The following is a 115,343-nucleotide window of genomic DNA, read 5'->3' on the forward strand; positions in this document are numbered from 1 at the left end:
CCCGTTCTCACGCGCCGCTGGGCGGTGGTGGGTGGAGCCGGGGCCGCGCTTTGGCCCCGCACCCCGTTCGGGGCCCAGGTTGGGCCGGGGGGGGGGGGGGGGGGGCGCCCCCCCGCCCCCCCCCCCCCACTCTGCTTTTGACCCCTCGACGCGACGGGTAAGGTTAGGTTAGCCTCACCGATGTATGGGGAAGGCGCGACCCACGATCTCGTCGGGAGGTGAACCGCGTGTACGTCTGTTCGTGCTTCGGCATCACGGAGAAGCAGGTCAAGGAGCATGCGGCCGCCGGTGCCTGTACGCCCCGGCAGATCGCCTCCGCCAGCAAGGCGGGCACGGACTGCGGATCCTGTGTGCGCAGGATCCAGTCCATCCTGGGCCGGGGCGCCTGCCCCCGCCGTGAGCTGCTCGACCGGGGTGGTTCCCCGCTGGCGGCCGTCACGGACACCGCCCTCGACGAAGCCGCCTGATCCCGCCCGTTCCCGCCGCCCGGTCGATCGATCGCCGGGAGGGCGAGCACGGCCGTACGGGACGGGGTGTGCGGGCTCACGGCGTACGTCCTCGGGGTCATGGGTCCCGGAGCGTCCGGTTCGGGGCCGGGCGAGGAGCTGTGCTCAGGAATCGGGCCTGGGGGCCGGGCTGATGCTCAGGCTCAGCAGGAGCGTTTCCCCTGCGTTCTCCGCGTGTGCGACGGGGCTGATCAGCTCTCCGGCTGCTCGATCAGCTGTGCGATGTAGAGCGGCTCGCCGAGCTTCTCGATCAGCTCCAGCTGGGTGTCGAGGTAGTCGATGTGGTGCTCCTCGTCCGCCAGGATCGACTCGAAGATGTTCGCCGAGGTCACATCGCCCTTGGCGCGCATGACCTCGATCCCGCGCCGGAGCCGGTCGATCGCCTCCACCTCGACCTGGCGGTCCGCCTGGAACATCTCGGTGACGGTCTGCCCGATGCGTACATGGAACAGCCGCTGATAGTTCGGCAGGCCGTCGAGGAAGAGGATCCGGTCGGTCAGCACCTCCGCGTGCTTCATCTCGTCGAACGACTCGGACCGTGTGTACTTCGCGAGCTTCGTCCAGCCGAAGTTCTCCTGCATCTTCGCGTGCAGGAAGTACTGATTGATCGCCGTCAGCTCGGCGGTCAGCTGCTCGTTCAGAAACTCGATGACCTCGGGGTCGCCCTGCATCGCAGCGGCTCCTTCCACGGGTTTGACCTTGGGGGGCGGGTGCGCGCATCCTCGCACCGCAGCGGAGAGCCCGTCCAGTAAGTGCCTCCTTAGTAGGAGTTGCCCGAATCCGCCCAGACCTGGTCATGACCACCCCTCCCGGTCTGTCACCATGGAGGACATGGGTCAGCCGGAGAGCCGGGATTACCGCGCAGCAGAGGAGACCGAGCTTCCGCCGGGCCAGCGACTTCAGCGTGGCTGGCCGGTCACCCACTACGGGCCCGTACCCAAGTTCAAGCCGGACCGCTGGGAGTTCAGGGTCTTCGGCGCGACGGCCGACGGCGACAAGCGCTGCTGGAACCACGAGGAGTTCTCGGCGCTGCCCTTCTCCACGGTGGTCGCCGATCTGCACTGTGTGACGAAGTTCAGCATGCTGGGGGCCGAATGGGGTGGTGTGCCCGCCCGTACGATCGCGGAGCTCGCCCCGCCGGCCGCGGACGTCACCCATGTCATGGTGTGGGCCGAGTACGGTTTCAGCGCCAATATGCGGCTCGGCGACTTCACCGCCGAGCGCTCGATCTTCGCCACCCACAAGGACGGTGAACTGCTCACCGCCGAGCACGGCTTCCCGCTGCGTCTGGTGGTGCCGCATCTGTACGCCTGGAAGGGGCCCAAGTGGGTCCGGGGCGTCGAGTACATGACCGCCGATCGCCGCGGCTTCTGGGAGGAGCGCGGCTATCACAATCTCGGCGATCCCTGGCGGGAGCAGCGCTACTCGTACCAGGAGGAGCCGGGGGACGGTCCGGAGCTGTAGCGACCGCTTCCGGAACCGTCCACCCGGGTGCGCCGGTGGTGCCCGGGCCTGTTACGTCTGTCGGGGTGGTTGCCCCGGCGAGGGCGGGTGCCGGCGGTGGCGGCGGTGGCCGTCAGTGGAACTGGTGCATCACCGCGTGCCCCTTGCCCCGCCCGATCAGCCACTTGTTGACCGGTGTGGTGACCAGGAACGCGATCACGAAGGCGATGGCCAGCGCGTACCAGAACAGGCCGTCGGACAGTTCCGCGTGCATGGCCCCCGGCCAGAGCGCGAGAACGCTGTTGTCGGTGATCTCCATGACGGTGATGGAGAGGGTGTCCGCGGCGAGCGCGACCTTCACTGCGGCCTTGAAGCTCAGACCGGCCTTCAGGATCGTCGCCATCGTGAACGAGTAGCCGAAGATGAACGCCAGGAAGATCGCCAGGGCCATCGTCTGTGCGTTGCCCCAGCCCAGCGAGGTGCCGATGACCATGCCCAGGACCTCGCCGATGGCACACCCGATGAGGCAGTGGAGGGTGGCCTTGGCGGCCATGCCCCAGCTGACGGAGCCACCGGGGGCTCCATGCCCGGCGTGGGCGCCGTGTCCTTGGTGGCTGCTGTGGTCGGCGGGGGCGCTGAGGTGATCGGTGGGGGTGCCGAGGTCCGTTTGTCGCCCGCCGTGGCCGGTGTGTTCGCCGTGTTGACGGGCGGTGCCGTCCGCCTTCCGGCCCTGGGAGGAGTGGTGGGCGTGGGAGTCGTGCTGCATGAGTGTTCCCCAAACTCAGATCTGCGGTGGTGTCGACAGCACGTAACCCTATACCCCCCTGGGGTACTTTGAAACATATGTGGCTTCTGAGGCGGCCGCTACGCCCGGAACCCCTTCAGCCGGGCCACATCCGCCGTATGCCCTTCCCTGCCCCCGGGGGTCTCGATGATCAGCGGCACGCCCTCGGTGGCGGGATGGCGCATCAGCTCCCGGAACGCCTCCTCGCCGATACGGCCGGCCCCGATGTTCTCGTGGCGATCCTTGTGTGAGCCGACCATTTCCTTGGAATCATTGGCGTGGACGAGTCCGAGCCGCCCCTCGCCGACCGTCTTCACCAGAAGGTCGAGGGTCCGCTCCATCCCCCGCGGGGCCGCGAGATCGTGCCCGGCCGCGTGGACATGGCAGGTGTCCAGACAGATTCCCAGCCTGGGGTGGGCCTCCAGCGCCTCGACATACGGGCCGAAGTCCTCGATCCGGGAGCAGAGCGAAGAACCCTGGCCGGCCGTCCCCTCCAGCAGCAGCACCGGATCGTCGTCATGGGTCAGCTCGTCCAGCAGCGGCAGCACCAGCTCCCGTACCTGCGCGAGCGCCGTCTCACGCGAGCGGCCTCCGGTCGCCGAACCGGTGTGCACGACCACCCCCAGCGCGCCGATCGCCCGGCCCCGGCGCAGTGAGTGGCGCATCGACTCCACGGACCGCTGAGCCGTCGCCTCGGTGTGCGAGCCGAAGTTGATCAGATACGGGGCATGGACATAGGCGGACAGCCCGGCGTCGGCGCAGCCCGCTCGGAACGCCTCGTCCTGCGCCGGACTGCCCGCGGGGGTCGCCCAGCCCCGCGGATTGGCGACGAAGACCTGGACGGTCTCCGCCGCCAGCTCGCGCGCGTATCCGAGTCCGGTCGTGGCGAGACCGCCCGCAACGGGCACATGTCCGCCGACGGGGTTGCGCATGGGTGTGTCTACAGCCCCTTGATCGTGATCGTGACGGTGCCGCCCTCGGGGGCCCTGCCGTCCGCGGACGGGGACTGGCTCGCGACGGTGCTGCCGAGATACGGGAAGGTCTTCTCGACCTTGACCTCGAAGCCCGCCTCCTCCAGCGTCCGTTTGGCGTCGGCCTCGGAGTCGCCGGTGACATCCGGGACCGCGACCATGCGCGGGCCCTTGGAGACCGTCAGGGTGATCGTGTCCCCGGTGGCCAGCCGGGCGCCCTCCGGCGCGGACTGCCGCGCGACCGTGCCCGCCTCCTCGGGGGAGTTGACCTGCTCGGGAGCGATCTTGACTACGAAGCCCGCCCCCTCCAGCTCGGCGGTCGCCTCCTCCACCGCGTCGCCCCTGACGTCGGGGACCTCGACCGGCGCGCCCTTGCTGACGACGAGCGCGACCGCGGAGTCGGGGCTGCGCCCCGCCCCGGCCGCCGGGTCGGTGCCGATCACCAGGCCCTGGGGAACGTCCTCGCTGAACTCCCTGGTGACCACCCCCGGCGAGAGTCCCGCCTTGCGCAGCTTGTCCTCGGCCGTGGCGAGCGGATCGCCCTTCACCGCCGGTACCCGGACGATCTCCGGGCCGCGCGAGACGACGATCGTCACGGAGCCGTTGCCCCGGATGCGCTCATTGGTCGCCGGGTCGGTCCCGATGACCGTGCCGCGCTCGACCGTCTCACTGAACTCGCGCCGGACCTCCCTCACCTCCAGTCCCGCGCTCTCCAGCTGCCTGCGCGCGTCACCCTCGGACTTGCCGATGAGCGCTGGGACACGGGTGAACTGCCCGGAGTTGATGTACCAGACCCCGGCGCCGACACCGAACACCACGAGGACGGCCACCACGATCGCGACGATGCCACGGCGGGGCAGCCCCGGCCGTCCTCCGGGGCGCGGGGAGCCCGCCGGTGCGGCGGGCGGCATGGCCAGCCGCGCGGTGTGGCTGACACGCTGCTCCTCACGGGGAAGCACCCGGGGAATGACGTCCGTGCGCGCCTCGGCGTCCGCGGGACCCTCCGGCCCGCCGGACGCGCCGGTCACCGCCCGCGGAGGCACCAGATCCAGCTGGGCGTCCCCGAGGTCCGCGCGGGTCTCCCGGGTCTGCGCCAGCAGCGCCACGGCGTCGTGCGGACGGACGTCGGGATTGCGGGCGGTGGCGCTCGCGATCAGCTCGTCCAGCTCCACCGCGAGCCCCGGGACCAGCGCGGACGCCGCCGGAACCTCCTCGTTGAGATGCCGGTAGAGGACCTGGGCGGGGGTGTCGCCCGTATGCGGCTTGGTGCCCGTCAGCATCTCGTACAGAACCACTCCGCACGCGTACACATCGGCACGGGTGTCGGACGTGCCGGACTCGATCTGCTCGGGTGCCAGATACGAGACCGTGCCCAGCACGGTCCCCGTGGTGTTCGTGACCGAGCCGACCGAGCGCACCAGCCCGAAGTCGGCGACCTTGACCCGTCCGTCGTCCCCTATCAGGACATTCTCCGGCTTGACGTCCCGGTGGACGAACCCGGCCCGGTGCGCCGCCCCCAGCGCCGCCAGCACGGGCTCCAGGATGTCCAGCGCGGCCCTCGGCTGGAGCGCGCCACGCTCGCGCAGGACGTCCCGCAGGGTGCAGCCCGCCACATACTCCATCGCCAGATACACATACGCGCCCTCGGCGCCCTGGTCGAAGACGGCCACCACATTGGGGTGGGCCAGGCGCGCCACGGACTTGGCCTCGCGGATGAAGCGCTCGACGAACGAGACATCGGTGGCGAGCGCCGGATGCATCACCTTGAGCGCGAGCTCGCGGTCGAGCCGGGTGTCGACGGCCCGGTAGACCGTGGCCATCCCGCCGACGGCGATGCGCGCGTCGACGCGGTAGCGGCCGTCGAGCACCTGCCCGACAAGAGGGTCCTGGAGGGTCGTATCCACGAACTGATTCTACGAGTCACCACCGACACCCCCGCCGCGCCGGAGCGGGACCGGGGCAGTACTGAGTCCGACCTGTGACAGCCCGGCTTCCCTCCGTCCCGTACCCCCTGGCCTGCGAGCACGGGCCGGGCTGCCTTCTGCGGCGAACCGGTCCCCGCCGGTACGGCCGGACCGGCGGGGACGGTGTGCCCGGTGCCCCGGCGGTGGTCGGCTGTCGCGGGGTGGCCGTCCGGCCTCCGGGCCGTACGACGCCGGGTCGTCCCGGGCAGCTCGCACCGGCTGCCCGGGGCCGAGTCGTCCCGGCCTCTGGCATCCGGTTGCCGGGGGCTGTGCCGCCATGCCAGCCGTACCGTGCCGGGGCGGGGTCGTGGTTTCCGCGTCTCCGGCGTCCCTGTTGGCCGGGGGCGGGCTCTGTTCCGGTCGTACTGCGGTTTTTCAGCCTCTCCGGCGTTTGAGGAGCGGGGCCCGTGGCGGAGCCCCGGCAGGGGTCGCGCGGGGGTCCGGCCGGAGGAGGCGTAGGCCTGGGCAGCCCCGGCTCTTCGGCCCCCGGCCGACCCGGAGCCGGGTGCGTGTCGGCCTCAGCCCTGCTGCCGCAGGGGCGCCGCCGTGGACCGGGCCTTCCCGTGCGCCCGACACCCCGTCCCCCGGGGGGGCGGGCTGTTCCCGTCGTACCGTGGCGGGGCAGGGCCGTGATCTCAGCTTCTCCGGCGTTTGAGGAGCGGGGTTCCGGGGCGGAGCCCCGGCAAGGCCGCACGCGGCCCGGGCCCCGGAGCCGGAGGACCGAGGGGTACCGGGGAGCCCCGAGGGCACGGGGAGTCCCCGGACAGTGCGAGGGCGGGGCTCAGAACGCCGGGCGCTCCGGATCCAGCACCGCCAAGCCCGACGCAGGCGACGACGCCTCGGCGAAGTGCCGCCGCGGAATCCGCCCCGCCCGCCGCGCCAGCCGCCCCGCCTCCACCGCGTGCCGCATCGCCTCCGCCATCAGGACCGGCTCCTGGGCCCGTGTCACCGCGGAGGCCAGCATCACCGCCGCGCAGCCCAGCTCCATCGCCTGGGCCGCGTCGGACGCCGTGCCCGCGCCCGCGTCCAGGACGACCGGCACGCGCGCGTGCTCGACGATCAGCTGGAAGTTGTGCGGATTGCGGATACCGAGCCCCGAGCCGATCGGCGAACCCAGCGGCATGATCGCCGCACAGCCCACGTCCTCCAGCTTCCGCGCGAGCACCGGGTCGTCGTTGGTGTACGGCAGCACGGTGAAACCTTCGTCGACCAGGATCTCCGCCGCGTCCAGCAGCTCGACGGGATCGGGCAGCAGCGTCCGCTCGTCGGCCACGACCTCCAGCTTGATCCAGTCGGTGCCGAGGGCCTCACGGGCGAGCCGGGCCGTGAGGACGGCCTCCCCCGCCGTGAAACAGCCCGCGGTGTTGGGCAGGACGCGGATGCCGAGCTTCGTCAGTACGGAGAGCACGGAGCCCCGGACCGTCGGGTCGAGGCGGCGCATGGCGACCGTGGTGAGCTCGGTGCCGCTCGCGGCGAGCGCGCGCTCCAGGACATCGAGGCTGGGCGCGCCGCCCGTGCCCATGATCAGCCGGGAGGTGAAGGCGGTGTCGCCGATGGTGAGCCGGTCGTCTGCCATGGCGGTGCTCAGCCTCCCTGGACCGCGGTGAGGACTTCCACGCGGTCACCGTCGCCGAGCAGGGTGCCCGGCCACTGGCTGCGCGGTACGACGGCCTCGTTGACGGCGGCGGCGACACCGGACGGCGCGGTGGTGAGACCGGCGACGAGGGTGTCCAGCGTGGTTCCGGTGGCGAGTTCACGCCGCTCGCCGTTGACGGAGACAACCAGGGGAACGCTGTTCATACGGGCTGCTCCTGAGAGACGGGAGTGAAGCGATGGGGGGTGAAGGGATGGGCTTCCTCGGGGAGCGCGCCACAGGTGAGCGCCGTGGCCATCACATCGCCGGTCACGGGCGTGAGGAGTACGCCGTTGCGGTAGTGGCCGGTGGCCAGCAGCAGGCCGGGCAGAGAGGTCGGGCCGAGCAGGGGCGCGTTGTCCGGGGAGCCGGGACGCAGCCCCGCGCGGGTCTCGGTCAGCGGCAGTTCGGTGATGCCCGGCACCAGTTCATGGGCGTCGCGCAGCAGTTCATAGACCCCGCCGGCGGTGACGGTGGTGTCCCAGCCCAGTTCCTCGCTGGTGGCGCCGACGACGAGTTCGCCGTTCTCGCGCGGCACCAGATAGACGGCGCTGCCGCGCACCACGGCCCGTACGGTCCGGGAGAGGAAGGGGGCGTGCGCGGGGGGCACCGTGAGCCGCAGCACCTGCCCCTTCACGGGACGCACGGGCGGGAGGACGTCGTCCGGGACCCCGGCGAGCCGTCCGCTGAGGCTGCCGCCCGCGAGCACGACCTGGCCGGCGGACAGCTCCCGGCCGTCGGTGAGGGCGACTCCGGTGGCCCGGTCGCGTGCGACGAGGAGCCGGTCGGCCCAGCCCCGCCACAGTGTCACCCCGGCCCGCTCACAGGCCGTGACCAGTGCGGACGCGAGCCGCCGCGGGTCGACCTGATGGTCGCCGTCGACCCGCAGACCGCCGCGCACACCCGGTGCGAGCAGGGGTTCGAGCCGGCGGCACTCCCGGCCGGTCAGCCACTCCGACTCCAGGCCGGAGCGGCGCTGCAGCGCGTGGAGCTCGCGGAGGTGGGCCCGGTCGTCGGCGTCGAGCGCGACGGCCAGGGTGCCGCAGGCGCGATAGCCGATGTCCCGGCCGCTCTCCTCCTCAAGCTCTTCGGCGAAGGCGGGGTAGCGGCGCGCGGACTCCATATTGAGGGCCAGCAGCCTCTGCTCGCCGTAGTGGAGTTCGGTGACCGCCGCGAGCATCCCGGCGGCCACATGTGCGGCTCCGCCCCCGGGTTCGGGGTCGACGACGGTGACCTTCAGCCCGCGCTGCGCGGTCCGCCACGCGGTGGCCAGCCCGATGATTCCACCGCCGACGACCAGGACGTCCGGGACCCGGGACTCCCGGCCGGGTCCCGGCGAGGACCCGTGCGGGGCCGGTGCCGTGGGGGCGGTGCCCGAGGACCGTGCGGGGGGCGCGCCGCCCGGCGGTGGCGCCGGAGCGGGGACGCGCCGCCCCGCGGCGGCGGACGGCGACGTCCCGCGCGGCTCGTGCGGACCGAGGATGTGCGACATGGGCGGCGAGCCCCTCCCTTCGCCGGCATGACCCGGATCAGGTTCGTACGGTCGGAGGCCGTCCAGCCTCCCTCTCAGCCCGGTGCGTCCGGACTCCCGCGAGTGCTTTACGGTGGCCACCCTAACCCCAGCCCTCAACTCGCAGTAGACGTGGTGCCGGGCGGCCGGTCCTCGTCGCGCCGCCGCCCGGGAGGGCGCAACGCGAGGGAGCAGTCGCCATGGCAGGGTCGCTCGACGGACGTGTGCTCTTCCCGGTGGCGGATCAGGCGCCGGGCCAGGTGGGTACCCGCACCCGGTTCGCGTACCACGAGGAGGAGGGGCGGATCTGGGCCGAGTACGACGGCGGGGACGTGGTCCGGGGCCATCTGGTGGGCACCCGTGACGGCGACCGGCTCGATTTCCGCTATGTGCAGCTGAAGACGGACGGCACCACCTCGTCGGGGCACTGCGTCTCGACGGTCGTGGAACTGCCCGACGGGCGGGTGCGCCTTGAGGAGAGCTGGGAGTGGGAGTCACAGCCGGGGCGGGGGACGAGTGTCGTGGAGGAACGGCGGTAGCGCGGCCGGCTCGCCGGGGTGGCTCGTCCCGTGCGTCCCGGCCGTCACCGGGAGCGCCGGTGACCCTTGCGGTGGCTCCCCGCGGGGCTTCGCCGTGCCGTGGTGCGCGTCCGCGAGGCGCCCACCTTTTCTGACGGTCTGTCAGATGCGTAAGGTTGACGGGTGAGCGAGCAGCAGAAACAGCAGCAGACGCCCCGTGTGGTCGTCGTCGGAGCGGGCATGGCCGGTGTGCAGACCGCGGTCGCCCTGCGTGAACTCGGATTCACCGGCTCCGTCACCGTGATCGGCGCCGAACCCCATCAGCCGTACGACAGGCCCCCGCTCTCCAAGGCGATCCTCCTCGGCACGGCGGAGGGCTCGGCCTTCGAGGTCGACTTCGAGGAGCTGGCCATCGAGCTGCGCCTCGGCTGTGAGGTGACCGCGGTGCGCCCGGGCGCGTATGAGCTGGACACCGAGGCCGGGCCCGTCCCGTACGACGTCCTCGTCATCGCGTCCGGAGCGGAACCGATCAGTCTGCCCGGCACCGAGGCCGTTCCCGGAGTCCATCTGCTGCGCACCCTCGACGACGCCGAGCGGCTGCGGCCGCTCCTCGGCACACGGCACGACATCGTGGTGGTCGGCGCGGGCTGGATCGGGGCGGAGTTCGCGACGGCCGCCCGCGAGGCGGGGTGCTCGGTCACGGTCGTCGAGGCCGCGGACCGGCCGCTGGCGGGCGCCCTGCCCGCCGAGGTCACCGCCCCCATGGCCGGGTGGTACACGGAGTCCGGGACCGAACTGATCACCCACGCACGCGTGGCCGGTGTCGAGCCCGGGACGGTCGTTCTGGCGGACGGCAGACGGATCCCCGCGGGTGCCGTGGTCGTCGGCATCGGCGCCCGCCCCGCCACCGCCTGGCTCGCGGGCTCCGGGATCGAGACCGGCCCGGACGGCTCGATCACCGCGGACCGGTATCTGCGCACCTCGCGGCCCGATGTGTACGCCGTGGGGGACTGCGCCTCCTTCCCCTCAGCCCGCTACGGACGGCGGCTGCTCGTCCACCACTGGGACAACGCCCTCCAGGGGCCGCGCACCGTGGCCGCCAATGTCGTCGCCCGGGTCGCGGGCGAGGTCTCCGGGACGGGAAGCGGGACCGGAACCGGCGCCCGCCCGGCGGCCGGGACCTCCATCGGCGCACCGGGGGAGCCGCCGGCGGTCTACGACCCGGTGCCGTACTTCTGGTCGGAGCAGTTCGGACGGTTCGTGCAGTACGCGGGTGATCACACCGACGCCGATACGACCGTCTGGCGCGGCGATCCCGCCGACCCGGCGTGGACGGTGCTGTGGCTGCGCGAAGGGGCCCTGGTCGCGCTGCTCGCCGTCGGCCGGCCCAGGGATCTGGCCCAGGGCCGCAAGGTGATCCAGTCGGGCGGCCGGCTGGACCCACAGCGCGCCGCCGACCCCTCGGTCCCTCTGAAGGCCGCGTCCCTCTGAGCCGTCCGGGACCCGGGAAACCGGCTCTGACCAGCGTCGGTGCCCGGATCCCGGTCCGGTTGGCCGCAGCCGGCCGGGGGCTCCCGCTACCCACTGTCAGTCCCAGATGGCAGGCTTGTCCCGTGACCGAGATTGACGCAAAGATCGATGCTCTCGTCCCCGCATGGCTCACGCTGCCCGACATCGCCGAAAAGCTCGATGTCCAGGTGACGCGCGTCCGGCAGCTGGTCAAGGAGGGGCAGCTGATCGCGGTGCGCCGTGGTGAGAACCGCGTGCTCATGGTTCCCGCCGCCTTCATCGGCGGCGAGAAGGTCGTCAAGGGCCTCTCCGGCACCCTGACGCTCCTGAAGGACGACGGCTTCACCGACGCAGAGATGCTGGAGTGGCTGTTCACCCCGGACCCGACCCTGCCCGGCACCCCCGCACAGGCGCTCAGCGAGAATCGCGGCACGGAGGTGAAGCGCCGGGCCCAGGCGCTCGCCGTCTGACGCCGGGGCCGCGACCAACAGAAGACACACCAGCGGTGTGCGGGCGCGCCGCGCCCCCGCGGATCCGCCAGCACACCGCCGACCCACCGGGGGGAATCCGTCATGTCCACGGTTCGTGAGCAGCTGTCCGACGCCCGTCTCTACCTCTGCACCGACGCGCGCGGAGAGCGGGGCGATCTCGCGGAGTTCCTGGACGCGGTCCTCGGCTCCGGCGTCGACATCGTGCAACTGCGCGACAAGGGCATGGAGGCGGCCGAGGAGCTGGACCATCTGCGGATCGTCGCCGACGCCTGCCGTCGGCACGGCAAACTGCTCGCGGTGAACGACCGGGCGGACGTCGCCCACGCCATCGGTTCCGATGCGCTGCACCTGGGGCAGGGCGACCTTCCCGTGCCCGCCGCCCGGGCGATCCTCGGCGGCGGTGTCCTCATCGGCCGCTCCACCCACAGCGAGGCGGAGGCCGCGGCCGCGGCGGCCGAGCCCGGCGTCGACTACTTCTGCACCGGACCCTGCTGGCCCACCCCCACCAAGCCCGGACGGCACGCCCCCGGGCTGGAGCTCGTCCGTGCCACCGCCGCTCTCGGGACCGACCGCCCCTGGTTCGCCATCGGCGGGATCGACGCGGACAATCTCGACGAGGTCCTGGACGCGGGAGCCCGCCGGATCGTCGTCGTACGGGCCATCACGGAAGCCGCCGATCCCGCCGCCGCGGCGGCCCGTCTCAGCAAGCGGATCCGGGCCCGCTCCGACTGACGGGCCCCGCGTTGTCACACGGGCCCGCCCCGCCGTGCGGGCGCCCGCACGGGCCATGCGTACCGGGCCCGTACGCCCGGCACCTGAGGTGGTCCCACCCTGGCCCTCCGGCCGGGGGCGGGGCATGGCCGGCCTTCAGGTGGAGTACGCCGGTGGCGCCCGGGAGTGCCCCCGCGCGCCGGCTCCCGGCCCCGGGTGCGTGAAGAACACCCGTCCCCGGGGCCACTGGAGTCCCCCGCGCGCCGGCCCGCGTCCCGGGCCCGGCGGGGAGGCGACCGCACCCGGAAGCGCCCCGGGAGGCGCTCCCGCCCTCCGTCCGGCCGCCTGCCGGTACCCGGGCCTTCGGCGCGGAAACGGAGCGGCATCGGAGCGGAAGAGGGCTCCGCCCACCCCGCTCCCATCAGGTCGGACCCCCCAGCACGGACCCACTCGAACAGGTCACCACCGCTGTCCGATGGGTGGACTGCGGTTGGGAGACCCTTCGACCCTGGATAGCCTGCGACTATGGCCCTCGGAACACCTTCCATCCGGACGGATCGCGCACGGACGGTGCGCGAATTGCTCGCCACCGGCAAGACGTCCTACTCCTTCGAGTTCTGGGCGCCGAAGACGGAGAAGGGCGAGCGCAACCTCTGGAACGCGCTGCGCAGGATCGAGGCCGTGGCCCCGAGTTTCGTCTCCGTGACCTATGGCGCCGGCGGCTCCACCCGCGCCGGCACGGTCAAGGCCACCGAGAGGATCGCCGCCGACACCACCCTCACCCCCGTCGCCCACCTCACCGCCGTGAACCACTCCGTCGCCGAGCTGCGCAATATGATCGGCCAGTACGCGGACGCCGGGATCCGTAACATCCTCGCCGTCCGGGGCGACCCGCCCGGCGACCCCATGGCCGAGTGGGTCAAGCACCCCGAGGGCGTACGGTACGCGGCGGAGCTGGTCCGGCTGATCAAGGAATCCGGGGACTTCTGCGTCGGTGTCGCGGCCTTCCCCGCGATGCACCCCCGCTCCCAGGACTGGGACACCGACATCCGTCACTTTGTCGACAAGTGCCGGGCCGGAGCGGATTACGCGATCACCCAGATGTTCTTCAAGCCCGAGGACTATCTGCGGCTGCGGGACCGGGTGGCCGCAGCGGGCTGTGAAACCCCGATCATTCCCGAGGTCATGCCGATCACCAGCGTCCGCCAGCTCGAACGGCTCGCCCAGCTGAGCAACGCCGCTGTCCCGTCGCAGCTGAAAGACAGGATCCTCGCCGTCAAGGACGACGCGGCCGCTGTACGCTCCTTGGGTATCGAGTTCGCAACGGAGTTCTGCGCGGAGTTGCTATCGGAGGGTGTTCCGGGTCTCCACTTCATCACCCTCAACTCCACCGCGACGCTTGAGATCTACGAGAATCTCGGACTGCACAAACAGTCCTGATCGGCCGTATCCGACGGCGGCCGAGGGAGAGGGGCGGGCATGGGGCTTACGGTCCTCTATATCGCGTTCGGCATCGTCGCTCTGTGGCTGCTCGGTGAGGTGCTGCTTCAGTACAAGGCGCGGCTGCGCTGGCGCCTGCTCGCCTTCGGCGGCTTTCTCACCGTGGTCCTCGGGGTGCTGATGGCCTCCAGAGCGGTGATCGGGCTCGGAGTGCTGGTCTTCGCGGTCGGCCAGACCTATGTGACGCTCTCCTTCCGCAAGGGGTTCTCCACCGGCTGGGCGATCGGCGGCCGTCCTGGTGCCAGCCGGCGCCGCAGGGCGGGTTCCGCGAGGGAGTCGACCGTCGCCTCGCTGGAGGTCTCCGGCCTGGAGGAGAGCACTTCCGAGCAGGTCGCGGCCGATCTCTCCGGCACCCCGGCCGGACCGGAGACCGGCGAGCGGCCCGTGTACGAACCGGAGCCGATGCCGGACGACACCGGACAGTACGGCGTCTACAGCGATACGGGCTTCGCCACGGGGCAGCAGGGGCCGGGGCCCGAGCAGGAGCAGGGCGGTCCGGACTACGGCGCGTTCGATCCGTACTACGTCCCCCCGCCGGGCGCTGAGGACCCGGGTGAGCAGTACGACTACGGGCAGGGCCAGGGGCAGTACGCCGCGTACTCCGACCCCTATGTGGGCGGTCAGCAGTACAGCGCCTACGAGGGCTACGACAGCTTCGGCAACCCGCAGCAGTACGCCCAGGACCCGTACTACGGGCAGCAGCAGTACCCGGAGACACCCCCGGGCGGGGTGTGGGTGCCCCAGCAGCGCGATCCCGAGCCGGGCGCGCCGCAGGACCCTTCTCCGTACGACTATGAGCCGGGCCCCAACGAGCAGCAGGAATTCCGCTACTGACGGTTCCACCGGGCCCTTCAGCGGCCCCGCCCCGCCCGGTTCACACCGGGCAGCGAGTCTTCCTTCTTGTCCAGGGGGCCCGAGCCGGATGAACGCGGCCGGGTAGTGCGCCCGTCTCTCACTGCGAGCCGCGGAAGCCCGCTCCCTCCACGATCAGCCCGGCCACCAGCGCTCCGGACATCCCCGCGTGGGCCAGCCCTCCGCCCGGATGCGACCGGCCGCCCACGAGATACAGCCCCGGCAGGCGGGTGCTGTTCGACGGATGGAGCCAGCGGCCGTCCGGCCCGGCCAGAGCCGGTGCGGACAGGGACCCCGTCTCGGCCGGTGTCAGGGTCTCGTGCCACACCAGCCGGTCCCGTATCGTCTCGGTCGCCCCCAGGGCCCCGCCGGCCGTGTCGATCAGAAGTTCCGTGTACCGGCGGCGCAGGGCCTCATCGGTCCAGTCGACCCGGCCGCCGTGCCCGGCGACCGTCGCCGCCAGGGTGACGGCCTCGTGTCCACCGTCCGGCCGGGTGCGCGGATCACGGGGGCGCAGCACGGTGACCGTGGGCCGGTCGGCCACCGCGCCGCCGAAGACGGCCGCCGCCTCCGCCAGGGTGTCGGGGGAGTGCACCACGCTCCGGTGGGCGGTATCCGCCTCCCCGGTCCCGCGCAGTGCCAGCAGCACGGTGAACCTGCCCGGCAGCGGCTCACCGCCGGCCCCCGCGCGCGGTCGTACGTCTTCCTCCCGCCAGAGGTCCTGCCCGGTCAGCGGTGCCGCGTCCATGCCGGCCACCACATGGTCGGCCTCGACGACGGCGCCCCCCGACAGCTCGACTCCGGCGGCCCGGCCGTCCTTCTCGACGACCGCGGTCACCTCGCAGCCGAAGGCGAACACCACCCTGCGGGCCAGGCACCTCTCGTACACCGCCCGGGCGAGCTCCCGCAGCCCGCCCTCGACGTACCAGCTTCCGAAGGTCTGCTCCATGTACGGCAGCAGCGCGGCTCCGGCGGGGGAGTGCCGCGGGTCCAGCCCGTACCCCAGCACACAGATCTCGAAGAGCGCCGCGAGCCGGGTGTCGGACAGCTCCCAGGCGCCGACCTCGGCGACGGTGGACGCCGTCCTCGTACGGAGCAGCGCGCGCCGGCGGGGGGCGGGGTACGGGTCGCGCTCCAGCACCCGCCAGTCGGACCACAGGGGCTCCTCCAGCAGCGGCCGGCGGGACCGGTCCCAGGCGTCCCCGGCCCGGCCCAGGAACGCGCCCCACCGCTCGCCCGCCCCGGCGCCCAGCGCGGACTCCAGGGCGGAGACGATCCCCGCCCGCGACGCGTTCGGCAGGGTGACCTCGGTGCCGTCGGCGAAGACATGGCGGCTCGCCGGGTCGACCTGGACGAGGCCGACGCACTTCTCCAGCGGCTCCTTGCCGGTCTTCAGGAACAGATCGCGCCAGACTGCGGGCAGATGCAGCAGCGCGGGGCCCGTGTCGAAGGCGAAGCCGTCGCGCTCGAAGACGCCCACCGAGCCCCCGTAGGTCTCCGAGCGCTCGTACACCGTCACCCGGTGGCCCGCCACGGCCAGCCGGGCGGCAGCCGCCATGGCGCCCATCCCGGCGCCGATCACCGCAATCCTTGCCATGCCGGGGACTCTACCGACCACCACTGACAGTCCCGCCGGGCAGCCCACAGAGACACCCTGCCCGTGTGCGCCCGGACCGTAGGCCGACCCGGCCTACCGGCCGCGTGGACCCCAGCCGGTGCCGAGGTGCGCCAGGCGCTTCTCCTGGCGCCGTCTGGCCCTGCGCCGCCAGAATCTGCGGATCCGCGAGAGCAGGAAGAGCACGGTCACGATGCCGAGCAGCAGCAGTGTTCCGGCGATGACCGCCGCCGCCACGGGATTGAAGATCGCGAAGGTGACGATCCCGGCGACGCCCAAGTCCTCCGCGAGGCTCACGGCGATATTGCTGGCGGGCTCCGGAGAGGTGTTGACCGCCATCCGCGTCCCGGCTTTCACCAGATGACTCATCAGGGCGGTCGTACCGCCCACCGCACCGGCCGCGATCTCCGGCAGCGAGCCGCTCTGGCCCGCCAGGAGCGCGGCCACGACGGCACCCGTCAGCGGACGGATCACGGTGTGCGCCGAGTCCCACACCGAGTCGAAGTAGGGGATCTTGTCCGCCACCGCCTCGCACAGGAAGAGCACCGCGGCGGCGATCAGGACATCGGTGCGCTGAAGGGCCGGGGGCACCTCGTCGGTGAGACCGGTGGCCCCGAAGACACCCAACAGCAGGACCACCGCGTACGCGTTGATCCCGCTGGCCCAGCCGCTGGTGAAGACGAGAGGGAGTACAGACACGGACGTGATGGTAACGAGCCGCCGGGCCGGGCGGGATGGGGAACAGCGCGTTCCGTTGATGGGGACGGGCACGCACAACTGAGTACGCGTACCTAAGGAATGAGATGAGTAGCCGCGCGGATGGGCTCCCACCGGCGCGGACGGAAGAGTGGAGACCACGGAGGGGGACGCGGCGCCGGTACCGCCGGCACGGGGCGGCGGAACGGCGCGGTCCCCCGACGAACGGGGATGCAGGACGGGGGACCGCGCAAGAGGGTCCCCCGGACCACGGGGGAACACACGGGGGAGAACGGGGACACGGGGGACGCCGGTCCGGCGGGGCTCGGGACAACGAGCCCCGGCCGGGCCGGCTTCGTTCCGTCGTCCGGGCCCGCCTCGCCCGGCGCGCACCGGGAACGCCCGGCGGATCGGGTACGGTCCCGGCGGATCGGGTACGGTCGGGGCCGCGGACGCCACCCATGCCTTTCGGCTCTTTCGGCCGGTTGCTGCCGGGACGAGCAACCCGGGACCGCGGAGAACGCGGTGCCAGGCCGAGCGCCCGGTCACCGGAGACACCCCGGCCCGGCGGGGACAACCCCGGTCCGGCGCGCGGACATCCCGGTCCGGCGCGCGGACATCCCGGTCCGGCGCGCGGACATCCCGGTCCGGCGCGGCCCCTGCCCCGGCGACGACACCGTGACTCCGGCCGCGATACCCCGGTGATACCCGGGCCCGACGGGAAACCCAGCTCGGGCCGAGGACCCCTCAGCGTCCGCTCACCCGGCCGTGCAGCAGCCGTGAGAGCGCCGCGTGGACATCGTCCAGCGAGCGTTCCCGCTGGAACGACTGCCAGTCCAGCGCGGCCACCAGCACCATTCCGACCAGCGCCGCGGCGGTGAGCGGAATGTCGATCTCCGCACTCAGCTCATCACCCTCGACGGCGTCCCGCAGCACCGTCTCGACCACCGCCACCGCCTGCTGCCGTACCACCAGAAGGGTCGACTGCCAGGCCCGGTTGGTGCGCCACAGCTCGGCGACGTACAGCTGGGTGAAGGCCGGATAGCGGTCGATGAAGACCAGCCCGGCCCTGATCATCGCGTCCAGCGCCTCGACCTTGGTGCCGCCCCGCTCCGCCGTCTCGTCGGCGGCGGACTGGAGCGAGGTGGTCAGCAGGCCGACGCCGAACCGCAGAAGTTCCTCGAACAGCTCGGTCTTGCTCTTGAAGTTGTAGTAGACCGTGCCCTTGGCCACCCCGGCGCGCTCGGCGATCTCGTCCACGGTCGTGGCGGAGAAGCCCTGCTCGGCGATGAGCGTCACCGCCGCCTCGTAGAGCTTCGCCCGAGTCGCCCGGCGTCGGGTGCTGGTGCTGTCCATGGCATCCATGGAGTCGATTCTCACAGGTCCCGCGGGGTCCGCAGACCGGGTTCCCACCGGTCTCATCTGCCCCTTCGTCCACATCGGCGCGTATCCGAGGCTCGGCCCCGGGCGCCTACGGACTCAGCTCCGGGTGCAGCCGGTCCAGCGTCCACACCTGCTTGCGCCGCGCGGACAGGGCGGTGAGCGCGAGAGCGCCCGCGGTGAAGGCGAGCAGGACCGCGCTCGCCTGCCACACCGGGCCGAGCCCGCCTCCCGTGATGAGTCTCCGCAGCGCCTCGACGACGTAACTCATCGGGAGGAAGGGGTGGATCGCGTTGAAGAACCCGGGGCTGGTCTGTACGGGGTAGGTGCCGCCCGCGGAGGTCAGCTGGAGCATCAGCACGGCCAGGACCAGGATGCGTCCGGCCGCCCCGAATCGGGCGTTCAGCCACTGGATGATCGCGGCGAAGGCGCAGACGACGAGCGCGAGGAAGCCGAGTGCCGCCGCCGTGTGCGCCATCCTGAGCCCGAGTGACCAGTGGAGTACGGACATCAGCGCGGCCACCTGCGCCAGCCCGATCACGACCACCGGCAGCCAGCCCGCCAGCGCGATCCGCCAGGCGGAGCCGCCGGTGGCGAGCGCCCGCCTGTTGAGGGGCTGGATGATCATGTAGGCGACCATCGAGCCGACCCAGAGGGAGAGGGGGATGAAGTAGGGCGCGAAACCGGTGCCGTAGTTGGGCGCCCGGTGCAGGGACTGCCCGGCGAGCTTCACCGGATCGGCCATCACCTCCGTACGGCGGTCGCGTTCCGTATCGTCGTAGTCGGGGATCTCGGTGACGCCCTGGTGGAGTCCGCCCGCCAGCTCGGCCGAACCACCGGTGAGTTCGAACAGGCCGCCGTCGAGGTTCCCGGCGCCCTTCTTGAGCCTGCCGACCCCGCTGTCCAGTTCGCTGGAGCCGGAGGTGGCGCTGATCAGCCCGGTGTTCAGGGAGTCCGCTCCCTCGGCGACCTTCTGCGCGCCCGCGTTGAGTGCGTTGACCCTGGTGACGGCGGACTTCAGGTCCTCGTCCAGGCGCGGGGAGCGCTCGGCCAGGTCCAGCGCGTTCTTCCGGAGGTCGGCGAGCCGGCCGTCCAGCTTCTTCAGATCGCCGCTGTCGTCCTTGACCAGGGTGTCGACGTCATCGGCGATCCGGGCGACATCGGCCGCCGTGACCATGGCGCGCTTCAGGGCGGGGCAGACCTCGGGGTCGGCCGTCGCCGTGTCCGCGCAGCGCGTCTCGTGGACCGAGCGCAGTTCCTCCGCCGACGTACGGGCGAGCGCCGATGTGCCGGGGGCCGCCTTCACCAGGGCGTCCAGGTCGGTGCGTACGGCCTGGGCGGAATCGGCGACCAGCCGGGCGGTGTTGCCGATCGACGTGCCGTTGTCCCGGAGATACGGGCGGACGTCGTCGGCGATTCCGTTGACCTTGCCCGCGAGACTCCGGGTGCCGGCCGCGATCTGCCGGGAACCCGTTTCGAGATCGCTCGCGCCCTTCTTGAGCTTCGTCAGGCCGCCGGCCAGCCTGCCGCTGCTGTCCTTGGCGTTCGTGAGGCCGTCCGCGAGATCCCTGGAGCCCTTCTTCGCCTTCCCGATACCGCTCTTCAGCTCGTCGGCCCCCTTCGCGGCCTCGGCGGTCGCGTCATGGATATCCGAGAAGGAGAGGTAGATCCGGTCCAGGAAGGAGCGGGACGCCTTGGTCGACGCGGCGGTGCGGACCTCGGAGAACACGGTCGCCGAGATCTGTCCGACGATGTAGTTGTTGGCGTCGTTCGTACGCACCTGGAGCGCTCCGGTCTCGGGCGAGTCGCCCGCGCTCGACGCGATCCGCCTGCTGAAGTCCTCCGGCACGGTCAGCGACAGGTAGTACGTGCCGTCCTCGACGCCCCTGAGGGCCTCGGCCGCGCTCACCTCGTGCCAGGAGAACACCTCGCTCTCGCGCAGACCGCCGGCGATCTCGTCACCGGCCGTGAGCTTCTCGCCGTCGGCGGTGGCGCCCTCGTCCTCGTTGACGAGGGCGACGGGGACCCGGTCGAGCTGTCCCTGGGGATCCCAGAAGGACCACAGATACAGCGCGCCGTACAGCAGCGGCAGCAGGACGATCGCCACCAGCGCGGCGCGGGGGAGTCGCCCCCTGCCGAACCTCCTCAGCTCAAGCGCGGCCAGTCGCGGTGAACGCATCGGAGGCCCCCTTCCCGTCCGCGCCGTGCCGGGCCCCGGCGGCTCCGGGCGCGGCCGTGCTGTCTCCGTCCGCTGCGGGCGCGGTCGCTGTGTGCCCGGTCGCTTCGTTCCCCGTCGTGGTGCCGTGGGCCGTGGTGCCGCGGTTCGGCGCGCCGCCGGGCCGGGCGCCGCCGGCCGTGTCCTCAAGGTCCGGGTCCGGGTCGTCCGGGCCCGGGTCGTCCGGGTTCGCGCGGTCCGTGTCGGGTGAGCCCGTGGTTGTGTCGTGGTCGCGGTTCCCGGGGGCCGTGTCACCGCCGGTGCGCACCACGGCCGTGCCTTCCGGGGCCTGGCTGCATACCGCGAGCACCGTCGTACCGGATCCGGCGACGGTGCTCAGGAGCGCCCAGGCTTCGGCCCGTTCGGCGGCGGAGAGCTTCAGATCGGTGTCGTCGACGGCGAGCAGCCGGGGCCGGCCGACGAGCGCGAGGGCGACGGACAGCCGCAGTGCCTCCAGCCGCTCCAGGTCGCGTACGGGCGTACGCCCCTCCTTCACGAGCTCCGCGAGATCCAGTCCGGCCGTCTCCAGCGCCCCGTCGATCCGTCGACGTGCGTCGGCCGCCCGGTCGGCGCGCGGGCGCAGCAGGGCCCGCAGCGAGCCGTCGAAACGGCGCCGCAGCAGGGCGCGTTCCCGCAGATGCTCGGTCACGGTCAGCGCCGGGTCGAGCTCGTTCACTCCCGGTACGTGTCCCAGCGCGCTGATCCCGCGTACGGCGGCCATCCTGCGCGGTAGCGCCAGTCCGCCGACCTCGGCACGGCCCTCGGCGGGGCGCATTCTGCCGGTGAGCGCCAGCAGCAGACAGGTCCGTCCGGTGCCCGACGGGCCCTCGACGGCGATGAGCGAGCCCGGCCCGGCGTCGATGTCCACCGACCGGAAGGCCCAGCCGCGGGGCCCCCTGAGGCCGAAGCCCTCGGCGACAACGGCCGCCCCCTGTGGGCTGTCCACACACCCTCCCCTTTTGAACTGACCAGTCAGTGCAAAAACTAGTGTGAGCGGTACTCGATGGCAAAACAGCAGGTCAGAGCCGATTGTCAGTGGGGGCCCTCACGATGGACACATACGGCCACAGTGCCGTCACACGACGACAGGAGGTTCGTCATGGCCAGCTACCACGCGGCAGCCGCGCACCGGCGCCGTGCCACCGGCCCTGTCCCCTCACTGACCGGGCCGGCGAGCGATGTGCACCCCGTGCTGCGGCGTGCCTCGGCACCGCCCGCCGCCCTCGATCTGCTCGCCCAGGCCCGCTCGGGACTGGACGAGGCCGCGACGCTCGAAACGCCGAACGAGCGGTACGCCACAGCGCATCTGGCCGCCCTGCGCACGGCAGCCGCGGTGCTCGCCGCACGGGGCTATCCCGACAGCGCCCCGGCCCCCGCCGGCCGGGGCACCGCGCCCCGGCGCGGCCGGCGGGCGGGGATACGGAGCGCCTGGGAACTGCTGCCCGAGTCGGCGCCCGAACTGTCCGAGTGGAGCGCCCATTTCGCCGCGGGCGCCCGGCGCAGGGCCCGTGCGGAGGCGGGAATACAGGGTGCGGCCAGCAGCCGCGACGCCGAGGACCTGCTCCGGGACGCGGGGATGTTCCTGCGTCTGGTGGAGCGGATGCTGGTGCTTCAGCCGGTGCTGCCGCAGCCCAGGGCGGAGCAGCCGGAGCCGGGGGGTGCCGCCGGGTGACCCGCCGGTCCACGGCGGACGACGGCCCCGCTCGACGGGAGGAGACGGGGCGCCACCCGGGCGCGGGGGCCGGGGAGTTCGGGGCGCGGAGCCGTACGGGAAGCTCCCGCGTGCGCCGTCGGCACCCGCCGTGCTCCTCTGCGCGGCGGCTCCCGGGCGAGCTGCGGAGGCCCGGTCGGGGGCGGCCCCGGACCGTCTGCGCCGGGGCCCGCCGGGACGCGGGCGCACCGGAGGGAGGCAATAAGGTGGGAGTTGTTCTCAGCCCGACAAGAGTCCATCGACCCCGGCCGTCCGCGGCCGGCGGTCACCGCACATCACCCGTCCCGCCCGCGCCCGCGGCCGGAGGCGGCACTGTCCGAGGAGTCAACTGCCGTGCCGGACCCGTCCCCCCGTGGGGAGACCACACCGCGCCCGCCCCGCACCTCCCTCCGTACCTCCGTGGTCTGGGAGGTCCTCAAGGACGCCCTCGACCGCCGCGTCAAAGCCACCGGGGCGGAGACCCTGGACGTCCTCGACACGGGTGGCGGCAGCGGCTCCTTCGCGGTCCCCGTCGCCCAGCTGGGCCACCGCGTCACCGTGGTCGACCCCAGTCCGAACGCGCTCTTCGCGCTGGAGCGCCGGGCGGCCGAGGCATCGGTGGCCGACCGGGTGCGGGGCGTGCAGGGCGATGTCCACGGCCTCTTCGACGTCGTCGGGCGCGGCGGCCACGACGTGGTGCTCTGCCACGGTGTCCTCGAGTACGTGGACGACCCCGCCGAGGGTGTGCGCAACGCGGTGGCCGCGCTCCGGCCCGCCGGTGCCCTCAGCCTGCTGGCCGCCGGGCTCGGCGGTGCCGTGCTCGCCAGGGCGCTCGCGGGTCACTTCACCGAGGCCCGCCAGGCGTTGACCGACCCCGCGGGCCGCTGGGGCGAGGCCGACCCCGTGCCCCGGCGTTTCACCGCCGAGCAGCTCACCGAACTGGCCGGGGACGCCGGTGTCGACGTCGGCGCGGTGCACGGTGTACGGATCTTCGCGGACCTCGTTCCGGGCGCCCTCGTCGACACCGAGCCGGGCGCTCTGGAGGCCCTCCTCAAACTGGAGGCCGCCGCGGCGGAACTGCCCGCATTCCACTCCGTGGCCACGCAACTGCACGTACTGGGAGAGAAGCGCGCCTGATCAGCGGCGCAGCGGCAGATGGAGTACGCCACAGAACCCCCGATCGTGGCGGCCGCCCCGTATGATCGAGGGACATCATCCGGCATGACGGATCGGATGTTGGGGAATCTACGCCTCAGCAGCCAAGCCGCCGTGGCGGCCCAAACTGGCGATTTGACGTATTGGCGTAGAGGGCGGGTTTCACGGGGGCGATTCCCTGCCTATCCTGAAAGGGCCGCAAACGGTCGCCCCCGCGGCCGACGACTAGGAGGACTCCGTGCCGCTCTCGGAGCACGAGCAGCGAATGCTCGAGCAGATGGAGCGAGCGCTGTACGCCGAAGATCCCAAATTCGCGACAGCGCTTGAGGGAAGCGGGCTGCGTACGTACACCCGGCGACGGGTCTACCAAGCGGTTGCAGGCTTCCTGGTGGGTATCGCGCTCCTCATGGCCGGAATGGTCGCACAGCAGATCTGGATCAGTGTGGTGGGGTTCCTCGTCATGCTGGGCTGTGCGGTCCTGGCGGTCACCGGATGGCGCAAGGCGCCGAAGCCGGGCGAGCAGCAGACCCTGGGGGACGCGGCGGGAACCGCTCGCCGTCAGCCCCGTCAATCCCGTCAGCGCAAGTCGATGATGAACCGGATCGAGGAGCGGTGGCAGCGCCGCCGCGACGAGCAGGGCCACTGAAGCACCGCCGCCCCTGAGGGCCGTTCCGCCCTCAAGCACGCCCCGCGTGTGCGGCGTGTGCATGGCCCGAGGCCGGGTGTGCCCAGGCATCGGTCATGCTGCTGCTCCTGAAGCTTTTGGGTTGTCCTCAAGCGCCGGACAGGCTGAATCAGCCGGTCCGGCGCTTTGCCGTCGCCGGTCCGGTTTCCGGCCCTTGGCTCTGGACTGCCCCTGGCCGGTGCCGGGCTCCCTGGCTCCGGCGGGGCCGCCCGTGGAGGTCGGCGGCGCCCGTACGTACGGTTCGCTCGGCGGCCCGCCCCAGACCGTCCCCGGAGCAGGGATGCGGGATCCCTCCCCTCCTCCGGAAAGGCCGGGTGGGCCGGGGGCCGCCTGTGCCGGTCAGCGGCGCGCGTGCACGCACGACCGGCGGCCGACCTCGTAGCCGGAAGCGGGACCTCGCCCGGTGAGGCCGGGTGGGCCGGGGCCGCCCGGAGGCTGGGGCCCACCGGGTTCGACCCCGGGGGCGTCGGCCACCAGGTCGGCGCGGCGCCTGCACGGGCGCGGGCTGGTACACCCGTCTGTGCGGCGACTGCGCCAGCACAGGCGTCGGTAGCAGCGCGGGCGCCCTCACCGGTCCCCGTACCGCCCTTCCCCTGTGCGACGGCGGAGCCGGGCAGGCCGGCACGGCGGAGGGCCGGGACGGCGGCCGGGGCACGTCACGGGCCCGCACCGCCGAGGACCGGGAGACGTTCGGCGGGTGCCGTGGCCGGTGGACGAGGCCCTTCGGCCCGTCCACCGGCCACGGTGGGTCAGCCCCGCTGTTTCGACGGGGGCCGCAGCCGGGCCCAGCCGGGCCGGCGGGAGGGGCCCCAGGCCCGGAACCGGGCACTCCAGCGGTCCGTGAAGGCCGTCCAGCGGGCGGAGGCCGCCCAGATCACCCGTACGGCCGAACGCGGCAGCAGGTGTGCCCGCAGACGCGTCCAGCGGCTCACCCCCGCGCGCAGACCGGCCCTGATCCGCTCGGCGTCGTCCACCAGACCGGTCGCGGGTCGTGGCTCGGGCGCGTAAAGCACCTGCTCGACGGCGCTCGCGACCCGGTGCACCGAATCGGCGGCCTCGCCCTCCAGACGCCCCAGCCGGACGATCCGGGCCGCCGCCTTGCGAGCGGTCAGTGACTCGTCGGGCGGGATGCCGTGGTCCCAGGCCGTGTCGGAGACCTCCAGCCATGTGGCCAGGGTGCGGGCCGTGACCTCGGCGGGGCCGCGTCCCCCGGAACCCAGCCGCCGGGCCCGTACCCGTATCCGCCACAGCATCGGCAGCAGGGGCAGCGCCAGCGCCACGGGCACACCCAGTGCGATCAGCAGAATGTTCCCGCCGGACGCCCCCGAGTCGGTGGGCGTGTCCTCCTCCACCGGGGCCGCGTTCGAGCACTCACCGCGGCGCCTCAGGTCCGGCGGGCAGCTGTCCGAGGCCGAGGGGGTCGCGGACGGCTCGTCGGAGGCGGTCGCCTCCGGCACCTCCGGGTCGGACGGCGCGCCGGCGGGCGAGTCCTCGCGCGTGTACTCGGGTGTGCTTCCCCGGCTGGGCGTGGGCTCGAACCGGGTCCAGCCCACACCCTCGAAGTACAGCTCGGGCCAGGCGTGGGCGTCCCGGATGCCCACCGACATGATGCCGTTCGCCTGGGCGGTCCCCGGGGTGAAGCCCACGGCGACCCGCGCCGGGATCCCCAGCGTCCGGGCCATCGCGGCCATGGAGAAGGAGAAGTGGACGCAGAAGCCCTCCTTGCGCTGGAGGAAACGGGTGATCGCCGCGGCCCCCGTACCGGAGTCCACGTTGACGTCGTAGGCGAAGCCGCCGTCGGTCGTGAACCAGTCCTGGAGCCGCACCGCGGCCTCGTACTGGTTCTTCGTGCCCGCGGTCACCCTCCGCGCGGTCTCCTCCACCGTGTCGGGCAGCGAATCGGGCACCTCGGTGTACTCGCGCACGATGTCCGCGGGCGGGGCGGGGGCCCCGGCCAGCTGCTCCGCCGTCGGCTTCACCATCAGGCTGCTGACGGTGTACTCGGCCCCCCGGGTGGTCTGGCCCTGGTCCCCGACGAGGTTGCGGCCCTCCGGTTCGTAGCGCCACCGGCCGCCGATCCTCACCTCCGTCGCCGGATAGGGGAGGGGCAGCCAGTTCTGGCGGTAGGAGCCGGCGGCGGTGATGTTCGTCGTGATCTCGTCGGTGGCGACCGAAGGGCTCAGGCCCGCCGGCTGCGGCAGCCGGTCGGGAACATCCCTGACCTTGCGCTCCGAGGTCTTCCACGCCGTCCCGTCGAACTGGTCGAGCGACACGATCCGCAGATACAGGTCCTGGGTGTCCTGGGCGCCCGTGCGGTAGCGCAGGACCTCCCGGTCCTGCGGCTGCTTCAGGCTGTCCTGGAGGGAGACCAGCGGATTCACGGCGGAGATCGTGTCGCCGCCGCCCGAGCCGGAGCCCTTCCCGGCGGCCGTGCCGTCGAGCAGCCCGCCGTCCAGCGCGGGGAGCGCGGCGGGAACCGCGAGCGCCACCCCCAGCGCGAGCACGCCGATACGGCGGCCGCTGCGCACGGGGGCCCTCGGCATACGGCCCGACGGTTCGAAGGCCCGGGCGCCGCGCGCCGTGGCCCCGGGGCCGCCGCCGAACACCCGCCCCCACGCCGAGAGCCGGTCGCGGCCCTCCGCCAGCAGGAGCAGCAGATAGCCGGACGCCGCAAGCACGAACCACAGCGCACTCGCCGCACCGCCCGCGAGCCCGGCCGCCACCGAGTACAGCGCGAGCAGCGGAAGACCCGCCGGAGCGGCGCTGCGGAACGTCACCGCCAGGGTGTCAACCAGAAGGCCGATGGCCAGCACTCCGCCGATCACCATCAGCCGGATGCCGTCCGAGGCGGGCGCGGGTATCGCGTAACGCTCGATGTCCTGGCCGCCGGTCGCCAGCATCTCACCGAAGCGGGCCAGCGTCTGCGGCCCCGGCAGCACCCCGAGGATCGCGTGGTCCCGGGCGAAGGCCAGGGTCAGCAGCACCAGCCCGGTGAACGCCTGCACGGCCACCGTCAGCGGCCGGGGCAGCGGAACGCGCCGGGCGAGCGCGCCCGCACCGCACTGGGCCGCCAGCAGGACCGCCGCCTGGATCAGCCAGCCGGGCGAGTCGAGCAGGGGCAGCATCGCGCCCGCCGCCATCAGCGTGGCGGCGTACGCGCAGATCGTCAGCCGTGCGCGACCGCTCATGACCAACCCCCGGTGTCGCCGTTCAATCGGATTCCCGCGGAGTCACCGGGCTGTGCCCCCGCCTGCTCCCACAGCGCGCGCAGCGACGAACCCGGTGATACGGCGAGCGCGGTCCAGCCGGCCTCACGCAGCCGCACGAGCCGGTCCTCGACCTCACCGGCCACCGCCCCGCCCGTCACCCAGGTCTCGCTGTCCAGGACGAAGGCGACGGCCGCGCCGCCGCGCTGGCGCATACGCGCCACGAGGGTGGTCTGCTCATCGTCGAGATCCCCGAAGAAGGCGACCAGCAGTCCTTCGCCGCCGCCGCGCAGTACGTCGTAGGCCGAGGAGAGACCTTCACCGTCGGAGTGGTCGACGACCGCGAGGGTGTCCATCATCAGCCCCGCGGAGTCGGCCGACTCCTGGGCTCCACCGGTGAAGCCGTCGGCGCCCTCCCCGGGCAGCGAACTCCCGGTGTCCGTCAGCAGCCGCACCGAGTAGCCCCGCTCCAGCATGTGGACCAGGACGGACGCGGCGCCCGAGACGGCCCACTCGAAGGCCGCGTCGGGGCCCACGCCCTGATAGGCGATGCCCCTGGTGTCGAGCAGTACCGTGCATCTGGCCCGCTGCGGCTGCTCCTCGCGGCGCACCATCAGCTCGCCGTACCGCGCGGTGGAGCGCCAGTGCACCCGGCGCAGATCGTCGCCGTAGCGATAGCTCCGGGGGATGATGTCGTCGTCCCCGGCGAGCGCCAGGGAGCGCTGCTGCCCGTCCCCGTGCCCCTGGGCCTCGCCCACCAGCCGCACATACGGCAGCGACTCGGTGCGGGGGATGACCGTGAGGGTGTCGAACGCGCTGAAGGAGCGGGTCAGTTCACACATTCCGAACGGGTCGTTCAGCCGCAGCTGGAGCGGTCCGAGCGGATAGCGCCCGCGCAGGTCCGAGCGGACCCGGTAGGACACCTCGCGCCGGCCGCCCGCCTCCACCCGGTCCAGGACGAACCGGGGCCGGGGCCCCAGCACGTACGGGACGTGGTCCTGGAGCATCAGCAGTCCGGTGGGCAGTCGCGAGACATTGTCCATCCGCAGATGCACCCGGGCCTCGGATCCGACCGGTACCCGGGAGGGCGACAGCCGTCTGCTGCCCGCGACCCGGTAGCGGGTGCGGTACAGCACGGCCACGCAGATCAGCGGCAGCACGGCGAGCAGCAGCCCGACCCGCAGCAGATCGCTCTGCCCGAGGACATACGCGCACACCGCGGCCGCCACCCCGGCGGCGACGAACGACCGGCCGCGCGTGGTCAGCCCGCCGAGAGCGGCCCGCATGCCACCCCCCGGGTCCTTGCCCTCCGCGACGGCGGATCCCCCGGCCGGCATCACAGCCGCCGGGCGCCGGGCGAGGAGCCGTAGAGCGCCTGGGACGGGCGGCCCGTGACGAACGGGGTCTCCTTGCCCTCGGCGGTGGGGACCGGGGTGCGCTGAAGGATCTCCAGCACGACCTGCTCCGCGGTACGGCGGTTCAGCTGTGCCTGCGCGGTGGGCAGCAGCCGGTGCGCCAGTACCTGCACCACCAGGGACTGCACGTCGTCCGGCAGGGCGTAGTCCCGTCCGCTCAGCGCGGCGGCCGCCTTGGCGGCGCGCAGCAGATGCAGCGTCGCGCGCGGGGAGGCGCCGAGCCTCAGATCCGGGTGGCTGCGGGTCGCGGCCACCAGCTCGACCGCGTAACGCCGCACGGCCTCGGCGACATGGACACCGCGGACCGCGTCGATCAGCTTCACGATGTCGTGCGCGTGGGCCACCGGCTGGAGGTCGTCGAGCGGGGAGACACCGCCGTGCACATCGAGCATCTGAAGCTCGGCGTCCGCGCTGGGATAGCCGATGGACACTCGCGCCATGAAGCGGTCGCGCTGGGCCTCCGGCAGCGGATAGGTGCCCTCCATCTCCACCGGGTTCTGGGTGGCGACCACCATGAAGGGGCTCGGCAGCTCGTACGTACTGCCGTCGATGGTGACCTGGCGCTCCTCCATCGACTCCAGCAGCGCCGACTGGGTCTTGGGCGACGCGCGGTTGATCTCGTCGCCGATCACGATCTGCGCGAAGATCGCGCCCGGTTTGAACTCGAAGTCACGCTGCTGCTGGTCGTAGATCGACACACCGGTGATGTCGGACGGCAGCAGATCCGGTGTGAACTGGATGCGCCGCACCGAACAGTCGATGGATCGCGCCAGCGCCTTGGCCAGCATCGTCTTGCCCACGCCCGGCACATCCTCGATGAGGAGATGTCCCTCGGCGAGCAGCACGGTCAGCGAAAGCCGTACGACCTCAGGCTTGCCCTCGATCACATCCTCCACCGACCTGCGGACACGATCCACAGTGGCGGTCAGATCTGTGAGGCTTGCTCGATCGTCATAGGTCGTCACCCGGCCCTCCTCGGCCCCGTTCTACGAGCCGGGACGTCGAAACGGTCCCGGCCCACCCCGAAACACGGGCACCGATTCCCGGGGGTTCCGGATGGTGCCACCCCCGCATTCTTGTTGCCGTTACCGCGTTGTGTCACTTGCCTGTGGATAACCGCTTCGTCTTTCGGAGGTTTCAGCCCGATATCCCCAGGTGTTCCCCGCGTCACATACCGATCACTTGCCGATTACATGCCGACACATCGTGATGCCTCCGCACGGGAGGGGGCCGCCGGTCCGGCCTCCGGGAGAGGGCCGCCCGGCCCATCCCCGCAGGGCGGAGCGCGCCCTTCCGTCCGTTCGGGCCGGACGGACGGGTCTGAGGGCCGGTCGGATTCGGCTGGGGGCGCGCGGCCGATCGGGTCGCGCGGACGATCGGGGTCGGACGGCCGATTCGGGGTCGGACGGCCGATTCGGGGTCGGTCGGCTCAGATGGCCGATTCGGGTCGGTTCGGCTCAGACGGCCGGGTCGATCTCCCGCAGGAGCCCCTGCTTCACATCGAACACAAAGCCCCGCACATCGCCCTTGTGCAACAGGAACGGCGAGGTGCGCACCCGCTGCATCGACTGGCGCACATCCTGGTCGACATCGCGGAACGCCTCGACCGCCCACGGCGGACGCTGTCCGACCTCGTCCTCCAGCTCATGGCGGAAGTCCTCCGTCAGGGACTCCAGACCACAGCCCGTGTGGTGGATCAGGATGACGCTGCGGGTGCCCAGCGCCCGCTGGCTGATGGTCAGCGAACGGATCACGTCGTCGGTGACCACACCGCCCGCGTTGCGGATGGTGTGGCAGTCGCCCAGTTCCAGGCCGAGCGCGTCGTGCAGATCGAGCCGTGCGTCCATGCAGGCGACGACCGCCACCCGCAGAACCGGGCGCGCGTCCATTCCGGGGTCCTGGAAGCCGTGGGCATAGCGCCTGTTCGCTGCGACGAGACGATCGGTGACCGTACCGGCTGTGCGCGCAGCGTCGGCAGGGTGGTGCGCGGAAGTGGTCATACAGAAGACGTTAATGCGCATACCGCCCGAAGCTCGATGTGAGACGCGACAAACAACATCAACCACGCTTGTTGTGAGGTAACCCACAGGGGGGATGCATGGGGTCCCGTTCGGGTGAAGTGTCCGATTCCATGACCCGTACGCCACGCCGTCGACCGGTTGATTGACCGGGCAGAGCAGTGGACTAAAGTGGCGCGCAGTCCACCGAAACCTCCTGCACATTCCAAGATTTCTCCCCGCGTGTGCGGCATACGCACGACTCGGCCTTCCACCCTGCTCGCCGGTCGCTCCAGCCCCGCGCCGGACCTGAGAGGGCGCCTTGAGCCATACCCGACATGTCCCGGTGATGCTCCAGCGGTGCCTGGACCTGTTGGCCCCCGCCCTGGAACACCCCGGATCGGTGGTCGTCGACTGCACCCTCGGTCTCGGCGGGCACAGCGAGGCGCTGCTCACCCGGTTCCCCGACGCGCGCCTGATCGCGCTGGACCGGGACAAGGAGGCCCTGCGGCTCTCCGGTGAGCGGCTCGCGCCCTTCGGCGACCGGACGACACTCGTCCACGCCGTGTACGACGAGCTGCCGGCGGTCCTGGAACGGCTGGAGATCCCCCGGGTACAGGGCGTCCTGTTCGACCTCGGGGTCTCCTCGATGCAGCTCGACGAGGCCGGGCGCGGTTTCGCGTACGCCCAGGACGCACCGCTCGACATGCGGATGGACCAGTCGACCGGAATGCCGGCGGCCGAGGTCCTCAACACCTACCCGCCCGGTGAGCTGGTGCGGATCCTGCGGACGTACGGCGAGGAGAAGCAGGCCAAACGCATTGTCTCCGCGGTCGTACGGGAGCGGGAGAAGGAACCGTTCACCAATAGCGCCCGGCTCGTCGCGCTGATCCGCGACGCGCTGCCGCAGGCGGCCAAGCGCACCGGCGGCAACCCCGCCAAACGCACCTTCCAGGCCCTGCGCATCGAGGTGAACGGCGAGCTGAGCGTGCTGGAGCGGGCGATTCCGGGGGCCGTCGGAGCACTCGCCGTGGGCGGGCGCATCGCCGTGCTGTCCTACCACTCGCTGGAGGACCGGCTGGTCAAGCAGGTGTTCGCGGCGGGGGCCGCCAGTACCGCGCCCGCCGGGCTGCCCGTCGTACCGGAGGAGTACCAGCCCCGGCTGAAGCTGCTGACCCGGGGCGCGGAACTCCCGGCCGAGGAAGAGGTCGCGGAGAACCGGCGTGCGGCCCCCGCGCGTCTGAGAGGAGCACAGCGCATCCGTGAGGACGCGCGATGAGGCACGGGCACCGGCGTGAGACGGCTCCCGTGGCACCCGGGCCTACGGCGGCCGGGGCCGCGGCGGCGGGCGCGGCGGCCCGGGAAACGGCCGGAGCGAGGACCGGGAGGACGCGGTGAGCACAGCGGCCAAGCAGCTCCGGGGAAGGGCCGCGAGGCTCGCCCGGCTGATGCCCGCGGGCCCCAGCACCGCCGCCCGCACCCCCTTCGTCCTCCTGGTCGTGGCGCTCCTCGGCGGCGGACTGATCATGCTGCTGGTGCTGAACTCCGCGCTCAACGAGGGCTCCTTCGAACTGAGCAAGCTCAAACGCGAGACCACCGAGCTGACCGACGAGCAGCAGGCCCTCCAGCGGGACGTGGACGACCGGTCGGCGCCCGACGCCCTGGAGCGCCGGGCTCGCGAACTCGGCATGGTGCCCGGCGGCCCGCCCGCCTTCATCGACCCCGACGGCACGGTCAGCGGGGTCCCCGGCAAGGCGACCGCGCCACCCGCCCCGGAACCCAGTGCCTCCGGCACCGATGCCTCCGGTTCCCCGGCGCCGCCCGGCTCGTCGTCCTCTCCGGCCGCGCCCCCGGACTCTCCTGCCGCGCCCCAGGCCTCCCCGGCCGAATCCACCCCGCCCTCCGGAGCCTCCGCGGCCCCCGACCTCTCGGCGGCCGACCCGCCGGCCCCGCCCGCGAAGCCGACCTCGACGCCCTCCGGCAGGTGACGCAGTGCCCTCCCAGGAACCACCTCCGCGTCGCTCCTCCCAGGACCAGGCCCCGCGCCGCTCCTCGCGTGACGCGCCCGAGCGCCGCCGGGTCCCCGGGCCCGCCCGGCGGCCGCCCGGGCGTCCCGCACCCCGCGGCCCCCGCCCGGCACCGCGCACCCTCCGGCTCGGCAGCCCCCGCCCCCGGCTGCGCCTGGTCAGCCTCGCCCTGACCCTGGTGATGCTGGCCTTCGTCGTACGCCTGCTCCAGGTGCAGGCCGTGGACGCCGACGCCTACGCGGCCAAGGCCGAGAAGAGCCGCTACCTCAGCGTCAAGCTCGCCGCCGAACGCGGGGAGATCACCGACCGGACCGGGATCGCGCTGGCCACCAGCGTCGACGCGTACGACATCACGGCCGACCCGAAGCTGTTCACCCCGGAGGAGAGCAAGACCCCCGACGCCCCGGAACGGGCCGCCGGGCTGCTCGCCCCGATCCTCGGCACCGGCGCCGAGGAGATCGCGAAGAAGCTCAGGACCCCCAAGTCCCGCTACACGGTCCTCGCCCGCCGCCAGACCCCCCAGGTCTGGAACCAGATCAAGGACCTCAAGGGCGTCTTCGCCGAGAAGGCCGCGGCCGACAAGGCCAAGGGCGGCCCCGGAACCAATGTCCTCGCCGGTGTCTTCCAGGAGCCCAGCAGCAAGCGGGTGTACCCGAACGGCGAACTCGCCGCCGGGATACTGGGTTACGTCAACGCCGAGGGCCGCGGCGGCGGAGGCATCGAGTCCATGCTCGACAAGGAGCTGGCCGGCCAGGACGGCGAGGTCACCTACGCCCAGTCCGGCGGCCGGCGCGTCCCCACCGCGGACGGCACCCGTGAGACCCCCGCCGTCCCCGGCTCGGACATCGAGCTGACCATCGACCGGGACATCCAGTGGGCCGCCCAGCGGGCGATCAGCGAACAGGTGAAGAAGTCGAAGGCCGACCGCGGGTACGTCATCGTGCAGGACACCCGGACCGGCGAGATCCTCGCCATGGCCAACTCACCCGGCTTCGACCCCAACGACCCCGGCCGGGCCGACTCCGCCGCCATGGGCAACGCCGCGCTCCAGGACGCGTACGAGCCGGGCTCAACCGCCAAGGTGATGTCCATGGCCGCCGTACTGGAGGAGGGGGCCGCCACGCCCGGCACCCATGTTGTCGTCCCCAACCGGCTGCACCGGGGCGACCGGCTCTTCAAGGACGACGTCGACCACCCCACCTGGTACCTCACCCTCAACGGGGTGCTCGCCAAGTCCAGCAACATCGGCACCATCCTGGCGACCGGCCAGCTCGGCAAGACCCAGAAGCAGGCCAACGAGGTGCTGCACTCCTACCTGCGGAAGTTCGGCATGGGCAGCCCCAGCGGGCTCGGCTACCCCGGGGAGACCCCCGGCATCCTCGCGCCGCCGGGGAAATGGTCCACCTCCCAGCAGTACACGATCCCCTTCGGCCAGGGCCTGTCCCTGAACGCCATGCAGGCCGCGTCCGTCTACTCGACGATCGCCAACGGCGGAGTCCGGATCGAGCCCAGTCTCGTCCGCGGCACCAAGGGACCCGACGGGCGGTTCACCGCCGCGGCCGCGCCCGGCAAGACCCGGGTCGTCAGCGAGGACACCGCCCGGACGCTGGCCACGATGCTGGAGTCCGTCGTCGGCGACGAGGAGGGCACCGGCACCAAGGCCCGCATCCCCGGCTACCGGGTCGCGGGCAAGACCGGCACGGCCAACCGCGTCGACCCCGAACTGGGCCGCTACCGCGGCTACACCGCCTCCTTCGCCGGGTTCGCACCCGCCGACAAGCCCCGGGTCACCGTCTACTGCGCCATCCAGAATCCGACCAAGGGCAGCTACTTCGGCGGCCAGATCTGCGGACCGATCTACCAGGAGGTCATGGAGTTCGCGCTGAAGACCCTCAAGGTGCCGCCGACGGGCAAGGAGCCCGCCGGACTGCCCGTGACCTTCCGGCCGTCCGGGTGACCGGAGCGCCGGAAGGAAGGATGACCGGCCCCGAGAACCGGCCCGCCCGCGGGACCGGCAGACCCGGGGCACCGCCCGCCCCGCCGAATGATCCAAGGAACGACCAGTGACAACGATCACCCCAGATCCCGGGAACCACGGCCCGGCGCACGGCTCATTTGGCTCCCCGCACGCCGCGCCCGGTACGCTCACCGCCGTGCCACAGCCCGATCATCACCGAACCACCCCCGAGGACGCCCCGCCGAAGCAGCCGGGAGCGCCCCGTCCGGACCGGACCCACCCGACCACGCTCGGGGAGCTGGCGGAGCGGCTGGGGGTGAGGGAACCGGTCGCCGGGGGCACCCGGGTCACCGGGATCACCCACGACTCCCGCGCCGTACGCCCCGGAGATCTGTACGTGGCCCTCCCCGGCGCCCGGGTCCACGGCGCCGACTTCGTGGACCAGGCGGCGAACCTGGGCGCGGCGGCCGTCCTCACCGATCCGGCCGGCGCCGGGCGCGCCGGGGCCACCGGACTGCCGGTCCTGGTCACCGACGACCCCCGGGGCCGGATGGGAGCACTCGCCGCCGGGATCTACGGACACCCCGGCGAGGACCTCCTCCAGATCGGCATCACCGGCACCTCCGGGAAGACGACCTCCGCCTATCTCGTCGAGGGCGGGCTGCGGGCGGCGGGCCGCTCCACCGGCCTGATCGGTACGGTCGAGACACGCGTCGGCGACGAGCGCCTGAAGTCGGAACGTACGACTCCGGAGGCCACCGACCTCCAGGCCCTCTTCGCCGTGATGCGCGAGCGCGGTGTCGACGTGGTCGCCATGGAGGTCTCCAGCCACGCCCTGGTGCTCGGCCGGGTGGACGGCTGTGTCTTCGACGTCGCCGTCTTCAACAACCTCAGCCCCGAGCACATGGAGTTCCACTCCGGCATGGAGGACTACTTCCAGGCCAAGGCGCAGCTGTTCACCCCGGCCCGCAGCAGGCAGGGGGTGGTCAACTTCGACGACGAGTACGGACGCAGGCTGGCCAAGGAGGCGTCCGTACCGGTCACCACCTTCTCCACCGAGGGCAGCCCGGACGCCGACTGGCGGGCCGAGGACGTCGAACTGGGAGCGCTCGGGTCCGACTTCACGATCGTGGGACCCGGCGGGGAGCGCCTGCGGGCCCGGGCCCCGCTGCCCGGCGCCTTCAACGTCGCCAACACCCTCGCCGCGGTCGTCACCCTCGCCGTCGCCGGGATCGACCCGGAGACCGCGGCCGACGGTATCGCGGCCGTCCCCGGTGTCCCGGGCCGGCTGGAGCGGGTGGACGAGGGCCAGCCCTATCTCGCCGTCGTCGACTACGCCCACAAGACCGACGCCGTCGAATCGGTTCTGCGGTCCCTGCGGAAGGTCACCGAGGGCCGGATCCACATCGTGCTCGGCTGCGGAGGCGACCGCGACACCACCAAACGGGGCCCCATGGGCGCGGCGGCGGCCAGGCTCGCCGACACCGCTGTGCTGACGTCCGACAACCCCCGCTCGGAGGACCCGCTCGCGATCCTCGCCGCGATGCTCGCCGGAGCCGCCGAGGTCCCGGCGCACGAACGCGGCCATGTCCTCGTCGAGGCCGACCGGGCGGCCGCCGTCGCCGCGGCCGTCGCCCGCGCCGAGCCCGGTGACACCGTGCTGGTCGCGGGCAAGGGCCATGAACAGGGCCAGGACGTCGCCGGGGTCGTACGGCCCTTCGACGACCGCCTGGTACTCCGCGAAGCCATCAGCGCCTCCCTCCACCAGAAGACCCGGGGATGACCCAGTGATCACCCTCTCCCTCGCCGAGATCGCCCACATCGTCGGCGGGCAGCCGCACGACATACCGGATCCGGCCGTACGCGTCACCGGGCCGGTCGTCATGGACTCCCGCCAGGCCGTGCCCGGTGCCCTCTTCACCGCCTTCGACGGCGAACGCGTCGACGGCCACGACTACGCGAAGCGGGCCGTCGACTCCGGTGCGGCGGCCGTGCTGTGCACCCGGCCCGTCGGCGTGCCCGCGATCGTCGTGGACGATGTCACGGCGGCGCTGGGCGCCCTCGCCCGCCATGTCGTGGCCCGTCTGGGCACCACCGTCGTCGCGCTCACGGGATCGGCGGGCAAGACCAGCACCAAGGACCTGATCGCCCAGCTCCTGGCCCGCAAGGGCCCGACGGTCTACCCCGAGGGCAATCTCAACAACGAGATCGGCCTGCCGCTGACCGCGCTGCGCGCCGACGAGTCCACCGAGCACCTCGTCCTGGAGATGGGCGCCCGGTACATCGGCGACATCCGCTACCTCACCGGGCTCGTTCCGCCGAAGGTCGGGCTCGTCCTCAACGTCGGCACCGCGCACATCGGCGAGTTCGGCGGCCGTGAGGCGATCGCCGAGGCCAAGGGCGAGATCGTCGAGGCGCTGCCGCCGGCCGCGGAGGGCGGGACCGCCGTCCTCAACGCCGACGACCCCCTCGTCCACGCCATGGCGTCCCGCACCAGGGCGAGGGTCGTCACCTTCGGCGAGGCCGCGAGCGCCGGCGTACGTGCCGAGAATGTCCGGCTCACCCGGCAAGGCCAACCCTCCTTCACGCTTCACACCCCTACCGGGTGCGGTGATGTGACCATGCGGCTGTACGGTGAGCATCACGTGTCGAACGCGCTCGCCGCGGCCGCCGTCGCCCATGAGCTGGGGATGTCCGCCGACGAGATCGCCCTCGGGCTCTCGCAGGCCGGTACCCTCTCCCGCTGGCGCATGGAGGTCACCGAGCGTCCGGACGGCGTGACGATCGTCAACGACGCCTACAACGCGAACCCCGAGTCCATGAGGGCAGCGCTGCGCGCGCTGGCCGCGATGGGACAGGACGTACAGGCCCGGGGGGGACGGACATGGGCGGTGCTCGGCCTGATGGCGGAGCTGGGCGACGAGGCGTTCGCCGAGCACGACGCCGTCGGACGGCTCGCCGTCCGGCTCAATGTGAGCAAGCTGGTCGCGGTCGGGGGCAGGGAAGCGTCCTGGTTGCGACTGGGCGCATACAACGAGGGTTCGTGGGGTGAGGAGTCGGTGCACGTGTCCGACGCGCAGGCGGCGGTCGACCTGTTGCGCAGTGAGTTGCGCCCGGGAGACGCCGTGCTGGTGAAGGCTTCCAGATCGGTCGGTCTCGAGCGGGTCGCGCAGGCGCTGCTGGAGAACGCGGCGCCCACGGATGGGCAGGGTGCCGGTCGATGAGGCAGATCCTCTTCGCGGGGGCCATCGGGCTCTTTCTGACCCTGATCGGCACTCCGCTGCTGATCAAGCTCCTGGCCCGCAAGGGATACGGGCAGTTCATCCGGGACGACGGCCCGCGCAGCCACGGCAGCAAGAAGGGCACGCCCACCATGGGCGGCATCGCCTTCATCCTGGCCACGCTGATCGCGTACGCCTGTGCCAAGGTGATCACGGGTGAGTCGCCCACCTTCTCCGGCCTCCTGGTGCTCGGCCTGATGGCCGGAATGGGACTGGTCGGCTTCCTCGACGACTACATCAAGATCGTCAAGCAGCGGTCGCTCGGTCTGCGGGCCAAGGCGAAGATGGCGGGCCAGCTGATCGTCGGCATCACCTTCGCGGTGCTCTCGCTCCAGTTCGCCGACAGCCGCGGCAACACCCCCGCCTCCACCAAGCTGTCCTTCATCACGGACTTCGGCTGGGCGATCGGCCCGGTGCTGTTCGTGGTCTGGGCGCTGTTCATGATCCTCGCCATGTCGAACGGCGTGAACCTGACGGACGGTCTGGACGGTCTGGCCACCGGCGCGTCGGTGATGGTCTTCGGTGCGTACACCTTCATCGGGCTCTGGCAGTTCCAGGAGTCGTGCGCCAACGCGCTGTCGCTGACCAATCCGGCCGCCTGTTTCGAGGTACGAGATCCCCTCGACCTCGCGGTGGTCGCGTCGGCGCTCATGGGCTCCTGCTTCGGCTTCCTGTGGTGGAACACCTCACCCGCCAAGATCTTCATGGGGGACACCGGCTCCCTCGCCCTCGGCGGCGCGCTCGCCGGCCTCGCGATCTGCTCCCGCACGGAACTGCTGCTGGCCCTTCTCGGCGGACTGTTCGTCCTGATCACCATGTCCGTGGTCATCCAGGTCGGCTCCTTCAAGATGACGGGCAAGCGGGTCTTCCGCATGGCACCCCTCCAGCACCACTTCGAACTCAAGGGGTGGTCCGAAGTCCTTGTGGTGGTCCGGTTCTGGATCATCCAGGGCATGTGCGTGATCGTCGGTCTGGGTCTCTTCTACGCGGGGTGGGCGGCGGACAAGTGAGTACGGCTGAGGAGTTGTCGGGCAAGCGGGTCACCGTCGCCGGTCTCGGGGTCTCCGGGATCCCCGCGGCGAAGGTGCTGCACGGACTCGGCGCGATCGTGACCGTCGTCAACGACGGGGACGACGCGCGCGCCCGCGCCCAGGCGGCCGAGCTGGAGGCGCTGGGCATCACGGTGCGCCTCGGCGACGGCGCGACCCTGCCCGAGGGCACCGGACTCATCGTCACCGCGCCCGGCTGGCGGCCCGACAAGCCGCTGTTCCTGGCCGCCGCCGAGGCGGGCGTGGAGATCTGGGGAGACGTCGAACTCGCCTGGCGGCTGCGGGAACCCGGCGCCGCGCCCTGGCTCGCCGTCACCGGCACCAACGGCAAGACCACGACCGTACGGATGCTGGCCTCGATCCTGGAGGCGGCGGGGCTGCGTACGGCCGCCGTCGGCAATATCGGGGTGTCCCTCCTCGACGCGGTGACCGGCCCCGAGAAGTACGACGTCCTCGCCGTCGAACTCTCCAGCTACCAGCTGCACTGGGCGCCCTCGCTGCGCGCCCACTCGGCCGCGGTGCTCAATCTGGCGCCCGACCACATCGACTGGCACGGCTCCATGGAGGCGTACACGGCCGACAAGGGCCGGATCTACGAGGGCAACACCGTCGCCTGCGTCTACAACGCGGCCGACGGCGCGACCGAGGACCTGGTGCGCGCGGCGGACGTCGAGGAGGGCTGCCGGGCCATCGGCTTCACCCTCGGCGCGCCCGGCCCCTCCCAGCTCGGAGTAGTCGACGGCATCCTCGTCGACCGCGCCTTCGTCGAGAACCGGCACAAGCAGGCGCAGGAGCTGGCCGAGGCCGCCGACGTCGAGCCGCCCGCCCCGCACAACATCGCCAACGCCCTCGCGGCGGCGGCGCTGGCCCGTGCCTACGGGGTGCCCCCGGCCGCCGTACGCGACGGACTGCGGGCGTTCCGGCCCGACCCCCACCGCATCGAGAAGGTCGCCGAGGTGGCGGACGTCGGCTATGTCGACGACTCCAAGGCCACCAACACCCACGCGGCCGAGGCGTCCCTCGCCGCCTATGACCCGATCGTGTGGATCGCGGGCGGGCTGGCCAAGGGCGCGACCTTCGGCGAACTCGTCCGGAAGTCGGCGAAGCGCCTGCGCGGTGTCGTCCTCATCGGGGCGGACCGTGCGCTGATCGCCGAAGCCCTCGCGCGACACGCGCCCGAGGTCCCGGTCGTCGACCTCGACCGGACAGACACTGGGGCGATGTCGGCGGCCGTCCGGGAGGCGGCACAGCTCGCCCGGCCCGGGGACACGGTCCTGCTGGCCCCGGCCTGTGCCTCGATGGACATGTTCGCCAATTACAACAAGCGGGGCGAGGCCTTCGCGGACGCGGTCCGCACCCTCGCCGCCGAGCGCGCCTGACCGGCCCGACCTCCGCGCCGTGCCGTGCGCCCCGGGAACTGTTTTCCGGGGCGCTGGCGGCGCACCGGGCACGACTGGAGGGGACAGCGCCGATGCCGGCCGACCACACCACGGCTCCCGCGGACCGACCCCGCGGGTGGCTCGCCATGGGCTCCGCGACACCCTCGCCGCGGGGGAGGCAGCCGAGGCAGTCCGGGGGGCCGGTGCGCGCCTTCCGTGCCCAGCGGGCGTCCCGCCCCCCGTCCGCGACCCGTCCGCCCCGGGGGCGCGGGGCCCGCCGGCTCTACGAGCGCGCCCGCAACGCCTGGGACCGGCCCCTCACCGCGTACTACCTGATCCTCGGCAGCAGTCTGCTGATCACCGTGCTCGGGCTGGTCATGGTCTACTCCGCCTCGATGATCAAGGCGCTGGAGCTGTCGCTCCCGGGCTCGTACTTCTTCCGCAAGCAGTTCCTCGCCGCCGTCCTCGGCGCGGGCCTGCTCTTCCTCGCCTCCCGGATGCCGGTCAAACTGCACCGGGCGCTGGCCTACCCCCTCCTCGTGGGCACCGTCTTCCTGATGGTGCTGGTCCAGATCCCGGGGATAGGGCGTTCGGTCAACGGGAACCAGAACTGGCTCGCCATCGCCGGCCCGTTCCAGCTCCAGCCCAGTGAGTTCGGCAAGCTCGCCCTCATCCTCTGGGGCGCCGATCTGCTCGCCCGCAAACAGGACAAGCGGCTGCTGGCCCAGTGGAAGCACCTGCTCGTCCCCCTCGTCCCGATCACCTTTCTGCTCCTCGGGCTGATCATGCTCGGCGGTGACATGGGCACCGCGATCATCCTCGCCGCGATCCTCTTCGGACTGCTGTGGCTGGCCGGAGCGCCCACCCGGCTCTTCGCGGGCGTACTCGGCGTCGCCATCCTCGTCGGGTTCATGCTCATCAGGACGAACGACAACCGGATGTCGCGCCTCGAATGCATCGGCGCCATCGACCTCGGCCCCAAGGGCGAGTGCTGGCAGGCCGTGCACGGAATCTACGCGCTGGCCTCCGGCGGATGGTTCGGATCCGGCCTCGGCGCCAGTGTGGAGAAATGGGGCCAACTCCCCGAACCGCACACCGACTTCATCTTCGCCATCGCCGGTGAGGAACTGGGGCTGGCGGGGACGCTGTCGGTGCTCGCCCTGTTCGCGGCTCTAGGCTATGCGGGTATCCGCGTGGCCGGACGCACGGAGGACCCCTTCGTGAGGTACGCGGCGGGAGGTGTGACCACCTGGATCACGGTCCAGGCCGTGGTCAACATCGGTGCGGTGCTCGGTCTGCTGCCGATCGCCGGAGTCCCGCTCCCGCTGTTCTCCTACGGAGGGTCGGCCCTGCTGCCGTCCATGTTCGCGATCGGGCTGCTGATCGCCTTCGCGCGGGAGGATCCCGCCGCGAAGGCGGCCCTGGCCATGAGGTCGCCAGGGGTGAGATGGAAGTCGATGAGACGGCGCGTCAAGAAGCGTCCGTCCGGAGAGCGGTGAATTTCGGTGCATGTCGTACTCGCCGGTGGGGGGACCGCCGGCCACATCGAGCCCGCGCTCGCCCTCGCGGACGCCCTGCGCAGGCAGGACCCGACCGTGGGCATCACGGCCCTCGGGACGGAACGCGGCCTGGAGACCAGGCTCGTACCGGAGCGCGGCTACGAGCTGGCGCTCATCCCCGCCGTACCGCTGCCCCGCAAGCCCACCCCGGAGCTGATCACCGTCCCCGGGCGGCTGCGCGGCACCATCAAGGCCGCCGAGCAGGTCCTCGAGCGCACCAAGGCGGACTGCGTCGTCGGCTTCGGCGGCTATGTCGCCCTGCCCGGCTACCTCGCCGCCAAGCGGCGCGGGGTCCCGATCGTCGTCCACGAGGCCAACGCCCGCCCCGGGCTCGCCAACAAGATCGGCTCGCGGTACGCCGCCGGGGTGGCCGTCGCCACACCCGACAGCAAGCTCCGGGGCGCCCGCTACATCGGCATCCCGCTGCGTCACTCCATCGCCACGCTCGACCGCGCCCGGGTGCGCCCCGAGGCGCGCGCCGCCTTCGGACTCGACCCGGGGCTGCCCACGCTGCTGGTGTCCGGCGGCTCCCAGGGCGCCCGCCGGCTCAATGAGGTGGTCCAGCAGGCCGCCCCGGTGCTCCAGCGCTCCGGTATCCAGATCCTGCACGCGGTGGGTCCCAAGAATGAACTGCCGCGCGTGGACAACATGCCCGGAATGCCGCCGTACATCCCGGTACCGTACGTGGACCGGATGGACCTCGCGTACGCCGCCGCCGACATGATGCTCTGCCGCGCGGGCGCGATGACCGTCGCCGAACTCTCCGCCGTCGGGCTCCCCGCCGCCTATGTCCCGCTGCCGATCGGCAACGGCGAACAGCGGCTCAACGCCCAGCCGGTGGTGAAGGCCGGCGGAGGACTGCTCGTCGACGACGCCGAGCTGACCCCCCAGTGGGTCCAGGGCAATGTCCTTCCGGTGCTGGCCGATCCGCACCGGCTGTACGAGATGTCCCGTGCCGCCGCCGAGTTCGGCCGCAGGGACGCCGACGACCTGCTCGTCGGCATGGTGTACGAGGCGATCGCGGCCCGCCGGCAGGCGTGAGCCCCCGCCGGGCCCGGGGCCGACCCGGGCCCCAGCCGGAAGGAGACCGGGAGCGTGGCCGGACCGACCACCGCCGAACGCGGTGCGCGCAGACTCTCACGACGTGACCGGGGCACGTCCGGCCCGTCCCCGGAAGGCGCACCGCGCGGACGGCCGCGGCTGCCCCGGCCCCGCGTCCTGCTCCTCGCCCTCGCCGCCGCGCTGCTCGCCGGCGGTGTGATCTGGGCGCTGTACGGCTCCTCCTGGCTGCGCGTGGAGGAGGTGAGGGCCACCGGGACCGATGTGCTGACGCCCGAGCAGGTCCTTGAGACCGCGGGTGTTCCGATGGGATCGCCGCTCGTCTCGGTCGACACCGACGGTATCGAGGCGAGGCTGCGCAAGCGGCTGCCCCGTATCGATTCGGTCGACGTGTCCCGTTCCTGGCCCCGCGGAATCACGCTGGAAGTGGCCGAGAGACAACCTGTGCTTCTTCTCGAATCGGGCGCGAAGTTCGTCGAAGTGGACGCGGAAGGTGTCCGGTTCGCGACGGTCGACAAAGCCCCCAGGGGAGTTCCCCTGCTGAAGTTGAACACCGCCGGATCGGCGAGTATCGGCCGATTCGACGCCGGCCGGCTGATCACCGAAGCGGTACGGGTCAGGGGCGAACTCCCGGGTGGTGTGGCGGCCGACACCCGCACGATCGCGGTGCGTTCATACGACTACATCACCCTGGAACTGACCCGGGGCCGTACGGTGGTGTGGGGCAGTCCCGAAGGGGGCGAGGCGAAGGCGCGGGCGCTGACCGCCCTCATGAAAGCGGCGCCGAAGGCCGGGAACTTCGACGTCAGCGCGCCCACCGCGCCTTCGGTGTCCGGGAGTTGACGGACAAAGCCCCAGGCCCCGGGCCCTGGGTGGTCAGCGCAATGGCTGATCACATAGGGTGAAAAGAAAAACGGGAGGTTCGGCGTGTTCATTGAACGTGCGCCACTTGTCGACTTAGTGTCCTGTTCGGAAGAGTCCAGCGAACAGACACACTGGTAACCCTAAACTTCAACGTTAGGGTTTGGGTCGGCGTTTCGGACCGTCCCATCGGCATCCGTCGTCGCGGCGCGGCAACCGCGCAGCGGCGACACGTAACTCGAGGCGAGAGGCCTTCGACGTGGCAGCACCGCAGAACTACCTCGCAGTCATCAAGGTCATCGGTGTCGGCGGCGGTGGTGTCAATGCCATCAACCGAATGATCGAGGTCGGCCTCAAGGGCGTCGAGTTCATCGCGATCAACACCGACGCGCAGGCGCTGTTGATGAGCGACGCCGACGTCAAGCTCGACGTCGGCCGTGAACTGACCCGGGGCCTCGGCGCCGGTGCCAACCCGGCGGTCGGACGGAAGGCGGCGGAGGACCACCGCGAGGAGATCGAGGAGGTCCTCAAGGGGGCCGACATGGTCTTCGTCACCGCCGGTGAGGGCGGTGGCACCGGAACGGGCGGCGCGCCCGTCGTCGCCAACATCGCCCGCTCGCTCGGTGCTCTGACGATCGGTGTGGTCACCCGGCCCTTCACCTTCGAGGGCCGCCGCCGGGCCAACCAGGCGGAGGACGGCATCGCCGAACTCCGTGAAGAGGTCGACACCCTCATCGTCATTCCGAACGACCGGCTGCTGTCCATCTCGGACCGCCAGGTCAGTGTGCTGGACGCGTTCAAGTCCGCGGACCAGGTCCTGCTGTCGGGTGTCCAGGGCATCACCGACCTGATCACCACCCCCGGCCTCATCAACCTCGACTTCGCCGACGTCAAGTCCGTGATGTCCGAGGCGGGATCGGCCCTGATGGGCATCGGCTCGGCCCGCGGCGACGACCGCGCGGTGGCCGCCGCCGAGATGGCCATCTCCTCGCCGCTGCTGGAGGCGTCGATCGACGGCGCCCGCGGTGTGCTCCTGTCCATCTCCGGCGGCTCGGACCTGGGTCTCTTCGAGATCAACGAGGCCGCGCAGCTGGTGAGCGAGGCCGCCCACCCCGAGGCGAACATCATCTTCGGCGCGGTCATCGACGACGCCCTCGGTGACGAGGTCCGCGTCACGGTCATCGCGGCGGGATTCGACGGGGGCCAGCCGCCCGTCCGCCACGAGAAGGTCCTCGGCTCGGCCTCCGCCAAGCGTGAGGAGCCTTCGGCCCCGCCCGCCCGTCCCGCCGAGCCCTCCCGTTCCACCGGCGGCCTGGGCACTGTGCCCGTCCGCGACGAGGCCCCCGCCGAGCCGGTCCGGGCCGCCGCCGACGAGGTGCCCCCGGCCGTCAACCCGCACGTTCCGCCGAGCCGGGTGAACTGGGTGGACAGCCAGCCCGAAGAGCTGGATGTACCGGACTTCCTGAAGTAACCGTGCGGCACCACGCGATACACGACAGCGGCGCGCACTTCGCCTTCACCGACCGGTGGGGCGGGGTGAGCGCCGTTCCGTACGAGGAGCTGAATCTCGGCGGCGCGGTCGGCGACGACCCCGGGGCCGTACGGGCCAACCGGGCGGTCGCCGCCGGGAAGCTGGGGCTGGATCCGGCCGATGTCGTCTGGATGAACCAGGTCCACGGAAAAGATGTGGCCAAGGTGGACGGCCCCTGGGGCGATGGCCCGATTCCGTCGGTCGACGGTCTTGTCACCGCCACACCGCGACTCGCCCTCGCCGTACTGACGGCCGACTGCACTCCGGTACTGCTGGCCGATCCGGTCGCGGGGGTGATCGCCGCGGCCCACGCGGGCCGCCCCGGGCTTCTCGCCGGGATCGTGCCCGCGACGGTGGCCGCGATGACCTCCCTCGGTGCCGATCCCGGACGGATCGTCGCCAGGACCGGACCCGCGGTCTGCGGCCGCTGCTACGAAGTCCCGGAAGGGATGCGGGCGGAGGTGGCCGCCGCCGAGCCGGCCGCCTGGTCCGAGACGAGCTGGGGCACCCCGGCCGTCGACGTCACCGCGGGGGTCCACGCCCAGCTCGCCGCCGTCGGCGTCCGCGACCGGCGGCACTCCGGGATCTGCACCCTGGAGTCGCGGGACCACTACTCGTACCGCCGCGACCGCACCACCGGGCGGCTCGCCGGATATGTCTGGCTCGCACCGCCCGACGGGCCGGGGGCAGGAGAAGAATGACGGATCGCCGGACCGAACTCGCCTCGAATCTCGCATCGGTGGAGGAACGTATCGTCTCCGCCTGCGCGGCCGCGGGCCGCAAGCGCGAGGAGGTGACGCTCATCGTCGTCACCAAGACCTATCCGGCCAGTGATGTGCGGATCCTCCGTGAACTCGGCGTACGTCATATGGCGGAGAACCGTGATCAGGATGCCGCGCCCAAGGCCGCCGCCTGCGCGGACCTCGATCTCGTCTGGCACTTCGTCGGCCAGTTGCAGACCAATAAGGTGCGATCCGTAGCGAGTTATGCCGATATCGTACAGTCGATCGACCGGATCAAGCTGGTCACGGCGCTCTCCACGGCCGCGGTACGGGCCGGGCGTGAGGTCGGCTGTCTGATTCAGGTCGCCCTGGACGCCGAGGAGGGCGCGCGGGGTGACCGCGGCGGCGTTGCTCCGGACGGCATCGGTGAACTGGCCGCCGCCGTGGACGGCGCGCCCGGACTGCGGCTCGACGGACTGATGACCGTCGCGCCGCTCGCCGGACCGTTCGCGGGACGGCAACAGGCGGCGTTCGAGCGGCTGATGGAATTCTCATCAAGCCTGCGCGCGGCTCATCCGGCTGCGAACATGGTGTCTGCGGGGATGAGCGCGGACCTTGAAGAGGCCGTGGCGGCGGGAGCGACACATGTACGCGTCGGCACTGCGGTACTCGGAGTCCGTCCCCGGCTCGGGTAACGTCGCCAAGCAGGTCGGACCACAGCAGAAAATATGGTCATTCCCGTGAAAAAACGGGCAGACCGAGTGGATCGCGGGCACTTGGTGACGAGGCCGATCCACCACAGAGCGGAGGACTCAGAGCAATGGCCGGCGCGATGCGCAAGATGGCGGTCTACCTCGGCCTCGTGGAGGACGATGGGTACGACGGCAGGGGATTCGACCCCGACGACGACTTCGAACCCGAGCCGGAGCCCGAGCGGGAGCACCGCCGGCACCAGCCTTCGCATCAGGTCGAACGGGAGGAGCCCGTACGGGCGGTGCAGCCTCCGGCGCCCCGCGAACCGGTGTCTCATTCCGCTTCGGTCTCCGCGGAAAGCGGGCGCCCCGCCCGTATCGCCCCCGTGGCGTCCATCACACCTGAACGTCCGAGCCTGGAGAAGAACGCACCGGTGATCATGCCCAAGGTTGTGTCCGAGCGGGAGCCCTACCGCATCACCACTTTGCACCCCCGGACCTACAACGAAGCCCGTACCATCGGGGAACACTTCCGTGAGGGCACTCCGGTGATCATGAATTTGACCGAGATGGACGACACCGATGCAAAGCGACTTGTCGACTTTGCCGCGGGACTTGTCTTCGGTCTGCACGGAAGTATTGAGCGGGTGACCCAGAAGGTGTTCCTCTTGTCGCCTGCTAACGTCGATGTCACGGCGGAGGACAAGGCCCGTATCGCAGAGGGCGGATTCTTCAACCAGAGCTGAGAACACGACACCGGGACAACCCGGCCGTGAGGCCGGAACACGAGAGCACAGGGGAGAGGGAAGCGCGGGATGGGCGTCGCACTACAGGTGGTTTACATCGCGCTGGTGTGCTTCCTGGTCGTCCTGATCTTCCGGTTGGTCATGGACTACGTCTTCCAGTTCGCACGTTCATGGCAACCCGGCAAGGTGATGGTGGTGCTTCTGGAGGCCACCTACACTGTCACCGATCCACCGCTCAAGCTTCTTCGGCGGTTCATCCCGCCGTTGCGTCTCGGGGGCGTGGCACTCGACCTGTCCTTCTTCGTTCTGATGATCATCGTTTACGTCCTGATCTCCATCGTGGGCAACTTCGCGAGGTGACCGGATGACTGTGGACGATACGGTCTTGCCGACTGCCGACGACTACGTAGAGGTGAAGAAGAGATGCCGCTGACCCCCGAGGACGTGCGGAACAAGCAGTTCACGACCGTCCGCCTCCGAGAAGGCTATGACGAGGACGAGGTCGATGCCTTCCTTGACGAGGTCGAGGCCGAGCTGACCCGCCTGCTCCGCGAGAACGAGGACCTGCGTGCCAAGTTGGCCGCGGCGACCCGTGCGGCCGCGCAGAACCAACAGCAGGGCATGCGCAAACCCCCCGAGCCACAGGATGCTCGCGGTCCCGGCGCACCTGTGCCCGCCGCCATATCCGGACCCCCCGTCCAGCAGCAGCAGCCGCCGCAGATGGGCCCGCCCCAGCTGCCCGGTGGCGCGCCTCAGCTGCCGGCCGGTCCGAGCCACGGCGGCCCGATGGGCGGTCCCCCGATGCAGGGCGGCCCCATGGGCGGTCCCCCGATGCAGGGCGGTCCGATGGGTGGCCCCATGCAGGGCGGTCCCATGCAGGGCGGTCCCATGCAGGGACCCCCGATGCAGGGCGGCCCGATGCAGGGCGGCCCGATGGGCGGTCACCCGCAGCAGATGCCCGGTCAGGGCCCCGGCGGCGACAGCGCCGCACGGGTGCTGTCGCTGGCCCAGCAGACCGCGGACCAGGCGATCGCCGAGGCCCGTTCCGAGGCCAACAAGATCGTCGGCGAGGCCCGGTCCCGTGCCGAGGGCCTGGAGCGGGACGCCCGCGCCAAGGCGGACGCCCTTGAGCGGGACGCCCAGGAGAAGCACCGCGTCGCGATGGGCTCGCTGGAGTCGGCCCGTGCCACGCTGGAGCGCAAGGTCGAGGACCTGCGCGGCTTCGAGCGCGAGTACCGCACCCGTCTGAAGTCCTATCTGGAGAGCCAGCTGCGTCAGTTGGAGACCCAGGCCGACGACTCGCTCGCCCCGCCGCGCGCACCGGCGGCCGCGTCGCTGCCGCCGGCCCCGTCGATGGCCTCGGCCGGCGCGGGTGCGATGGGTCACAGCATGGGCGGCGCTCCCTCCATGGGGTCCTCCATGAACGGCGGCGGCCCCTCCATGGGCGGTGGTCCTTCGTACGGCGGTCAGCAGCAGATGTCGCCGGCGATGACCCAGCCGATGGCTCCGGTCCGTCCGCAGGCACCGCAGCCGATGCAGCAGGCGCCGTCTCCGATGCGCGGTTTTCTGATCGACGAGGACGACAACTGACGGCGGGCAGCGCGCCCAGCGCGTAGCCGTCGGCAGGCAGCCGTCAGGGCCGGTCCCGGAACGTACACCGTTCCGGGACCGGTCCTTTCGGCGTTGCCGCGAGTCGGTTGCCGGTGTGAGAGCGAGGACTGCGGGTGCGCCCGGGCGGACCGGTTCTTTCTGTCTTCTTGGGTTCGCCGGACCGGTCCGGCGAACCCAAGAAGACAGAAGGCCGGGCAAAAGGTCGGGGCGGGTGCGGCGGCCGTTGGACCGCGTGGGTCCGCTTGACCCCGTGTCCGTGCGGCAGCCGTATCCGCGGCTCCGGAGGTCCGGGTGCCGAGGCCGGTGTCACCGAGGGCCGGGCCCTCACCCGGACGCGTACCACCGGTCGGGGGCGGCGGTCCCCGGCGGGCCGTGCGTCCGCGCGGGCGGAGCCGCCGTGATGTCCGCAAGCCTCCGGGCCGGGGCTGCTTGCGCGGACCGCCGAGGTCCCTTGCCCCTCGCGCCTGAGCGAGGGCGTTCCTACGGGTCCGGCGGGGCCGGTGGCCCCGCCGGAGGTGGTGCGCCCGAGGGGTTACCGCTTGCGCAGATGGAACGTCAGCGCCAGCGGCTCGTCCGTGAACGCCGGGCCGAACGAGTCGTCCGGAGCCGACCGTGTGAACGAGGTCGCCAGGACCTCGTCGGCGATCAGCGGGGCGTGCTCGGTGAGGGCCTCGACCGTCGACGGGTCGGTCGACGACCAGGCGACCGCGATCCGGTCCGCGACGTCCAGGCCGCTGTTCTTGCGGGCCTCCTGGATCAGACGGATCGCGTCACGGGCGAGCCCCGCGAGCCGGAGTTCGGGGGTGATCTCCAGATCGAGGGCGACCGTCGCACCCGGGTCGGAGGCGACCGACCACCCCTCGCGCGGGGTCTCCGTGATGATCACCTCGTCCGGGGCGAGGGTGATCGTCTCGCCGCCGACGTCGAGGGTCGCCGTCCCCGAGCGGAGTGCGAGGGAGAGCGCGGCGGCGTCCGCCGCGGCGATGGCCCTGGCGACATCCTGGACACCCTTGCCGAAGCGCTTGCCCAGGGCGCGGAAGTTCGCCTTCGCGGTCGTGTCGACCAGCGAGCCGCCGACCTCCGACAGCGACGCCAGTGAGGAGACGTTCAGCTCCTCGGTGATCTGGGAGCGCAGCTCGGGCGGGAGCGCCTCGAAGCCCGTCGCCCCGACCAGGGCGCGCGACAGCGGCTGACGGGTCTTCACACCCGACTCCGCGCGGGTCGCCCGGCCCAGCTCGACCAGCCGGCGGACGAGTGCCATCTGCCGGGACAGCGCCGGGTCGATCGCGTCCGGGTCGGTCGCGGGCCACCGGGACAAGTGCACCGACTCGGGGGCCCCCGGGGTGACCGGGACCACCAGGTCCTGCCAGACCCGCTCCGTGATGAACGGGGTGAGCGGGGCCATCAGCCGGGTGACCGTCTCGATCACCTCGTGCAGGGTGCGCAGCGCCGAGGCGTCGCCCTGCCAGAAGCGGCGGCGGGACCGGCGTACGTACCAGTTCGACAGATCGTCGACGAACGCGGACAGCAGCTTTCCGGCGCGCTGGGTGTCATAGCTCTCCAGCGCCAGGGTCGTCTGGTCGACCAGCGCGTTCAGCTCGCTGAGCAGCCAGCGGTCGAGCACGGTGCGCTCACCAGGGGCCGGGTCGGCCGCGGAGGGCGCCCAGTTCGACGTACGCGCGTACAGGGCCTGGAAGGCGACCGTGTTCCAGTACGTCAGCAGGGTCTTGCGCACGACCTCCTGGATCGCCGAGTGGCCCACCCGCCGTGCCGACCACGGGGAGCCGCCGGCGGCCATGAACCAGCGGACCGCGTCCGCGCCGTGCTGGTCCATCAGCGGGATCGGCTGGAGGATATTGCCCAGGTGCTTGGACATCTTCCGGCCGTCTTCGGCGAGGATGTGGCCGAGACAGACCACGTTCTCGTACGACGATTTGTCGAAGACGAGCGTCCCGACCGCCATCAGCGTGTAGAACCACCCGCGCGTCTGATCGATCGCCTCCGAGATGAACTGCGCCGGATAGCGCTTCTCGAACAGTTCCTTGTTCCGGTACGGGTAGCCCCACTGCGCGAACGGCATCGAGCCCGCGTCGTACCAGGCGTCGATGACCTCGGGGACCCGCGTCGCGGTGCCGGAGCACTGCGGGCAGTCGAAGGTGACCTCGTCGATAAACGGCCGGTGCGGGTCCAGGGACGACTGGTCGCTGCCCGTCAGCTCCGACAGCTCGGCGCGCGAGCCGACACAGGTGAGGTGGTCCTCCTCGCAGCGCCAGATCGGCAGCGGGGTGCCCCAGTAGCGGTTGCGGGAGAGGGCCCAGTCGATGTTGTTGTTGAGCCAGTCGCCGTAGCGGCCGTGCTTGACCGAGTCGGGGAACCAGTTGGTGTTGTCGTTCTCCTCGATCAGCCGGTCCTTGACCGCGGTCGTCCGGATGTACCAGGACGGCTGCGCGTAGTAGAGCAGCGCGGTGTGGCAGCGCCAGCAGTGCGGATAGCTGTGCTCGTACGGGACGTGCCTGAAGAGGCGGCCGCGCTCCTTGAGGTCGGCGGTGAGCGTCTCGTCGGCCTTCTTGAAGAAGACCCCGCCGACCAGCGGGATGCCCTCCTCGAAGGTGCCGTCGGGGCGGATCGGGTTCACGACCGGCAGTCCGTACGCGCGGCAGACCTTCAGGTCGTCCTCACCGAAGGCGGGGGACTGGTGGACCAGACCCGTACCGTCCTCGGTGGTGACGTAGTCGGCGTTGACCACATAGTGCGCGGGGGCGGGGAACTCGACCAGCTCGAAGGGGCGCTCGTACGTCCAGCGCTCCATGTCCGCTCCGGTGAACGTCTCCCCGGTGCGCTCCCAGGCCGCCCCCGGTTCCCGCTGACCGGAGGTCGCCTCCGCGCCGAAGACCTTCTCCACCAGAGGCTCGGCGACGACGAGCTTCTCCTCGCCGTTGGTCACCACGGCGTAGGTGACCGAGGGGTGTGCGGCGACCGCGGTATTGGACACCAGCGTCCAGGGGGTCGTCGTCCACACCAGGAGCGACGCCTCGCCCGCGAGGGGGCCGGAGGTGAGCGGGAAGCGGACGAAGACCGAGGGGTCGACGACCGTCTCGTACCCCTGCGCCAGCTCGTGGTCCGACAGGCCGGTGCCGCAGCGCGGACACCAGGGGGCGACCCGGTGGTCCTGGACCAGCAGCCCCTTGCCGAAGATCTCCTTGAGCGACCACCAGACGGAGTCGATGTACTCCGGCTTCATGGTCCAGTACGCGTCGTCCAGGTCGACCCAGTAGCCCATACGGTCGGTGAGCTGCGCGAAGGCGTCCGTGTGCCGGGTGACCGACTCACGGCACCTGGCGTTGAACTCGGCGATGCCGTACGCCTCGATGTCCTGCTTGCCGGAGAAGCCCAGCTCCTTCTCGACGGCCAGCTCGACCGGCAGGCCGTGGCAGTCCCAGCCGGCCTTGCGGGCCACGTGGTAGCCGCGCATGGTCCGGAAGCGGGGGAAGACGTCCTTGAAGACACGGGCCTCGATGTGATGCGCGCCGGGCATGCCGTTGGCGGTCGGGGGGCCCTCGTAGAAGACCCACTCGGGGCGGCCCTCGGACTGGGCGAGGCTCTTGGCGAAGACCTTGTTCTCACGCCAGAAGTCGAGCACGGCGTGCTCCAGCGCGGGCAGGTCGACCTGGGCGGGCACCTGGCGGTACTGCGGGGGTGTCATCGACGAACTCCTCCGGCGGACAGATTCTCTTCCGTCGGAGGGACGAGAGCGCCTGGGCTCCCGCGGTACCACCCTCCTTGGCGGTACATGGACGCACCGCCCCCTCATTGGGGTCGCGACGCCGGATCTACTCACCTCGCGGCTGCTGACCCCGTGGTTTTCCGCCGGCGGCTCCGGGGTGATGCTTCACATCGCGCTCGCCCCCGGGCTCGCACCGTCCCCGGGTCGCTCATGGCTGCGTACGACGCTACTCGTCCCCATCCAAGCCTTTCGCTCCGCCCAGTGTAAGGGCCCCGGCGGGGGCCGGCCGACCGGTTTCCGCGAGTGCGGCGGATGGACGCGTACACGACCCGAACGGTCAGACCTCCGACCGGTGGATCCGGGTGCTGTCAAGGGGCGGATTACCCGGCGGGGAGCTGGGCACAACGGATGCAGGTCCATTTCCACGAGGCCAGGGCGGCCGAAGCGGCGGCGTGGCCCGTTTGCCGCGGGGCTGGTGTCGATTTATCGTCCCAGCACGATTCGCGAGCAAGATCACAATATGTGAAGGGGCCGCGGCCATGGTGGCGAAAAAGACTGCCGAGAGGAAACCGGCGTCCGCGACATCCACCGCCCCCGAGGCGGCGGCCGGAGGTACGCACGGGAAGAAGAGCACTGCCGCGAAGAGAACGGCAGCCGGGAAGAGCGCGGCGAAGAAGGCGCCGGTCAGGAAGGCCGCGGCGAGGAAGACCTCCGCCGGGGCTCCGGCCACGGCCGCGGCAGCGGGTGCACCCGTCGCGGAGAAGACGGCGGCCAAGCAGAGCGCGCCGAAGAAGAGCACGGCCAAGAAGAGCGCGGTGAAGAAGACGGCCGCCGGGACGGCGGCGGGCGGGGGCGGGAAGCCGGCGCCCGAGAAGGCGGCGGCGGGCAGGAGCGCGGTCGGGAAGACGGCGGTCAAGAGGACGGCGGCCGGGAAGAGCGCGGCGGCCGGGAAGAGCGCGGCGGCCGGGAAGAGCGCGGCGAAGAAGACAGCAGCGAAGCGGACAGCGGTCAAGCAGACAGGAGCCAGGACAGTGGGAGCGAAGAAGACCGTGGCTTTCGGTGAGAACCCGGCAGCGGTACCCACGGCCCGTGGGGCGGCATCCCCCGAGGAGCTGGCGGTACGGCCCGGCGAGGAGCCCTGGACCCCGGAAGAGGTCGCCGGGGCACGGGCCGGGCTGGCGGGCGACGTCGCCCGGCTGACCGCCGAGCTGACCGCCTCGGAGGCCGCCCTGACCGGGCTGATGCGCGACTCGGGCGACGGCGCGGGCGACGACGACGCCGACACCGGGACCAAGAACATCACGCGTGAGCACGAGCTGGCGCTCGCCGCGAACGCGCGCGAGATGCTGGAGCAGACCGAGCGCGCGCTGCTGCGCCTCGACGCCGGTACGTACGGTATCTGCGAGAACTGCGGCAAGCCCATCGGCAAGGCCAGGATGCAGGCGTTCCCGCGGGCCACACTGTGTGTGGAGTGCAAGCAGAAGCAGGAGCGGCGGGGCTGAATCCGTACGTGTGACGTACCCTCGTGCTCAGTCAGGCACCTAGGTTGAGGGACTCACGTGGCAGAGGCGGAGCGCATCATCGGTACGCCGGATTCCGAAGGGGCCGACGAGGCTGCGGCGCCGGCCGAGCAGCCCAAGGGCGGGCGCCGGATCGCCGTGCTCCTCGGCGTGGCGGTCGTGGCGTATCTGATCGACCTCGTCAGCAAGATGATCGTGGTGGCCAAGCTGGAGCACCACGCGCCCATCGAGGTCATCGGTGATCTGCTGAGGTTCGAGGCGGTACGGAACGCGGGCGCGGCCTTCGGGATCGGTGAGGCGTTCACCGTGATCTTCACCGCCATCGCCGCGACGGTGATCGTCGTGATCATCCGGCTCGCGCGCAAGCTCTACAGCCTTCCGTGGGCCATCGCGCTCGGGCTGCTGCTCGGCGGGGCGCTCGGCAATCTTACGGACCGGATCTTCCGCGCCCCCGGGGTCTTCGAGGGGGCGGTCGTCGACTTCATCGCGCCCAAGGGCTTCGCCGTCTTCAATCTCGCCGACTCCGCGATCGTCTGCGGCGGCTTCCTGATCGTGATCCTCTCCTTCCGCGGGCTCGACCCCGACGGAACGGTCCACAAGGACTGAGGGGCGCTCCTGGGCCAGGGCCGCTCCTGGACCGTCTCGACCGTCCGGACCGCCGTGTGTGCCGGGCAAGGCATACTCGACGGGTGAGTACGCTTCCCGAAATCCGCACCCTGCCCGTACCCGACGGCCTTGAGGGCGAGCGCGTCGACGCCGCCATCTCCCGGATGTTCGGGTTCTCCCGCACGAAGGCGGCCGAGCTGGCCGCGGCGGGGAAGGTGCAGGTCGACGGCTCCGTCGTCGGAAAGTCCGAGCGGGTGCGGGGCGGGGCCTGGCTGGAGGTCGAGATGCCGGGGGCTCCCGTACCGGTCCAGATCGTGGCGGAGCCCGTCGAGGGCATGGAGATCATCCACGACGACGACGACATCGTCGTGATCGTGAAGCCCGTGGGCGTGGCCGCGCACCCCAGCCCCGGGTGGACCGGGACCACCGTGATCGGCGGCCTCGCGGCGGCCGGGTACCGCATCTCGACCTCGGGCGCGGCGGAGCGCCAGGGCATTGTCCACCGGCTCGACGTCGGCACGTCCGGGCTGATGGTGGTGGCGAAGTCGGAGCGCGCGTACACCCTGCTGAAGCAGCAGTTCCGGGAGCGTACGGTCGACAAGCGCTACCACGCGCTGGTGCAGGGCCATCCCGACCCGATGAGCGGCACGATCGACGCCCCCATCGGACGGCATCCGAACCACGACTACAAGTGGGCGGTCACGGCGGACGGCAAGCCGTCGGTCACGCACTACGACCTGCTGGAGGCGTTCCGTGCCGCCTCCCTGCTTGACATCAAGCTGGAGACCGGCCGCACCCACCAGATCCGGGTCCATATGGCCGCCCACCGCCACCCCTGCGTCGGCGACCTCACCTATGGCGCGGACCCGACGATGGCCAAGCGCCTGGGCCTGACCCGGCAGTGGCTGCACGCGGTGCGCCTCGGCTTCGAGCACCCCGCGGACGGTCAGTGGGTGGAGTACGAGAGCGGCTATCCGGACGATCTGCGCCGGGCCCTGGACACGATCACGGCCGAGAGCGCGTAGGGCATCCTCGTACGAGCCCGGCGGGTGCCCGCCGGGCCGGGCCGCCCCTGGCGCGGCCAAGAGGTGCGCCACCAGCGGTGCAGCGGCTGAATCAGGGATTCCGCATGGCAGGCTGAGGGTCCGACCGAGGAGGTCGCGAACCCCGGAGGCCACACCGTGGACCAAATGGCCCTGCTGCTCGCGCTGTTGCTCGGGGCCGTGGTGACCGTGCCGCTGGGGCAGCGGCTCGATCTGCCCGCGCCGGTGCTGATGACGATCGCCGGGGCGGCGGTCGCGTTCCTGCCCTTCGTACCGACGGTGGACGTTCCGCCGGAGTTCATCCTTCCGCTGGTGCTGCCGCCCCTGCTGTACGCCTCCGTCCAGCGGACCTCCTGGCGGCAGTTCGCCGCCAACGTACGGCCGATCCTGCTGCTCGCCGTGGCCCTCGTGTTCGTGACCACCGCGGCGGTCGCGGTCGTCGCCCACTCGATCGTGCCCGGGCTTCCCCTCGCCGCCGCCGTCGCGCTCGGCGCGCTCGTCGCACCGCCCGACCCGGTCGCGGCGACCGCCGTCGCCGGACGGCTCGGGCTGCCCCGCAGGCTGGTGTCGATCCTGGAGGGCGAGGGCCTGTTCAACGACGTGACGGCGATCGTGCTCTACCACGTGGCGATCGCGGCCGCCGTCACCGGCACGTTCTCCCTGCCCGTCGCCGCCGGGCGGCTGGTGCTCTCCGCCGTGGTCGCCGTCGCCGTCGGGCTCGCGCTCGGGTGGCTGTCCAACCATCTGATGGGCCTTCTCGGCGATCCCACCCTCCAGGTCGGCCTCTCGCTGATGGTGCCGTTCGTCAGCTATGTCCTCGCGGAGGAGCTGTACGGCTCCGGTGTGCTCGCCGTCCTCACCACCGCCCTCTTCCTCGCCGAGCACTCCGCCGACGCGGACGATGTGATGGGACGGCTGGCCGGGAACACCTTCTGGGAGATCGTCAACACCCTGGTGACCGGTGTCGCCTTCGGTCTCATCGGGCTCGAACTGCGCAATGTCTTCGGCACGGCCGACGGGCGCTTCGGCACCATGCTGGCCTGGGGGGCGGCGATCACCGGGGTCGTCGTGGGCGTACGGCTGCTGTGGCTGCTGCCCGCGACCTGGCTGGCCAAGAGACTCCACACCCGGCGGAACTACGACGAGGACATCCCCGTCAGCTGGCGCGAGACCGTGGTGATGTGGTGGTCGGGGATGCGGGGCGTGGCCTCGGTGGCGCTCGCGCTCGCCATTCCCCTGAAGACGGACAGCGGAGCGGCGTTCCCCGCGCGGTCCGAGATCATTTTCATCGCCTTCGTGGTGATCCTCTCCACCCTGCTGGTCCAGGGGCTGACGCTGCCCTGGCTGGTGCGGCGGCTCGGGGTGCGCGCCGACACGGACGCCGAGCGCGAGCTGGAGCGGGAGCTGGCGGTACGGGCGGCCGGAGCGGCCCGGCACCGGCTGAGGGAGATCGAGGAGGTCGAGAACCTGCCCGAGGAGGTCAGCGAGCGGCTGCACCGGGGAGCGTACGAGGTCGGGGCGAGGATCAGCCCGGACATCGTGGACGAGGAGCGGCGCGACTGGTACTCCCGGCGGGCCCTGCGGCTGCGGACGGTGCAGCGGATCCAGCGGGAGATGCTGTCCGCGGCCCGTCACGAGGTACTCGCCGCACGCAGCGAACCGGGCGCGGATCCCGAGATCGTGGACCGGGTGCTGAGGCATCTGGACGTACGCAGTCTCCGCTGACCGCCCGTGTCCGGGGGCGCGGGACGGCCCGGGCGGCCGCAGGGCGCGGTCGCCGGACCGGTGGGCGTTCGTGCAGGTCCCGGGAGTGGGCGAGGCGCGACCGCCGGCCCGGGAACCCGTCGGCCCCGGCAGCCCGTCGGCTCGGGCAATCCGTCGGCGATCAGCCCGGCACGTCGTCGGTCGTCGGGGGCCGGTCGTCGGTCGCGTCAGTCCAGGGTCACGCGCAGACCCAGCAGCGTCGTCGGTCCCGTCCTTTCGGACACGACCTCCGTCTTCGCTCCGGGCCAGGTCAGCCGGGGGCGCAGAACGGCCTCCAGTTCGGCGGCCCTGGCGCGCCCCGGCGGTTCGTAGAACAGCAGGCACACGCCCCGGGGCGCCAGCAGGCTCCGTACGAGAGCCAGGTCCCGCCCGGCGGCGGCCGGTCCCTTCGTTCAGAAGTCGTTCACGTTCACCGCGAAGACCTTGTCGAAGGCGCCCCCGGTGGCCGGAGGGCCGGCGAGTTCACTCAGCGGGGTGTGCAGCAGTACGGCCCGGCCCGAGGCGAGATGCTCCGTGTTGCGCCGCCGGGCCGCCTCGACGGCGTGCGCCGAGCGGTCGATCGCGGTGATCCGGCCGGTGGTGAGCCGCCCGGCGACCAGGGAGACGGCGACACCGGTGCCGCAGCCGATCTCCAGGACCCGGTCCTCCGCCCGGAGCCCCAGCGCCTCCACCGCCCGTACCAGCCGCACCGGTTCCGCCATGGGGCGGATCCTACGGGTGATCGACCGAACAGGGGAGCGGGCGCCCCGCGCGTAATATCCGATAATGCCCGATTTGGATCATAAGATCCGGATATGGCGCGCACCGTGGTGATCAGTGGCGGAGGTACGGGCATCGGGCTGGCGACGGCGGAGATCTTCGCCGCCGACCGGGACCGGGTGGTGCTGCTCGGGCGGCGCGAGGAGGTGCTCGCGCGTGCGGCGGAGCGGATCCCCGGGGCCCGGCACTGCGCGGGAGACCTCAGTGACCCCGGTGATGTGCGCCGGGTCGCGGATTTCATCGAGCGGGAGTACGGCACCGTCGACGTCCTGGTGCACAGCGCGGGCGGCAACGGCCGGCTGGAGCCCCGCGCCGAGCACTCCGAACCGCTGGAAGCCGTCGCCCACGACTGGAACGTCAACTTCCGGCTCAACACGCTGACCGCGGCGCTGCTCACCGAGGCCCTGCGGGAGCGGCTGGCCACCCCCGGCGGACGGGTGCTGTTCCTGAGCTCGATCGCCGCGTACCGGGGCTCGGGCCTGCCGCCGTACGCCGCCTCCAAGGCCGCTCTCCACCCGTACGCCTTCCAGCTCGCCCGCGACCTCGGGGAGCGCGGGGTCACCGTGAACGTGGTGGCGCCCGGGCTGGTGGAGGAGACCGGGTTCTTCGGCGGCCCGTTCCCGGAGGACCGGCGGCGCGCCCTGATCGCCGAGACCGCGACCGGGCGGGCCGGCCACCCCGGCGATATCGCGGGGACCCTGCACTGGCTGGCGTCGTCCGCGGCCGGGCACATCACCGCCCAGGTGATCCAGGTCAACGGCGGCGCGGAACGCGGCCACTGAGGAGCCGGGGCCGCCCGGGGTTCCCCGCCGCCTCGGCGGGCCGGGGCCGGGACCGGAGGAGGCGTACCCCCATCAGCCCCGGCCCGTACGGGGACCGCCGTCCTCCGATGCCTCCGCCGGGAGCTCCGGCGCCCTCTCGTGCGCGCGTTGCGGAACGAGCTCCGGGGAGATCGCGCGGTGGCCGTCGCCGGGTTCCACCGCCCCCGCCGTGGTGATCCGCGGCAGCGCGTACGGGTGGTGCTCGCAGATCCAGGCGATCATCTGCTCACGGACCGCGCACCGTACGGTCCAGATGTCGTCCGCGTCCTTCGCGGTGACCACCGCCCGCACCTGGATCGTCGACGGCGTGGTGTCGGTGACGGCGAGCGACCAGTCGCGGCCGTCCCAGGCCGGGTGCTCCCGGACGATCTCATGGAGCTTCTCCCGCATCCGCGGTACCGGAGCCGAGTGGTCCAGATGGAAGAACACGGTCCCGGTCATCTGCACACCACCGCGGGACCAGTTCTCGAAGGGTTTGCCGGTGAAGTACGAGACCGGCATGGTGATCCGGCGCTCGTCCCAGGTCCGTACGGCGAGAAACGTGAGGGTGATCTCCTCGACCGTTCCCCACTCGCCGTCCACCACCACCGTGTCGCCTATCCGCACCATGTCGCCGAATGCGATCTGGAGCCCGGCGAACAGATTGCCCAGCGTGGACTGGGCGGCGACACCGGCGACGATCCCGAGCACCCCGGCCGACGCCAGCATCGAGGTGCCGACCGTCCGCATCGCGGGGAACGTCAGCAGCATCGCCGCCACCGCGACCACGCCCACCACGGCGATGACGACCCGCTGGATCAGGGTGACCTGGGTGCGCACCCGGCGTACCCGGGCCGGATCACGGGTCGCCGCGGCGTAGCGGCTGTACGTGGACTCGACGACGGCCGTGGCGATCCTGACGACGAGCCACGCGGAGGCCCCGATGAGCACCAGGGTCAGCACCTGTCCGATGCCGGTCTCGTAGTCCTGGACGATCCCGATCTGCGTCTGGCGGTACGCGCCTCTCAGCAGGGCGGTGCCCAGTACGAACTGGAGCGGCAGCCGACCACGGCGGAGCAGACCCCACAGAGGGGTCTCGGTGTGCCGTGAGTCGGCCCGTCGCAGCAGCAGATCGACCAGCCAGCCCACCACGAGGGTGAGCACGACCGAGCCACCGATCACGATCAACGGGCGCAGCGCGTTCTCCATGTCCTCGAACGTAACCTGACCCCATGAACATCATGCTTTTCCCTTCCGCCTACGGTCTGCGGCCTGCCGTCACCTCCGCGGCGGAGCTGCTCGAAGCAGCAGGTCACACCGTATGGACGCCCGATCTGTTCGAGGGCCGGACCTTTGAGACGGTCGAGGAGGGCATGGAGTTCAAGGACGCGATCGGACAGGACGAACTGCTCAAGCGGGCGGTCCTCGCCGCCGCGCCCCACTCGGAGCGCGGGCTGGTGTACGCGGGCTTCTCCATGGGCGCGGCCCTCGCGCAGAACCTGGCCCTCGGTGACGACAGGGCCCGTGGGTTGCTGCTGTTGCACGGCACCTCCGACATCGCCGAGAACGCCTCGGTGGACGCGTTGCCGGTACAGCTCCATGTCGCCGATCCCGACCCCTTCGAGCCGCACGACTGGCTGACCGCCTGGTATCTGGGGATGGGCAGGGCGGGAGCCGATGTCGAGGTCTACCGCTATCCGGGCGCCGGGCACCTGTACACCGACTCCGGGCTGCCGGACTACGACGAGGAGGCGGCCGGGGCGACCTGGCGGGTGGTCCTCGGTTTTCTGGAGTCGCTGGAGGGGTAGCCGTCGGGCCGGACGGCCGAACCTGCCGGTACGGCCCCGAACCGCCCGGATGGGCTGCCGGGCCGCGCCGGGACCGGACGGCGGGCGGGGCGGGGAGGCTGCGGGGGAGGCCCGCTGCGGGCCTCCCGACCTGGGCGGAAACCCGCTTACGGCCCGGAAGGACGCCTTCCGGGCCGTACGGGTTCTCACCGGGCTCTCCCGGGCGCCGGGGGCTCTGCACCGGCCCTTCCGCGTCCGCGGGCCCCTGTGCGCCGTACGGTCCCCCCGCCCCCGCGCCAGGCGCGTCAGCCCTTCAGCGCCTTGTCGATCGCGGTCCGGAACTCCGCCGCCGTCTCCGGCGCGTTGTCCGAGCCGTTCACCGTGATCTTCTTGCCGTCCATTTTCAGCGTCGGGGTGCCCTTCACATCGCTCTGGTCGAACTTCGCCGACATCTTCATCGCCCAGGCGTCGAAGGTCCCGTCCTCGACGTTCTTCTTGAACGCGGCGTTGTCCTTGAGCGCCGGGACGCTGTCGGCGACCTCCAGCAGATACGAGTCCTTGGCGAACTTGTCCTGGCTCTCCTCGGGGTGGAACTGCTTCGAGTACAGCGCGGCCTTGTAATCGGTGAACGCCTCGGGGCTCACATCGAGCGCGGCGCCCAGGGCGCTCAGCGCGTTCTTGGAGCCCTCGCCCTGGTCCATGTTGTCGATGAACGTGGCACCGATGTACTGCACCTTGTACTTGCCCTCGGCGACGTCCTTGTCCAGGGTCTCGCCCGCACCCTGCTCGAAGGCCGCACAGGCCGGGCAGCGGGAGTCCTCGTACAGCTCCAGCGTCTTCGTCGCCTCGGGCTTGCCGATGACGACGGTCGTGCCGTTCTCACCGCTCGTGTTCTTGGGCGCGGTGACGTTCTTCGCGTCCTTCGCGGACTCCCAGTGGCCGGGCTTGTTGGCCTGCATCACGCCGTAGCCGATGCCGCCCGCGAGGGCCAGGACCAGGACGGTCGAACCGGCGACGATCAGCTGCCGGCGGGTCCTGTCCTTCTTGGCCTGCCGCTCGCGCTCCTGGCGCAGCCGCTCGCGGGCGGCTGCCTTGCTGGCCTTGCTGTTGCGTGCGCTCATGCTGATTCACTCCGTGAGATGCCCGTATCGGGGAGATACGGAAAATGGGGGATAACTAGATGAAGAGGGCTGAAGAGGGCTGGGGAGGGTGGCGCGGACCGCCATGAGGTGCCGGATGGAGCCATGGGCGGCCCGATCCGGTCCGGTTCCGGTGCCTGCTTCCCGGCGCCCGAGGCCGCCGTCGGCCGCTCAGCGGCCGGTGCGGGCCGTACGGGGGCCGGTGCACCGCAGGGCTTCTCGGACCGGGCGGCTCCGGTATGCGGAGGACCGCGGCACCCGGACGGCTCGGGCCGCCCGGGAGGCTCAGAGGACCGGGGCCGACCCCGTGGTCAGCAGAGACGATCAGGGGGCCGGTGGCCGGAACCCCCGTGGCCGGGGACCGTACCGGACGCTCCCGCTCCGTCGCTCAGGACCAAGCAGGACTGATCAGAGCCGATCGGGACCGTTCGGGCACCGCTCGGCCGCATCGGCCGCTCAGGCGCACAGGGCGAAGTCCGCGCCGGAGCGCGGGGGACCCCGGCGGCCGAGGGCGTGGACCAGCAGGAGCGCCCGGGAGGCGGTGTGGCGCGGCGCGGAACGCACCACGCGCCGGACCGGCCGGTGCGCCACGACCGCGGCGACCGCCAGCAGCAGCGGCCGGAAGGCGAACGCGCCCACCGTCCGCACCAGACTCGCGAGCGCGGCCTCCCCGTGCCTCAGCCAGACCGCGGCGAGCAGCCCGACCGAGACATGAGCGGCCAGCAGCACCCACGGCGACGCGGGGTCGGCCGGGTGCAGCAGCGCCGCCGCGGCGTCCTCGGCACCCGCGACCCCCGGCAGGCCGCCGCCGACACTGCCGCCGCACAGCACATCGAGCCCGAGGGCTCGGAGTGAGCCGGTGACCGGGCCGCCGCCGGGGCCGTAGCAGACGTCCTGGCTCCCGTTGAAGACCGTGTCGGCGGCCAGCTCCAGCGGGACCAGCAGGCCCGCGATCCGCCAGTACCCGCGCTCACGGCCCGAGAGGGCGTATGCGAGAGCGAAGACGACGGCACAGAGCCCGGCCACCGTTACCCACGGCAGCGGGGCTCCGGAGAGCAGCACATGGGACGCGGCGGACAGCGTCACGACCAGTGCCGTGAAGACCGCCGCCCGCAGCGCCCTGAGCTGCATTCCCGAAACGTCCATTGTCTGCGAGTGTGCCATGGCTTCCTGAGAGGAGCCTGAGAGCGCTCCCGGCCGGCCGGGAAGCGGAGAAGGCTCTCGTCGGAGAAGCCGGAGATCAACTGGATAGACTTCTCGCGACCAGTCGGCCGGCAGGGAGCAGCCCGTGACCCAGCGGATCTATCGTGTGCGCGCCGACGAGGCACAGGTCGACGGTGCCGGAACGCCACCGCGGCCGGACAGCGCCCGGGCAGTGGGACGGGTGTTCTGGGATTTCCCGGAGGCGGAGCTGTCCGATCTCCCGGTCCTGCGGAGATGGCTCCGGGAGCACGGGGTCACCGACGTCTACGAATCCGGTCAGCCGGCACCGCTCGGGCCACTGCCCGGAGACCGGGAACCGTATCGAATCTGTTCGCGCGTCTGGACTCCGTGGAAGGGACCCGAGCTGACCCGATTGGATCCCTGCGGGGGGTGCGGATTGAACATCACAACCGTCGCAGCCCCCACAGAGATCACCGCCGACCAGATCGACAACGTCCTGGAGAAGCTCGCCGAGGCGCCCCTGTGCTTTCTGCCCGCTCCGTGTTGTCACGTCGCCCGCCCGGACTTCGTCGAGGCGGTGCGGTCGGCGGGCCTGCACCAGGGACTGGTGACCCGCTCTCTGGACGACCGCGGCCGCGCGCTGCTCATCTGGTCGGACGTTTCGATGGGCGGACCGCTGTACCCGTACGGACCGACTCCCTGTGCGGTGTGCGGCCGAGCGGCACGCGCCGCCGGAGACCGGCGGCAGTTCGCCTGGCCGGACTACGCGTGGCAACTCATCTTCGAGCCCCCGCCCGCTCACTGGTCCTGGAACACCGTCCACGGGCAGCAGGCACCGCTCGTCTCACAGGCGGTCGCTGATCTGCTCGAGGAGATCGATCCGGCGATCGCCTTCTTCCCACAGGGAACGCCGGACGTCCCGGGCGCCTTTCTGCCGGAGCAGTATCAGGGGACGTGATCACACGCCCGCCGCACGGTGTCCACGCCCCGGCAGAGCCCGATGCTCGGGCCCCCGGCCGCTACAGGCCCGGGATCCGGCCGTTGCGGAACAGGTCCACGAAGATCTGGTGGTCGATCCTCGCCCGGGTCCCGTAGCCGTGTGCGAAGTCCACCAGCAGATTCGCGAAGCCCTCACCGTCGTCGCCGTCCGCCGCGATCGCCGCGTCGATGGCGCGCTCCGTGGAGAACGGCACCAGTGAGTGGCCGCTCTCGTCGTCCGCGGCGCCGTGCATGGTGGCCGTCGCCCGGCCGAGATCCGCAACCACCGCCGCGATCTGGGCCGGGTCGTCGATGTCCGACCAGTCCAGGTCCACCGCGTACGGGGAGACCTCGGCCACCAGCTGACCGGCGCCGTCCAGCTCGGTCCAGCCCAGCCAGGGATCGGCGTGGTCCTGGAGGGCGCGCTGCGAGATCACCGTGCGGTGCCCCTCGTGGTGGAAGTAGCCCCGCACGGCCGGATCGTCGATATGGCGGGAGACCGCGGGGGTCTGCGCCTGCTTCATATAGATCACGACGTCGTTCTCCAGGGCGTCGCTGTTGCCCTCCAGCAGGATGTTGTACGAGGGCAGTCCCGCGGAGCCGATACCGATCCCGCGCCTGCCGACGACATCCTTCACCCGGTAGGAGTCAGGCCTGGTCAGGCTGGAATCGGGCAGCGTCTCCAGATAGCCGTCGAAGGCGGCCAGCACCTTGTACCGGGTCGCCGCGTCCAGTTCGAGGGAGCCGCCGCCCGGGGCGAAACGCCGCTCGAAGTCGCGGATCTCGGTCATCGAGTCCAGCAGCGAGAACCGGGTGAGCGAGCGCGCGTCGCGCAGGGCGTCCAGCAGGGGGCCCTCGGCGGTGTCCAGGGTGAAGGGGGGCACCTCCTCGTGCTTGGCGCCCGTCGCCAGATCGTGGATGCGCTCGCGGTAGGCGGCGGCGTAGATCCGCACCAGGTCGCTGATCTGCTCGTCGCTGAACGCCTTGGTGTAGCCGATCAGCGCCAGCGAGGCCGCGAGCCGCTTCAGATCCCAGGTGAAGGGGCCGACATAGGCCTCGTCGAAGTCGTTGACGTTGAAGATCAGCCGGCCGTTGGCGTCCATGTACGTGCCGAAGTTCTCCGCGTGGAGATCGCCGTGGATCCACACCCTGCTGGTGCGCTCGTCCAGATAGGAGCCGTGCCGGATCGCGCCGTCGCCACGCCCGGCGTGCTCCTGCTCCAGATCCCCGTAGAAGAGGCAGGCCGTGCCCCGGTAGAAGGCGAACGCCGAGGCCGCCATCTTCCGGAACTTGACCCGGAAGGCGGCCGGATCGGCGGCCAGGAGCTCACCGAAGGAGGCCTGGAAGACGGCGAGGATCTGCTCGCCGCGCTCATCGGCCGAGACCTCGGCGGGGTGCGGTACCGGCATCGCTGGGTGCCTCCTGGTGCAGGGCGGAACGACGGGCCCCGGCCGACCGCCGGGGGAGGGTGCTTCGCCCCCTCCAACGCTCGACCGTACCGATGAGTGCCCCCGCGGCTGTCGGTGGGGAGTCGTAGACTTCGGGGCTGTCCCCCCAGACGGTCCGCCGCCCGTCACCGCCCGTTCTCTGGAGGCCCCCGCCGTGACCAAGCCGCCGTTCACGCATCTGCATGTGCACACCCAGTACTCGATGCTGGACGGTGCCGCGCGGCTCAAGGACATGTTCGACGCGTGCAACGAGATGGGCATGACCCATATCGCCATGTCCGACCACGGCAACCTTCACGGCGCGTACGACTTCTTCCACACGGCGAAGAAGGCCGGAGTCACCCCGATCATCGGGATCGAGGCGTATGTCGCCCCGGAGTCGCGGCGCAACAAGCGCAGGATCCAGTGGGGCCAGCCGCACCAGAAGCGGGACGACGTCTCGGCGAGTGGCGCGTACACCCATCTGACGATGTGGAGCGTGAACAAGACGGGTCTCCACAACCTCTTCAGGCTCTCCTCGGACTCGTACGCCGAGGGCTGGCTGACGAAGTGGCCCCGGATGGACAAGGAGACCATCTCCCAGTGGTCCGAGGGCATCGTCGCCTCCACCGGCTGCCCCTCCGGTGAGGTCCAGACCCGGCTGCGTCTGGGCCAGTTCGACGAGGCCCTGAAGGCGGCCGCCGACTACCAGGACATCTTCGGCAAGGACAAGTTCTTCCTGGAGCTGATGGAGCACGGCCTGGAGATCGAGCACCGGGTCCGCGACGGTCTGCTGGACATCGGGCGGAAGCTCGGCATCCCGCCGCTGGTCACCAATGACTCGCACTACACGTACGCGCACGAGGCGAACGCGCACGACGCGCTGCTGTGCATCCAGACCGGCAAGAACCTCTCCGACCCGAACCGCTTCAAACTGGACGGCGGGGGCTATTACCTGAAGTCCGCGGACGAGATGTACGGGATCGACTCGTCGGACACCTGGCAGGAGGGGTGCCGGAACACCCTCCTGGTCGCCGAGATGGTCGACACTACCGGGATGTTCACGGCACAGAACCTCATGCCGAGGTTCGAGATCCCGGACGGCTTCACCGAGGTCACCTGGTTCCAGGAGGAAGTCCGGGTCGGCATGAACCGCCGTTTCCCGTCAGGTGTGCCCGAGGACCGCCAGAAGCAGGCGGAGTACGAGATGGACGTCATCATCCAGATGGGGTTCCCGGGGTACTTCCTCGTCGTCGCCGACTTCATCATGTGGGCGAAGAACAACGGCATCGCGGTGGGCCCCGGCCGTGGTTCGGCGGCCGGTTCGATCGTCGCGTACGCGATGGGGATCACCGACCTCGACCCGATCGAGCACGGGCTGATCTTCGAGCGCTTCCTCAATCCCGAGCGTGTCTCCATGCCCGATGTCGACATCGACTTCGACGAGCGCAGGCGCGTCGAGGTGATCCGGTACGTGACCGAGAAGTACGGCGCCGACAAGGTCGCCATGATCGGCACCTACGGCAAGATCAAGGCGAAGAACGCCATCAAGGACTCCGCCCGCGTCCTCGGATACCCGTACGCGATGGGCGACCGGCTCACCAAGGCGATGCCCGCCGATGTGCTCGGCAAGGGAATCGATCTCTCCGGCATCACCGATCCCTCCCACCCCCGCTACAGCGAGGCCGGGGAGATCCGGGCGATGTACGAGAACGAGCCCGATGTGAAGAAGGTCATCGACACCGCCAAGGGAGTCGAGGGCCTGGTCCGGCAGATGGGCGTCCACGCCGCCGGCGTCATCATGTCCAGCGAGCCCATCGTCGACCACGCCCCCATCTGGGTCCGCCACACCGATGGTGTCACCATCACCCAGTGGGACTATCCGCAGTGCGAGTCGCTCGGCCTGCTGAAGATGGACTTCCTCGGTCTGCGCAACCTCACCATCATGGACGACGCCGTCAAAATGGTGAAGGCGAACAACGGCGTCGAGCTGGATCTCCTCTCGCTCCCCCTGGACGACCCCAAGACCTACGAACTGCTCTGCCGCGGTGACACTCTCGGCGTCTTCCAGTTCGACGGCGGGCCCATGCGGTCGCTGCTGCGGCTGATGAAGCCCGACAACTTCGAGGACATTTCCGCCGTATCGGCCCTCTACCGTCCGGGCCCGATGGGAATGAACTCCCATACGAACTACGCCCTGCGGAAGAACAAGCAGCAGGAGATCACCCCGATCCACCCCGAGCTGGAGGAGCCGCTCAAGGAGGTCCTGGACATCACCTACGGCCTGATCGTCTATCAGGAGCAGGTGCAGAAGGCCGCCCAGATCATCGCCGGATACTCACTGGGCGAAGCCGATATCCTCCGCCGCGTCATGGGCAAGAAGAAGCCCGAGGAGCTGGCGAAGAATTTCACCATCTTCCAGTCCGGAGCCCGTAAGAACAATTACTCGGACGAGGCCATCCAGGGCCTGTGGGACGTTCTGGTCCCCTTCGCCGGGTACGCCTTCAACAAGGCGCACTCCTCCGCGTACGGCCTGGTCACCTACTGGACCGCCTATCTGAAGGCGAATTACCCCGCCGAGTACATGGCGGCCCTGCTGACCTCGGTCAAGGACGACAAGGACAAGTCGGCGGTCTATCTCAACGAGTGCCGCCGTATGGGCATCAAGGTCCTGCCGCCCAATGTGAACGAATCCGAGTCGAACTTCGCCGCGCAGGGCGACGACGTCATTCTCTTCGGTCTCTCCGCCGTCCGTAACGTCGGTACCAACGTCGTGGAATCGATCATCCGCAGCCGCAAGGCGAAGGGGAAGTACTCCTCCTTCCCCGACTTCCTCGACAAGGTCGAGGCCGTCGTCTGCAACAAGCGGACCGTCGAGTCGCTGATCAAGGCGGGCGCCTTCGACGAGATGGGGCACACCCGCAAGGGGCTCGTCGCCCACCACGAACCCATGATCGACAATGTGGTGGCGGTCAAGCGCAAGGAGGCCGAGGGGCAGTTCGACCTCTTCGGCGGCATGGGCGACGAGGCCGGCGACGAGCCGGGCTTCGGGCTCGACGTCGAGTTCTCCGACCTGGAGTGGGACAAGTCGTATCTGCTCGCGCAGGAGCGCGAGATGCTCGGCCTCTATGTCTCCGACCACCCGCTCTTCGGTATCGAGCACGTCCTGTCCGACAAGTCGGACGCGTCGATCTCCCAGCTCACGGGCGGTGAGCACGCGGATGGCGCGGTGGTCACCATCGGCGGCATCATCTCCGGCCTCCAGCGCAAGATGACCAAGCAGGGCAACGCCTGGGCGATCGCGACCGTGGAGGATCTGGCCGGGTCCATCGAGTGCATGTTCTTCCCGGCGACCTATCAGCTGGTCTCCACCCAGCTCGTCGAGGACACGGTCGTCTTCGTCAAGGGCCGGCTCGACAAGCGCGAGGACGTGCCGCGGCTGGTGGCCATGGAGCTGATGGTCCCCGATCTCTCCTCCGCGGGCACCAACGCCCCGGTGGTCGTCACCATCCCCACGGTGAAGGTGACCCCGCCGATGGTCAGCAGGCTCGGGGAGATCCTCAGCCACCACAAGGGCAATACCGAGGTCCGGATCAAGCTCCAGGGGCCCCGGACCACCACCGTGCTGCGGCTCGACCGCCACCGTGTGCAGCCCGACCCCGCTCTCTTCGGCGATCTGAAGGTGCTGCTCGGCCCGTCCTGCCTGGCCGGCTGAGCCCGCCCGGCCACCGGCAAAGAGGGGCGCGCCCGTCTTCCGGGGCGCGCCCCTTCCGCGCGGATACGGCGCGATCAGTTGTGGCCGAAGCGCCGCTGGTGCTTACGGGCAACATCCGCCGGGCTGCCCTGGCCCTGCGACTGCGGGCGGGCCTGGGACTCATAGGCGGTGGACTTCGCCTGCTCGCTGCCGCGCTCCTGCTGGGGCGCGCGCTGCTGCTGGCTGCCCTTGCGGTTCTTGTTCTTGGCCATGGGGTGCCTCCATCGGGGTCTAGGGGCCAGGGCCGCGACCAGATTCACATACGCGACCAGATTCACATATAGGATGATGTGCCGCATTTTGGATCATTGCAGTGGGTAAAGGGCCCTTGTCAAGGGCCTGAATAAGGGTTTCGCCACGCCGATGATCGAGTTCCGGCCGTTAACCCTCACGAGGTCGGGCAGACTCGAAGGAAAGCCGGAACAATCCCCGGTCCCGCCCGCCCGTGCGGGTGCGGCCTCCGCCGAATGGCCACCGAGACGGCCTGGAACCCGAAAGAAGATCCGAGGACCCCGCAAGAACCCCGAAGGCCCTGAAAGACCCCGCAAGACCCCCGAAGAACCAGAAGATCCCCAAGATCCCGAAGACCTCGACAGCATCGAGAAGCCCGAGCATTCCCGAAGGGGTTTCCGAAAGAGTTTCGAAAGAGGGTGGAGCGCGTGGACCGCTGCGTTGTCCTGGTGGACGCCGGCTATCTCCTGGGCGCCGCCGCGAGCCTGCTCGCCGGGGAACCGGCGCGTTCCCGGATCACCGTCGACCACACCGCCCTCATCCAGGGCCTGCGCGAACTCGCCGAGGGGGATACGGAGCGCCCGCTGCTCCGTATCTACTGGTTCGACGGCGCACCCGACCGTGTTCCGCAGCCGGAGCACCGCAGGCTGCGGGTGATGCCCCGGGTGACCGTCCGGCTGGGCGCGCTGACCCGCAGCGACGGCCGCTGGGCACAGAAGGGCGTCGACGCGGCGATGCACGCCGAACTCACCGAGCTGGCCCGCAACCGCGCCTGCTCCGACGTCGTGCTGGTGACCGGGGACGGCGATCTGCTGCCCGGACTGATGTCCGCGAAGGAACACGGCGTCGCCGTCCACCTCTGGGCCGTCCAGGCCGCCGACGGCGACTACAACCAGTCCGAGGACCTCGTCGCAGAGGCCGATGAGCGCCGGGTGCTCGACCGCGCCTGGATCACCCGTGCCGTACGGGCCAAGGACCTCGGCGGAGTCTGCGCCCCGCCGCCCGTGCCGCGCCCCGAGATCGCGGCGATCCTCTCCGCCCCGCTGCCCGAGTCCGCGCTCGCCGCCTCCCAGGAGCGGGCCGCCGAGCCCGCGCGCAACGGTGCGCGGAACGCCCCCGCGCCGAACGGCGCCGAGGCCGGACCCGCGCCCGCCGCCGCGAAGGGCGTGCCCACCCCCAAGGACCTCGCGGGCCTGCGCGCGCCCGGCCCCCACCCCTCGCACCCCCAGCACCACCCCGCCGGCGCCACTCTGCGCTGGTCGTCCGACAAGGGCTGGATCGAGCGCCCCGGCGCGGGCGCGCTCGGCGAGCCGCCCGAGACGGCCTCCCTGCCCACCCTCGCCCAGCTCACCAGCGCCGAGCAGCGCTGGGCCGACCGCGAGGAGGACATCACCACCGTCGGCGGCGACCCCTTCGAGGTCGGTCAGGTCTTCGCCCGCCGCTGGATGGAACGGCAGCCGGAGAACGGCCACGTCCAGAAGCTGTCCACGATGTACCCGCGCATCCCGCACCGCATCGACGGGGAGCTGCTGCGGTACGCGGCACGATTCGGCCTCCTCGCGCACAAGGACGACCAGATCGACGAGCACGACCGCTATGCGATCCGGGCCGGATTCTGGCGCGAGATCGACGTCCGCGCGGCGGCCGAACACGCGCCGGCCGGGGAATAACGGGCCTTGGTAGGGCGCCCCGAGCGGGGCCCGGGACGGGCGACCCCGTACCCTCGTACCTCGTGAGTACGGTGTGCGTGGTGCGGCGGCTGGTGAAGACGTACCCTGCCGCGCGCGCCCGCCGGGGCGTTCCGGCCACTCCCGAGGTCCGCGCCACCGACGGCATCAGCCTGGAGGTCGAGGGCGGCGAGATCTACGGGCTCCTCGGCCCCAACGGCGCCGGCAAGTCCACCCTCGTACGCCAGTTGACCGGATTGATGCGGCCCGACGCGGGCGGCGTGGAAGTGCTCGGCCACGATCTCGTACGCCACCCGGAGCGCGCCTCGCGGCTCATCGGCTACCTCGGGCAGGAGTCCACGGCCCTCGACGAGCTCACCGTCGCCCTCGCCGCCGAGACCACCGGGCGGCTGCGCGGGCTGACCACCCGGGACGCGCGCGCCGAGCGGGACGCCGTACTGGAGGAGCTGGGACTCACCGGGCTGGCCGGACGCGCCCTCAAGAAGCTGTCCGGCGGCCAGCGGCGGCTCGCCTGTCTCGCGGCGACCCTCGTGGGGGAACGCCCGCTGCTCGTGCTCGACGAACCCACCACCGGAATGGACCCGGTCGCCCGCCGCGCCGTCTGGGCCGCGGTCGACCGGCGCCGTGCCGAGCGCGGAACGACCGTCGTCCTCGTCACCCACAACGTGATCGAGGCGGAGACCGTGCTCGACCGGGTCGCCGTGCTGGAACAGGGGCGCGTCATCGCCTGCGACACCCCCACCGGGCTCAAGGAACGGATCGCCGGTGAGGTCCGGGTCGAGCTGGTGTGGCGCGAACGCGCGCCGCTGGAGGTGCCCGAGGTCGCCGCGCTGCGCGCCAGCGCCGAGGAGTCCGGCCGCCGCTGGGTCCTCAGGCTCGCGCCGGACGAGGCGCGCGCGGCGGTCGCCGCGGTGACGGGCGGAGCGGCCTTCGCGGCGCTCGATGACTTCACGCTGGCGACGCCCAGCCTGGAGGACGTGTACTTGGCGCTCGGGGGGAACGCGATGAAGGGGCTGGTCAAAGCGTGAGCATCGTGCCCGCGGAGGCGGTGTCCGGGCGGACGGGGATCAAGGACCACGGCGCGGCGGCGGTTGCCGCCGCGCCTCTCGCACCGAGGGCCCGCCTGCTGCCGGCGCTCGGTGCCGTGTACCGCGCGCAGTTGTCACGGGCGAGGGTCGCCCGGATTCCGCTGCTGTTCGTGGCGACGTTCCAGTCGGTCGGGATCATGGTCCTGATGCGGGGGGTCGTCGACGGCGGCGCGGAGGCGAGGGCCGTCGTCGCCGGATCCTCGGTGCTGGTCGTCGCCTTCGTCGCGCTCAATCTGCTCGCCCAGTACTTCGGGCAGCTCCGGGGCAGTGGCGGCCTCGACCACTACGCGACGCTGCCGGTGCCGCCCGCGGCAGTCGTTCTCGGCGCGGCGGGGGCGTACGCGTCCTTCACCGTGCCCGGCACGGTCGTCACGGCCGTCACCGGCAGTGTGCTCTTCGGGCTGCCGCTGACGCATCTGTGGGTGCTCGCCGCCGTGATCCCCCTCTCCGGGGCGGCGCTCGCCGGGCTCGGCGCGGCCCTGGGACTCCTCGCGCCGCGCCAGGAAATCGCCACGCTGCTCGGGCAGTTGGGCATGTCCGCCGCCCTGCTGCTGGGGGTGCTGCCGGCCGCGCGGCTGCCGGAGCCGCTCTCGTACGCGCGTGATCTGCTGCCCTCCACCTACGGGGTCGAGGCCCTCGCCCGGACCTTCGGACCCCGCCCCGACTGGGCGGTCGTCGGCTTTGACCTGGCGGTCTGCGCGGTGGTGGGTGTCGTGTCGCTGACGATCGCCACCTGGGCGTACCGGAGGGCCGCGGTCCGATGAGGCGAGGTAGCGAGGCGCCTGGCACGATGGCGGAGTGACCGCACCGCTGACACCACCCCACCATCCGCACCGTTCGCAGGACGGCAACCCCTGGCAGGCGCCGCCGAACGGCCCGGTGCCGCCGTCGAACGGGTACGGCACGGGTGATGCTCCCGGCGCCCCCGCGGACGCCCAAGGCCCCGGCCTCCGGGCCGAGCTGCGGGACGGTGTGCTCGTGATGGTGGCCGTCGCGCTCCTCGGGATCGCGCTGGGCCTGCTCTGGGCGTGGCTGGCGCCCAAGGTGCCGCTGATCTCCGACGGCCAGGCGGTGTTCCTCAAGGACACGGAGGGCGAAGAGGCGATCGGCTCGGATGGAACGTTTGCCCTGCTGGGCATGGCCTTCGGCGTGGTTACCGCGGCGGGCGTCTTCTGGTTCCGCCGCAAGGGCGGGGTCGTCCTGGTGATCGCCCTGGCCCTCGGCGGACTGCTCGGCTCGGTGCTGGCCTGGCGTGCGGGCATGTGGTTCGGCCCCACGAGCGATGTGGTCGCCCATGCGAAGCAGGTGGGGGAGGGCGTGACGTTCGCCGCGCCCCTGAAGATGAAGGCGTACCCGGTGCTGCTGGCGTGGCCCCTCGCGGCGATGGTGAGCCATCTGGTCCTGACGGCGTTCTTCGGCCCGCGCGACCCGTCCCCTCCGCCGCCCGTGGGCTGGGACCCCTCTGTCTGGGACAAGCGGCCGGGCTGACGGGGTTGCGGTGCGCTTGGCGGGGGCGGGGGGCCTGGTGTGCGGGCTCCTGTCAGGTGCGGGTTGCTTGTCGGGGGCGCTGCCCCCGAGGCCCCTGCGCCTCAAACGCCGGCGGGGCTGGATTTGCGGGTGCCGCCGGCGGGGCTGGAATGTGCGGGTTCCCTGGCGGGGTGTGGGCTGCTTGGTGTGCGGGCTCCTGTCGGGTGCGGGTTGCTTGTCGGGGGCGCTGCCCCCGAGGCCCCCGCGCCTCAAACGCCGGCGGGGCTGGTTTTGGCCCCCCGGCAGGGTGGGATTTTCAGCCTGTCCGGCGTTTGAGGTGCGGGGCCGGGGCAGCGCCCCGCGAGCGGTCCGGGGCTGGTGAGGGCGCGTACACCGGGAGGTCGGGGCCGGGAAGGCACAGGCAGGAGGCCGGTTCTCGGAGAGGCGCGCACACCGAGGGGCCGCAGCAGGCGCGTACAGGGCAGGAAGCCGGGCCTGGCGGTGCGCCGGGAGTCCTTCCGAGCGGGCAGCGGAGAAGCTCGTACGCCGGGAGGGGCCGGGCCCGGGTGCGTTCGACAGGGGACCTGGGCGCAGGGTGACGGCCCCCGGGGCCCGGGCGGCGGGTGAGCTGGGCGGGCCCCGGGAACCGTGGCGTCAGGCCGGGCGGCGGCCGTGGTTCGCCTTACGGGTGCGCCACTTGCGCTTGCGGGTGCGTTTGGACATGGCGACAGGTCCTTCCCTCGGGACATCCGTCCTACGGTCGTAGCCGAGGAAGGCCCACCCGTCGACCCCCTACGCGCGACCGATCGGCGCCAGCACCGCCGAGGTCAGCTCCGCGAGGTCCGAGGGCGAGAGTTCGACCTCCAGCCCCCTGCGCCCCGCCGAGACGCAGATTGTGGCGTGGTCCGCGGCCGACGCGTCCAGGACGGTCCGCAGGCGCCTGCGCTGGCCGAGGGGCGAGATACCGCCCCTTACGTATCCCGTGGTGCGCTCCGCCGCCGCCGGATCCGCCATCGCCGCCCGCTTGCCGCCCACCGCCGACGCCAGCGCCTTGAGATCGAGCTGGCCCGCCACCGGCACCACGGCGACGGTGAGTTCGCCGTCCACATCGGCGACGAGGGTCTTGAAGACCCGGCCGGCCGGGACGCCGAGCGCCTCCGCGGCCTCCTCGCCGTACGACGCCGACGCCGGGTCGTGCTCGTAGGCGTGCACCGTGAACTCCGTGCCCGCCGCCGTCAGCGCGTTCACCGCCGGGGTGCCCCCCGCGGCCTTTCTGGCCTTCTTCGCCACTCCACCGGCTCCTGTTCAGCGGTACGTCAGTTGGGGCTCGTCGGTGCCCGGGTGAGATCGATCGCGGGCAGCGACGGGAGATGCCGGATCACCGCGGTCTCCGCCCGCAGCAGGGTCAGTTCCTCGCGCAGCCGCTCCGCCGTGCTCCCGGCCTCCAGCAGCCGCTGCTTGGCGGGGGTGTCGAGGACCGCCGCCGCGGCGACCAGATAGGAGACGACCGAGGGCTCGTCCGGCAGATCCGCGCCCGACGACAGCGACCGCTCCCGCGCGCCCGCCAGCCGCTTCTGGTAGCTGCGGAACGCCCTCAGCACCCCTTCGGCCAGGACGCCCGCGCCTTCCCCGGTCTCCTCGGGGAGTTCCTCCAGCTCGGTCGTCAGGAAGGGCCCGCTCGCGTCGACGGAGAGCAGTCTGACCCGCGTCGTGCCGGTGGCGAGGACCTCGAAACTGCCGTCCTCCCGCTCCCGGATCGTCGCCGCGTCGGCGATACAGCCCACCGTGTGGAACGCCCGGGCGGGGTCGTCGCCGAAGCCCGCCGCCGCCCCGCGTTCGGGCTGCGCGGTCCGGTCCGGCAGGCCGGGCGCGGTCGGCGCGACCTCGTGGCCGTCGCGGATGGCGACCACCGCGAACCGGCGCGGCTCGGACTCGTCCGTCTTCAACAGCTCGCGCATCATGGCGCGATAGCGCTCCTCGAAGACGTTCAGGGGCAGTACGAGCCCTGGGAAGAGCACCGAGTTCAGCGGAAAGAGCGGGAGTCGTGCGGTGGTCACAACGGACAAGCCTAATGGTCCCGTGCCCCGCCGCGTCCGGCCCGGGTCCGCGGAGGCGCCATGGCCGCCAGTTCCAGCCGTACACCGTCGCGTACGGCGAGGAAGCGGCCGAGCGGATCGTCCGAGAAATACGTCCACGGGAACGAGGTCGCGTACGGCCCGATCAGCCGGAACTGCTCCAGCGCCGCCTCCCAGCGCCCGCGTCCGACCAGCACGGACGCCGTCAGGTTCCGTACCTCGGCGAGCCAGGGGTCGCCCGGGGCGTAGTCGGCGGAGAGCCGGATCGCGAGATCGGCCGCCGTGTCGATGCGGTCGTCCTGGACGGAGGTGGTCCGGGCGGAGCCGCTGTCCGCGCTCAGCAGCCGGGCGAACGCCGCCCGGACCGGCAGGGCCTGGACCAGCGAGCCCGGCAGCGCGTCCGCCGCCGCCTTCTCGGCGAAGTCGAAGCACTCACGGTGTGAGCCGTACCACTGGGCGGACAGATAGCGCAGGGCCGCGACATGGCAGCCGTAGTGGTGCGAGGAGCGGCGTACCGCCTGTTCCCACAGGGACTCGAAGGCGGTGTGCGTGGCGTGGGTGCCGCGGGCGTGGTCCAGCGCGATCCGCCAGGGCACCGGGTCACCGGGGGCGCCCTGGGCCGCCGCGTCGATCAGCGGACCGATCTCCCGCAGCCGTTCGCCGCGCGCCGGGGAGGCCCATGCCCTGCGGACCTCAAGCTCGGCCTTGACGACGAGGGCGTCCGGGTCGCGGGGCACCGCCCGGAGCCAGTGCGTCAGCCAGTCGTCACGGGCGTATGCGAAGGAGGCGAGCCGTGTGACATAACGGTCCCGGCTCTCCCACTCGGCCGCTCCGCGTGTGCTCGCCAGCATCTTGGCGGCCGGTTCCCACTCCCCGAGCGCCGCGGCCACCAGGGTGGGCGCCATCCGCTCGTCGGGCGCGTCGAGGAGGACCGCCTCGTCGGGCGTCAGCCCCCAGGAGGCGTCGCCGGGCCGCGGCTCGGGGCGGATCATGCGCGCGGTGCGCATGAGGGCACGTAGCAATGACATGGTGCGGACCATTGAAAACCGCAGGTCGGAGCCGCGCCAGCGAATCACTGTGAAGCTTTGGTAGCGGCGGAATGGTTGTCCTGGCTCAGGCCAAGAGAACGTAAAGAAAGGGGTCCTTTGTGTGACGGCTGAGTCGCAGGGGTCAGTCCGGCACCGCCCGTCCCTCCGGTCACAGGGGTGGCGCGGCGCCCCGGATCCGTGGCCCGCCCCCGGCTCCCGGGCCCACCTCCGCCCCCTCACCCACCGGACAGCGGACCGGGCACCCCGGCTCCCGCGCCGAACCCTTCTCCCCGGATTCCGCGCCCGAGCCGGCACAGCCCGGCCCCCGCGCCCGGTTCCGTACGACGGCCCCGGCGACAGCCGTCCTCAGCCGCGCCGCAGCAGCCGTGACGCCCCCGCCGCCACCGTCGTCGCCAGGATCCATCCCATCAGCACCAGCCCCGCCGCCGCCCACTGCCAGGGGCCCTCCAGCCGCCAGTAGCCGTCCTGGCCGAGATTGATCACCGGGATCAGCAGATCCAGCGCGTACAGCGGCGCGTTCCACTCCGGGTACTCCTCCTTCTTGAGCGGAGCCGGCTCCACCCGCGCGAACGCCAGGGCGCCCGCCGCCCACAGGACCGCCATCCACAGGGCCGCCCGGCCCGGCCGGTAGCCGTACGCCACCGTCACGTCCTGGAGCAGGCCCCAGAGCTTGGCGGCCAGCGGCAGCGTCTCCCGGCGGCGCCGCTGCTTGGCGAGGAGCACCTCGCGCGCGTCCGCGTCCTCGCCGCTGTTGCGCAGGACGGTCGCCAGCCGTTCGTACGGCTCCGGGGAGTACTCCGGGGTCGCCGAGGCCACCCACTCCAGCCGGCGGCTCAGCGGAAACGCCTCGTACGGCACCAGGTTCTCGTACGCGAACCCGCTCATCGCGAGCCCGCCGGGACCCGGCCAGCTGGTGGGGAGGTCGATCAGGGTGACCACCTTCGCGCCGTTGAGCACGACCCGCCCCTCCTCGGGGCGCTCGGCGTTGAAGCGCAGCTCCGGGGTGACTATCCGGCGCAGCGACAGCTCCTCGCGGGCGCTCAGGACGAAGCGCGCCCGCTGGAGGTCCACCGCGTCCCCGAACCGTCCGTCGTCCAGGCGCACCCCTCCATAGCACTCGAACGGCTGAAAGCGGGTGCGGTGGCCGGTACCCGTGCCCTGGAGGACGCCGAACGGGGGAGTGGATCCCTGATTGCCGGTGGTCTCACTCACCCACGCACCGGTCATATAGAGCGTTCGTTCCACCGTGAGCTGGGGGGCGTTGAGCGCCCGGCGTTCGGGAGTACCCCGCAGCTTGCTGCCGCGCAGACTGAGGGAGACCCCGACCTTCGCACCCCGGAGGCTGAACTCCCCGTACGTCTGGATCAGTTCGGCCTGTAAATCCTGCGCGACCGACATACCGTCGGCGGCGATGGCCCGGCCCCGCCGGTCCGGCCGGACATGGATCTGGTTGATCAGCAGATCCGTGCCGATCTGGGCGTCCGTGAGCCGGATCCCGTGCTCGACCCGGCAGCGCGGCAGATGCAGATCGCCCTCGGTGCGCAGCCGGGCCGCCTCCAGCTTCGGGATCGCGCAGCTCACCATCCGCACGGTGGTGACATGCGCCTCCGGCATCAGGATCTCGCTGTCGAAGCGGCAGGCGTTCAGCTCCACATACGGCGCGACACTGCCGCCCGCCAGTTTGAGGGTGCCGGACAGCTGCACCCCGCGCAGTTTCAGCGCGGCGACCCGGCCCGGCCGGGGTGCGGGGCCGCTCAGCAGCAGCCGGGCGACGACGGAGGAGCGGACCCTGCGCTCGGGGCCCCAGGGGAGGGCCGAGAACGGATCGTTCCGCAGGGGATCGGGATCGCTGAGATCGAGCGTGCTCCCGTTTCTGAAGGCGTTCCACATGCGCTGCTCGGGCGGGCTCAGCCCGTCCGGAGGTCCGTCGTCCGACGGCTCGGGCACTGCCGCTTCCCCCGTTTCCTCGATGCCTGCAAGGGCTCGTACCCTCGTTCTTCCCGCTGAGTGACCGTGTGAACGCTAGTGGTCATCGGACCTGCGTGGAGGCCGGTTCCCCGTATCAGCCAGTGATACGGGGAACGGCCGCCGATCCGGGTCTGAGAGAATTGTGGTTGTGATCTCCCGAATCGATCTGCGCGGCGATGCCCTCCCCGAGGGGGCCGCTCTGCGCGACCTGCTGCCCCGTGCCGAGTTCGACGTGGAAGCCGCCCTGGAGAAGGTGCGGCCCATCTGCGAGGACGTGCACCATCGCGGCAACGAGGCGCTGATCGAGTACGCGCGCAGGTTCGACGGCGTCACCCTGGAGCGGATCCGGGTGCCCGCCACGGCGATCAAGGAAGCCCTGGAGCAGCTGGATCCCGCGGTCAGGGCCGCCCTGGAGGAGTCCATCCGGCGGGCCCGGATCGTGCACCGCGCCCAGCGCCGCGCCGAGCACACCACCGAGGTCGTCCCCGGCGGCACGGTCACCGAGAAGTGGGTCCCCGTCGAGCGCGTCGGTCTCTACGCGCCGGGCGGCCGCTCCGTCTACCCCTCCTCCGTGATCATGAATGTGGTCCCGGCGCAGGAGGCGGGCGTCGGCTCCATCGCGCTGGCCTCACCGCCGCAGAAGGACTTCGGCGGCCTCCCGCACCCGACGATCCTCGCCGCCTGCGCCCTCCTCGGCGTCGACGAGGTGTTCGCGGCCGGGGGCGCCCAGGCCGTCGCGATGTTCGCGTACGGCACCACGGGCCCCGACGGATGCCCGCCCGCCAATATGGTCACCGGCCCCGGCAATATCTGGGTCGCCGCCGCCAAGCGCTACTTCACCGGCCGGATCGGTATCGACACCGAGGCCGGACCGACCGAGATCGCGGTCCTCGCCGACTCCACGGCCGACCCCGTACACGTCGCCGCCGACCTCATCAGCCAGGCCGAGCACGACCCGCTGGCCGCCGCCGTCCTGGTCACCGACTCCGCGGAACTGGCGGACGCGGTCGACAAGGAGCTGGAGCCGCAGATCGCGGCCACCCGGCACGTCGAGGACCGGATCGTGCCCGCCCTGACCGGCAGGCAGTCCGCGATCGTCCTGGTCGACGGGATCGAGGAGGGCCTGCGGGTCGTCGACGCGTACGGCGCCGAGCACCTGGAGATCCAGACCGCGGGCGCCGCCGCCGTCGCCGCCCGGGTGCGGAACGCGGGCGCGGTCTTCGTCGGGCCCTGGTCCCCGGTGTCCCTCGGCGACTATCTCGCGGGCTCCAACCACGTACTGCCGACCGGCGGCTGCGCCTGCCACTCCTCGGGGCTCTCCGTCCAGTCCTTCCTGCGCGGGATCCACATCGTGGACTACACCCGTGAGGCCCTCGCCGAGGCGACGCCCCACGTGGTCACGCTCGCGGAGGCGGAGGACCTGCCCGCGCACGGGGCGGCGCTGACGGCGCGCTTCGCCGCGGACGGCGCGGCGGCCCCGCACACCTCGGAGGGACCGAACGGAACCAGCGCACGGAAGGCCCCCGGCACGTGAACGACCCGCTCGACGACAACCCGCTTGCCCGGGACGCGGAGGCCAACGGTCCGCTCGCCCCGGAGACGGGGTCCCAGGACCCGTCCGCCCAGGACTCGTTCGGCATCGACGACCTGCCCATCCGCGACGAGCTGCGCGGCAAGTCCCCCTACGGCGCGCCCCAGCTCGACGTCCCCGTACAGCTCAACACCAACGAGAACCCCTACCCGCTGCCCGAACCGCTCGTCGAGCGCATCGCCGAGCGGGTGCGGGAAGCCGCCCGCGGCCTCAACCGCTACCCCGACCGGGACGCGGTCGAACTGCGCACCGGCCTCGCCGCCTATCTGACCCGTACGGCCGGGCACACCGTGGGCGTACGGAACGTCTGGGCGGCCAACGGATCCAACGAGGTCCTCCAGCAGCTGCTCCAGGCCTTCGGCGGGCCCGGGCGCACGGCCATCGGCTTCGAGCCCTCGTACTCGATGCACGCGCTGATCTCCCGGGGCACCGGAACCGGCTGGATCTCCGGCCCCCGGGGCGAGGACTTCACCATCGACACGGCCGCCGCCGAGCGCGCCATCGCCGAGCACCGGCCCGATGTCGTCTTCATCACCTCGCCCAACAACCCCACGGGCACCGCCGTCGACGCCGCCACCGTCCTCGCGCTGTACGAGGCCGCCCAGGCCGCCGGGCCCTCGCTGGTGGTGGTGGACGAGGCGTATGTGGAGTTCAGCCACCGGCCCTCGCTGCTGCCGCTGATCGAGGGCCGCCCGCAGCTGGTGATCTCCCGGACCATGTCCAAGGCGTTCGGCGCGGCCGGGCTGCGCCTCGGCTATCTGGCCGCGCACCCGGCGGTGGTGGACGCGGTCCAGCTGGTCCGGCTGCCGTACCACCTGTCGGCCGTCACCCAGGCCACCGCGCTCGCCGCGCTGGAGCACACCGATACGCTGCTCGGGTACGTCGAGCAGCTGAAGACCGAGCGGGACCGCCTGGTCACCGAGCTGCGCGCCATCGGCTACGAGGTGACCGAGTCCGATGCCAACTTCGTGCAGTTCGGACGGTTCGAGGGAGAGGGCGCCGCGCACGAAGCCTGGCGGAGGATCCTCGGCCACGGCGTCCTGGTCCGGGACAACGGTGTGCCCGGCCGGCTGCGGGTCACCGCCGGGACCCCCGCCGAGAACGACGCGTTCCTCGACGCGGTACGTGAGTTGAAGAAGGAGCAGAGCGCATGAGCCGGGTAGGACGGGTCGAACGCACCACCAAGGAGACGTCCGTCGTCGTCGAGATCGATCTCGACGGCAGCGGAAAGGTCGATGTGTCGACCGGGGTCGGTTTCTACGACCACATGCTCGACCAGCTCGGCCGCCACGGTCTGTTCGACCTCACGGTGAAGACCGAGGGCGATCTCCACATCGACTCCCACCACACCATCGAGGACACCGCCCTCGCGCTCGGCGGCGCCTTCAAGCGCGCGCTCGGCGACAAGGTCGGCATCTACCGCTTCGGCAACTGCACCGTGCCCCTGGACGAGTCGCTCGCCCAGGTCACCGTGGACCTCTCCGGCCGCCCCTACCTCGTGCACAGCGAGCCGGAGAACATGGCCCCGATGATCGGCGCCTACGACACCACGATGACCCGGCACATCCTGGAGTCCTTCGTGGCCCAGGCCCAGATCGCGCTGCACGTCCACGTCCCGTACGGGCGCAACGCGCACCACATCGTGGAGTGCCAGTTCAAGGCGCTCGCGCGCGCCCTGCGCTATGCCAGCGAGCGCGACCCGCGTGCCGCCGGGATCCTGCCCTCCACGAAGGGCGCGCTGTGAACGGTCTGTCCACCATCCTGATCGTGGTCGGGCTGTTCTTCCTCGGCGGCGTCTACTCCTTCGCCAAGCAGGGGCTGCCCAAGGGCGTGGTCGTGCTGCTCTCCGTCGCCGCCGGCATGGCCCTGGTCGCCGGTGTGCTGCGGCTGGACGTGTGGTCATGAGCGCACCGAGGAAGGTCGTCGTCCTCGACTACGGATTCGGCAACGTCCGCTCCGCCGAGCGGGCGCTCGCCCGGGTCGGGGCCGAGGTCGAGATCACCCGCGACTTCGACGCGGCGATGAACGCGGACGGGCTGCTCGTCCCCGGCGTCGGCGCGTTCTCCGCCTGTATGAACGGGCTGCGCAAGGTCCGCGGCGAGTGGATCATCGGCCGCAGGCTCTCCGGCGGCCGGCCGGTCATGGGCATCTGCGTCGGTATGCAGATCCTGTTCGCCCGCGGCATCGAGCACGGTGTGGAGACCGAGGGGCTCGACGAGTGGCCCGGCACGGTCGGCCCGCTCAGGGCCCCCGTCGTCCCCCACATGGGCTGGAACACCGTGGAGGCCGCCGACGGCAGCCGCCTCTTCGCCGGGCTCGACGACAGCGCCCGGTACTACTTCGTACACTCCTACGCCGCCCACGACTGGGAGCTGGAGACCACCAACCCCGCCATCCGCGCGCCGCAGGTCACCTGGGCCACCCACGGTGAGCGCTTCGTCGCGGCCGTGGAGAACGGCGCCCTGTGGGCGACGCAGTTCCACCCCGAGAAGTCCGGCGACGCCGGCGCCCAGCTGCTGACCAACTGGATCGGAACACTGTGACCAAGCTCGAACTCCTCCCCGCCGTCGACGTCCGCGACGGCCAGGCCGTCCGTCTCGTCCACGGCGAGTCCGGTACGGAGACCTCCTACGGCTCCCCGCTGGAAGCCGCCCTCACCTGGCAGCGCGCGGGCGCCGAGTGGCTGCACCTGGTCGATCTGGACGCCGCCTTCGGCACCGGCGACAACCGCGAGCTGATCGCGGAGGTCACCTCCGCGATGGACATCAAGGTCGAGCTGTCCGGCGGTATCCGCGACGACGCCTCGCTCGCCGCCGCCCTCGCCACCGGCTGCACCCGGGTCAATCTGGGCACGGCCGCGCTGGAGACCCCCGAGTGGGTCGCCAAGATCATCGCCGAGCACGGGGACCGGATCGCCGTCGGCCTGGACGTGCGCGGTACGACCCTGCGGGGCCGGGGCTGGACCCGCGACGGCGGAGACCTCTACGAGACCCTCGCCCGCCTCGACTCCGAGGGCTGCGCGCGCTACGTCGTCACCGACATCGCCAAGGACGGCACGCTCCAGGGCCCCAATCTGGAGCTGCTGAAGAACGTCTGCGCCGCCACCGACAAGCCCGTCGTGGCCTCCGGCGGAGTCTCCTCGCTGGACGACCTCCGCGCGATCGCCTCGCTCGTCCCCCGGGGCGTGGAGGGCGCGATCGTCGGCAAGGCCCTGTACGCGAAGGCGTTCACCCTGGAGGAAGCGCTCGCGGCGGTGGCGGAATGACGGAACGTACGCAGGCGCAGGAGCCGGTGGGCGGCGTACGGCGGGTCGCGGGCGGCTCTCCGTGGGAGGACGTCTTCGGCTTCGCGCGGGCGGTCGCGGCGGGCGACCGGGTCGTCGTCGGCGGTACGACCTCCTTCGAGGGGGCCGTGCTGCACGGCGAGGGCGACCCCTATGAGCAGACCCGGGTGGCCATCGCCAACGCCCTGGCCGCCCTCGCCGAGCTGGGCGTCGGCGCCGAGTCGGTGATCCGGACCCGGCTGATCCTGACCCACGCCCGGGACGTGGATGCCGCCGGCCGCGCCCACCAGGAGGTGTTCGGCTCCATCCGTCCGGCGATGACGATGATGATCGTCTCCGGCTTCGTGGACCCGCGCATCCTGGTCGAGGTCGAGATGGAGGCATACCGGGGAGACGGGTCATGACGGTCGCCGTCAGGGTCATCCCCTGCCTGGACGTCGACAACGGCCGGGTCGTCAAGGGCGTCAATTTCCAGAATCTGCGCGACGCCGGCGACCCCGTCGAGATGGCGAAGCTGTACGACGCCGAGGGCGCCGACGAGCTGACGTTCCTCGACATCACCGCCTCGTCCGGCAACCGCGAGACGACGTACGACGTGGTCCGCCGCACCGCCGAGCAGGTCTTCATCCCGCTCACGGTCGGCGGCGGCGTCCGCTCGGCCGAGGACGTGGACCGGCTGCTGCGGGCGGGCGCGGACAAGGTGGGCGTCAACACGGCCGCCATCGCCCGCCCCGAGCTGATCCGCGAGATCGCCGAGCGCTTCGGGCGCCAGGTCCTGGTGCTCTCGGTGGACGCGCGCCGTACCCCGTCGGGCGGCTTCGAGGTCACCACGCACGGCGGCCGGAAGGGCACCGGGATCGACGCGGTCGAGTGGGCCCACCGGGCGGCCGAGCTGGGCGCGGGCGAGATCCTGCTGAACTCGATGGACGCCGACGGCACCAAGGACGGCTACGACACCGAGATGATCACGGCGGTACGGAAGCACGTCACCGTCCCCGTGATCGCGAGCGGCGGCGCGGGCCGGCTGGCGGACTTCCCTCCGGCCGTCGCGGCGGGCGCGGACGCGGTGCTCGCGGCCTCCGTGTTCCACTTCGGCGATCTGCGGATCTCCCAGGTCAAGGACACCCTCCGGGAGGCGGGCCACCCGGTTCGCTGAACGCGGCCCGTCCGGTCGGCCCGCCTCCGTGATCTACTGGCGGCGGGCCCGTACAGACGGCGGGCCGTGCCGGAGACCGCGAAGGCGCCGGACGACAGGGGGAGTGCGATGTTCGGACGACGAGGGCGACGGGATCCGTCGGCCCCCAGGCCCAGGGGCGGCGGGATCGAGACCGTCCTGCCCGCCGAGGACCCCGAGGAGCGGGCCCGCGCCCTGCGATGGCTCCAGGAGAACGCGGCCAGCTGCCTCGACTACGCGGCCCTGAGCGAGCGGGAGGAGCGGGTGTGACACCCCTGGAACACACCGCGCGTCCCGATCGGCCCTCCCCGCGCTATCTGGCCGACACCTCCGTGCTCTGGCGGCTGCTCCGCGGCACGATCGGCGAGCCCTGGCCCGAACGGGTCGCCGGAGGGCTGGTGACCATCTGCCCGGTGGCCCATGCCGAGCTGCGGCACGGACTGCGCCCCGGGCAGGACGGCGAGCCGCTGTATCTCGCACTGGACCGGGCCTTCGGCTCGGTGCCGATGCGGGAGTTCGACAAGCAGACGGAGGCCATGGCCGTACAGCGCGAGCTGAAGCAGCGGGGTGTCGGCAGCGGCGGCCGGGACGGGCCGAATCTGATGGACGTCGTCACCGCGCTCACCGCGCGGTTCCACGGTCTCACCCTCGTGCACGCGGACGCGGACTTCGACCACATCGCCGCGGTCTGCCCCGACATCCCCATGATCAAGCTCGACCCGGGCCCCCCGGTGCCCCCGGACGAGGGCGGTACGCGGCGCCGGCCCAGCTGGCGGCGGCTCCTGGACGATCTCTGAGCGGGCCGTTCAGCCCCTTCAGGAGGTTCAGGCCGTTCGGACGGTTCAGGCCGCTCCGGGCGGCTGCCGGGCCGGAGCCGGCCGTTCGCCGCCACCACGGAGCGCGCTCACATCGACAGGCCGAGCCGGGTGTCCTTGAGCCGTGCCAGCGCGTCCTTGTCGCCTTCCAGCTCCACCCGGGCCACGTCCTGGCGGCCGAAGGCGAACACCGTCAGCTCACCGGGCTCACCGGTCACCGTCACCACGGGCGCACCGCGGTGGGCGACGGCGGTCTGGCCGTCCGGGCGGCGCAGCACCAGGCCCACCGGGGACCTGCGGCCCAGCAGCCGGGCCGCCTTCTCCAGCCGGGCCCACAGCGCGTCCTCGAAGACCCGGTCCAGCGGGCGCGGGGTCCAGTCGGGCTGGGCGCGGCGGACATCCTCGGTGTGGACATAGAACTCGACGGTGTTCGCCGCCTCGTCCACCTGCTTGATCCCGTACGGGGACATCCTGGGCGGTCCCGTCCGGATCAGCTGGATCAGCTCTTCGTACGGCTTCGCCGCGAACTCCGCCTGCACCCGTTCCAGCCGGTTCTTCAGCACCGGGAGCAGGATTCCGCCCGCGGCGTCGGGGCGCCGCTCGCGCACGACCACATGGGCCGCGAGTTCCCGCGTCCGCCAGCCGTCGCAGAGCGTCGGCGCATCGGGACCCGCCGTTTCCAGCAGGTCGGCGAGGAGGAGCCGTTCACGCTTCGCATGGGTCGACATATTCGCCAGCGTACGGCGGCTGTGCCGGGTCCGCCCAGTGGACGCACCGCCCGCGGCGCCCGCCCGGCACGGCACAATGGCCGCATGACCAGCAGTGTCCCCGCGAGCCCCCTCGACCCCGCCGTCGCCGCCCGGCTCAAGCGCACCGCCGACGGACTCCTTCCGGCCATCGCCCAGCAGTACGACACCGGTGAGGTGCTGATGCTCGGGTGGATGGACGACGAGGCCCTGCACCGCACCCTGACCACCGGCCGCGCGACCTACTGGTCCCGCAGCCGCCGCGAGTACTGGGCCAAGGGCGACACCTCCGGGCACGTCCAGCACGTCAAGTCCGTCGCGCTCGACTGCGACGGGGACACCCTGCTGGTCAGGGTCGACCAGATCGGCGCGGCCTGCCACACCGGCGACCGGACCTGCTTCGACGCCGACGTCCTCCCGCTCGGCAAGTAGGGTCGGGCGCCATGGACCTGGAGACCTTCCGCAAGCTCGCCACCGACCGCCGCGTCATCCCCGTCAGCCGCCGCCTCCTCGCGGACGGCGACACCCCGGTCGCGCTCTACCGCAAGCTTGCCGACGAGCGCCCCGGAACCTTTCTGCTGGAGTCGGCGGACGGGGGAACCTCCCACACCGTGGGCGGGGGCGGCCGCTCCTGGTCCCGCTACTCCTTCGTCGGCGTGCGCAGCGCGGGGACGCTCACCGAGCGCGACGGCCGGGCCCACTGGCTGGGCACCCCGCCCGTCGGCGTCCCCACCGACGGCGACCCGCTCGCGGCCCTGCGCGCCACCGTCGAGACCCTGCACACCCCGCCCGTGCCGGGCGGTACGGCGGGGTCCCCCTCGTCCGGCCCCGGCTCCGGTATGCCGCCCTTCACCGGGGGCATGGTCGGCTACCTCGGTTACGACATCGTCCGCAGGCTGGAGAAGATCGGTCCGGGGGAGAACGACGACCTCGGGCTGCCCGAGCTGACGATGCTGCTCACCTCGGATCTGGCGGTGCTCGACCACTGGGACGGCACGGTCCTGCTGATCGCCAACGCCATCAACCACAACGACCTCGACACCGGGGTCGACGAGGCGTATGTGGACGCCGTCGCCCGGCTGGACGCCATGGAGAGGGACCTGGCCCGGCCGCTGGCCTCCGTACCGGTCGCCCTGCCGCCGTCCGAGGTGCCCGCGTTCTCCGGCCAATGGGGCGGCGAGGACTTCCGGGCGGCCGTCGAGGACATCAAGGAGCGCATCCGGGCCGGAGAGGCGTTCCAGGTGGTTCCGTCCCAGCGGTTCGAGACACCGTGCGAGGCGAGCGCGCTGGACGTCTACCGCGTGCTGCGGGCCACCAACCCCAGCCCGTACATGTATCTGTTCCGGTTCCCCAGCGACGACGGCGCCTTCGACGTCGTCGGCTCCAGCCCCGAGGCCCTGGTCAAGGTCGAGGACGGCCGCGCCATGGTCCATCCGATCGCCGGGACCCGGCCGCGCGGCGCGACCCCGCAGGAGGACCAGGCGCTCGCCGACGAACTGCTGGCCGACCCCAAGGAGCGCGCCGAGCATCTGATGCTCGTCGACCTCGGCCGCAACGACCTGGGCCGGGTCTGCGAACCCGGCACCGTCGAGGTGGTCGACTTCATGTCGGTCGAGCGCTACTCCCATGTCATGCACATCGTCTCCACGGTGACCGGGAAGGTCGCCGACGGCCGTACGGCGTTCGACGTGCTCACCGCCTGCTTCCCGGCCGGCACCCTCTCCGGGGCGCCCAAGCCGCGCGCGATGCAGATCATCGACGAGCTGGAGCCCACCCGGCGGGGACTGTACGGCGGCTGTGTCGGCTATCTCGACTTCGCCGGCGACTCCGACACCGCGATCGCCATCCGTACCGCGCTACTGCGTGACGGAACCGCGTTCGTGCAGGCGGGAGCGGGTATCGTCGCCGACTCCGATCCGGTTTCCGAGGACATCGAGTGCCGTAACAAGGCCGCCGCGGTGCTGCGGGCCGTGCACACGGCGAACCGGATGAGCGGCGGGGCCGCGCGATAAAGGGCCACCGGCCGGGGAGCCTTGCGGGGGCGTAAGGGATAGTGGTGCGGGTGAGTGCTGTTCCCGTACCCCGGCCCCGCGCCGGATCAACCGCTTCCGCCGCCGACAGGAGCCGCCGCAGTCTCGGCGCGGCCCTGTTCCTCGGTGCCGTCGGCGCGACCGTCGTCCTCCTCGCCTCCGGCCGGACATGGGCCGAGGGCACGGCCGCGCTCGCCGGCGGCAAGCTGCCGCTGGAGGCCGACGGCGGCGATGTCACCGGTGTGCCGACCGCCCTCGCCATCGTGGGCCTGGCCGCGCTCGTCGCCGTCTTCGCCGTACGCCGGGCGGGCAGGCTGCTCGTGTCCGCGCTGCTCACCCTGAGCGGAGCGGGCGCGGCCCTCACCGCGTACCTCGGCGCCTTTGACCGTGCCGCGCTCGACGAGAAGGCAGCGGAGTCCACCGGCGACTCGGCGGCCACCATCGGCGCGCTGACCCACACGCCCTGGCCCTATGTGACCATGGCGGCCGGGCTGCTGATCCTGCTCGCGGGGCTGCTCGCGCTCCGGTACGGCAGGCTGTGGCCCACCATGTCGGGGCGGTACGAACGCGACGGCTCACCCCGCTCCCGCAGGGCTCCGGCCGTGGACCCCGACCGGCCCGAGGATCTGTGGAAGGCGCTGGACCGCGGCGAGGACCCCACCAAGGGGTAGGGCGCTTCTGATGGATCGTGCTGGGTTCGTGTGCCCCGGCACCTCGTTTCCCCCTGTGCCTGGCGGCACGGGAGGTAACTCCGCCCTGCGCCTGGCGGCACGGGAGGTACCCCCGCCCCAGGGGCTCTCCCCCTGGGCTCCGCCCGGGAGGTACCCCTCCTCCGCCTTGCGATCCACGGCACCAGACCCTCCCGTGACGCCCCGGGGCGTGGGAGGTGCCCCCACTCACTGATCCGGCCTGATCCACCAGAAACACCCCAGGGGCTCCGTTTCCGCGGGGTTCCGCGGGCCCCCGCGGGCCTCCGCAGGGTTCCCCGGGGTCCGTCCGTACGCCGGGGCGCGCGGTCGCGGTACTCCACGGGCCGCCCTCGCCCAGGACGGACCCGCGCGGGTCCGTCCTCCGCAGGGAGCCCTCTCACCGGCCTCCGGTGTACCGGGCCGGGACCCGTTCCCGGCCACTCCGGCGCGGGGGAGAGTCTCCGAGCGGATCGGGGCCGCCCTCCCGATCCGGCCCGTCAGAGGTCACAGGGCACCTCCCTCCACGGCCGGGTGCTCACCACGCGGGGCCGGTACCGGGAGGTCAGAGGCCCTCCACAGGGCCGGGAAAGCCGTGTGACAGCCGCCTCATCACCCTGCCTCCTCCTCGCTTCCGGAGTACGGGACAATGGGTGTCGAGCGTCCGGCTCACCCCCCGAGTGCCGGCATCCCCGCCGTGCCTCACCACAGCGCAACAGCAACGAGGAGCAGCTCATGTCGGGCACCGCCCACGGACACACCCCGGCCGCCTGGACCGGTGTCACCATCGCGTTCATCGGTTTCTGCGTCTCCGGCGTCTTCATGGTCGCGGCCAATCCGCTGGGGTTCTGGGGCGGTCTGGTCATCGTCTTCGCCGGGCTCGGTGTCGGCCTCGCGATGAAGTCGGCCGGACTCGGCACCCCGAGGGAGACCGAGGCCCGTGTCCGAGCCCGCGAGAAGGCGCACGACGTGGCGCTCGCCAAGGCGGCCGCGGCGCAGATCTCCTCCTGATCCTCCGCACCCCCCGCCCGGCCGCGGGCTCCCGCCCCGACCGGGCTTCCCGGCGGTCCCAGGCCGGCCCCAGGCGCATCCCGGCATATGCCGGGCTGCGCCTTTCCGTACCTCCGGAGAGAATCACGGGGTGGACGCCATGACCTCATCCTCCGTCACACCCGCGCCCGAACCGGGCCCCGACCCCACCGACTTCCCCGCCGCACCCGGCCGGGGCGCTCCCGGGCCCGTGATCGGCCCACCGGCCGGTGAACCCGCCGGATCCTCCTCCCGCGCCGAAGCACCCGGCGCCCCGGCGGCCGCTGGTCCCGCGCCCGGCGCCCCCGACGCCCCCGCCGGACCGACGCCGGGTCCCCTGCCCGCAGCGCCGCCCGGAGCGGCGGCCAGCGGCACGGGACCCGGGCCCGCCGGGTGGACCGGGTGGACCGGGTGGACCGGCCCCGGCCGGGTGCACGGCCCCGCGGCCCAATCCGGAGCCCCCGCACCCACCGCCCCCCTCGCGCGCCGGGTCGCCGCCCCCCTCGCGACCCTCGCCGGGGTCGCCGCGGCCTTCGCGTACGTCGGCAGTGTCGATCCGAACGAACCCGGCCACTACCCGACCTGCCCCCTCCTGCGCGTCACCGGGATCTTCTGTCCGGCGTGCGGGGGGCTGCGCAGCGCCCACGCCTTCATCCACGGCGACCTGGCCGCCGCGTTCGGCGCCAACGCCGTCGCCGTCATCGGCTACGGGGTCTTCGCCGTCGTCTGGACGGTGTGGCTGATTCGCGCCGTCCGGGGAGTGCCGGGAGCGACCTGGAGGATCTCCGTCGCCCCCGTCTGGTGGTGGGCCGCCGGCGCCGCGGTGCTGGTGTTCAGCGTCGTACGCAACCTTCCCTTCGGCTCTGCGCTGGCCCCGTGACCGGCCTGGCGGCACCCGTGCCGACCTGCGCCGGGTCCCAGCCTGTGGGACAGCCGTCCACCGGATGCGAGGCCCGGACCGTCCTGCGGATACCATCGACATGGCTGATCCTTGACCATCAACGTCCCGGAAGGGGGCCGCTCGCGTGAGTGTGCTCGACGAGATCATCGACGGCGTACGCGCCGACCTCGGGGAGCGGCAGGCGCGAGTCAGCCTCGACGAGCTCAAGGAACGGGCCGCCAAGGCGCCCGCGGCCAAGGACGGAGCCGCCGCACTGCGCGGCGAGGGCGTCCAGGTGATCTGCGAGGTGAAGCGGTCCAGCCCGTCGAAGGGCGCGCTTGCCGCGATCGCCGACCCCGCCGGACTCGCCGCCGACTACGAGGCGGGCGGCGCGGCCGTCATCTCCGTACTGACCGAGGAGCGCCGCTTCGGCGGCTCTCTCGCCGACCTCGAAGCCGTGCGCGCGAGGGTGGACATCCCCGTCCTGCGCAAGGACTTCATCGTCACCGCGTACCAGCTGTGGGAGGCCCGTGCCTACGGCGCCGACCTCGCGCTGCTCATCGTCGCCGCGCTGGAGCAGGAGGCCCTGGTCTCCCTGATCGAGCGTGCCGAATCGATCGGGCTGACCCCGCTCGTCGAGGTCCACGACGAGGACGAGGCCGAGCGGGCCGTGGACGCCGGGGCGAGGGTCATCGGCGTCAACGCGCGCAATCTGAAGACGCTCAAGGTCGACCGCGGCACCTTCGAGCGGGTCGCCCCCGAGATCCCGGCGGGCATCGTCAAGGTCGCCGAGTCCGGGGTCCGCGGTCCGCACGATCTGATCGCCTACGCCAACGCGGGCGCCGACGCGGTGCTCGTCGGCGAGTCCCTGGTCACCGGCCGTGACCCCAAGGCGGCCGTCGCCGATCTGGTCGCCGCGGGCGCGCACCCCGCACTGCGCCACGGGCGGGGCTGACCCCGCCGTGCCCATCGCCGCTCCCCGTCCTGCGTGCCCCGCACCCGGGGCCGCGTACGCCCGGCTCGCCCGCGGCTGCCGCCCTCGCGGCTGCCGCGCCCCGGCGCGCCGGGTGCACGGACGGCGGGTGCGGTACGTCATCGGCTCGGAGCCCGGCCAGGTCAACGGGATGCGATGGCCCGCCCCGCGCGCGGGCGCCTGAGCCGGTTCCCGGCCACCCCTTCGGGGGGCTGACTCCGACCGGTCCCCGCTCCGGGAATCCCCGGACGCGGACCGTGCACCGCGGTCGTCCCGGACCGGGGACCCAAGGGTTCCCCCCCGAGCGCCGTACCGTCGTGTCACGGCACCGGGCGGCGTCACGGCACCGGGTGGCTCCCGCCCGGAACGGAACCGCCCGGAGCCGGAACACGGCCCATGGAAGCACGGCCCACCGGCGCACCCGCCCGGCGGCCCGGTGCCGTACCGCGCCGGCCCGGACGCGGTGCGCGGGCCCGCTCAGGGTTGTCCGGGGGCGTGCCAGGGCCACACCGGTTCCGTACGGCACCGGCGGCACCGCGGACCCCCGGGGCGGACCGTCCCGGAGGGCGGTCCGTGGAGCCGGTCCGCGCCCATGGCACTCCCGCGCGCGCATACCGTGTCCCTGCACACCAGACTTCCGGGGCGTCAGCCCCTTCTGAGGAGTACGTCGGATGTCTTCGGACTTCTTCATTCCGGACCCTGAGGGTCATGTCCCCGGCGCCACCGGATACTTCGGCGCCTACGGCGGCAAGTTCATCCCCGAGGCGCTGGTCGCCGCGGTCGACGAGGTCGCCGTCGAGTACGACAAGGCCAAGGCGGACCCCGCCTTCGCGGCCGAGCTGAACGACCTCATGGTCAACTACACGGGGCGCCCGAGCGCGCTCACCGAGGTGCCCCGGTTCGCGGAGCACGCGGGCGGGGCGCGGGTCTTCCTCAAGCGGGAGGATCTCAACCACACCGGCTCGCACAAGATCAACAACGTGCTCGGCCAGGCGCTGCTCACCAAGCGCATGGGCAAGACGCGCGTCATCGCCGAGACAGGAGCGGGGCAGCACGGTGTCGCCACCGCCACCGCCTGCGCGCTCTTCGGCCTGGAGTGCACCATCTACATGGGCGAGATCGACACCCGGCGCCAGGCGCTGAACGTCGCCCGGATGCGGATCCTCGGCGCCGAGGTCGTTCCGGTGGCCTCCGGGAGCAGGACCCTGAAGGACGCCATCAACGAGGCGTTCCGCGACTGGGTCGCCAATGTCGACGAGACGCACTATCTCTTCGGCACGGTCGCGGGCCCCCACCCCTTCCCGGCCATGGTGCGCGACTTCCACCGGGTCATCGGCGTGGAGGCGCGCCGCCAGATCCTCGAACGCGCCGGCCGGCTGCCCGACGCGGCCGTCGCCTGCGTGGGCGGCGGCTCCAACGCGATCGGGCTCTTCCACGCGTTCATCCCGGACACCGGCGTACGGCTCGTCGGCTGTGAGCCGGCGGGCCACGGCATCGAGTCCGGTGAGCACGCGGCCACCCTGACCGCGGGCGAGCCGGGCATCCTGCACGGTTCGCGCAGCTACGTCCTCCAGGACGAGGAGGGCCAGATCACCGAGCCGTACTCGATCTCGGCCGGGCTCGACTACCCGGGCATCGGCCCCGAGCACGCGTACCTCAAGGACAGCGGGCGCGGGGAGTACCGCGCGGTCACCGACGACGAGGCGATGCGGGCGCTGCGGCTGCTGTCGCGCACCGAGGGCATCATCCCCGCGATCGAGTCCGCGCACGCGCTCGCCGGGGCGCTGGACCTGGGCCGCGAACTGGGCGGGGACGGGCTGATCCTCGTCAACCTGTCCGGTCGCGGCGACAAGGACATGGACACCGCCGCCCGCTACTTCGGGCTGTACGACGGATCGGACGCATCCGAAGGGGAGGCCGCCAAGTGAGCGGGAACGTGCAACTGCTGAGCGAGGCGCTCGCCGCGGCCCGGGCGGAGAACCGGGCCGCCCTGATCGCCTATCTCCCGGCCGGCTTCCCGACCGTGGACGGCGGTATCGCGGCGGTCAGGGCCGTGTTCGACGGAGGCGCCGACATCGTCGAGGTGGGGCTGCCGCACAGCGACCCCGTGCTCGACGGCCCGGTGATCCAGACCGCCGACGACATCGCCCTGCGCGGCGGCGTCAAGATCGCCGATGTGATGCGCACGGTCCGTGAGGCCCATGAGGCCACCGGGAAGCCCGTGCTGGTGATGACGTACTGGAACCCCATCGACCGGTACGGCGTCGAGCGCTTCACGGCGGAGCTGGCCGAGGCGGGCGGCGCGGGCTGCATCCTGCCCGATCTGCCCGTGGAGGAGTCCGGCGGCTGGCGGGAGCATGCCGACAAGCACGGTCTCGCCACCGTGTTCGTCGTCGCCCCCAGCAGCAAGGACGCCCGGATCGCCACGATCACCGAGGCCGGTTCCGGCTTTGTGTACGCGGCGTCGCTCATGGGCGTCACCGGCACTCGTGAGTCGGTCGGCGCGCAGGCGAAGGACCTGGTCCGGCGCACCCGCGCCACCACCGAGCTGCCGGTCTGCGTCGGCCTCGGCGTCTCCAACGCCCGCCAGGCCGCCGAGGTCGCCGCCTTCGCGGACGGGGTGATCGTCGGATCCGCGTTCGTCAAGCGGCTCCTGGACGCGCCCGACCAGGAGGCCGGACTGACCGCCGTACGCGACCTCGCGGCCGACCTCGCGGACGGCGTACGCAGGGGGCGCGCGGGCGCCTGACGGGTGTCGGCTCGTACACATCGCTCGTACGGGTGGATCTGGACCGGGGAGGCGCGAAGGCGCCTCCCCGGTTCGTTTGCGGGATGTGAGCGAGAACAATCAGGATAGGAACAGGTCCCCGCGCGAGCGGATCCAGCGGGAGCGCAGGCTGGAGAAGTCGCGTGAGCGGCGGCGCCGTGTGCTGGTCGTGTCCGCGGTGGTGGCCGCGGTCCTCGGTGTGGCGGCGGCCATCGGCGTCCTCGCGGCCAACGCCGGCAAGGAGAAGGACAGCGGATCCACCGCCGGACCGCTGCTCGCCCCCACCGGGGCGGAGGGCAAGGACCGGCTGGCGATCCCGGTGGGCGCGAGCGACGCCCCCTCGACGCTCACGGTGTGGGAGGACTTCCGCTGCCCCGTCTGCGCCCAGTTCGAGAATGTGCTGCGGGATGCCATCCATGAGCTGGAGGCTTCGGGCGCGCTCAAGGTCGAGTACCACTTCGCCACCATCATCGACGGGAACATGGGCGGCACCGGCTCCCTGCGTGCCGCCAACGCGGTGGCCTGCGCCCAGGACGCCGGCAAGTTCGCGCCGTACCACGACGTGCTCTACCGGAACCAGCCGCCGGAGCCGGACGACGCCTTCGCGGACAACGGCAGGCTGATCGAGCTGGCGGGCAAGGTCGACGGGCTCGACACACCCGGATTCCGTTCCTGTGTGGAGGGGGGAACGCACGATTCCTGGGTCGTCAAGTCGAACACCGCGTTCCAGAAGGGCGGCTTCCGCGGCACTCCGACCGTGCTGCTCAACGGGGAGTCGGTCTTCCCCGGCAAGGGCGGCGAGCAGATCTCACCGGAGAATCTGAAGAAGTGGGTGGCCGAGGCGAACAAGGGCAAGAAGCCGGGCACCCAGCGCCCGAGCCCGGCCGCCGCTTCCCCCGGCTCCGGGCCGGCCGTGCCCTGATTCCGGGAGTCTCCCGGGTCCCGGCACCTGCCTGACTCCGGGACTCCCCGGTTCTGGCACCTCCCGGGTCCCGGCACCTTTCGGTTTCGGCGGCTTGTGAGTGCCGGTACCTCCTGATGTGTCCCGGCGTCTCCCGGGTCCCGGTGTCCATCCGGTCCCGGTACGGGTCCGTCGGGGCCCGTCGAGGGCCCGTCTCACGGCCCCGCCACAGGGCCGCCACGGCCCTTCCCGGCCTCCTGCGGCCCCGGAACCCCAACGGTTCCGGGGCCGTCCTCGTTATGCAGACGTTGCCGGGGTACCCGCCCCGCCCGATGCCGGGCAGGGTAGCGTCGGTTCTGCCATGGAACTTGCCTACATTCCCAGCCCGTCGTCCGGAGCGATCCACATCGGACCGCTGCCGCTGCGCGGCTACGCGTTCTGCATCATCATCGGCGTCTTCGTGGCCGTCTGGTACGGCAACAGGCGCTGGATCGCCCGGGGCGGCAAAGCCGGCACCGTGGCCGACATCGCCGTCTGGGCGGTGCCGTTCGGCCTGGTCGGCGGTCGGCTCTACCATGTGATCACCGACTACCAGCTGTACTTCAGCGACGGCAAGAACTGGATCGACGCCTTCAAGATCTGGGAGGGCGGCCTCGGGATCTGGGGCGCGATCTCGCTCGGCGCGGTCGGTGCCTGGATCGGCTGCCGCCGGCGCGGTATCCCGCTCCCCGCCTGGGCGGACGCCCTCGCCCCCGCCATCGCCCTCGCTCAGGCCATCGGCCGCTGGGGTAACTGGTTCAACCAGGAGCTGTACGGGAAGCCGACGGATCTGCCGTGGGCGCTCAAGATCTCCGCGGGCCCGAACCGCGAGGCGGGCCTCTACCACCCGACCTTCCTGTACGAGTCCCTCTGGTGCATCGGTGTCGCCGTGCTGGTCGTGTGGGCCGACCGGCGCTTCAAGCTCGGTCACGGCCGGGCCTTCGCGCTGTACGTCGCCGGGTACTGCGCGGGCCGCGCCTGGATCGAGTACATGCGGGTCGACGAGGCGCACCATGTGCTGGGGCTGCGGCTGAACGTCTGGACCGCGATCATTGTCTTCGTTCTCGCCGTGGTCTACATGGTGGTCTCGGCGCGGATGCGGCCGGGCCGCGAGGAGATCGTGGAGCCGGACGGGCCGGGCGCGCGGAGCGGCGGCGGCGAGGACGGGAAGCCCTCGCTGTTCAAGGAGGAGTCCAAGGACGAGTCCGGTGATGCCACCGGTGACGCGTCTGGCGACGCCCCGGGTGACGCGGCCGGGGACATCGACGAGGCGGCCGGTGCGGCGGAGGCCGGCGGGGCTCCCGGGGCCGGGGACACCGGAGAGCCGAAGGAGCCCGCGGGACGCAAGGACGGCAAGAAGGCCGAGGGCACCCCGGGGGCCGGGCAGCCCGGTGCCGGAGCGGCCCGGGGCACGGCGGACTCCGTCGCGGAAGCCGACGCGGGGACCTGATCACGCGGGTGCGCGGGCGGGAACGGACATGGCGAGGCCGCCGGGGACCTGGAGTCCCCGGCGGCCTCCCGCCGTTTCCGGGAGCGGGGGTGCCGGGGCCGGCCGGGGCGGGGGCGGGTAGCCGGGGCCGGTCGTGAGGCCGTGGGCCCGGCAGTGAGGGCGGTGGCGCGGGGGGATCTCCCGGGCGCTCCCGGACCGCGCCGGTGAGGTCGCTCTCCGCTCCGGTCCGTCACTCCCGGCCACCCACGGCTGCCCCGGGCTCTGACGGCGGGTCCCGGCCGCCCGGTCAGGGGATCTCCCGGCGGGCCAGCGAGAGGGTGCGCTCGGCCGCCGCCACGATCGCCGCGTCGACGAACCGGCCGTCCGGCAGGGCCAGCGCGCCCCCGTCCGCGGCGGCCGCCTTGACCACCTGTGCCGCCGCCTCGATCTCCTCGGGGGTGGGCCGGAAGGCCCGTTCGATGACGGGGAGCTGCCGGGGATGGATGGCGGCCCGGCCCAGGAAGCCCAGGGCGCGGCCGTGGGTGCACGAGGCGTAGAGGGCGTCCAGATCGCGGATGTCGGGGAAGACGGACTGGGTGGGGGGCGCGAGCCCGGCCGCACGGGCGGCGATGACGATCCGGATGCGCGGCCAGTCGAGCGACGAACCGTCCCGGACCCCGAGGTCGGCCCTCAGATCCGCCTCTCCGATGGCGATGCCGTGGACGGCGGGATGGGCGGTGGCGATGGCGTACGCGTGCTCGATCGCGAGCGCCGACTCCAGCAGCGGATAGAGGGGCACACCGGGGGCGAGGGACGCGACCCGGCGAATGTCAGTGCCGTGTGCGACCTTGGGAACACGCAGAGCACACAGACCGGGAAGTCCGGTCAGGGTCTCGATTTCTTCGGGGGCCCGGGGGGAGTTGATGCGGACATGGACAGGCAGCGGCTGGGGGGCCGCGAGGAGTTCGGCCGTCGCGGCGAGGGCGTATTTCTTGCGGTCGGGGGCCACCGCGTCCTCCAGGTCGACGATGACGACGTCGGCGCCGGAGGCGATGGCCTTGAGCACGACCCCGGGGCGGTCTCCCGGGGCGTAGAGATAGGTGAGGGGGGTGGTGGTCACAGCGCGCCCCGGGTGCGCAGGGCGGTGATGTCGGCCGGGGTCAGGCCGAGTTCGCCGAGGACCTCGTCGGTGTCGGCGCCGTGGGGACGGCCGGCCCAGCGGATGGCGCCGGGGGTCTCGGAGAGACGGAAGAGGACGTTCTGCATACGCAGCGGGCCGAGTTCGGGATCCGGGACCTCGGTGACGGTGTCCAGGGCCCGGTACTGGGGGTCGTCCATGACGTCACGGATGTCGTACACGGGCGCGATCGCCGCCTCGGCCTTCTCGAACGCGCTCAGGACCTCCTCACGGGTGCGGCGGGCGATCCAGCCGCCGACCGCCTCGTCGAGCTCCTCGGTGTGCTGCGCCCGGCCGGTTCCGCTGGTGAACCACGGCTCGTCGGCCAGATCGGGGCGGCCGACGAGACGCATGACGCGTTCGGCGACGGACTGGGCGGAGGTGGAGACGGCGACCCAGCTGCCGTCGGAGGTGCGGTAGGTGTTGCGCGGGGCGTTGTTGCGGGAGCGGTTGCCGGTCCTCGGCTGTACATAGCCGAGCTGGTCGTACCAGAGCGGCTGCGGGCCGAGCACGGTGAGGATCGGCTCGATGATCGCCATGTCGACGACCTGGCCGCGGCCGGTCGCGGCACGGGCGGCGAGCGCGGTCATTACGGCGAAGGAGGTGGCGAGCGCGGCGATCGAGTCGGCGAGACCGAAGGGAGGGAGGGTCGGCGGGCCGTCGGGCTCACCGGTGAGGGTGGCGAAGCCGCTCATGGCCTCGGCGAGGGTCCCGAAGCCCGGACGGTGGGAGTAGGGGCCGAACTGGCCGAAGCCGGTGACCCGGGTCAGGACGAGACGGGGGTTGGCGTCGCTCAGCTCCGCCCAGCCGAGCCCCCATCTCTCCAGGGTGCCCGGACGGAAGTTCTCGATGATCACATCGGCGGTGGCGGCCAGCCGCAGCAGGGTGTCACGGCCGCCGGGGGAGGAGAGGTCGAGGGTGATGGCGCGCTTGTTGCGGCCGAGCAGCTTCCACCACAGGCCGACGCCGTCCTTGGCGGGTCCGTGGCCACGTGCGGGATCGGGGCGTTCGGGGTGCTCGACCTTGATGACCTCGGCGCCGAAGTCGCCCAGCATCGTGGCGGCCAGCGGCCCGGCGAAGAGCGTCGCCAGGTCCAGTACACGGAGTTCCCGGAGGGGGGTGCGCGGTCCGGTGGAAGGAGTGGGGGGTGTCGGGGTCATGGGGTGGTGTCGCCCTCCTGGTCGGTCCCCGGGCGCTCGCTCTCGGTGCCGAACTCGGGTCGGTCGGTTCCGGTGTCGGCCCCCGCGTCGATCTCCGGGCGGTAGGGCATGGAGGTGGAGGCCCCCTCCCGCTGCACGCACAGGGCGGCGGCCGACGAGGCCCAGCGCAGGGCCTGTTCGACGGGCCTGCCCTCGCCGAGGGCGACCGCGAGTGCGCCGACGAAGGTGTCCCCGGCCGCGGTGGTGTCGACCGCGGCGACCCGGGGCGCGGGGACCGTGAGCGGGTCGCGGTCCCGGCTCGCGTACAGGCTGCCGCCCGCGCCGAGCGTGATCACGACCTCCGGGACCTGGCGGAGCAGCTCCCCGGCGGCCGTGTGCGGGTCGGCGATACCGGTGAGCGACGCGGCCTCGTGCTCATTGGGCACCAGCAGATCGGTGAGGGCGAGCAGTCCGGGCGGCAGCGGCTGGGCGGGGGCGGGGGTGAGCACGGTGCGTACGCCGTGGCGGTGCGCGGCCCCGGCGCCGTCGAGCACGGCGCTGAGGGGGAGTTCGAGCTGGAGGAGGAGTGTGTGGGCGGTGGCGATCAGCGCTTCGTCGCCGGGGGCGAGGGCGGTCACGGTGCCGTTCGCGCCGGGGATGACGACGATCGCGTTGCCGCCCTCGTCGTCGACGACGATATGGGCCGTGCCGGAGGGACCGTCCGCCGTGCGCAGGAGATCGGTGTCCACCCCGGAGGAGTCCAGGGTATGCCGCAGCAGGGTGCCGAAGCCGTCGGAGCCGACCGCGCCGATCATCGCGACGTCCCCGCCCGCGCGGGCGGCGGCGACGGCCTGGTTGGCGCCCTTGCCGCCGGGGATCGTACGGAACTCCCGTCCCGTGACGGTCTCTCCGCGCTTCGGCGCGTGGGCGACATAGGCGACGAGGTCCATATTGGTGCTGCCGAGCACCACGATGCCGGTCATGGGCGGATGGCCTCCTGATGGGTGAGCCGGGCGAGGGTGTCGAAGCCGATGCCGTCGAAACCGGCGACGGAACTGGCGAGCCGGTTGCGGAGAGGGGCCGTCCAGCGTCCGGGCAGCGCGTCCGGGTGACCGGCGAGCAGTCCGGCGACCGAGCCGGCGGTCGCCCCGTTGGAGTCGGTGTCCCATCCACCGGAGACGGCCCGGCAGATGGAGCCGGTGAAGTCACCGTCGGCGTGGGTGAGGGCGGCGGCGAGCAGGGCGGCGTTGGGGACGGCGTGGACCCAGTGGTACCGGCCGAATCGCCGGTGCAGCCGGTCCACGACCACCTCGAAGTCGGACTCCGCGCGGGCCTCGCAGATCCCGGAGCGGACCGCTTCGGCGAGCCGGGAGGCGGGCGGTACGACATCCAGACCGGTGGCGAGCGCGTGGTGCACATCGGCGGTGCCGCCGGCCGCGGTGGCGATGACGGCCGCGGTGAACATCGCGCCGTACACCCCGTTCGCGGTGTGGGTGAGGACGGCGTCGCGGTGTGCCTGCCCGGCGGCGCCAGCCGGGTCGCCGGGGTGGGTCCAGCCGTGCACATCGGCCCGGATGGCGGCTCCGATCCACTCCCTGAACGGATTGCGGTGACGGGCGGTCAGAGGGGGTTCGACCCCGGAGAGGAGGTTGCGGTAGGCGATCCGCTCGGCGGTGAAGGTGCGTCCGGCGGGCAGCTCGTCCAGCCAGAGGCGGCCCACGTCGGCGGTGCCGAAGCCGCGACCGTACCGCTGGAGCAGAAGGAGGTTCAGCAGGCAGTAGTCGAGGTCGTCGTCCTCGGGCATCCCGTCGATGTTCTCGGCGAGCGAGGTCGGGGCGGAGCGCCGGTTCCAGGGGTGGGCGCGCGCGATCTTCGGGGGGAGGCCCTCGGCGGTGAACCAGGTGCGCAGCGGCCAGTTGCCGGTGGCGCGGGCGAGGGCGCGGATCCCCTGGAGGGGCAGCTTCTCCACGGGTTTGCCGAGCAGACATCCGGCGGCGCGCCCGAGCCAGGCGGCGTGGAGCCGGTGCAGCAGAGGGTCGTCATGGCCGGGTGAGCGCGTCCCGGGCGAGCCGGTCCCGGGCGGTTCGGCCGGGTCGGGGGGACGGGTGCCGGGCGGGAGGTCCGGGTGCGGGGCGTACGCATGCGGGCCGGGCAAGGGGTTCACCGGCGAACCGCTCACGGGGTTCATACGAGGTCCCCTGCGGGAGGTCACCGCAGGGCCGGACGGGAGGGCGCCGGGCTCCCGGTCCGCGCGGCCGTCGGCCGGGCCGGGTCCTCGGCGGCCGGAGTACGGGGTCCCGCCGGGGAGCCGGGGTTCCACGGCCGGGTGTCGCCGCCCGTCGGGTCCGGCTTCGGCGGGACCGGTTCGGTACCCGCCCGGCGGGTCGGCGGGCCAGCGGGGGCAGATGGCCCGGATCGAGGCCAGATCCGTGGGCTCGGCCTCCGTCAGAGGGCTCGGGAGCAGCGCGAGTTCGTCGAGCAGCCGGGACGCCAGGGCGCGCAGCGCGGGGGACACGGGAGTGGGGGACGCCCCGGCCGCCGAGGGGGCGGGCCGACCGCCCGCGGCCCGCCAGGTCATGGCGACGGCGCTCGCCTCCCGGCCGTCCTCCGCCGCCTGGCGCAGCTCATGGCCCACCAGATCCTCCGGCTGGACCCAGGTCACCCGCAGCCCGGTGCGCGGGACCGCTCCCTCGGCGCCCGCCACCCCCACCGCGGGGCGGTCGGCGGTGGCCTGGCCCCCGAACCGTACGCCCCCGCCGCCGGTCGCCGGGCCCGATGCGGGGCGGGTCGTCGGTGGCGTGGCCCGGGTCGTTGTCGTGTCAGGGGTGGTGGTTCCCGGTGGTGGGCCGTCGGGGCGGGCGCCGCCGGTCGCCGGGCCCGGTGCCCGCTCGGTCGCCGGCCGGGTGGTCCGGTCCGTTGTCGCGCGGGGGGTGGCCGTGACCGTGGGGGAGGCAGGCCCCGGCGGTGGTTTGCCGGGGCGGGAGGTGCCGGTCGCCGGATTCGGTGCGGTGGTCCGGGTCGTCCGCGCGGTGGTCCGGTTGGCTGTTGCGTGTGGGGTGGGTGGTTCCGGTGGTGGGTGGTCGGGGCGGGACGTGCCCGTCGTCCCGTCCGGGATCCGGCCGGGGGCGCCGCGGGGGTCTCGGTGCATGCCCGCGTCACCGGACGGGGGAGTGGTGGGAGCGGCCGTCACCGGGGAGCCGCCGTCAGGGTGGCGAACGCCGACTCATGGACGCGGCGGCGCTCCGTGTCCCGTACGAAGATCTCACGGGCGACGGCGGCGAGTTCTCGCGCGGGCGCGTGCAGATCGAGGCGGCTGGCCTCGGCGACCGACTTCGCCCAGTCGTGCGGAACCGCCTCCTCACCCCGTAGCGCGCCCGCGATCGCGCCCGACATGGTGGCGATCGAGTCGCAGTCGCGGCCGTAGTTGACCGAGCCCAGCACCGTACGGCGATAGTCACCGCCGCCCACCAGCAGCATGCCCAGCGCGATGGGCAGTTCCTCGATGGAGTGCAGCCGGGAGGGGCGGCGGGCGCCGAGGGAGGGGGTCCGGTAGTCGGGGCCGACCGTGTCGAAGGGGGCGACCGCCGCGCGGAGAGGGGTGAGGGCCGGCTCGAAGTCCGTGTACCGTACGGCGACTTCGGCGACCGCCTCGACGGCCGCGCGGGTGCCGTCCTTGGCCAGCGTCAGCGCCGTGTCCACGACGGTGCCGGGTGTCGCGCCCGGCTGGCAGGCCGCCGCGACCGCCGCAGCGAAGACGCCCGCCGCCTCCCGGCCGTACGAGGACTGGTGGGCGCCCGCGACATCGACGGCCTCGGCGTAGGCGGCGGCCGGGTTCGCCGCGTTGACCAGGCCCACCGGGGCCATGTACATCGCCGCACCGCAGTTGACGATATTGCCGCTGCCTGCCTCGCGAGGATCGTGGTGGCCGTAGTGCAGCCGGGCCACGAGCCACTTCTCGGCGAGGAAGAGCCGCTGGAGGGGCAGGGCCTCCGCCTCCAGTTCCGGGATCCAGCGGGGGTGCGTGATGAGGTCCGGGACCAGGTGTCCGGCGACGGCGTACGCGTCGAGGTGGTCGCGGACCGTCGCGTACACCCTGATCAGCGCATGGGTCATCAGGGTGTCGTCGGTGACATGGCCGTCGCCCTTGTGGTACGGGGCGAGGGGGCGGGCGGTGCGCCAGTCCTCGCCGTGCCAGGGGCCGACGATGCCCTGGACCCGGCCGCCGTGGCGTTCGGCGATCTGCTCGGGGGTGTACCCCTCCACGGGTCCGCCGAGCGCGTCGCCCACGGCCGCGCCGATCAGAGCGCCGCAGATCCGGTCATCGAGTGCCGGGGTCATATGCGTTCTTGGTGTCATGCCGGAATTGTCCACCCGGTGCGGTCAGTTCCGTGTGTGTCAGCAGCCCGGCGAGTTCGACCAGATCGGTGCCCGCGAGCCGGGGCAGCGCGCACCCGGCGAGCGTACGGCAGGCTTCGCGCCAGCCCGCCGGGATCGACGCTCCGCCACCGAGCGCACCGGTCAGCGCCCCGGCGAGGGCGGGCGCGGAGTCGGCCACCCGGGAGAGGCAGGCGGCGGTCGGCACCGCCTCCGCCACCCGGCCGCGCGCCGCCGTGGCGATCGCGAGCGCCACCGGAACGGTTTCGGCGGCGGCGATCCCGTAGCTGTAGACATGGTCCACGATCTGATGCTCCAGCAGGGGTACGAGATCGAATGCGGCCTCCGCGTCGCGTGCGAGGGCGACGGCGTGCCGTGCGTTCCTGCCGATCTCGGTGGAGTCCGGCAACTGGTCGAGCGCGGTCTCCACGGCCTCGTCGACATCTGTGCCCCCGAGCGCGGCGGCGACGGCCGCGGCCATGGCGCGCGCACCGTGGACCCCGTCGCCGTCCTGGGTGTAGCGCGCGTCGAACTCCGCGAGCGCGGCCGCGGCGTCGGGGTCCCCGGGGTGGACGACCGCGAGGACGGCGGCCCGTACACAGGCCGCGTCGTCGAAGTAGTGCGGATTGTCGTGCCCGGTCGCGGGCGGGCGCAGCCCGGTGGCGAGATTGCCGAGCCCCGCGCGTACCGAGATCCGGGCGCGCAGGGGGAGCACCGCGGACTCCACCTCGGGTGCGCGGGCCGCCGCGGCGGCCACCTCTCCGGCGAGCGCGTTCCAGGCGAGATCGACGGCCGCGCGCAGACGGCGTTTCGGGGGGAGACCGGCGAAGAGTCCGCCGGACGCAGTGAGCACGGTCTCGGCGGTGAAGGCCGCCCATTCGGCGTCGTCGGACGGGCCGAGCCGCAGGGGTTCCGGGGGCTGGTTGAGGGCGATGGGCACGGGCAGGGTGGTGGTCGCGTTCTGCTCGGCGAACGTGTCCAGCTCACGGGTGAGCCGCCTGGTCCATTCGGGCATCCGCGCGGCGCGGTGCCGGGCGGCGGGCCATCCGGCGGCATCGCCCGCGGCCAGCCCGAGGAGCAGGCCCTCGACGGGGCGGCGCGCGAGGGTGCCGGCCCGGTCGAGCGGGTCCGGGGCGCTGCTCCGGTGGGCGGAGGGCCGCCCGGTGGGGGAGCACGGACGAGGGGCGGGTTCCGGGGCCGGTTCAGGGGGCGGCGGGACGGGGTGCCCTGCTGTGACGAGGGGGGCGGAGGGAGCCTCCGGTTCCAGGGCCGGATCAGGAGGCGCGGGGGTACCGGTACCCGTGCCGTCCGGGGGAGCGGTCCGCAGGCCGCCGGGTGCGGGTGCGGGTGCGGGTGCGGTAGGCGGGCCGGTACGCGGGAGTGCGGCGGGCCGGGCGGTACGGGCCGGGCTCCCCGGGCCGTCGGCAGCGGTGCCCGGGGCGCGGGCGGTGGCGGTGGCGGGGGCCGCAGGCGTGGGCTTCGGCTGTTCCGGTGCCACCGCCGGGCGGGCCGCCGTGGCCGTTCCCGCCGGGGGGCCGGGGACCGGGGCCGCCTCTCCGTACGGATGAGGGGGGTCGGAGACCCGGGTCGGCTCTCCGTACGGATGAGGGGCGGTCGTGGGCGGTGGGGTTCGGGGAGCCGTCGGGGCGGCGGTGCTGGTGCCGGTGCGCGTGGCGGTGCCGGTGCTGGGTGGGGGCGTGTGTCCGGGTGCCTTCGGGGCGGTGGTCGGGGGCGGGGGGCCGTGCGGCTCGGCGGGTTCGGCCGCGGGCGTCGTCCCGTACGGTTCCGGTGCACCGGGGCGAGGGCCCGCGGCTGGCGGTACGGGGCGCACCGGGGTGCCGTGAACGGCGCGGCTCCCGGCCGGGAGCTCGCCGGACGTACGGGTGCCGGGCGCGGGTTCGTGCTCCGGGCCGGGGGCTTCGGGGGTGAGGGAGAGCGCGGACGTACGGGTGCCGGGCGCAGGGTCCCCTTCGAGGCCGGGGGCTCCGGGCGTGGGGGAGAGCCCGTCCGGAGCTTCCGTCGTCATGACGCCGCCTTCGGATCGTCGTCCGGGGTGAGCAGCCGCGCGATGTCCAGGACGTGGTGGCCCGCCATCGACGGGAGGCAGCTGCCCCGGACCGGGCCGATCGCCGAGGCCCACTCCGGGGGAATCGCCGCCACGCCCGAGACCGCCCCGGCGAGCGCTCCCGCCACCGCCGCCGTCGTATCGGCGTCACGGCCCATGTTGACGGCGGTGAGCACCGACGTACGGAAGTCCCCGCGGGCCGCCGCGAACGCGCCGAACGCCAGCCCCACCGCCTCCGGGGCCAGGTCCGTCCACGGATAACCGCCGATGACCACCGAGGAGCGGACGGCGCGCTCCATGGACAGCCTGTCCTCGTGGACACGCCGGGCGGTGACCACACCGCGGCGCAGGGAGCGTGCCGTCCACGAGTCCATCGGGATCACCGAGAGCGCCGCGCCGATCACCCCCGCCGGACCCGCGCCCGACATGGCCGCGGCCACGCCCGCCGCGACCGCCCGGCCGCCGTAGATGCCCTCGCCGTCGTGGCTGACCGAGCCGTCGATCGCGACCAGGCGGGCCGCCTCCAGGGGCCGGCCCGCCGCGAACACCCCGAACGGCGCCGCCCTCATCGCCAGACCGTCGCTCCAGGCGTGCCGGTGCTGGGCGGAGATGGGGGCCGCGAGACCCCGGCGGAGGTTCTCCAGGGTGCCGCGCTCGCTGAAGCCCGCGCCCCGGAACGGGCCCTCGTCCAGATCCGCGATCCAGTGGTGCCACGCCTCCTCCACATGGGCCACGGTCAGCGCGGAGCCGTGCCGGGCGAGGAGGAGGCCGGAGAAGATGGCGTACTCGGTGTCGTCCGTACCGGCGGGGTCGTCCGCCACGAAGCCTTCGATACGGCCCCAGCGGCGGCGGATCTCGGACGGGCGCATGTTCTCCGCGGGCGCTCCCAGCGCGTCGCCCACCGCCAACCCCAGCAGAGCGCCGCACGCCCGGTCCCGGGGTGACGGGGTCGGGCACGGCTCGGCCGATGGTGGCACGGCCGGACCGGCCGGGGCGCCTGCGAAGGAATCCGCGGGATTGCCTGCGGTCAACTCCATCGGCGAGCCCCTTTCGCGCGCACGAGCCTGGTGCCTGCATCTGTGCCACGCCGGGTCGGCGAAGAGTCCGGGAATCGTGGCTGTCACCCGAACCCCACCTGCTCTACTCCTGGTTAGTACGGCCTGCCTTGCTGGCGCGACCATTACCACGCTGCGTATGTTCGAAGCTGTTCGAAAGGTGGCGGAGCGCGAGGTTCCGCCGCCGGGCAAGAGGAGAGCCGTGTCCATCATCGATACCGGGGCGACCCTTCACGAGGCGCACCGGGACAACCACACACACCGTGACGTCAACGGCGGCTGGCTGCGGCCGGCGGTCTTCGGCGCGATGGACGGGCTGGTCTCCAACCTGGCCCTGATGACCGGTGTCGCGGGCGGATCGGTGTCCCAGCAGACGATCGTGATCACGGGGCTCGCCGGACTCGCGGCGGGCGCGTTCTCCATGGCCGCGGGGGAGTACACCTCGGTCGCCTCGCAGCGAGAGCTGGTGCAGGCGGAGCTGGACGTGGAGCGGCGGGAGCTGCGGAAGCACCCCGTGGACGAGATGGAGGAGCTGGCGGCGCTGTACCGGGCCCGGGGCGTGGAGCCCGCGCTGGCGCGTGAGGTCGCGGCGCAGCTCTCCCGGGATCCGGAGCAGGCGCTGGAGATCCACGCCCGCGAGGAGCTGGGGATCTCCCCGGACGATCTGCCGTCCCCGGTGGTCGCGGCGGTGTCGTCGTTCGCGGCGTTCGGGGTGGGGGCCCTGCTGCCGGTGCTCCCGTATCTGCTCGGCGCGAGCGCCCTGTGGCCCGCGGTGCTGCTCGCGCTGATCGGGCTCTTCGCGTGCGGTGCGGTGGTGGCGCGGGTGACGGCCCGGAGCTGGTGGTTCAGCGGGCTGAGGCAGCTGGTGCTGGGCGGGGTGGCGGCGGCGGTGACGTATGGGCTGGGGATGCTGATCGGAGCGGCGGTCTGAGGGGTGCGGGGTTGCGGGGCGCGTGTGGTGGGTGGGTGCGGGGTTGCGGGGCGCGTGTGGTGGGAGGGTGCGGGTTGCTTGTCGGGGCTCCGCCCCGAGCCCGGCGCCTCAATCGCCGGCGGGGCTGGTTTTTGGCGGGTCTCGATTGTCGACAGGGCGGGTTGCGGGGTGTTTGGGCTGGGTGGGTGCGGGTTGCCTGTCGGGGCTCCGCCCCGAACCCGGCGCCTCAATCGCCGGCGGGGCTGGGATAGGGGTCCGTGCCTCGGTCATGGGGTGGTTCGGTTGTGGTTGCGCCTCAATCGCCGACGGGGCTGACTTTTGGCGGCCGGGCCTGCCTTGTGGCCCCGAGCCCCGGACCCGCGCCTCAAACGTCGGCGAGGCTGGTCTTTCGGGTCGGCGCCTCAGTCGTGCGGCGGCTCCGCCCCGGACCCGCGCCTCAAGCGCCGGTGAGGCTGATTTTTCGGGTCTGCGCCTCAAAACGCCGGTGAGGCCGGCTTGTGGGCCCGGGCGGCTCGGGGGCGGATTTCGGGTGGGGTGAGACACTGTGGGGGGTGTTCGTGACGGCGGTCCGGTAACACGGCGGTTTTGAATCCTTCGTCACGGGGCATGAGCCGAGGGCGCCGCGGGCAATGAAGCCCGCTCCGCCCCCTGAGTCCTGTGGATGCCGATCTGTCCGGCGCAGCGCCCTCGACCGAGCCACCACAGTGTCCGCATGTTGGAATGAGTTATCCACTTTTCGAGAGTCAATCCATCATGTAACCTGCACGAAATTTCTCCGCAGAGGGCCAACGTCGTCCCTCGGCACCACACATGCCACGACGACGACGGGAGAGCCGATGCGTTCCGACGCCTGGTCGCCCATGGACGGTCGCCCCGCCCCTCAGGGGATGTACGACCCCCGTAACGAACACGACGCCTGCGGTGTCGGGTTTGTGGCCACCCTCACCGGTGTTGCCAGCCATGAGCTGGTCGAACAGGCGCTGACGGTACTGCGGAACCTCGAACACCGCGGTGCCACCGGCTCGGAGCCCGACTCGGGGGACGGCGCCGGGATCCTGCTCCAGGTACCCGACGCGTTTCTGCGCGAGGTCAGCGGATGCGAGCTGCCCGAGGCCGGGGCGTACGCCGTCGGCATCGCCTTTCTGCCCGAGGACGGCACCGCGGACGCCGTCTCACGTATCGAGACGATCGCGGGCGAGGAAGGACTCACGGTCCTCGGCTGGCGCGAGGTTCCCGTCACCCCCGATCTGCTCGGCAACGGCGCCCGCGCGACCATGCCGGTCTTCCGGCAGCTCTTCGTGAGCGACGGCGCCGGCAAGGGCCTCGCCCTGGACCGCAAGGCCTTCGTCCTGCGCAAGCGCGCCGAGCGCGAGGCGGGCGTCTACTTCCCGTCGCTGTCCGCGCGCACCATCGTCTACAAGGGCATGCTGACCACCGGCCAGCTGGAGCCCTTCTTCCCCGACCTCTCCGACCGGCGCTGCGCCACCGCCGTCGCGCTCGTGCACTCGCGGTTCTCGACGAACACCTTCCCGAGCTGGCCGCTGGCCCACCCGTACCGCTTCGTCGCGCACAACGGCGAGATCAATACGGTCAAGGGCAACCGCAACTGGATGCGCGCCCGTGAGTCGCAGCTGGTCACCGGCCTCTTCGGCCCGGAGGAGCTGGACCGGATCTTCCCGGTCTGCACCCCGGACGCCTCCGACTCCGCCTCCTTCGACGAGGTCCTGGAGCTGCTCCACCTCGGCGGCCGCTCGCTGCCGCACTCCGTGCTGATGATGGTCCCCGAGGCCTGGGAGAACCACGCCTCCATGGACCCGGCCCTGCGCGCCTTCTACCAGTACCACTCCACGATGATGGAGCCCTGGGACGGCCCCGCCTGTGTCACCTTCACCGACGGCACCCAGGTCGGCGCGGTCCTCGACCGCAACGGACTGCGGCCCGGCCGCTACTGGGTCACCGACGACGGACTGGTCGTCCTCTCCTCCGAGGTCGGCGTCCTCGACATCGACCCCTCCAAGGTCGTCCGCAAGGGCCGGCTCCAGCCCGGCCGGATGTTCCTCGTCGACACCGCCGAGCACCGCATCATCGAGGACGACGAGATCAAGTCCACGCTCGCCGCCGAGCACCCCTACGGGGACTGGCTCGACGCGGGGATCATCGAGCTGGAGGACCTGCCCGGGCGCGAGCACATCGTGCACACCCACGCCTCCGTCACCCGCCGTCAGCAGACCTTCGGCTACACCGAGGAGGAGCTGCGCATCATCCTCGCCCCCATGGCGAGGACCGGCGGCGAACCGCTCGGCTCCATGGGCACGGACTCCCCGATCGCGGCGCTCTCCGAGCGTCCCCGGCTGCTCTTCGACTACTTCACCCAGCTGTTCGCGCAGGTCACCAACCCGCCGCTGGACGCCATCCGCGAGGAACTGGTCACCTCGCTGCACTCCTCGCTCGGCCCCGCGGGCAACCTCCTGGAGCCGACCGCGGCCTCCTGCCGCAGTGTCACCCTCCCCTTCCCGGTGATCGACAACGACGAGCTGGCCAAGCTCATCCACATCAACGCCGACGGCGACATGCCCGGGATGAAGGCCGCGACGCTCTCCGGCCTCTACCGCGTCGGCGGCGGGGGCGAGGCGCTCGCCGACCGGATCGAGGCCGTCTGCGCCGAGGTCGACACCGCCATCGAGGACGGTGCCCGGCTGGTCGTGCTCTCCGACCGGCACTCCGACGCCGAGCACGCGCCGATCCCGTCGCTGCTGCTCACCTCGGCCGTGCACCACCACCTCATCCGCACCAAGCAGCGCACCCAGGTGGGGCTGCTCGTCGAGGCGGGCGATGTGCGCGAGGTGCACCATGTCGCGCTGCTCATCGGCTACGGCGCGGCGGCCGTCAACCCGTATCTGGCGATGGAGTCCGTGGAGGACCTGGTCCGTGCCGGGACCTTCATCGAGGGCATCGAGCCCGAGCGGGCCATCCGCAACCTCATCCACGCCCTCGGCAAGGGCGTGCTGAAGGTCATGTCCAAGATGGGCATCTCGACCGTGGCCTCCTACCGTGGCGCCCAGGTCTTCGAGGCCATCGGGCTGGACGAGTCCTTCGTCGAGAAGTACTTCAACGGCACCGCGAGCAAGATCGGCGGCGCGGGTCTGTCCGTCGTCGCCGACGAGGTCGCCGCCCGGCACGCCAGGGCGTACCCCGCCTCGGGCGTCCCCTCGGCGCACCGCGCGCTGGAGATCGGCGGCGAGTACCAGTGGCGCCGTGAGGGCGAGCCGCACCTCTTCGACCCGGACACGGTCTTCCGGCTCCAGCACTCCACCCGCAACCGCCGGTACGACATCTTCAAGCAGTACACGGACCGGGTGAACGAGCAGTCGGAGCGCCTGATGACGCTCCGGGGCCTCTTCGGCTTCACCGGCGACCGGCAGCCCGTGCCGCTGGACGAGGTCGAGCCCGTCTCCGAGATCGTCAAGCGGTTCTCGACCGGCGCGATGTCGTACGGGTCCATCTCCCGCGAGGCGCACGAGACCCTCGCCATCGCCATGAACCGGCTGGGCGGCAAGTCCAACACCGGCGAGGGCGGCGAGGACCCGGAGCGGCTGTACGACCCCGAGCGCCGCTCCAGCATCAAGCAGGTCGCCTCCGGCCGCTTCGGGGTGACCAGCGAGTACCTGGTCAACGCGGACGACATCCAGATCAAGATGGCCCAGGGCGCCAAGCCCGGCGAGGGCGGCCAGCTGCCCGGCCCCAAGGTCTACCCGTGGGTCGCCAGGACCCGGCACTCCACCCCGGGCGTGGGGCTGATCTCCCCGCCGCCGCACCACGACATCTACTCCATCGAGGATCTGGCCCAGCTGATCCACGACCTCAAGAACGCCAACCCCGCCGCCCGGATCCACGTCAAGCTGGTCTCCGAGGTCGGAGTCGGCACGGTCGCCGCCGGCGTCTCCAAGGCGCACGCCGACGTCGTCCTGATCTCCGGCCACGACGGAGGCACCGGAGCCTCCCCGCTCACCTCGCTGAAGCACGCGGGCGGCCCCTGGGAGCTGGGTCTTGCCGAGACCCAGCAGACCCTGCTGCTCAACGGGCTGCGCGACCGGATCGTCGTCCAGACCGACGGCCAGCTCAAGACCGGCCGCGATGTGGTCATCGCCGCGCTGCTGGGCGCCGAGGAGTTCGGTTTCGCGACCGCTCCGCTGGTCGTCTCCGGCTGTGTGATGATGCGCGTCTGCCATCTGGACACCTGCCCGGTCGGCATCGCCACCCAGAACCCGGTGCTGCGCGAACGCTTCTCCGGCAAGGCGGAGTACGTCGTCAACTACTTCGAGTTCATCGCCGAAGAGGTCCGCGAACTGCTGGCCGAACTCGGTTTCCGTACGGTGGAGGAGGCCGTCGGCCACGCCGAACTCCTCGACACCGAACGGGCCGTCGACCACTTCAAGGCCCAGGGCCTCGATCTCGCCCCGCTCTTCCATGTGCCGGAACTGCCCGACGGCGCGGTCCGCCACGCCCTGGTCGAGCAGGACCACGGGCTGGAGAAGGCGCTCGACAACGAGCTGATCAAGCTTGCCGCCGACGCGCTGAACGCCGGCTCCGCCGAGGCAGCCCAGCCGGTGCGCGCCCAGGTCGCCATCCGCAACATCAACCGGACCGTGGGCACCATGCTCGGCCACGAGGTCACCCGGAGGTTCGGCGGCGCGGGGCTCTCCGACGACACCATCGACATCACCTTCACCGGCTCGGCGGGCCAGTCCTTCGGCGCCTTCGTCCCGCGCGGTATCACCCTGCGGCTGGAGGGCGACGCCAACGACTACGTCGGCAAGGGCCTCTCCGGCGGCCGGGTGATCGTCCGCCCCGACCGGGGCGCCGACCATCTCGCCGAGTACTCCACCATCGCGGGCAACACCATCGCGTACGGGGCCACCGGCGGTGAGCTGTTCCTGCGCGGGCGCACCGGCGAGCGGTTCTGCGTCCGCAACTCCGGGGCCACCGTCGTCTCGGAGGGCGTGGGCGACCACGGCTGCGAGTACATGACCGGCGGCCACGCGGTGGTGCTCGGCGAGACCGGGCGCAACTTCGCGGCCGGTATGTCCGGTGGCATCGCCTACGTCGTCGACCTGGACCGGGACAACGTCAACCCGGGCAACCTGGGCGCGATCGAGGCGCTGACCGACGCCGACAAGCAGTGGCTGCACGATGTCGTGCGCCGCCACCAGGAGGAGACGGGCTCCACCGTCGCCCGGACCCTCCTCGCCGACTGGCCGGTGAACGCGGACCGGTTCAGCAAGATCATCCCGACCACGTACAAGGCAGTGCTCGCCGCCAAGGACGCCGCTGAGCTCGCCGGTCTCTCCGAGCAGGAGACCACCGAGAAGATGATGGAGGCGGCGACCAATGGCTGACCCCAAGGGCTTTCTGACCACCGGACGCGAGGTCGCCCCGACCCGTCCCGTGGCCGAGCGCGTCAAGGACTGGAACGAGGTCTACGTCCCCGGCTCCCTGCTGCCGATCATCAGCAAGCAGGCCGGCCGGTGCATGGACTGCGGCATCCCCTTCTGCCACAACGGCTGTCCGCTCGGGAATCTGATCCCCGAGTGGAACGACTACGCCTACCGCGAGGACTGGGCCGCCGCCTCCGAGCGGCTGCACGCCACCAACAACTTCCCCGAGTTCACCGGGCGGCTGTGCCCCGCGCCCTGTGAGTCGGCCTGTGTGCTGGGCATCAACCAGCCCGCCGTCACCATCAAGAACGTCGAGGTCTCCATCATCGACAAGGCGTGGGAGACCGGCGACGTCACCCCGCAGCCCCCGGAGCGGCTGTCCGGCAAGACCGTCGCCGTCATCGGCTCGGGTCCGGCCGGTCTCGCCGCCGCCCAGCAGCTGACCCGGGCCGGTCACACCGTCGCCGTCTACGAGCGGGCCGACCGCATCGGCGGGCTGCTGCGGTACGGCATCCCCGAGTTCAAGATGGAGAAGGTGCACATCAACCGCCGTATCGAGCAGATGCGCGCGGAGGGCACCAAGTTCCGTACGGAGGTGGAGATCGGCCGTGACATCGACGCGGCCAAGCTGCGCCGGCGCTATGACGCGGTGGTCGTCGCCGCCGGGGCGACCGTCTCCCGCGATCTGCCCGTCCCCGGCCGTGAGCTGAACGGCATCCACTTCGCGATGGACTATCTGCCGCTCGCCAACAAGGTGCAGGAGGGTGACTTCGTCGCCCCGCCCATCACCGCCGAGGGCAAGCACGTCGTCGTCATCGGCGGCGGCGACACCGGCGCGGACTGTGTGGGCACCGCCCACCGCCAGGGCGCGGCCTCCGTCACCCAGCTGGAGATCATGCCCCGGCCGGGCGAGGACCGCAGCTCCGGCCAGCCCTGGCCGACGTTCCCGATGCTCTACAAGGTCACATCGGCCCATGAGGAGGGCGGCGAGCGCGTCTACTCGGTGTCCACCACGCACTTCGAGGGCGACGAGAACGGCGATGTCCAGGCGCTCCACCTGGTGGAGGTGGAGTTCACGGACGGCAAGCCGGAGCAGAGGCCCGGCACCGAGCGCCGGATCCCGGCGCAGCTCGTCACCCTCGCGATGGGTTTCACCGGCACCGACCAGGAGAACGGCCTGGTCCGGCAGTTCGGTCTGGAGCTCGACGCCCGCGGTAACATCGCCAGGGACGCGGACTACGCGACCAATGTCGACGGTGTGTACGTCGCCGGTGACGCGGGCCGTGGCCAGTCGCTCATCGTGTGGGCGATCGCCGAGGGCCGCTCGGCGGCGCGCGGTGTCGACCGCTATCTGACCGGGGCGAGCGATCTGCCTGCCCCGATCCGCCCGACCGACCGGGCCCTCACGGTCTGATCCCGGAGTCCGTACGGTCCGCCCCGGCCCGTACGGCTCCTCCAGTCGTCCCGTACAACGGCGTACGGAACTAACGCGGCGCCTGCCCTGTCCCCGACCGGACCCCGGGTGGGCGCCGCGCCATGTGCTCTGCCCGGTGCCCGTATTTCACCGCCACCGATCTGCCGCCGCCGGTGTCGTATCACCGGTCTCGTGTCACCGAGCCGCCGCGACCGAACCCCGCCACGAACCCCCTGCCACGGACTCGCTCCCACCGTTGTGCCGTGCCCGTCGCGGCGGTGGCCGCTCCGGGCGTCCCTCACCTGCCGTTCTGACCGGATCCGGCGTTTTCAGTTGGTGTTCCGTTGGTTTTCCGTTGATACCAGCGGGAGTCGGGGCGGCGGGTGGAACGGCGATCCCGCGGCCGGTGTCGTACACATGACGTAATCTCGGGGCACACCGGGCGCCGTCCCGGGAGTT

General features: G+C 72.0%; 99 protein-coding genes and 1 riboswitch. Of the genes, 63 read left to right on the forward strand and 36 right to left on the reverse strand.

The window, feature by feature from the left end; genetic code table 11:
* Nucleotides 1-218: 218 nt before the first annotated feature.
* Nucleotides 219-467, forward strand: a complete 249-nt coding sequence (locus ACIBCM_RS02365; protein WP_399239229.1) for a bacterioferritin-associated ferredoxin — start codon at nucleotides 219-221, stop codon at nucleotides 465-467.
* A gap of 230 nt (nucleotides 468-697) precedes the next feature.
* Here ACIBCM_RS02365 and bfr read toward each other — a convergent pair whose 3' ends face one another.
* The gene (gene bfr / locus ACIBCM_RS02370) at nucleotides 698-1,177 is read right to left on the reverse strand and encodes a bacterioferritin (protein WP_399239821.1); all 480 of its coding nucleotides are present in this window, start codon (nucleotides 1,175-1,177) and stop codon (nucleotides 698-700) included.
* Nucleotides 1,178-1,337: 160 nt separating this feature from the next.
* Between bfr and ACIBCM_RS02375 the strand changes: the two genes are divergently transcribed.
* Entirely contained in the window at nucleotides 1,338-1,970 is a 633-nt protein-coding gene (locus ACIBCM_RS02375) for a sulfite oxidase-like oxidoreductase (RefSeq protein WP_399239231.1), read from the forward strand.
* A 112-nt stretch (nucleotides 1,971-2,082) separates the two neighbouring features.
* Here ACIBCM_RS02375 and ACIBCM_RS02380 read toward each other — a convergent pair whose 3' ends face one another.
* The 6 genes from ACIBCM_RS02380 to thiO form a co-directional block, all read right to left on the reverse strand.
* Nucleotides 2,083-2,715 (reverse strand): DUF4396 domain-containing protein, encoded by a 633-nt coding sequence (locus tag ACIBCM_RS02380; RefSeq protein WP_399239233.1) that lies wholly within the window; start codon nucleotides 2,713-2,715, stop codon nucleotides 2,083-2,085.
* Between the two features lie 98 nt (nucleotides 2,716-2,813).
* On the reverse strand, nucleotides 2,814-3,665 hold the full coding sequence (locus tag ACIBCM_RS02385; protein ID WP_399239235.1) for a deoxyribonuclease IV: 852 nt from the start codon (nucleotides 3,663-3,665) through the stop codon (nucleotides 2,814-2,816).
* An 8-nt stretch (nucleotides 3,666-3,673) separates the two neighbouring features.
* Complete coding sequence (gene pknB, locus ACIBCM_RS02390) at nucleotides 3,674-5,608, reverse strand: Stk1 family PASTA domain-containing Ser/Thr kinase (RefSeq protein WP_399239237.1); 1,935 nt, start codon at nucleotides 5,606-5,608, stop codon at nucleotides 3,674-3,676.
* Nucleotides 5,609-6,449: 841 nt separating this feature from the next.
* A complete protein-coding gene (locus tag ACIBCM_RS02395; protein ID WP_399239239.1) occupies nucleotides 6,450-7,244 on the reverse strand; it encodes a thiazole synthase in 795 nt (264 codons plus the stop codon).
* Nucleotides 7,245-7,252: 8 nt separating this feature from the next.
* On the reverse strand, nucleotides 7,253-7,468 hold the full coding sequence (gene thiS, locus ACIBCM_RS02400; RefSeq protein ID WP_399239241.1) for a sulfur carrier protein ThiS: 216 nt from the start codon (nucleotides 7,466-7,468) through the stop codon (nucleotides 7,253-7,255).
* Nucleotides 7,465-8,793 carry a glycine oxidase ThiO gene (thiO, locus tag ACIBCM_RS02405; RefSeq protein ID WP_399239243.1) on the reverse strand — a complete coding sequence of 443 codons (1,329 nt, stop codon included), beginning with the start codon at nucleotides 8,791-8,793 and terminating at the stop codon, nucleotides 7,465-7,467. The genes thiS and thiO overlap by 4 nt, the downstream gene beginning before the upstream one ends.
* Nucleotides 8,791-8,903: riboswitch (TPP riboswitch) on the reverse strand. (Overlaps the previous gene by 3 nt.)
* A gap of 108 nt (nucleotides 8,904-9,011) precedes the next feature.
* Between thiO and ACIBCM_RS02410 the strand changes: the two genes are divergently transcribed.
* The 6 genes from ACIBCM_RS02410 to ACIBCM_RS02435 all read left to right on the forward strand — a co-directional run bounded on the left by ACIBCM_RS02410 (nucleotide 9,012) and on the right by ACIBCM_RS02435 (nucleotide 14,374).
* Entirely contained in the window at nucleotides 9,012-9,350 is a 339-nt protein-coding gene (locus ACIBCM_RS02410; protein ID WP_399239245.1) for a hypothetical protein, read from the forward strand.
* Between the two features lie 219 nt (nucleotides 9,351-9,569).
* Nucleotides 9,570-10,820: an NAD(P)/FAD-dependent oxidoreductase gene (locus ACIBCM_RS02415; RefSeq protein ID WP_399239823.1), complete on the forward strand. Its 1,251-nt coding sequence runs from the start codon at nucleotides 9,570-9,572 to the stop codon at nucleotides 10,818-10,820.
* A gap of 122 nt (nucleotides 10,821-10,942) precedes the next feature.
* Complete coding sequence (locus ACIBCM_RS02420) at nucleotides 10,943-11,308, forward strand: Rv2175c family DNA-binding protein (protein WP_399239247.1); 366 nt, start codon at nucleotides 10,943-10,945, stop codon at nucleotides 11,306-11,308.
* Nucleotides 11,309-11,410: 102 nt separating this feature from the next.
* On the forward strand, nucleotides 11,411-12,061 hold the full coding sequence (gene thiE, locus ACIBCM_RS02425) for a thiamine phosphate synthase (RefSeq protein WP_399239249.1): 651 nt from the start codon (nucleotides 11,411-11,413) through the stop codon (nucleotides 12,059-12,061).
* Nucleotides 12,062-12,565: 504 nt separating this feature from the next.
* Complete coding sequence (gene metF / locus ACIBCM_RS02430; protein WP_399239251.1) at nucleotides 12,566-13,480, forward strand: methylenetetrahydrofolate reductase [NAD(P)H]; 915 nt, start codon at nucleotides 12,566-12,568, stop codon at nucleotides 13,478-13,480.
* A gap of 39 nt (nucleotides 13,481-13,519) precedes the next feature.
* Nucleotides 13,520-14,374 (forward strand): hypothetical protein, encoded by an 855-nt coding sequence (locus tag ACIBCM_RS02435; RefSeq protein ID WP_399239253.1) that lies wholly within the window; start codon nucleotides 13,520-13,522, stop codon nucleotides 14,372-14,374.
* Between the two features lie 118 nt (nucleotides 14,375-14,492).
* Here ACIBCM_RS02435 and ACIBCM_RS02440 read toward each other — a convergent pair whose 3' ends face one another.
* From ACIBCM_RS02440 to ACIBCM_RS02460, 5 genes are all read right to left on the reverse strand, one after another.
* Complete coding sequence (locus ACIBCM_RS02440; RefSeq protein WP_399239255.1) at nucleotides 14,493-15,989, reverse strand: phytoene desaturase family protein; 1,497 nt, start codon at nucleotides 15,987-15,989, stop codon at nucleotides 14,493-14,495.
* Between the two features lie 93 nt (nucleotides 15,990-16,082).
* Nucleotides 16,083-16,706 (reverse strand): DUF4126 domain-containing protein, encoded by a 624-nt coding sequence (locus ACIBCM_RS02445; protein ID WP_399239257.1) that lies wholly within the window; start codon nucleotides 16,704-16,706, stop codon nucleotides 16,083-16,085.
* Nucleotides 16,707-17,450: 744 nt separating this feature from the next.
* On the reverse strand, nucleotides 17,451-18,059 hold the full coding sequence (locus tag ACIBCM_RS02450; protein ID WP_399239825.1) for a TetR/AcrR family transcriptional regulator: 609 nt from the start codon (nucleotides 18,057-18,059) through the stop codon (nucleotides 17,451-17,453).
* Between the two features lie 115 nt (nucleotides 18,060-18,174).
* Nucleotides 18,175-20,262 carry a YhgE/Pip family protein gene (locus ACIBCM_RS02455; protein ID WP_399239259.1) on the reverse strand — a complete coding sequence of 696 codons (2,088 nt, stop codon included), beginning with the start codon at nucleotides 20,260-20,262 and terminating at the stop codon, nucleotides 18,175-18,177.
* Entirely contained in the window at nucleotides 20,234-21,244 is a 1,011-nt protein-coding gene (locus ACIBCM_RS02460) for an ATP-binding cassette domain-containing protein (RefSeq protein ID WP_399239261.1), read from the reverse strand. The genes ACIBCM_RS02455 and ACIBCM_RS02460 overlap by 29 nt, the downstream gene beginning before the upstream one ends.
* A 153-nt stretch (nucleotides 21,245-21,397) precedes the next feature.
* On the opposite strand from ACIBCM_RS02460, the gene ACIBCM_RS02465 reads away from it, so the two are divergent.
* The 3 genes from ACIBCM_RS02465 (at nucleotide 21,398) to ACIBCM_RS02475 (ending at nucleotide 23,789) form a co-directional block, all read left to right on the forward strand.
* Complete coding sequence (locus ACIBCM_RS02465; RefSeq protein WP_399239263.1) at nucleotides 21,398-21,970, forward strand: SAV_6107 family HEPN domain-containing protein; 573 nt, start codon at nucleotides 21,398-21,400, stop codon at nucleotides 21,968-21,970.
* A gap of 372 nt (nucleotides 21,971-22,342) precedes the next feature.
* Entirely contained in the window at nucleotides 22,343-23,125 is a 783-nt protein-coding gene (locus ACIBCM_RS02470; RefSeq protein WP_399239265.1) for a class I SAM-dependent methyltransferase, read from the forward strand.
* A 256-nt stretch (nucleotides 23,126-23,381) separates the two neighbouring features.
* Nucleotides 23,382-23,789 carry a DUF3040 domain-containing protein gene (locus tag ACIBCM_RS02475; protein ID WP_399239267.1) on the forward strand — a complete coding sequence of 136 codons (408 nt, stop codon included), beginning with the start codon at nucleotides 23,382-23,384 and terminating at the stop codon, nucleotides 23,787-23,789.
* Between the two features lie 788 nt (nucleotides 23,790-24,577).
* Here ACIBCM_RS02475 and ACIBCM_RS02480 read toward each other — a convergent pair.
* The 4 genes from ACIBCM_RS02480 to ACIBCM_RS02495 all read right to left on the reverse strand — a co-directional run bounded on the left by ACIBCM_RS02480 (nucleotide 24,578) and on the right by ACIBCM_RS02495 (nucleotide 30,449).
* Nucleotides 24,578-27,016 carry a DUF3488 and DUF4129 domain-containing transglutaminase family protein gene (locus ACIBCM_RS02480; RefSeq protein WP_399239269.1) on the reverse strand — a complete coding sequence of 813 codons (2,439 nt, stop codon included), beginning with the start codon at nucleotides 27,014-27,016 and terminating at the stop codon, nucleotides 24,578-24,580.
* Entirely contained in the window at nucleotides 27,013-28,371 is a 1,359-nt protein-coding gene (locus ACIBCM_RS02485) for a DUF58 domain-containing protein (RefSeq protein ID WP_399239271.1), read from the reverse strand. The genes ACIBCM_RS02480 and ACIBCM_RS02485 overlap by 4 nt, the downstream gene beginning before the upstream one ends.
* Nucleotides 28,371-29,414 carry an AAA family ATPase gene (locus ACIBCM_RS02490; protein ID WP_399239273.1) on the reverse strand — a complete coding sequence of 348 codons (1,044 nt, stop codon included), beginning with the start codon at nucleotides 29,412-29,414 and terminating at the stop codon, nucleotides 28,371-28,373. Before ACIBCM_RS02490 ends, ACIBCM_RS02485 begins: the two co-directional genes overlap by 1 nt.
* Nucleotides 29,415-29,906: 492 nt before the next feature.
* Complete coding sequence (locus ACIBCM_RS02495) at nucleotides 29,907-30,449, reverse strand: beta-class carbonic anhydrase (RefSeq protein ID WP_399239275.1); 543 nt, start codon at nucleotides 30,447-30,449, stop codon at nucleotides 29,907-29,909.
* A gap of 319 nt (nucleotides 30,450-30,768) precedes the next feature.
* Here ACIBCM_RS02495 and rsmH point away from each other — a divergent pair, with 319 nt between their 5' ends.
* The 16 genes from rsmH to ACIBCM_RS02575 all read left to right on the forward strand — a co-directional run bounded on the left by rsmH (nucleotide 30,769) and on the right by ACIBCM_RS02575 (nucleotide 48,899).
* Nucleotides 30,769-31,725 (forward strand): 16S rRNA (cytosine(1402)-N(4))-methyltransferase RsmH, encoded by a 957-nt coding sequence (rsmH, locus tag ACIBCM_RS02500; RefSeq protein ID WP_399239277.1) that lies wholly within the window; start codon nucleotides 30,769-30,771, stop codon nucleotides 31,723-31,725.
* A 115-nt stretch (nucleotides 31,726-31,840) separates the two neighbouring features.
* Complete coding sequence (locus tag ACIBCM_RS02505; RefSeq protein WP_399239279.1) at nucleotides 31,841-32,434, forward strand: septum formation initiator family protein; 594 nt, start codon at nucleotides 31,841-31,843, stop codon at nucleotides 32,432-32,434.
* Between the two features lie 4 nt (nucleotides 32,435-32,438).
* Complete coding sequence (locus ACIBCM_RS02510; protein ID WP_399239281.1) at nucleotides 32,439-34,430, forward strand: peptidoglycan D,D-transpeptidase FtsI family protein; 1,992 nt, start codon at nucleotides 32,439-32,441, stop codon at nucleotides 34,428-34,430.
* 106 nt (nucleotides 34,431-34,536) lie between these two features.
* A complete protein-coding gene (locus tag ACIBCM_RS02515) occupies nucleotides 34,537-36,213 on the forward strand; it encodes a UDP-N-acetylmuramoyl-L-alanyl-D-glutamate--2,6-diaminopimelate ligase (protein ID WP_399239282.1) in 1,677 nt (558 codons plus the stop codon).
* 4 nt (nucleotides 36,214-36,217) lie between these two features.
* Entirely contained in the window at nucleotides 36,218-37,654 is a 1,437-nt protein-coding gene (gene murF, locus ACIBCM_RS02520; RefSeq protein WP_399239284.1) for a UDP-N-acetylmuramoyl-tripeptide--D-alanyl-D-alanine ligase, read from the forward strand.
* Complete coding sequence (mraY, locus tag ACIBCM_RS02525; protein WP_399239286.1) at nucleotides 37,651-38,721, forward strand: phospho-N-acetylmuramoyl-pentapeptide-transferase; 1,071 nt, start codon at nucleotides 37,651-37,653, stop codon at nucleotides 38,719-38,721. The genes murF and mraY overlap by 4 nt, the downstream gene beginning before the upstream one ends.
* The gene (gene murD / locus ACIBCM_RS02530; protein ID WP_399239288.1) at nucleotides 38,718-40,139 is read left to right on the forward strand and encodes a UDP-N-acetylmuramoyl-L-alanine--D-glutamate ligase; all 1,422 of its coding nucleotides are present in this window, start codon (nucleotides 38,718-38,720) and stop codon (nucleotides 40,137-40,139) included. Before mraY ends, murD begins: the two co-directional genes overlap by 4 nt.
* Nucleotides 40,140-40,285: 146 nt before the next feature.
* Nucleotides 40,286-41,638 carry a putative lipid II flippase FtsW gene (gene ftsW / locus ACIBCM_RS02535; RefSeq protein ID WP_399239290.1) on the forward strand — a complete coding sequence of 451 codons (1,353 nt, stop codon included), beginning with the start codon at nucleotides 40,286-40,288 and terminating at the stop codon, nucleotides 41,636-41,638.
* 6 nt (nucleotides 41,639-41,644) lie between these two features.
* A complete protein-coding gene (gene murG / locus ACIBCM_RS02540) occupies nucleotides 41,645-42,739 on the forward strand; it encodes an undecaprenyldiphospho-muramoylpentapeptide beta-N-acetylglucosaminyltransferase (protein ID WP_399239292.1) in 1,095 nt (364 codons plus the stop codon).
* A gap of 54 nt (nucleotides 42,740-42,793) precedes the next feature.
* A complete protein-coding gene (locus tag ACIBCM_RS02545; RefSeq protein ID WP_399239294.1) occupies nucleotides 42,794-43,600 on the forward strand; it encodes a cell division protein FtsQ/DivIB in 807 nt (268 codons plus the stop codon).
* 277 nt (nucleotides 43,601-43,877) lie between these two features.
* Nucleotides 43,878-45,089 carry a cell division protein FtsZ gene (gene ftsZ / locus ACIBCM_RS02550; protein ID WP_399239296.1) on the forward strand — a complete coding sequence of 404 codons (1,212 nt, stop codon included), beginning with the start codon at nucleotides 43,878-43,880 and terminating at the stop codon, nucleotides 45,087-45,089.
* A gap of 2 nt (nucleotides 45,090-45,091) precedes the next feature.
* Nucleotides 45,092-45,850, forward strand: a complete 759-nt coding sequence (gene pgeF / locus ACIBCM_RS02555; protein WP_399239298.1) for a peptidoglycan editing factor PgeF — start codon at nucleotides 45,092-45,094, stop codon at nucleotides 45,848-45,850.
* Nucleotides 45,847-46,566 (forward strand): YggS family pyridoxal phosphate-dependent enzyme, encoded by a 720-nt coding sequence (locus ACIBCM_RS02560; RefSeq protein ID WP_399239300.1) that lies wholly within the window; start codon nucleotides 45,847-45,849, stop codon nucleotides 46,564-46,566. Before pgeF ends, ACIBCM_RS02560 begins: the two co-directional genes overlap by 4 nt.
* A gap of 125 nt (nucleotides 46,567-46,691) precedes the next feature.
* On the forward strand, nucleotides 46,692-47,309 hold the full coding sequence (locus tag ACIBCM_RS02565) for a cell division protein SepF (RefSeq protein WP_399239302.1): 618 nt from the start codon (nucleotides 46,692-46,694) through the stop codon (nucleotides 47,307-47,309).
* Between the two features lie 69 nt (nucleotides 47,310-47,378).
* The gene (locus tag ACIBCM_RS02570) at nucleotides 47,379-47,669 is read left to right on the forward strand and encodes a YggT family protein (RefSeq protein ID WP_389272767.1); all 291 of its coding nucleotides are present in this window, start codon (nucleotides 47,379-47,381) and stop codon (nucleotides 47,667-47,669) included.
* A gap of 63 nt (nucleotides 47,670-47,732) precedes the next feature.
* Complete coding sequence (locus ACIBCM_RS02575; protein ID WP_399239305.1) at nucleotides 47,733-48,899, forward strand: DivIVA domain-containing protein; 1,167 nt, start codon at nucleotides 47,733-47,735, stop codon at nucleotides 48,897-48,899.
* Nucleotides 48,900-49,452: 553 nt separating this feature from the next.
* Here ACIBCM_RS02575 and ileS read toward each other — a convergent pair.
* A complete protein-coding gene (ileS, locus tag ACIBCM_RS02580; protein WP_399239307.1) occupies nucleotides 49,453-52,623 on the reverse strand; it encodes an isoleucine--tRNA ligase in 3,171 nt (1,056 codons plus the stop codon).
* 560 nt (nucleotides 52,624-53,183) lie between these two features.
* Here ileS and ACIBCM_RS02585 point away from each other — a divergent pair.
* The 4 genes from ACIBCM_RS02585 (at nucleotide 53,184) to ACIBCM_RS02600 (ending at nucleotide 57,538) form a co-directional block, all read left to right on the forward strand.
* Nucleotides 53,184-54,146 (forward strand): TraR/DksA family transcriptional regulator, encoded by a 963-nt coding sequence (locus tag ACIBCM_RS02585; protein ID WP_399239309.1) that lies wholly within the window; start codon nucleotides 53,184-53,186, stop codon nucleotides 54,144-54,146.
* 57 nt (nucleotides 54,147-54,203) lie between these two features.
* A complete protein-coding gene (gene lspA / locus ACIBCM_RS02590) occupies nucleotides 54,204-54,770 on the forward strand; it encodes a signal peptidase II (protein ID WP_399239311.1) in 567 nt (188 codons plus the stop codon).
* A gap of 83 nt (nucleotides 54,771-54,853) precedes the next feature.
* Entirely contained in the window at nucleotides 54,854-55,795 is a 942-nt protein-coding gene (locus ACIBCM_RS02595; protein WP_399239313.1) for an RluA family pseudouridine synthase, read from the forward strand.
* Between the two features lie 156 nt (nucleotides 55,796-55,951).
* On the forward strand, nucleotides 55,952-57,538 hold the full coding sequence (locus tag ACIBCM_RS02600) for a Na+/H+ antiporter (RefSeq protein ID WP_399239315.1): 1,587 nt from the start codon (nucleotides 55,952-55,954) through the stop codon (nucleotides 57,536-57,538).
* Nucleotides 57,539-57,744: 206 nt separating this feature from the next.
* Here the strand turns inward: ACIBCM_RS02600 and ACIBCM_RS02605 are convergent, their stop codons facing one another.
* Nucleotides 57,745-57,903 carry a hypothetical protein gene (locus tag ACIBCM_RS02605; protein ID WP_399239317.1) on the reverse strand — a complete coding sequence of 53 codons (159 nt, stop codon included), beginning with the start codon at nucleotides 57,901-57,903 and terminating at the stop codon, nucleotides 57,745-57,747.
* 66 nt (nucleotides 57,904-57,969) lie between these two features.
* Nucleotides 57,970-58,278: an SAM-dependent methyltransferase gene (locus ACIBCM_RS02610; RefSeq protein WP_399239319.1), complete on the reverse strand. Its 309-nt coding sequence runs from the start codon at nucleotides 58,276-58,278 to the stop codon at nucleotides 57,970-57,972.
* Between the two features lie 93 nt (nucleotides 58,279-58,371).
* Here ACIBCM_RS02610 and ACIBCM_RS02615 point away from each other — a divergent pair, with 93 nt between their 5' ends.
* Nucleotides 58,372-59,118, forward strand: a complete 747-nt coding sequence (locus tag ACIBCM_RS02615) for an SDR family NAD(P)-dependent oxidoreductase (protein ID WP_399239321.1) — start codon at nucleotides 58,372-58,374, stop codon at nucleotides 59,116-59,118.
* 72 nt (nucleotides 59,119-59,190) lie between these two features.
* Here the strand turns inward: ACIBCM_RS02615 and ACIBCM_RS02620 are convergent, their stop codons facing one another.
* On the reverse strand, nucleotides 59,191-60,345 hold the full coding sequence (locus tag ACIBCM_RS02620; protein ID WP_399239323.1) for a mechanosensitive ion channel family protein: 1,155 nt from the start codon (nucleotides 60,343-60,345) through the stop codon (nucleotides 59,191-59,193).
* A 23-nt stretch (nucleotides 60,346-60,368) separates the two neighbouring features.
* On the opposite strand from ACIBCM_RS02620, the gene ACIBCM_RS02625 reads away from it, so the two are divergent.
* Nucleotides 60,369-60,944: a dienelactone hydrolase family protein gene (locus ACIBCM_RS02625; RefSeq protein ID WP_399239325.1), complete on the forward strand. Its 576-nt coding sequence runs from the start codon at nucleotides 60,369-60,371 to the stop codon at nucleotides 60,942-60,944.
* 284 nt (nucleotides 60,945-61,228) lie between these two features.
* Here ACIBCM_RS02625 and ACIBCM_RS02630 read toward each other — a convergent pair whose 3' ends face one another.
* The gene (locus ACIBCM_RS02630) at nucleotides 61,229-62,044 is read right to left on the reverse strand and encodes a DsbA family protein (RefSeq protein WP_399239327.1); all 816 of its coding nucleotides are present in this window, start codon (nucleotides 62,042-62,044) and stop codon (nucleotides 61,229-61,231) included.
* Between the two features lie 474 nt (nucleotides 62,045-62,518).
* Nucleotides 62,519-63,208, reverse strand: a complete 690-nt coding sequence (locus ACIBCM_RS02635) for a hypothetical protein (protein WP_399239329.1) — start codon at nucleotides 63,206-63,208, stop codon at nucleotides 62,519-62,521.
* Between the two features lie 454 nt (nucleotides 63,209-63,662).
* Here ACIBCM_RS02635 and ACIBCM_RS02640 point away from each other — a divergent pair, with 454 nt between their 5' ends.
* Nucleotides 63,663-64,184, forward strand: a complete 522-nt coding sequence (locus ACIBCM_RS02640) for a hypothetical protein (RefSeq protein WP_399239331.1) — start codon at nucleotides 63,663-63,665, stop codon at nucleotides 64,182-64,184.
* 61 nt (nucleotides 64,185-64,245) lie between these two features.
* On the opposite strand, the gene ACIBCM_RS02645 is transcribed toward ACIBCM_RS02640, so the two are convergent.
* Nucleotides 64,246-65,613 (reverse strand): DUF2252 domain-containing protein, encoded by a 1,368-nt coding sequence (locus ACIBCM_RS02645; protein WP_399239333.1) that lies wholly within the window; start codon nucleotides 65,611-65,613, stop codon nucleotides 64,246-64,248.
* A gap of 193 nt (nucleotides 65,614-65,806) precedes the next feature.
* On the opposite strand from ACIBCM_RS02645, the gene dnaE reads away from it, so the two are divergent.
* Nucleotides 65,807-69,346 (forward strand): DNA polymerase III subunit alpha, encoded by a 3,540-nt coding sequence (gene dnaE, locus ACIBCM_RS02650; RefSeq protein ID WP_399239335.1) that lies wholly within the window; start codon nucleotides 65,807-65,809, stop codon nucleotides 69,344-69,346.
* Nucleotides 69,347-69,420: 74 nt separating this feature from the next.
* Here the strand turns inward: dnaE and ACIBCM_RS02655 are convergent, their stop codons facing one another.
* Nucleotides 69,421-69,597: a hypothetical protein gene (locus tag ACIBCM_RS02655; protein ID WP_399239337.1), complete on the reverse strand. Its 177-nt coding sequence runs from the start codon at nucleotides 69,595-69,597 to the stop codon at nucleotides 69,421-69,423.
* 438 nt (nucleotides 69,598-70,035) lie between these two features.
* On the opposite strand from ACIBCM_RS02655, the gene ACIBCM_RS02660 reads away from it, so the two are divergent.
* The 4 genes from ACIBCM_RS02660 to ACIBCM_RS02675 all read left to right on the forward strand — a co-directional run bounded on the left by ACIBCM_RS02660 (nucleotide 70,036) and on the right by ACIBCM_RS02675 (nucleotide 73,880).
* Nucleotides 70,036-71,286 (forward strand): NYN domain-containing protein, encoded by a 1,251-nt coding sequence (locus tag ACIBCM_RS02660; protein ID WP_399239339.1) that lies wholly within the window; start codon nucleotides 70,036-70,038, stop codon nucleotides 71,284-71,286.
* 71 nt (nucleotides 71,287-71,357) lie between these two features.
* Nucleotides 71,358-72,332 (forward strand): ABC transporter ATP-binding protein, encoded by a 975-nt coding sequence (locus ACIBCM_RS02665; RefSeq protein WP_399239827.1) that lies wholly within the window; start codon nucleotides 71,358-71,360, stop codon nucleotides 72,330-72,332.
* Nucleotides 72,329-73,156: an ABC transporter permease gene (locus ACIBCM_RS02670; RefSeq protein ID WP_399239341.1), complete on the forward strand. Its 828-nt coding sequence runs from the start codon at nucleotides 72,329-72,331 to the stop codon at nucleotides 73,154-73,156. Before ACIBCM_RS02665 ends, ACIBCM_RS02670 begins: the two co-directional genes overlap by 4 nt.
* Before the next feature lie 34 nt (nucleotides 73,157-73,190).
* Nucleotides 73,191-73,880 carry an ABC transporter permease gene (locus tag ACIBCM_RS02675; protein WP_399239343.1) on the forward strand — a complete coding sequence of 230 codons (690 nt, stop codon included), beginning with the start codon at nucleotides 73,191-73,193 and terminating at the stop codon, nucleotides 73,878-73,880.
* Nucleotides 73,881-74,651: 771 nt separating this feature from the next.
* On the opposite strand, the gene ybaK is transcribed toward ACIBCM_RS02675, so the two are convergent.
* The 4 genes from ybaK to ACIBCM_RS02695 form a co-directional block, all read right to left on the reverse strand.
* Complete coding sequence (ybaK, locus tag ACIBCM_RS02680; protein WP_399239345.1) at nucleotides 74,652-75,149, reverse strand: Cys-tRNA(Pro) deacylase; 498 nt, start codon at nucleotides 75,147-75,149, stop codon at nucleotides 74,652-74,654.
* 26 nt (nucleotides 75,150-75,175) lie between these two features.
* A complete protein-coding gene (locus tag ACIBCM_RS02685; protein ID WP_399239347.1) occupies nucleotides 75,176-75,916 on the reverse strand; it encodes an LON peptidase substrate-binding domain-containing protein in 741 nt (246 codons plus the stop codon).
* An 11-nt stretch (nucleotides 75,917-75,927) separates the two neighbouring features.
* Nucleotides 75,928-76,974 (reverse strand): hypothetical protein, encoded by a 1,047-nt coding sequence (locus ACIBCM_RS02690; protein WP_399239349.1) that lies wholly within the window; start codon nucleotides 76,972-76,974, stop codon nucleotides 75,928-75,930.
* A 354-nt stretch (nucleotides 76,975-77,328) separates the two neighbouring features.
* Nucleotides 77,329-78,873, reverse strand: coding sequence for an oxidoreductase (locus ACIBCM_RS02695; protein WP_399239829.1), 1,545 nt, complete (start codon nucleotides 78,871-78,873; stop codon nucleotides 77,329-77,331).
* 226 nt (nucleotides 78,874-79,099) lie between these two features.
* Here ACIBCM_RS02695 and hisD point away from each other — a divergent pair, with 226 nt between their 5' ends.
* From hisD to ACIBCM_RS02745, 10 genes are all read left to right on the forward strand, one after another.
* The gene (gene hisD / locus ACIBCM_RS02700; protein ID WP_399239351.1) at nucleotides 79,100-80,485 is read left to right on the forward strand and encodes a histidinol dehydrogenase; all 1,386 of its coding nucleotides are present in this window, start codon (nucleotides 79,100-79,102) and stop codon (nucleotides 80,483-80,485) included.
* A gap of 104 nt (nucleotides 80,486-80,589) precedes the next feature.
* Nucleotides 80,590-81,696: a histidinol-phosphate transaminase gene (locus ACIBCM_RS02705; protein WP_399239831.1), complete on the forward strand. Its 1,107-nt coding sequence runs from the start codon at nucleotides 80,590-80,592 to the stop codon at nucleotides 81,694-81,696.
* Nucleotides 81,693-82,286: an imidazoleglycerol-phosphate dehydratase HisB gene (hisB, locus tag ACIBCM_RS02710; RefSeq protein ID WP_399239353.1), complete on the forward strand. Its 594-nt coding sequence runs from the start codon at nucleotides 81,693-81,695 to the stop codon at nucleotides 82,284-82,286. Before ACIBCM_RS02705 ends, hisB begins: the two co-directional genes overlap by 4 nt.
* Entirely contained in the window at nucleotides 82,283-82,447 is a 165-nt protein-coding gene (locus ACIBCM_RS02715) for a hypothetical protein (RefSeq protein WP_399239355.1), read from the forward strand. Before hisB ends, ACIBCM_RS02715 begins: the two co-directional genes overlap by 4 nt.
* Complete coding sequence (gene hisH, locus ACIBCM_RS02720) at nucleotides 82,444-83,085, forward strand: imidazole glycerol phosphate synthase subunit HisH (RefSeq protein ID WP_399239357.1); 642 nt, start codon at nucleotides 82,444-82,446, stop codon at nucleotides 83,083-83,085. Before ACIBCM_RS02715 ends, hisH begins: the two co-directional genes overlap by 4 nt.
* On the forward strand, nucleotides 83,082-83,807 hold the full coding sequence (gene priA, locus ACIBCM_RS02725; protein WP_399239359.1) for a bifunctional 1-(5-phosphoribosyl)-5-((5-phosphoribosylamino)methylideneamino)imidazole-4-carboxamide isomerase/phosphoribosylanthranilate isomerase PriA: 726 nt from the start codon (nucleotides 83,082-83,084) through the stop codon (nucleotides 83,805-83,807). Before hisH ends, priA begins: the two co-directional genes overlap by 4 nt.
* Entirely contained in the window at nucleotides 83,804-84,229 is a 426-nt protein-coding gene (locus ACIBCM_RS02730) for a Rid family hydrolase (RefSeq protein WP_399239361.1), read from the forward strand. Before priA ends, ACIBCM_RS02730 begins: the two co-directional genes overlap by 4 nt.
* Nucleotides 84,226-84,981: an imidazole glycerol phosphate synthase subunit HisF gene (gene hisF / locus ACIBCM_RS02735; RefSeq protein ID WP_399239363.1), complete on the forward strand. Its 756-nt coding sequence runs from the start codon at nucleotides 84,226-84,228 to the stop codon at nucleotides 84,979-84,981. Before ACIBCM_RS02730 ends, hisF begins: the two co-directional genes overlap by 4 nt.
* A 108-nt stretch (nucleotides 84,982-85,089) precedes the next feature.
* Nucleotides 85,090-85,269 carry a hypothetical protein gene (locus ACIBCM_RS02740; protein ID WP_399239365.1) on the forward strand — a complete coding sequence of 60 codons (180 nt, stop codon included), beginning with the start codon at nucleotides 85,090-85,092 and terminating at the stop codon, nucleotides 85,267-85,269.
* Nucleotides 85,266-85,796 (forward strand): PIN domain-containing protein, encoded by a 531-nt coding sequence (locus ACIBCM_RS02745; RefSeq protein ID WP_399239367.1) that lies wholly within the window; start codon nucleotides 85,266-85,268, stop codon nucleotides 85,794-85,796. The genes ACIBCM_RS02740 and ACIBCM_RS02745 overlap by 4 nt, the downstream gene beginning before the upstream one ends.
* Before the next feature lie 107 nt (nucleotides 85,797-85,903).
* On the opposite strand, the gene ACIBCM_RS02750 is transcribed toward ACIBCM_RS02745, so the two are convergent.
* On the reverse strand, nucleotides 85,904-86,542 hold the full coding sequence (locus tag ACIBCM_RS02750) for a TIGR03085 family metal-binding protein (RefSeq protein WP_399239369.1): 639 nt from the start codon (nucleotides 86,540-86,542) through the stop codon (nucleotides 85,904-85,906).
* A gap of 84 nt (nucleotides 86,543-86,626) precedes the next feature.
* On the opposite strand from ACIBCM_RS02750, the gene hisI reads away from it, so the two are divergent.
* From hisI to lgt, 11 genes are all read left to right on the forward strand, one after another.
* Complete coding sequence (gene hisI / locus ACIBCM_RS02755) at nucleotides 86,627-86,992, forward strand: phosphoribosyl-AMP cyclohydrolase (RefSeq protein ID WP_399239371.1); 366 nt, start codon at nucleotides 86,627-86,629, stop codon at nucleotides 86,990-86,992.
* An 11-nt stretch (nucleotides 86,993-87,003) separates the two neighbouring features.
* Nucleotides 87,004-88,572 carry an anthranilate synthase component I gene (locus tag ACIBCM_RS02760; RefSeq protein ID WP_399239373.1) on the forward strand — a complete coding sequence of 523 codons (1,569 nt, stop codon included), beginning with the start codon at nucleotides 87,004-87,006 and terminating at the stop codon, nucleotides 88,570-88,572.
* 41 nt (nucleotides 88,573-88,613) lie between these two features.
* Nucleotides 88,614-89,261, forward strand: a complete 648-nt coding sequence (locus tag ACIBCM_RS02765) for a TIGR02234 family membrane protein (protein ID WP_399239375.1) — start codon at nucleotides 88,614-88,616, stop codon at nucleotides 89,259-89,261.
* 750 nt (nucleotides 89,262-90,011) lie between these two features.
* Entirely contained in the window at nucleotides 90,012-90,287 is a 276-nt protein-coding gene (locus tag ACIBCM_RS02770) for an HGxxPAAW family protein (protein WP_399239377.1), read from the forward strand.
* Nucleotides 90,288-90,426: 139 nt separating this feature from the next.
* A complete protein-coding gene (locus ACIBCM_RS02775) occupies nucleotides 90,427-91,185 on the forward strand; it encodes a DUF2752 domain-containing protein (protein WP_399239379.1) in 759 nt (252 codons plus the stop codon).
* A 145-nt stretch (nucleotides 91,186-91,330) separates the two neighbouring features.
* On the forward strand, nucleotides 91,331-92,140 hold the full coding sequence (gene trpC / locus ACIBCM_RS02780) for an indole-3-glycerol phosphate synthase TrpC (protein ID WP_399239381.1): 810 nt from the start codon (nucleotides 91,331-91,333) through the stop codon (nucleotides 92,138-92,140).
* 7 nt (nucleotides 92,141-92,147) lie between these two features.
* Complete coding sequence (gene trpM, locus ACIBCM_RS02785; RefSeq protein WP_399239383.1) at nucleotides 92,148-92,342, forward strand: tryptophan biosynthesis modulator TrpM; 195 nt, start codon at nucleotides 92,148-92,150, stop codon at nucleotides 92,340-92,342.
* Nucleotides 92,343-92,829: 487 nt separating this feature from the next.
* Complete coding sequence (trpB, locus tag ACIBCM_RS02790) at nucleotides 92,830-94,086, forward strand: tryptophan synthase subunit beta (protein WP_399239385.1); 1,257 nt, start codon at nucleotides 92,830-92,832, stop codon at nucleotides 94,084-94,086.
* Complete coding sequence (trpA, locus tag ACIBCM_RS02795; RefSeq protein ID WP_399239387.1) at nucleotides 94,083-94,907, forward strand: tryptophan synthase subunit alpha; 825 nt, start codon at nucleotides 94,083-94,085, stop codon at nucleotides 94,905-94,907. The genes trpB and trpA overlap by 4 nt, the downstream gene beginning before the upstream one ends.
* Nucleotides 94,908-94,992: 85 nt before the next feature.
* Nucleotides 94,993-95,847: a DsbA family protein gene (locus tag ACIBCM_RS02800; protein ID WP_399239389.1), complete on the forward strand. Its 855-nt coding sequence runs from the start codon at nucleotides 94,993-94,995 to the stop codon at nucleotides 95,845-95,847.
* A gap of 340 nt (nucleotides 95,848-96,187) precedes the next feature.
* Nucleotides 96,188-97,315 carry a prolipoprotein diacylglyceryl transferase gene (gene lgt / locus ACIBCM_RS02805; protein WP_399239391.1) on the forward strand — a complete coding sequence of 376 codons (1,128 nt, stop codon included), beginning with the start codon at nucleotides 96,188-96,190 and terminating at the stop codon, nucleotides 97,313-97,315.
* A gap of 286 nt (nucleotides 97,316-97,601) precedes the next feature.
* Here the strand turns inward: lgt and ACIBCM_RS02810 are convergent, their stop codons facing one another.
* From ACIBCM_RS02810 to ACIBCM_RS02840, 7 genes are all read right to left on the reverse strand, one after another.
* The gene (locus tag ACIBCM_RS02810; protein WP_399239393.1) at nucleotides 97,602-98,414 is read right to left on the reverse strand and encodes an HpcH/HpaI aldolase/citrate lyase family protein; all 813 of its coding nucleotides are present in this window, start codon (nucleotides 98,412-98,414) and stop codon (nucleotides 97,602-97,604) included.
* Nucleotides 98,411-99,631 carry a CaiB/BaiF CoA transferase family protein gene (locus ACIBCM_RS02815; RefSeq protein WP_399239395.1) on the reverse strand — a complete coding sequence of 407 codons (1,221 nt, stop codon included), beginning with the start codon at nucleotides 99,629-99,631 and terminating at the stop codon, nucleotides 98,411-98,413. Before ACIBCM_RS02815 ends, ACIBCM_RS02810 begins: the two co-directional genes overlap by 4 nt.
* Entirely contained in the window at nucleotides 99,628-100,593 is a 966-nt protein-coding gene (rbsK, locus tag ACIBCM_RS02820) for a ribokinase (protein WP_399239397.1), read from the reverse strand. Before rbsK ends, ACIBCM_RS02815 begins: the two co-directional genes overlap by 4 nt.
* Nucleotides 100,590-102,188, reverse strand: coding sequence for an ADP-ribosylglycohydrolase family protein (locus ACIBCM_RS02825; RefSeq protein WP_399239833.1), 1,599 nt, complete (start codon nucleotides 102,186-102,188; stop codon nucleotides 100,590-100,592). Before ACIBCM_RS02825 ends, rbsK begins: the two co-directional genes overlap by 4 nt.
* Before the next feature lie 608 nt (nucleotides 102,189-102,796).
* Nucleotides 102,797-103,966, reverse strand: a complete 1,170-nt coding sequence (locus ACIBCM_RS02830) for an ADP-ribosylglycohydrolase family protein (RefSeq protein ID WP_399239399.1) — start codon at nucleotides 103,964-103,966, stop codon at nucleotides 102,797-102,799.
* Nucleotides 103,929-105,482 carry an ADP-ribosylglycohydrolase family protein gene (locus ACIBCM_RS02835; RefSeq protein WP_399239401.1) on the reverse strand — a complete coding sequence of 518 codons (1,554 nt, stop codon included), beginning with the start codon at nucleotides 105,480-105,482 and terminating at the stop codon, nucleotides 103,929-103,931. The genes ACIBCM_RS02830 and ACIBCM_RS02835 overlap by 38 nt, the downstream gene beginning before the upstream one ends.
* A 524-nt stretch (nucleotides 105,483-106,006) precedes the next feature.
* Entirely contained in the window at nucleotides 106,007-107,086 is a 1,080-nt protein-coding gene (locus ACIBCM_RS02840; protein WP_399239403.1) for an ADP-ribosylglycohydrolase family protein, read from the reverse strand.
* A gap of 220 nt (nucleotides 107,087-107,306) precedes the next feature.
* Here ACIBCM_RS02840 and ACIBCM_RS02845 point away from each other — a divergent pair, with 220 nt between their 5' ends.
* From ACIBCM_RS02845 to ACIBCM_RS02855, 3 genes are all read left to right on the forward strand, one after another.
* Nucleotides 107,307-108,035 carry a VIT1/CCC1 transporter family protein gene (locus tag ACIBCM_RS02845; protein WP_399239405.1) on the forward strand — a complete coding sequence of 243 codons (729 nt, stop codon included), beginning with the start codon at nucleotides 107,307-107,309 and terminating at the stop codon, nucleotides 108,033-108,035.
* An 836-nt stretch (nucleotides 108,036-108,871) separates the two neighbouring features.
* On the forward strand, nucleotides 108,872-113,431 hold the full coding sequence (gene gltB / locus ACIBCM_RS02850) for a glutamate synthase large subunit (RefSeq protein WP_399239407.1): 4,560 nt from the start codon (nucleotides 108,872-108,874) through the stop codon (nucleotides 113,429-113,431).
* Nucleotides 113,424-114,884 carry a glutamate synthase subunit beta gene (locus ACIBCM_RS02855; RefSeq protein ID WP_399239409.1) on the forward strand — a complete coding sequence of 487 codons (1,461 nt, stop codon included), beginning with the start codon at nucleotides 113,424-113,426 and terminating at the stop codon, nucleotides 114,882-114,884. The genes gltB and ACIBCM_RS02855 overlap by 8 nt, the downstream gene beginning before the upstream one ends.
* The last annotated feature ends 459 nt before the right edge of the window (nucleotides 114,885-115,343 follow it).

The organism is Streptomyces sp. NPDC051018, assembly GCF_044456085.1.
Taxonomy (GTDB): domain Bacteria; phylum Actinomycetota; class Actinomycetes; order Streptomycetales; family Streptomycetaceae; genus Streptomyces.

Bases quoted from the DNA above. Each gene is read 5' to 3' on its own strand.
- bfr (WP_399239821.1), bottom strand. From the start codon at position 1,177: ATGCAGGGCGACCCCGAGGTCATCGAGTTTCTGAACGAGCAGCTGACC.
- ACIBCM_RS02375 (WP_399239231.1), top strand. From the start codon at position 1,338: ATGGGTCAGCCGGAGAGCCGGGATTACCGCGCAGCAGAGGAGACCGAG.
- ACIBCM_RS02380 (WP_399239233.1), bottom strand. From the start codon at position 2,715: ATGCAGCACGACTCCCACGCCCACCACTCCTCCCAGGGCCGGAAGGCG.
- ACIBCM_RS02385 (WP_399239235.1), bottom strand. From the start codon at position 3,665: ATGCGCAACCCCGTCGGCGGACATGTGCCCGTTGCGGGCGGTCTCGCC.
- ACIBCM_RS02395 (WP_399239239.1), bottom strand. From the start codon at position 7,244: ATGGCAGACGACCGGCTCACCATCGGCGACACCGCCTTCACCTCCCGG.
- thiS (WP_399239241.1), bottom strand. From the start codon at position 7,468: ATGAACAGCGTTCCCCTGGTTGTCTCCGTCAACGGCGAGCGGCGTGAA.
- thiO (WP_399239243.1), bottom strand. From the start codon at position 8,793: ATGTCGCACATCCTCGGTCCGCACGAGCCGCGCGGGACGTCGCCGTCC.
- ACIBCM_RS02410 (WP_399239245.1), top strand. From the start codon at position 9,012: ATGGCAGGGTCGCTCGACGGACGTGTGCTCTTCCCGGTGGCGGATCAG.
- ACIBCM_RS02415 (WP_399239823.1), top strand. From the start codon at position 9,570: ATGGCCGGTGTGCAGACCGCGGTCGCCCTGCGTGAACTCGGATTCACC.
- thiE (WP_399239249.1), top strand. From the start codon at position 11,411: ATGTCCACGGTTCGTGAGCAGCTGTCCGACGCCCGTCTCTACCTCTGC.
- metF (WP_399239251.1), top strand. From the start codon at position 12,566: ATGGCCCTCGGAACACCTTCCATCCGGACGGATCGCGCACGGACGGTG.
- ACIBCM_RS02435 (WP_399239253.1), top strand. From the start codon at position 13,520: ATGGGGCTTACGGTCCTCTATATCGCGTTCGGCATCGTCGCTCTGTGG.
- ACIBCM_RS02440 (WP_399239255.1), bottom strand. From the start codon at position 15,989: ATGGCAAGGATTGCGGTGATCGGCGCCGGGATGGGCGCCATGGCGGCT.
- ACIBCM_RS02450 (WP_399239825.1), bottom strand. From the start codon at position 18,059: ATGGACAGCACCAGCACCCGACGCCGGGCGACTCGGGCGAAGCTCTAC.
- ACIBCM_RS02455 (WP_399239259.1), bottom strand. From the start codon at position 20,262: ATGCGTTCACCGCGACTGGCCGCGCTTGAGCTGAGGAGGTTCGGCAGG.
- ACIBCM_RS02465 (WP_399239263.1), top strand. From the start codon at position 21,398: ATGGCCAGCTACCACGCGGCAGCCGCGCACCGGCGCCGTGCCACCGGC.
- ACIBCM_RS02480 (WP_399239269.1), bottom strand. From the start codon at position 27,016: ATGAGCGGTCGCGCACGGCTGACGATCTGCGCGTACGCCGCCACGCTG.
- ACIBCM_RS02485 (WP_399239271.1), bottom strand. From the start codon at position 28,371: ATGCCGGCCGGGGGATCCGCCGTCGCGGAGGGCAAGGACCCGGGGGGT.
- ACIBCM_RS02495 (WP_399239275.1), bottom strand. From the start codon at position 30,449: ATGACCACTTCCGCGCACCACCCTGCCGACGCTGCGCGCACAGCCGGT.
- mraY (WP_399239286.1), top strand. From the start codon at position 37,651: ATGAGGCAGATCCTCTTCGCGGGGGCCATCGGGCTCTTTCTGACCCTG.
- ftsW (WP_399239290.1), top strand. From the start codon at position 40,286: ATGGGCTCCGCGACACCCTCGCCGCGGGGGAGGCAGCCGAGGCAGTCC.
- ACIBCM_RS02560 (WP_399239300.1), top strand. From the start codon at position 45,847: ATGACGGATCGCCGGACCGAACTCGCCTCGAATCTCGCATCGGTGGAG.
- ACIBCM_RS02565 (WP_399239302.1), top strand. From the start codon at position 46,692: ATGGCCGGCGCGATGCGCAAGATGGCGGTCTACCTCGGCCTCGTGGAG.
- ACIBCM_RS02570 (WP_389272767.1), top strand. From the start codon at position 47,379: ATGGGCGTCGCACTACAGGTGGTTTACATCGCGCTGGTGTGCTTCCTG.
- ACIBCM_RS02575 (WP_399239305.1), top strand. From the start codon at position 47,733: ATGCCGCTGACCCCCGAGGACGTGCGGAACAAGCAGTTCACGACCGTC.
- ileS (WP_399239307.1), bottom strand. From the start codon at position 52,623: ATGACACCCCCGCAGTACCGCCAGGTGCCCGCCCAGGTCGACCTGCCC.
- ACIBCM_RS02585 (WP_399239309.1), top strand. From the start codon at position 53,184: ATGGTGGCGAAAAAGACTGCCGAGAGGAAACCGGCGTCCGCGACATCC.
- ACIBCM_RS02610 (WP_399239319.1), bottom strand. From the start codon at position 58,278: ATGGCGGAACCGGTGCGGCTGGTACGGGCGGTGGAGGCGCTGGGGCTC.
- ACIBCM_RS02615 (WP_399239321.1), top strand. From the start codon at position 58,372: ATGGCGCGCACCGTGGTGATCAGTGGCGGAGGTACGGGCATCGGGCTG.
- ACIBCM_RS02620 (WP_399239323.1), bottom strand. From the start codon at position 60,345: ATGGAGAACGCGCTGCGCCCGTTGATCGTGATCGGTGGCTCGGTCGTG.
- ACIBCM_RS02625 (WP_399239325.1), top strand. From the start codon at position 60,369: ATGAACATCATGCTTTTCCCTTCCGCCTACGGTCTGCGGCCTGCCGTC.
- ACIBCM_RS02630 (WP_399239327.1), bottom strand. From the start codon at position 62,044: ATGAGCGCACGCAACAGCAAGGCCAGCAAGGCAGCCGCCCGCGAGCGG.
- ACIBCM_RS02635 (WP_399239329.1), bottom strand. From the start codon at position 63,208: ATGGACGTTTCGGGAATGCAGCTCAGGGCGCTGCGGGCGGCGGTCTTC.
- ACIBCM_RS02645 (WP_399239333.1), bottom strand. From the start codon at position 65,613: ATGCCGGTACCGCACCCCGCCGAGGTCTCGGCCGATGAGCGCGGCGAG.
- ACIBCM_RS02655 (WP_399239337.1), bottom strand. From the start codon at position 69,597: ATGGCCAAGAACAAGAACCGCAAGGGCAGCCAGCAGCAGCGCGCGCCC.
- ACIBCM_RS02690 (WP_399239349.1), bottom strand. From the start codon at position 76,974: ATGGTCCGCACCATGTCATTGCTACGTGCCCTCATGCGCACCGCGCGC.
- ACIBCM_RS02695 (WP_399239829.1), bottom strand. From the start codon at position 78,873: ATGTGGAACGCCTTCAGAAACGGGAGCACGCTCGATCTCAGCGATCCC.
- hisB (WP_399239353.1), top strand. From the start codon at position 81,693: ATGAGCCGGGTAGGACGGGTCGAACGCACCACCAAGGAGACGTCCGTC.
- hisH (WP_399239357.1), top strand. From the start codon at position 82,444: ATGAGCGCACCGAGGAAGGTCGTCGTCCTCGACTACGGATTCGGCAAC.
- ACIBCM_RS02730 (WP_399239361.1), top strand. From the start codon at position 83,804: ATGACGGAACGTACGCAGGCGCAGGAGCCGGTGGGCGGCGTACGGCGG.
- hisF (WP_399239363.1), top strand. From the start codon at position 84,226: ATGACGGTCGCCGTCAGGGTCATCCCCTGCCTGGACGTCGACAACGGC.
- ACIBCM_RS02740 (WP_399239365.1), top strand. From the start codon at position 85,090: ATGTTCGGACGACGAGGGCGACGGGATCCGTCGGCCCCCAGGCCCAGG.
- ACIBCM_RS02750 (WP_399239369.1), bottom strand. From the start codon at position 86,542: ATGTCGACCCATGCGAAGCGTGAACGGCTCCTCCTCGCCGACCTGCTG.
- hisI (WP_399239371.1), top strand. From the start codon at position 86,627: ATGACCAGCAGTGTCCCCGCGAGCCCCCTCGACCCCGCCGTCGCCGCC.
- ACIBCM_RS02760 (WP_399239373.1), top strand. From the start codon at position 87,004: ATGGACCTGGAGACCTTCCGCAAGCTCGCCACCGACCGCCGCGTCATC.
- ACIBCM_RS02770 (WP_399239377.1), top strand. From the start codon at position 90,012: ATGTCGGGCACCGCCCACGGACACACCCCGGCCGCCTGGACCGGTGTC.
- ACIBCM_RS02775 (WP_399239379.1), top strand. From the start codon at position 90,427: ATGACCTCATCCTCCGTCACACCCGCGCCCGAACCGGGCCCCGACCCC.
- trpB (WP_399239385.1), top strand. From the start codon at position 92,830: ATGTCTTCGGACTTCTTCATTCCGGACCCTGAGGGTCATGTCCCCGGC.
- lgt (WP_399239391.1), top strand. From the start codon at position 96,188: ATGGAACTTGCCTACATTCCCAGCCCGTCGTCCGGAGCGATCCACATC.
- ACIBCM_RS02815 (WP_399239395.1), bottom strand. From the start codon at position 99,631: ATGACCCCGACACCCCCCACTCCTTCCACCGGACCGCGCACCCCCCTC.
- rbsK (WP_399239397.1), bottom strand. From the start codon at position 100,593: ATGACCGGCATCGTGGTGCTCGGCAGCACCAATATGGACCTCGTCGCC.
- ACIBCM_RS02825 (WP_399239833.1), bottom strand. From the start codon at position 102,188: ATGACCTGGCGGGCCGCGGGCGGTCGGCCCGCCCCCTCGGCGGCCGGG.
- ACIBCM_RS02830 (WP_399239399.1), bottom strand. From the start codon at position 103,966: ATGACACCAAGAACGCATATGACCCCGGCACTCGATGACCGGATCTGC.
- ACIBCM_RS02840 (WP_399239403.1), bottom strand. From the start codon at position 107,086: ATGGAGTTGACCGCAGGCAATCCCGCGGATTCCTTCGCAGGCGCCCCG.
- gltB (WP_399239407.1), top strand. From the start codon at position 108,872: ATGCGTTCCGACGCCTGGTCGCCCATGGACGGTCGCCCCGCCCCTCAG.
- ACIBCM_RS02855 (WP_399239409.1), top strand. From the start codon at position 113,424: ATGGCTGACCCCAAGGGCTTTCTGACCACCGGACGCGAGGTCGCCCCG.